The 115,343-nt window shown below is 48.9% G+C and carries 101 protein-coding genes (2 of these 101 running past the window's edge); 34 read left to right on the forward strand and 67 right to left on the reverse strand.

All coding sequences use genetic code 11. The features are described 5' to 3' along the window. From BC349_RS12625 to BC349_RS12650, 5 genes are all read left to right on the forward strand, one after another. Window positions 1-699, forward strand: partial view of a PD40 domain-containing protein gene (locus tag BC349_RS12625; RefSeq protein ID WP_187257128.1) — the final stretch only. It extends 1,587 nt beyond the left edge of the window; only the last 699 of its 2,286 coding nucleotides appear in the window; the start codon falls outside the window, past its left edge; its stop codon occupies window positions 697-699. Window positions 700-831: 132 nt separating this feature from the next. Next, window positions 832-1,902 (forward strand): serine hydrolase domain-containing protein, encoded by a 1,071-nt coding sequence (locus tag BC349_RS12630; protein WP_187257129.1) that lies wholly within the window; start codon window positions 832-834, stop codon window positions 1,900-1,902. A gap of 711 nt (window positions 1,903-2,613) precedes the next feature. Beyond that, window positions 2,614-3,831 (forward strand): cation:proton antiporter, encoded by a 1,218-nt coding sequence (locus BC349_RS12640; protein ID WP_187257131.1) that lies wholly within the window; start codon window positions 2,614-2,616, stop codon window positions 3,829-3,831. 131 nt (window positions 3,832-3,962) lie between these two features. Next, window positions 3,963-4,385, forward strand: coding sequence for a VOC family protein (locus BC349_RS12645; RefSeq protein WP_187257132.1), 423 nt, complete (start codon window positions 3,963-3,965; stop codon window positions 4,383-4,385). Between the two features lie 140 nt (window positions 4,386-4,525). Then, window positions 4,526-5,350 carry a polysaccharide deacetylase family protein gene (locus BC349_RS12650; protein ID WP_187257133.1) on the forward strand — a complete coding sequence of 275 codons (825 nt, stop codon included), beginning with the start codon at window positions 4,526-4,528 and terminating at the stop codon, window positions 5,348-5,350. A 172-nt stretch (window positions 5,351-5,522) separates the two neighbouring features. Here BC349_RS12650 and BC349_RS12655 read toward each other — a convergent pair whose 3' ends face one another. The 3 genes from BC349_RS12655 to BC349_RS12665 are packed head-to-tail and all read right to left on the reverse strand — an operon-like array spanning window position 5,523 to window position 7,109. Then, window positions 5,523-6,152, reverse strand: coding sequence for a flavodoxin family protein (locus BC349_RS12655; RefSeq protein WP_187257134.1), 630 nt, complete (start codon window positions 6,150-6,152; stop codon window positions 5,523-5,525). A gap of 11 nt (window positions 6,153-6,163) precedes the next feature. Then, window positions 6,164-6,601 (reverse strand): nuclear transport factor 2 family protein, encoded by a 438-nt coding sequence (locus BC349_RS12660; protein ID WP_187257135.1) that lies wholly within the window; start codon window positions 6,599-6,601, stop codon window positions 6,164-6,166. Window positions 6,602-6,635: 34 nt separating this feature from the next. After that, the gene (locus BC349_RS12665) at window positions 6,636-7,109 is read right to left on the reverse strand and encodes a nuclear transport factor 2 family protein (RefSeq protein ID WP_187257136.1); all 474 of its coding nucleotides are present in this window, start codon (window positions 7,107-7,109) and stop codon (window positions 6,636-6,638) included. Window positions 7,110-7,212: 103 nt separating this feature from the next. Between BC349_RS12665 and BC349_RS12670 the strand changes: the two genes are divergently transcribed. The 9 genes from BC349_RS12670 to BC349_RS12710 all read left to right on the forward strand — a co-directional run bounded on the left by BC349_RS12670 (window position 7,213) and on the right by BC349_RS12710 (window position 12,585). Continuing rightward, a complete protein-coding gene (locus BC349_RS12670) occupies window positions 7,213-7,665 on the forward strand; it encodes a GrpB family protein (RefSeq protein WP_187257137.1) in 453 nt (150 codons plus the stop codon). A 103-nt stretch (window positions 7,666-7,768) separates the two neighbouring features. Further along, window positions 7,769-8,350 carry a Crp/Fnr family transcriptional regulator gene (locus BC349_RS12675; RefSeq protein ID WP_187257138.1) on the forward strand — a complete coding sequence of 194 codons (582 nt, stop codon included), beginning with the start codon at window positions 7,769-7,771 and terminating at the stop codon, window positions 8,348-8,350. Window positions 8,351-8,478: 128 nt separating this feature from the next. Next, window positions 8,479-9,141, forward strand: a complete 663-nt coding sequence (locus BC349_RS12680; RefSeq protein ID WP_187257139.1) for an NADPH-dependent F420 reductase — start codon at window positions 8,479-8,481, stop codon at window positions 9,139-9,141. 26 nt (window positions 9,142-9,167) lie between these two features. After that, window positions 9,168-9,461 carry a hypothetical protein gene (locus BC349_RS19860; RefSeq protein WP_222840169.1) on the forward strand — a complete coding sequence of 98 codons (294 nt, stop codon included), beginning with the start codon at window positions 9,168-9,170 and terminating at the stop codon, window positions 9,459-9,461. Between the two features lie 256 nt (window positions 9,462-9,717). Next, a complete protein-coding gene (locus BC349_RS12690; protein ID WP_222840170.1) occupies window positions 9,718-10,305 on the forward strand; it encodes a hypothetical protein in 588 nt (195 codons plus the stop codon). Between the two features lie 213 nt (window positions 10,306-10,518). Further along, the gene (locus BC349_RS12695; protein ID WP_187257141.1) at window positions 10,519-10,905 is read left to right on the forward strand and encodes a hypothetical protein; all 387 of its coding nucleotides are present in this window, start codon (window positions 10,519-10,521) and stop codon (window positions 10,903-10,905) included. Window positions 10,906-11,097: 192 nt separating this feature from the next. Then, entirely contained in the window at window positions 11,098-11,373 is a 276-nt protein-coding gene (locus BC349_RS12700; protein WP_187257142.1) for a hypothetical protein, read from the forward strand. Window positions 11,374-11,424: 51 nt separating this feature from the next. Then, entirely contained in the window at window positions 11,425-11,973 is a 549-nt protein-coding gene (locus tag BC349_RS12705) for a hypothetical protein (RefSeq protein WP_187257143.1), read from the forward strand. A gap of 69 nt (window positions 11,974-12,042) precedes the next feature. After that, window positions 12,043-12,585: a DUF5060 domain-containing protein gene (locus tag BC349_RS12710; protein ID WP_187257144.1), complete on the forward strand. Its 543-nt coding sequence runs from the start codon at window positions 12,043-12,045 to the stop codon at window positions 12,583-12,585. 32 nt (window positions 12,586-12,617) lie between these two features. Here BC349_RS12710 and BC349_RS12715 read toward each other — a convergent pair whose 3' ends face one another. Beyond that, window positions 12,618-13,850, reverse strand: coding sequence for an alkaline phosphatase family protein (locus tag BC349_RS12715; RefSeq protein WP_187257145.1), 1,233 nt, complete (start codon window positions 13,848-13,850; stop codon window positions 12,618-12,620). Window positions 13,851-14,028: 178 nt separating this feature from the next. Between BC349_RS12715 and BC349_RS12720 the strand changes: the two genes are divergently transcribed. From BC349_RS12720 to BC349_RS12730, 3 genes are all read left to right on the forward strand, one after another. Next, a complete protein-coding gene (locus BC349_RS12720) occupies window positions 14,029-16,413 on the forward strand; it encodes a S9 family peptidase (RefSeq protein WP_187257146.1) in 2,385 nt (794 codons plus the stop codon). 122 nt (window positions 16,414-16,535) lie between these two features. Continuing rightward, entirely contained in the window at window positions 16,536-17,405 is an 870-nt protein-coding gene (locus BC349_RS12725; RefSeq protein ID WP_187257147.1) for a pirin family protein, read from the forward strand. Window positions 17,406-17,422: 17 nt separating this feature from the next. Continuing rightward, window positions 17,423-18,277 carry a pirin family protein gene (locus BC349_RS12730; protein ID WP_187257148.1) on the forward strand — a complete coding sequence of 285 codons (855 nt, stop codon included), beginning with the start codon at window positions 17,423-17,425 and terminating at the stop codon, window positions 18,275-18,277. On the opposite strand, the gene BC349_RS12735 is transcribed toward BC349_RS12730, so the two are convergent. The 10 genes from BC349_RS12735 to rhaT form a co-directional block, all read right to left on the reverse strand. Beyond that, window positions 18,266-18,895: a Crp/Fnr family transcriptional regulator gene (locus tag BC349_RS12735; RefSeq protein ID WP_187257149.1), complete on the reverse strand. Its 630-nt coding sequence runs from the start codon at window positions 18,893-18,895 to the stop codon at window positions 18,266-18,268. The two genes, BC349_RS12730 and BC349_RS12735, sit on opposite strands and share 12 nt — an antisense overlap. After that, window positions 18,892-19,605 carry a LytR/AlgR family response regulator transcription factor gene (locus BC349_RS12740; RefSeq protein ID WP_187257150.1) on the reverse strand — a complete coding sequence of 238 codons (714 nt, stop codon included), beginning with the start codon at window positions 19,603-19,605 and terminating at the stop codon, window positions 18,892-18,894. The genes BC349_RS12735 and BC349_RS12740 overlap by 4 nt, the downstream gene beginning before the upstream one ends. After that, window positions 19,605-20,639: a sensor histidine kinase gene (locus tag BC349_RS12745; RefSeq protein WP_187257151.1), complete on the reverse strand. Its 1,035-nt coding sequence runs from the start codon at window positions 20,637-20,639 to the stop codon at window positions 19,605-19,607. Before BC349_RS12745 ends, BC349_RS12740 begins: the two co-directional genes overlap by 1 nt. A 6-nt stretch (window positions 20,640-20,645) precedes the next feature. After that, on the reverse strand, window positions 20,646-21,176 hold the full coding sequence (locus BC349_RS12750) for a hypothetical protein (RefSeq protein WP_187257152.1): 531 nt from the start codon (window positions 21,174-21,176) through the stop codon (window positions 20,646-20,648). Between the two features lie 214 nt (window positions 21,177-21,390). Continuing rightward, on the reverse strand, window positions 21,391-21,564 hold the full coding sequence (locus BC349_RS12755; protein WP_187257153.1) for a hypothetical protein: 174 nt from the start codon (window positions 21,562-21,564) through the stop codon (window positions 21,391-21,393). Window positions 21,565-21,664: 100 nt separating this feature from the next. Continuing rightward, a complete protein-coding gene (locus BC349_RS12760; RefSeq protein ID WP_187257154.1) occupies window positions 21,665-22,993 on the reverse strand; it encodes an FGGY-family carbohydrate kinase in 1,329 nt (442 codons plus the stop codon). A gap of 9 nt (window positions 22,994-23,002) precedes the next feature. After that, window positions 23,003-24,277: a sugar isomerase gene (locus BC349_RS12765; protein WP_187257155.1), complete on the reverse strand. Its 1,275-nt coding sequence runs from the start codon at window positions 24,275-24,277 to the stop codon at window positions 23,003-23,005. Window positions 24,278-24,292: 15 nt separating this feature from the next. After that, window positions 24,293-24,607 carry an L-rhamnose mutarotase gene (rhaM, locus tag BC349_RS12770; RefSeq protein ID WP_187257156.1) on the reverse strand — a complete coding sequence of 105 codons (315 nt, stop codon included), beginning with the start codon at window positions 24,605-24,607 and terminating at the stop codon, window positions 24,293-24,295. A 17-nt stretch (window positions 24,608-24,624) separates the two neighbouring features. Next, on the reverse strand, window positions 24,625-26,805 hold the full coding sequence (locus tag BC349_RS12775; protein WP_187257157.1) for a bifunctional aldolase/short-chain dehydrogenase: 2,181 nt from the start codon (window positions 26,803-26,805) through the stop codon (window positions 24,625-24,627). 186 nt (window positions 26,806-26,991) lie between these two features. Further along, window positions 26,992-28,071 carry an L-rhamnose/proton symporter RhaT gene (gene rhaT, locus BC349_RS12780; protein WP_187257158.1) on the reverse strand — a complete coding sequence of 360 codons (1,080 nt, stop codon included), beginning with the start codon at window positions 28,069-28,071 and terminating at the stop codon, window positions 26,992-26,994. Window positions 28,072-28,195: 124 nt separating this feature from the next. On the opposite strand from rhaT, the gene BC349_RS12785 reads away from it, so the two are divergent. Further along, window positions 28,196-28,879 (forward strand): 3-keto-disaccharide hydrolase, encoded by a 684-nt coding sequence (locus BC349_RS12785; RefSeq protein WP_187257159.1) that lies wholly within the window; start codon window positions 28,196-28,198, stop codon window positions 28,877-28,879. Window positions 28,880-28,901: 22 nt separating this feature from the next. Here BC349_RS12785 and BC349_RS12790 read toward each other — a convergent pair whose 3' ends face one another. The 5 genes from BC349_RS12790 to BC349_RS12810 all read right to left on the reverse strand — a co-directional run bounded on the left by BC349_RS12790 (window position 28,902) and on the right by BC349_RS12810 (window position 40,095). Then, the gene (locus tag BC349_RS12790; protein WP_187257160.1) at window positions 28,902-29,783 is read right to left on the reverse strand and encodes a sugar phosphate isomerase/epimerase family protein; all 882 of its coding nucleotides are present in this window, start codon (window positions 29,781-29,783) and stop codon (window positions 28,902-28,904) included. A 24-nt stretch (window positions 29,784-29,807) separates the two neighbouring features. Next, a complete protein-coding gene (locus BC349_RS12795) occupies window positions 29,808-32,171 on the reverse strand; it encodes a TonB-dependent receptor (protein WP_187257161.1) in 2,364 nt (787 codons plus the stop codon). A gap of 23 nt (window positions 32,172-32,194) precedes the next feature. Further along, entirely contained in the window at window positions 32,195-35,641 is a 3,447-nt protein-coding gene (locus tag BC349_RS12800; RefSeq protein WP_187257162.1) for a ThuA domain-containing protein, read from the reverse strand. A 42-nt stretch (window positions 35,642-35,683) separates the two neighbouring features. Beyond that, a complete protein-coding gene (locus BC349_RS12805) occupies window positions 35,684-37,264 on the reverse strand; it encodes a GDSL-type esterase/lipase family protein (RefSeq protein ID WP_187257163.1) in 1,581 nt (526 codons plus the stop codon). A gap of 101 nt (window positions 37,265-37,365) precedes the next feature. Further along, entirely contained in the window at window positions 37,366-40,095 is a 2,730-nt protein-coding gene (locus BC349_RS12810; RefSeq protein WP_187257164.1) for an alpha-L-rhamnosidase, read from the reverse strand. A gap of 127 nt (window positions 40,096-40,222) precedes the next feature. Here BC349_RS12810 and BC349_RS12815 point away from each other — a divergent pair, with 127 nt between their 5' ends. Further along, a complete protein-coding gene (locus tag BC349_RS12815) occupies window positions 40,223-41,254 on the forward strand; it encodes a GntR family transcriptional regulator (protein ID WP_187257165.1) in 1,032 nt (343 codons plus the stop codon). Here the strand turns inward: BC349_RS12815 and BC349_RS12820 are convergent, their stop codons facing one another. The 6 genes from BC349_RS12820 to rlmD form a co-directional block, all read right to left on the reverse strand. After that, window positions 41,255-41,644, reverse strand: a complete 390-nt coding sequence (locus BC349_RS12820) for a Dabb family protein (RefSeq protein WP_187257166.1) — start codon at window positions 41,642-41,644, stop codon at window positions 41,255-41,257. A 25-nt stretch (window positions 41,645-41,669) separates the two neighbouring features. Continuing rightward, window positions 41,670-43,169 carry a cysteine--tRNA ligase gene (gene cysS / locus BC349_RS12825; RefSeq protein WP_187257167.1) on the reverse strand — a complete coding sequence of 500 codons (1,500 nt, stop codon included), beginning with the start codon at window positions 43,167-43,169 and terminating at the stop codon, window positions 41,670-41,672. 83 nt (window positions 43,170-43,252) lie between these two features. Continuing rightward, entirely contained in the window at window positions 43,253-44,395 is a 1,143-nt protein-coding gene (locus BC349_RS12830) for an endonuclease/exonuclease/phosphatase family protein (protein WP_187257168.1), read from the reverse strand. A gap of 8 nt (window positions 44,396-44,403) precedes the next feature. Further along, window positions 44,404-45,336: a rhomboid family intramembrane serine protease gene (locus BC349_RS12835; RefSeq protein ID WP_187257169.1), complete on the reverse strand. Its 933-nt coding sequence runs from the start codon at window positions 45,334-45,336 to the stop codon at window positions 44,404-44,406. 4 nt (window positions 45,337-45,340) lie between these two features. Further along, window positions 45,341-45,937 carry a rhomboid family intramembrane serine protease gene (locus BC349_RS12840; RefSeq protein WP_187257170.1) on the reverse strand — a complete coding sequence of 199 codons (597 nt, stop codon included), beginning with the start codon at window positions 45,935-45,937 and terminating at the stop codon, window positions 45,341-45,343. Continuing rightward, entirely contained in the window at window positions 45,937-47,340 is a 1,404-nt protein-coding gene (rlmD, locus tag BC349_RS12845) for a 23S rRNA (uracil(1939)-C(5))-methyltransferase RlmD (protein ID WP_187257171.1), read from the reverse strand. The genes BC349_RS12840 and rlmD overlap by 1 nt, the downstream gene beginning before the upstream one ends. A 63-nt stretch (window positions 47,341-47,403) precedes the next feature. Between rlmD and BC349_RS12850 the strand changes: the two genes are divergently transcribed. From BC349_RS12850 to BC349_RS12860, 3 genes are all read left to right on the forward strand, one after another. Next, window positions 47,404-48,882 (forward strand): TlpA family protein disulfide reductase, encoded by a 1,479-nt coding sequence (locus BC349_RS12850; RefSeq protein WP_187257172.1) that lies wholly within the window; start codon window positions 47,404-47,406, stop codon window positions 48,880-48,882. Window positions 48,883-48,886: 4 nt separating this feature from the next. Beyond that, window positions 48,887-50,725, forward strand: a complete 1,839-nt coding sequence (locus BC349_RS12855; RefSeq protein WP_187257173.1) for a peptidylprolyl isomerase — start codon at window positions 48,887-48,889, stop codon at window positions 50,723-50,725. A gap of 66 nt (window positions 50,726-50,791) precedes the next feature. Beyond that, window positions 50,792-51,484 carry a porin family protein gene (locus BC349_RS12860; RefSeq protein WP_187257174.1) on the forward strand — a complete coding sequence of 231 codons (693 nt, stop codon included), beginning with the start codon at window positions 50,792-50,794 and terminating at the stop codon, window positions 51,482-51,484. Window positions 51,485-51,541: 57 nt separating this feature from the next. On the opposite strand, the gene metF is transcribed toward BC349_RS12860, so the two are convergent. Beyond that, entirely contained in the window at window positions 51,542-52,498 is a 957-nt protein-coding gene (metF, locus tag BC349_RS12865) for a methylenetetrahydrofolate reductase [NAD(P)H] (RefSeq protein WP_187257175.1), read from the reverse strand. Window positions 52,499-52,593: 95 nt separating this feature from the next. On the opposite strand from metF, the gene lptB reads away from it, so the two are divergent. Both lptB and BC349_RS12875 read left to right on the forward strand, forming a co-directional pair. Then, window positions 52,594-53,370: an LPS export ABC transporter ATP-binding protein gene (gene lptB, locus BC349_RS12870; RefSeq protein WP_425489730.1), complete on the forward strand. Its 777-nt coding sequence runs from the start codon at window positions 52,594-52,596 to the stop codon at window positions 53,368-53,370. Between the two features lie 29 nt (window positions 53,371-53,399). Further along, entirely contained in the window at window positions 53,400-54,911 is a 1,512-nt protein-coding gene (locus BC349_RS12875) for a GH3 auxin-responsive promoter family protein (RefSeq protein WP_187257177.1), read from the forward strand. Between the two features lie 6 nt (window positions 54,912-54,917). On the opposite strand, the gene BC349_RS12880 is transcribed toward BC349_RS12875, so the two are convergent. Beyond that, window positions 54,918-55,658 (reverse strand): hypothetical protein, encoded by a 741-nt coding sequence (locus tag BC349_RS12880; protein WP_187257178.1) that lies wholly within the window; start codon window positions 55,656-55,658, stop codon window positions 54,918-54,920. Between the two features lie 81 nt (window positions 55,659-55,739). Here BC349_RS12880 and fabG point away from each other — a divergent pair, with 81 nt between their 5' ends. After that, window positions 55,740-56,495, forward strand: coding sequence for a 3-oxoacyl-[acyl-carrier-protein] reductase (fabG, locus tag BC349_RS12885; RefSeq protein WP_187257179.1), 756 nt, complete (start codon window positions 55,740-55,742; stop codon window positions 56,493-56,495). A gap of 63 nt (window positions 56,496-56,558) precedes the next feature. Here the strand turns inward: fabG and BC349_RS12890 are convergent, their stop codons facing one another. After that, the gene (locus BC349_RS12890) at window positions 56,559-58,541 is read right to left on the reverse strand and encodes a serine hydrolase (RefSeq protein ID WP_187257180.1); all 1,983 of its coding nucleotides are present in this window, start codon (window positions 58,539-58,541) and stop codon (window positions 56,559-56,561) included. Window positions 58,542-58,615: 74 nt separating this feature from the next. Between BC349_RS12890 and BC349_RS12895 the strand changes: the two genes are divergently transcribed. Both BC349_RS12895 and BC349_RS12900 read left to right on the forward strand, forming a co-directional pair. Then, window positions 58,616-59,620, forward strand: a complete 1,005-nt coding sequence (locus tag BC349_RS12895; RefSeq protein WP_187257181.1) for a fumarylacetoacetate hydrolase family protein — start codon at window positions 58,616-58,618, stop codon at window positions 59,618-59,620. A gap of 3 nt (window positions 59,621-59,623) precedes the next feature. Further along, window positions 59,624-60,508, forward strand: a complete 885-nt coding sequence (locus tag BC349_RS12900; RefSeq protein ID WP_187257182.1) for a flavin reductase family protein — start codon at window positions 59,624-59,626, stop codon at window positions 60,506-60,508. Between the two features lie 24 nt (window positions 60,509-60,532). On the opposite strand, the gene BC349_RS12905 is transcribed toward BC349_RS12900, so the two are convergent. Both BC349_RS12905 and BC349_RS12910 read right to left on the reverse strand, forming a co-directional pair. Further along, the gene (locus BC349_RS12905) at window positions 60,533-61,567 is read right to left on the reverse strand and encodes a glycosyltransferase family protein (RefSeq protein WP_187257183.1); all 1,035 of its coding nucleotides are present in this window, start codon (window positions 61,565-61,567) and stop codon (window positions 60,533-60,535) included. Window positions 61,568-61,603: 36 nt separating this feature from the next. Then, window positions 61,604-62,440 (reverse strand): UDP-2,3-diacylglucosamine diphosphatase, encoded by an 837-nt coding sequence (locus tag BC349_RS12910; protein ID WP_187257184.1) that lies wholly within the window; start codon window positions 62,438-62,440, stop codon window positions 61,604-61,606. A 131-nt stretch (window positions 62,441-62,571) separates the two neighbouring features. Between BC349_RS12910 and lysS the strand changes: the two genes are divergently transcribed. Next, window positions 62,572-64,089, forward strand: a complete 1,518-nt coding sequence (gene lysS, locus BC349_RS12915) for a lysine--tRNA ligase (protein WP_187257185.1) — start codon at window positions 62,572-62,574, stop codon at window positions 64,087-64,089. A gap of 2 nt (window positions 64,090-64,091) precedes the next feature. On the opposite strand, the gene BC349_RS12920 is transcribed toward lysS, so the two are convergent. From BC349_RS12920 to BC349_RS12950, 7 genes are all read right to left on the reverse strand, one after another. Next, entirely contained in the window at window positions 64,092-64,913 is an 822-nt protein-coding gene (locus BC349_RS12920; RefSeq protein ID WP_187257186.1) for an SDR family oxidoreductase, read from the reverse strand. A 603-nt stretch (window positions 64,914-65,516) separates the two neighbouring features. After that, window positions 65,517-66,875, reverse strand: a complete 1,359-nt coding sequence (locus BC349_RS12925; protein WP_187257187.1) for an NAD-dependent succinate-semialdehyde dehydrogenase — start codon at window positions 66,873-66,875, stop codon at window positions 65,517-65,519. Window positions 66,876-66,950: 75 nt separating this feature from the next. Next, window positions 66,951-67,937 (reverse strand): aldo/keto reductase, encoded by a 987-nt coding sequence (locus BC349_RS12930; protein ID WP_187257188.1) that lies wholly within the window; start codon window positions 67,935-67,937, stop codon window positions 66,951-66,953. Between the two features lie 107 nt (window positions 67,938-68,044). Next, complete coding sequence (gene lptC / locus BC349_RS12935) at window positions 68,045-68,695, reverse strand: LPS export ABC transporter periplasmic protein LptC (RefSeq protein WP_187257189.1); 651 nt, start codon at window positions 68,693-68,695, stop codon at window positions 68,045-68,047. After that, window positions 68,688-70,049 carry a BamG family beta-barrel-assembly machinery protein gene (bamG, locus tag BC349_RS12940; protein ID WP_187257190.1) on the reverse strand — a complete coding sequence of 454 codons (1,362 nt, stop codon included), beginning with the start codon at window positions 70,047-70,049 and terminating at the stop codon, window positions 68,688-68,690. Before bamG ends, lptC begins: the two co-directional genes overlap by 8 nt. After that, entirely contained in the window at window positions 70,027-70,752 is a 726-nt protein-coding gene (locus BC349_RS12945) for a type III pantothenate kinase (RefSeq protein WP_187257191.1), read from the reverse strand. The genes bamG and BC349_RS12945 overlap by 23 nt, the downstream gene beginning before the upstream one ends. 4 nt (window positions 70,753-70,756) lie before the next feature. Beyond that, window positions 70,757-71,401, reverse strand: coding sequence for an LON peptidase substrate-binding domain-containing protein (locus BC349_RS12950; protein WP_187257192.1), 645 nt, complete (start codon window positions 71,399-71,401; stop codon window positions 70,757-70,759). A 125-nt stretch (window positions 71,402-71,526) separates the two neighbouring features. On the opposite strand from BC349_RS12950, the gene meaB reads away from it, so the two are divergent. Then, the gene (gene meaB / locus BC349_RS12955; RefSeq protein WP_187257193.1) at window positions 71,527-72,426 is read left to right on the forward strand and encodes a methylmalonyl Co-A mutase-associated GTPase MeaB; all 900 of its coding nucleotides are present in this window, start codon (window positions 71,527-71,529) and stop codon (window positions 72,424-72,426) included. Between the two features lie 46 nt (window positions 72,427-72,472). Here the strand turns inward: meaB and BC349_RS12960 are convergent, their stop codons facing one another. From BC349_RS12960 to BC349_RS13070, 23 genes are all read right to left on the reverse strand, one after another. Beyond that, window positions 72,473-74,881 carry a zinc-dependent metalloprotease gene (locus tag BC349_RS12960; RefSeq protein ID WP_187257194.1) on the reverse strand — a complete coding sequence of 803 codons (2,409 nt, stop codon included), beginning with the start codon at window positions 74,879-74,881 and terminating at the stop codon, window positions 72,473-72,475. A gap of 125 nt (window positions 74,882-75,006) precedes the next feature. Next, a complete protein-coding gene (locus BC349_RS12965; protein ID WP_187257195.1) occupies window positions 75,007-75,228 on the reverse strand; it encodes a hypothetical protein in 222 nt (73 codons plus the stop codon). A 77-nt stretch (window positions 75,229-75,305) separates the two neighbouring features. After that, window positions 75,306-75,674, reverse strand: a complete 369-nt coding sequence (locus tag BC349_RS12970) for an ApeI family dehydratase (RefSeq protein WP_187257196.1) — start codon at window positions 75,672-75,674, stop codon at window positions 75,306-75,308. Beyond that, entirely contained in the window at window positions 75,674-76,327 is a 654-nt protein-coding gene (gene lolB2, locus BC349_RS12975; protein WP_187257197.1) for a flexirubin biosynthesis protein LolB2, read from the reverse strand. The genes BC349_RS12970 and lolB2 overlap by 1 nt, the downstream gene beginning before the upstream one ends. Beyond that, complete coding sequence (gene lolA2 / locus BC349_RS12980; protein ID WP_187257198.1) at window positions 76,290-76,922, reverse strand: flexirubin biosynthesis/transport protein LolA2; 633 nt, start codon at window positions 76,920-76,922, stop codon at window positions 76,290-76,292. The genes lolB2 and lolA2 overlap by 38 nt, the downstream gene beginning before the upstream one ends. Continuing rightward, complete coding sequence (locus tag BC349_RS12985) at window positions 76,915-77,730, reverse strand: polysaccharide deacetylase family protein (RefSeq protein ID WP_187257199.1); 816 nt, start codon at window positions 77,728-77,730, stop codon at window positions 76,915-76,917. Before BC349_RS12985 ends, lolA2 begins: the two co-directional genes overlap by 8 nt. Beyond that, window positions 77,724-78,728, reverse strand: coding sequence for a beta-ketoacyl synthase chain length factor (locus BC349_RS12990; protein WP_187257200.1), 1,005 nt, complete (start codon window positions 78,726-78,728; stop codon window positions 77,724-77,726). Before BC349_RS12990 ends, BC349_RS12985 begins: the two co-directional genes overlap by 7 nt. A gap of 1 nt (window position 78,729) precedes the next feature. After that, window positions 78,730-79,998: a beta-ketoacyl-[acyl-carrier-protein] synthase family protein gene (locus tag BC349_RS12995; RefSeq protein WP_187257201.1), complete on the reverse strand. Its 1,269-nt coding sequence runs from the start codon at window positions 79,996-79,998 to the stop codon at window positions 78,730-78,732. 1 nt (window position 79,999) lies between these two features. Further along, on the reverse strand, window positions 80,000-80,269 hold the full coding sequence (locus tag BC349_RS13000) for a phosphopantetheine-binding protein (protein ID WP_187257202.1): 270 nt from the start codon (window positions 80,267-80,269) through the stop codon (window positions 80,000-80,002). Next, entirely contained in the window at window positions 80,247-80,891 is a 645-nt protein-coding gene (locus BC349_RS13005; RefSeq protein ID WP_187257203.1) for a beta-ketoacyl-[acyl-carrier-protein] synthase family protein, read from the reverse strand. Before BC349_RS13005 ends, BC349_RS13000 begins: the two co-directional genes overlap by 23 nt. Next, window positions 80,888-82,141 carry a tryptophan 7-halogenase gene (locus BC349_RS13010; RefSeq protein WP_187257204.1) on the reverse strand — a complete coding sequence of 418 codons (1,254 nt, stop codon included), beginning with the start codon at window positions 82,139-82,141 and terminating at the stop codon, window positions 80,888-80,890. Before BC349_RS13010 ends, BC349_RS13005 begins: the two co-directional genes overlap by 4 nt. Window positions 82,142-82,151: 10 nt before the next feature. Beyond that, window positions 82,152-83,249, reverse strand: a complete 1,098-nt coding sequence (locus BC349_RS13015; protein WP_187257205.1) for a methyltransferase — start codon at window positions 83,247-83,249, stop codon at window positions 82,152-82,154. 17 nt (window positions 83,250-83,266) lie between these two features. Then, window positions 83,267-84,436 carry a beta-ketoacyl-[acyl-carrier-protein] synthase family protein gene (locus BC349_RS13020; RefSeq protein ID WP_187257206.1) on the reverse strand — a complete coding sequence of 390 codons (1,170 nt, stop codon included), beginning with the start codon at window positions 84,434-84,436 and terminating at the stop codon, window positions 83,267-83,269. Further along, window positions 84,436-84,864 (reverse strand): acyl-CoA thioesterase, encoded by a 429-nt coding sequence (locus tag BC349_RS13025; RefSeq protein ID WP_187257207.1) that lies wholly within the window; start codon window positions 84,862-84,864, stop codon window positions 84,436-84,438. Before BC349_RS13025 ends, BC349_RS13020 begins: the two co-directional genes overlap by 1 nt. A gap of 19 nt (window positions 84,865-84,883) precedes the next feature. Next, window positions 84,884-85,525 (reverse strand): hypothetical protein, encoded by a 642-nt coding sequence (locus BC349_RS13030; protein ID WP_187257208.1) that lies wholly within the window; start codon window positions 85,523-85,525, stop codon window positions 84,884-84,886. Between the two features lie 39 nt (window positions 85,526-85,564). Continuing rightward, window positions 85,565-86,008, reverse strand: a complete 444-nt coding sequence (locus BC349_RS13035; RefSeq protein WP_187257209.1) for a hotdog family protein — start codon at window positions 86,006-86,008, stop codon at window positions 85,565-85,567. Beyond that, window positions 86,005-86,886 carry a lysophospholipid acyltransferase family protein gene (locus BC349_RS13040; RefSeq protein ID WP_187257210.1) on the reverse strand — a complete coding sequence of 294 codons (882 nt, stop codon included), beginning with the start codon at window positions 86,884-86,886 and terminating at the stop codon, window positions 86,005-86,007. The genes BC349_RS13035 and BC349_RS13040 overlap by 4 nt, the downstream gene beginning before the upstream one ends. Then, on the reverse strand, window positions 86,886-87,143 hold the full coding sequence (locus tag BC349_RS13045) for an acyl carrier protein (RefSeq protein ID WP_187257211.1): 258 nt from the start codon (window positions 87,141-87,143) through the stop codon (window positions 86,886-86,888). The genes BC349_RS13040 and BC349_RS13045 overlap by 1 nt, the downstream gene beginning before the upstream one ends. Before the next feature lie 83 nt (window positions 87,144-87,226). Beyond that, window positions 87,227-88,462 carry a beta-ketoacyl-[acyl-carrier-protein] synthase family protein gene (locus BC349_RS13050; RefSeq protein ID WP_187257212.1) on the reverse strand — a complete coding sequence of 412 codons (1,236 nt, stop codon included), beginning with the start codon at window positions 88,460-88,462 and terminating at the stop codon, window positions 87,227-87,229. Window positions 88,463-88,467: 5 nt separating this feature from the next. Continuing rightward, window positions 88,468-89,196 carry a flexirubin biosynthesis SDR family reductase FlxB gene (flxB, locus tag BC349_RS13055; protein ID WP_187257213.1) on the reverse strand — a complete coding sequence of 243 codons (729 nt, stop codon included), beginning with the start codon at window positions 89,194-89,196 and terminating at the stop codon, window positions 88,468-88,470. A gap of 1 nt (window position 89,197) precedes the next feature. Continuing rightward, entirely contained in the window at window positions 89,198-90,769 is a 1,572-nt protein-coding gene (gene flxA / locus BC349_RS13060) for a flexirubin biosynthesis tyrosine ammonia-lyase FlxA (RefSeq protein ID WP_187257214.1), read from the reverse strand. A 63-nt stretch (window positions 90,770-90,832) separates the two neighbouring features. Then, window positions 90,833-92,122, reverse strand: coding sequence for a flexirubin biosynthesis putative acyl-CoA ligase FlxY (gene flxY / locus BC349_RS13065; protein ID WP_187257215.1), 1,290 nt, complete (start codon window positions 92,120-92,122; stop codon window positions 90,833-90,835). Window positions 92,123-92,135: 13 nt separating this feature from the next. After that, window positions 92,136-92,510, reverse strand: a complete 375-nt coding sequence (locus BC349_RS13070) for a holo-ACP synthase (RefSeq protein ID WP_187257216.1) — start codon at window positions 92,508-92,510, stop codon at window positions 92,136-92,138. Window positions 92,511-92,665: 155 nt separating this feature from the next. Here BC349_RS13070 and BC349_RS13075 point away from each other — a divergent pair, with 155 nt between their 5' ends. From BC349_RS13075 to BC349_RS13085, 3 genes are all read left to right on the forward strand, one after another. Continuing rightward, window positions 92,666-95,224 (forward strand): family 20 glycosylhydrolase, encoded by a 2,559-nt coding sequence (locus BC349_RS13075; RefSeq protein ID WP_187257217.1) that lies wholly within the window; start codon window positions 92,666-92,668, stop codon window positions 95,222-95,224. A gap of 48 nt (window positions 95,225-95,272) precedes the next feature. Continuing rightward, entirely contained in the window at window positions 95,273-96,442 is a 1,170-nt protein-coding gene (locus BC349_RS13080) for a serine hydrolase domain-containing protein (RefSeq protein ID WP_187257218.1), read from the forward strand. Window positions 96,443-96,615: 173 nt separating this feature from the next. Continuing rightward, window positions 96,616-99,729, forward strand: a complete 3,114-nt coding sequence (locus tag BC349_RS13085; RefSeq protein ID WP_187257219.1) for a tetratricopeptide repeat protein — start codon at window positions 96,616-96,618, stop codon at window positions 99,727-99,729. A 335-nt stretch (window positions 99,730-100,064) separates the two neighbouring features. Here BC349_RS13085 and BC349_RS13090 read toward each other — a convergent pair whose 3' ends face one another. The 5 genes from BC349_RS13090 to BC349_RS13110 form a co-directional block, all read right to left on the reverse strand. Further along, window positions 100,065-101,723 carry a C45 family autoproteolytic acyltransferase/hydrolase gene (locus BC349_RS13090; RefSeq protein ID WP_187257220.1) on the reverse strand — a complete coding sequence of 553 codons (1,659 nt, stop codon included), beginning with the start codon at window positions 101,721-101,723 and terminating at the stop codon, window positions 100,065-100,067. Continuing rightward, window positions 101,716-103,230, reverse strand: a complete 1,515-nt coding sequence (locus tag BC349_RS13095; protein WP_187257221.1) for a phytoene desaturase family protein — start codon at window positions 103,228-103,230, stop codon at window positions 101,716-101,718. Before BC349_RS13095 ends, BC349_RS13090 begins: the two co-directional genes overlap by 8 nt. Then, the gene (locus tag BC349_RS13100) at window positions 103,220-107,077 is read right to left on the reverse strand and encodes a trifunctional MMPL family transporter/lysophospholipid acyltransferase/class I SAM-dependent methyltransferase (RefSeq protein WP_187257222.1); all 3,858 of its coding nucleotides are present in this window, start codon (window positions 107,075-107,077) and stop codon (window positions 103,220-103,222) included. The genes BC349_RS13095 and BC349_RS13100 overlap by 11 nt, the downstream gene beginning before the upstream one ends. Window positions 107,078-107,089: 12 nt before the next feature. Then, a complete protein-coding gene (locus tag BC349_RS13105; protein ID WP_187257223.1) occupies window positions 107,090-108,283 on the reverse strand; it encodes a DUF2062 domain-containing protein in 1,194 nt (397 codons plus the stop codon). A 266-nt stretch (window positions 108,284-108,549) separates the two neighbouring features. Next, window positions 108,550-111,201 carry a glycoside hydrolase family 2 protein gene (locus tag BC349_RS13110; RefSeq protein WP_187257224.1) on the reverse strand — a complete coding sequence of 884 codons (2,652 nt, stop codon included), beginning with the start codon at window positions 111,199-111,201 and terminating at the stop codon, window positions 108,550-108,552. Window positions 111,202-111,577: 376 nt separating this feature from the next. On the opposite strand from BC349_RS13110, the gene BC349_RS13115 reads away from it, so the two are divergent. Then, a complete protein-coding gene (locus tag BC349_RS13115) occupies window positions 111,578-111,868 on the forward strand; it encodes a hypothetical protein (protein WP_187257225.1) in 291 nt (96 codons plus the stop codon). Next, window positions 111,840-112,217 (forward strand): cupin domain-containing protein, encoded by a 378-nt coding sequence (locus BC349_RS13120; RefSeq protein ID WP_187257226.1) that lies wholly within the window; start codon window positions 111,840-111,842, stop codon window positions 112,215-112,217. Before BC349_RS13115 ends, BC349_RS13120 begins: the two co-directional genes overlap by 29 nt. A gap of 100 nt (window positions 112,218-112,317) precedes the next feature. On the opposite strand, the gene typA is transcribed toward BC349_RS13120, so the two are convergent. Then, window positions 112,318-114,132 (reverse strand): translational GTPase TypA, encoded by a 1,815-nt coding sequence (gene typA / locus BC349_RS13125; protein ID WP_222840172.1) that lies wholly within the window; start codon window positions 114,130-114,132, stop codon window positions 112,318-112,320. Window positions 114,133-114,236: 104 nt separating this feature from the next. Next, window positions 114,237-115,343, reverse strand: the 3' portion of a protein-coding gene (locus BC349_RS13130) for an acyltransferase family protein (RefSeq protein ID WP_187257227.1). The gene runs 21 nt beyond the window's last position; the window shows 1,107 of its 1,128 coding nt (coding positions 22-1,128); its start codon lies off the right edge, out of view; it ends in the stop codon at window positions 114,237-114,239.

Genomic DNA, 115,343 nt, shown 5'->3' on the forward strand with positions numbered 1-115,343 from the left:
AGAAAGCCTCTATTTATTTTAGAAAAAGAACCCAATACAAACCCAGCCAACTTTTCGGTATTGGACAGTAAGGTTACTCATGATGGGAAAGCGTTGATTTTCACGACGGGCAGTTTCAGGGCAAATGCAACTACCCAGGGCGATATTTGGAAATATGACTTTGCTACTAAAATTGTGACCAAACTCTCTGATTCACCCTATAATGATGGTTTTGCTGACATCAGTAAAGACGGTAAAATAGTTTTTCGCAGTGGCAGAAGCGAAAGCTTTGATATTTATTTAAAAACCACTAAAGGAATTGAAAATCTAACCAACGACATCCATCGGGATAATTTTCCTGCCATTTCCATACAGGGAGATAAAATTGTATTTGCTTCCGACAGGCTAAGAAAGGATAATGAGTACAAAACTATGGACATCTTTTTGATGAAATTAAATCCGGATAATAGTTGGTCGGAACCCGAAAGAATTTCAGCAGGCAAAGGACAAAATGCACATGCTCATTTTTCCCCAGATGGCGAATGGGTGATATATACCACAGAAGGTTATGGCATAAATGATGAACAGGCTCTTATTCAGCCTATCATATTCTCACCTCAAATGTATGGTGAAATTGTAGCGTACAATTTAACTACGAAAGAACGATTCCGGCTTACGCATAATAAATGGGAAGAAGGAACACCACTATGGGTTGAATGATATTGAGGCAATAATTACCCTGCTTTACCGTTTGCCTCCTTGTATACGAACATTTTGTAAAGAATAACCTACGGAACCCGTTAAACCTTTTATAAAATAAGTAGTCGAACAAGAAAGCTGAATCCATTTAGTATGAAACAAATAGCCTACCTGGTCCTGCTGCTGGTATCCGTTTCGGGTTGCACCAAAGACGACCCTGTTGACCAGCCGCCTCCCCCAGACACCATGTATTTTCCTTCCACGCCCAATACCACCTGGGAAACTCAATCGCTTTCGAGCCTGGGCTGGAAGGAAAACGCCGTTCAACCGTTAAAGGATTTCCTCAATGCCAGCCACACCAAATCCTTTATGATCCTGGTAAATGGCCGGATCGTAATGGAAACGTATTTTAACGGGCACAATGCCGCCACTGAATGGGAGTGGAACAGTGCCGGAAAAACCCTGGTAGCCACCACTACCGGTATTGCCCAACAAGAAGGCCTGCTCAATATCAATAATAAAGCTTCCGATTATTTAGGCACCGGCTGGACCAGTATGCCACTGGAAAAGGAAAACCTGATTACAGTCAGGCACTTGTTAACCATGTCTTCCGGCATTAATGATGCCAGCCAATTGGTTATTAAATCCAACCTGACCCATGTGGCCGATGCCGGTACCCGCTGGGCATATGGGAATGTGTTCCAGAAGCTGACTGACGTAGTGGCGGAGGCAGCCAACCAGAACTTTGAAACTTATTTCAACACCAAGCTGAAGAGTAAAATCGGAATGGATGGCCGTTGGAATTTCGGAACCATTTTTACAATCTACCATAGTACTGCCAGAAGTATGGCCAGGTTTGGTTTACTGGCCCTGAATAAAGGAAAATGGAACAATGAACAGGTCGTGAATGAATCATTCTTTTCGGAAAGCATTACTACTTCCCAATCCATCAACCCCTCCTATGGTTACCTGTGGTGGTTAAATGGAAAATCGAAGTATATGGTACCCAGCGATCAAACTGTTTACCAGGGCAGCCTGATTCCCAATGCCCCGGCTGATATGTATGCCGCGATGGGTGCAAAAGACCAGCGTATATATGTAATCCCCGGTAAAAAAATGGTGATAGTCCGTATGGGTGACGCATCAGATCCCGCCAATCCGGATTTTGCGGTATCCGGCTTTGACAATGCGCTTTGGGAAAAAATCAATGCAGTGATAAATTAAATAGAAACTGTCTGATCAGAAAGTGAACATCATCACACCCGGTAAAACAAGGTGAGGGTTGAAGGATGCAAAACAGAAAGAGCATATACATAATTGTACTAATTTCCCTATTCGTAGGAGTACTACATTTCGCAGTTGGACCCGATTATCAGGGTATTTTCAAGAATTTTATCCGGGGCTATTTAATTGATATCCTGCTACCCTTGAATCTGTACCTGTTGCTGCAAATATCTCTGAGAAGGAACCTGTCAGTCAATTCATCCCGGATCACAGGTGCAATCATCACCTTTGCAATTGGAATAATAGTTGAATTATCGCAACTATACGGAATCGAATTATTCGGCAGGACTTATGACCCATGGGATATAGTAATGTATGCCATTGGAATTGGCTTAGGTATTGCAATTGATTTTACGATAATTGACAAATTCGAAAAACAACGGCTAAAATGAATCCTTACGCCACACCACATCAGCTTCCTGCAAGGCGGCATCATGAAAGCCTTGCACATAAATTAAACAGTACGTTTTGAAACCGGGTCGGATATTCGTTACAATTTTCGGAAGCCAACCGCTACTGATAGTGATAATGCCAACAACTGACTCAAATAAAATGACAACTTAAAACTGTAATAACAGTAAAAATAGTGGCTGCTATTACCCAAAAAAGCGGAACAGGCAACCAGGCATAAATATTTACTTTTGACAGAATATGAACGAACCATATCTTGAACTTCCTTTTTTCACCAACTTATTGATTCTATTGGTGACTGCAAGGATTTTTGGAGAAATCTTTGAGCGATTTAAACAACCTGCAATGATCGGGGAAATTATCGCAGGTATTATTCTGGGACCAAGTCTTCTTAATCTAATCCACCGAACAGAAGACATTAAAGTCATCTCCGAATTAGGGATTTTTCTTTTGGTAATTATTGCGGGACTTGAAATTAACATTGACGACATCCTCAAATCCCTGAAAGGCAGGAATATCATCATATCAGTTATGGCTTTTTTCATACCGATATTTGGTGGTATAGCAGTTGGATATTATTTCAACCAGGATATTATGACCACTGTATTTATTGGTTTGTGTGTTGCCATTACGGCACTTCCGGTGAGTATCAGGATTTTAATGGATCTGGGTAAAATAAATTCGGAAGTAGGTCAAAAGATCATTTCAATAGCCATCTTTGATGACGTATTGGCCTTATCTATTTTAGGCGTATTGCTCAACATTAAAGACACTGATATGTCTGTTATGTCGGTTGTTAAGGCCGGTTCGATATCCCTCATAAAATTAATTGTATTTATCTCGCTATTAAGTATCGCCTATTTATCTATCAAAAGTGTTTTACGTAAAGGGAATTATATTCAGGAGTCACTCGACAATCTCGTTTCTTTTTTAAAAGGGAAAGAGTCCCTTTTTGCATTGTTCTTCGCTTTTGTGCTTTTATTTTCTACATTCACTGAGAACTTAGGTCTTCATTTCATTGTTGGTGCGTTCTTTGCTTCCATGCTTATAAGTGAATCACTCATTGGCAAAGACAATTTGAAGTCAGTAGAAACAACAACGAGCAATATTGCAATGGGACTTTTAGCCCCAATTTTCTTTGCAGGAATCGGACTTGAATTTAATATTTCCGCAATAAGTAACATCGGGCTTTTGATAGCAGTAATAACCGTTTCCTATTTATCCAAAATTGCTGGCGGATATATTGGCGGTACGCTGGCCGGACTGAACAGGAGGGTATCATTGACACTTGGCGTAGGACTGAATGCAAGAGGAATTATGGAGCTTGTAATTGCCAACATTGCATACAGAAACGGATTAATCAGTACCGAGGTTTTCTCTATTTTAGTAATTATGGGCGTGCTGACCACCCTGACAACCCCTTTATTACTAAAGCAGGCTTTTGGTCGGAATGAATAGACATTCTTACGTCAACAACCCAATATCATCAGGTGTGCAGCGTCAATTGCAATTGATTTGACAATTATTAACAAATTCAGCAGATTACATTGCATTGTAAATAATACAGGAACACCATACAACCAAAATATATGCGACAGAAACTAAATTTAATAACACTGGGCGTAGATGATTTTGAAAAGTCCCTGGACTTTTACGAAAAAGGGCTTGGGTGGAAAAAATCCGACAAAAGTATGGATGGCCTGGCTATATTTCCATTAGGCGGAATTAGTTTGGCTTTGCATCCACGACATGAACTTGCTGAAGATACAACATTGAGTTATCAGCAAACTGAATTTTCAGGGCTGACAATTTCTTACAATGCGAAATCGCAATTGGAAGTTGATGAAGTGTTAAAGCAGGTTGCACAACTTGGGGCGACAATCATAAAACCCGCGCAAAAGGTGTACTGGGGCGGTTATAGTGGTTACTTTAAAGATTTAGACGGACATTTGTTTGAAGTTGCATATAACCCCTTTTGGGAGTTAGACGAAAACGATAACTTAAACCTGTAGTGAATCTGGCAATCGAACTCCCTAAATATTGGTGGCATTTATGTTCTGCGATAATAAAACAGGAGTGGACAAAATGAATATAAGTAAGCCCCGAATCATGGTGGGTCACTATATATACAGAAACTTATAACTCCCTCATCATGATTTACAAAATAAGCCTGACTGTAATATTAATACTTGAATTTTTTCTGTCTTCCTTTGGGCAGACAAAAAAGGACAGTTCAAAGAGGGCTATAATCTGCCTTACCTATGACGACGGTTTGGAAACTCAGCTTTCAACCGTAGTCCCTCAATTAGACTCGATTAATCTAAAAGGCACTTTCTTTTTAAACTCCATTCAAGGCTCATCCCAATCAGACGTGATTGGTCAATTCCCCGAATCGGTGTTGGGCTGGACCAATGCTGCCAGGAACGGGCATGAACTGGCAAACCATACTTTGTTTCATGCCTGCCCTGAAAAATTAGGCTGGCAAAAGTCTATTTCAATTGATAACTATACCATTGATAAAATCATCAAGGAAATCAGCACAGTAAACAGTATGCTTTCTTTGCTCGATCCGAAAAGGAAAACAAGGTCATTTGCATTTCCCTGTAACAATGTTTTCATTGCAGGCACTGACTATTCGGAAATCATTAAGAATAAAGGATTAGTGACTTATGGCAGAACAGGAGGTGATAGTAATAGCGTCATAACAGATTTTAAATATTTGAACAGAATGCAGGTTCCCTCCTGGCATGTATGGACAGGAACAACGCTACAGCAACTCATTTCATTTGCAGAAAAAGTAAAAAAGACAGGCGGAATGGGAGTTTATCAGTTTCATGGGGTAGGTGGACAAATATTCCAGATTTCAAAAGAAACACACCGGGCTTTTGTATACTATTTAAAGGAACATCAGGATGACTATTGGGTGACTACTTTCTCTGAAGCAATGAATTTTATTAGCGATCAGCAGAAGGAGTAATACTTATGTAACACAAAAAAATATTCCTGGACAATCCGGCTAAGTTTTTTAACCCCATTTCTTCTAATAATCGTTATCTTCCTAATGGGTGGTTGATATGGCTGGAACTATATGGAAAGACAACCTGTCGCTTCCTGTCATAGCATCGTTCCATTCTTAAGGAATTAACCAGTCAGGGTGTTTTCATTTTGATCTTTTGCAACCATTTCCTTACTCCATCCCGCGCCTGCCTTTCCTTTTCCCCTTCCATTACGAATAGAATACCATCCCGTTCAACTCCGCCTTTGATGGAAAAGCCTTCGAGTATTTTACTTCCCGGACATAGTTCTTTAACCGTGTCGAAAGAACTTCCTATCCCGTAGCCCGCATTCGTATTGAAAGGCACAACTGTTTTTCCGCCCAAATCATACTGTCTCAAAAAGCTTTTCATGGGAGGGGGCAGTTGCATGCCCCATGTAGGGAAGCCTATAAATACCACTTTATACCGGTCAAAATTTTCGATCTTTGTTTTTAACGGAGGCAGGAAACCAGTTTCATTCTCCTCAACCACTTGCTGAACAATTTTTTTGTAGTCGCCAGGGTAAGGATTTACCAGTTCAAGAGCAACCAGGGTTCCACCCACATTTTCATGAATGATTTCTGCAATTGCCTTCGTGTTGTTCGTTCGTGATAAATAAACGATCAATACTTTATCAGGATCTAACACAGATTTTGTTTTAGTAGCTGCCCTCTTCGATTGGCAGGAAGCGCAAGCCGAAGCAAGGATCAATACTCCTACAAAAATCAGCCTGAATGTAGTCATCGTAGGCAGCGTTATTGTCCGGGACTAAGGAGCCTGGTGAATGACAATGAACCAAGCTTCCAGCCGTTATGTTCTTTCAGATAAACCTCCGTTACCATAAAGGGGTTGGTAACTTCATTACCTCCCACAACTGCCAGGAGCGTAATTCTGTTTAACAGGATAGCAGTGTTGCCAATGATATTCACTGACACTTCGTGTATATCAGCTTTCTTATAATGGATACCGCCACCCCGGATGACATTGACCTCCTGGTCCTTTCCCCATGAACCACCCATATGTACGAAGACGGATTTTTCATGGAACAGATTCGCCAGCGTATCGGCCTTTTTATCCGCCATCCATTGCCACTTATCCCTGGAAAGTTTAATTACTTCCTGTTCAGGGGTCATATTTTGCGCAAAGATTTGTGTACTCACAAAAAGAAATAATCCGAAAATTACTTTTTTCATATAACCATTTTTAGCTTGTTAAAATCCGGTACTGCTAATGTTGAATCTTATGGGTATCCCTCACACTACTAAAAGTGAGGCCTAACAATTTCCAGCTTTTGCCTTGCTTTTTATACACTTCAGTAACAGTAAACTGAGTTGACACTTCACTGCCCCGAACAACTGCCAGCAAGGTAATACGGTTCCAAAGGATTGCTGTTTTGTCAATAACTTCTACCACAACATCGTGTACATCGGCTTTCTTATACCAGATACTACCGGTTTTAATGATATCGATCTCTTCGTCCTTGTTCCAGGTACCGCTCATATGTACGAATTTTGATTTGTCATGGAAAAGCGTAGCTAGCTTGTCCACGTTTTTGTCAGCCATCCACTGCCACTTTTCCCTGGAGAGATTGATTAAGGCCATCTCCGCCCTGGTAAGCCTGGAAGAATCTGTATTCGTTTGAGCATGGGAAGACAGAACGCTGATTACCATCAGAAAAAGTCCAAAAAACGTGGATTTCATAACTGTAAATTTATTTTAGTTAAATGCCATACAAAGATGATTAAATTACCAGCAGTTCCAGGTATACAAATTACTGGTTTACCTACCAATTCCACTGATTTAAATGGAGTCACCAGGTTTTTGTATAGTTTTCTCCATCCTGGACATTGATATTATTCTTTCCGACAAATTACTTTTGGATGAAATTTCTGGCCGACTGGAGAAAATCGGCTATTTAAACAAAGGGGAACAAGGTATTCCGGGTCGTTTCGCATTTAGACAGGCCACTGGGTTCACCCCCCCAACTATGTGTAAACGAAAATGGCAGTCGCACCACCTGTACGTATGTTATTCCGACAGCCTGGCTTTGAAAAATCACTTAATATTTCGAGATGCCCTGTTGCAGGACCAAAATCTTGTCACCAGATATGATGAACTAAAAAAGGCCATCATCAAAAAAGCAGGCATGACCAGGGAAGAATATACTAAACGCAAAACAGAATTTATCATCACAGTATTAAAGGATTTGGGTATGCAGGCAAACGAACTCAGTGAAATAATACAATCAAACCAATAAATTCCCCTGACAATATTCACAGCCAATATCACATCCTCAAAAAATAAGAAAGAAATCAGAATGCCATATATTTACCCTGCACTAATACACTACATGCCAGTCTATGTACGAGGTTTTCTTCCGCAAGTTCAATGAAAAAATTCAGCTTACTGAAGAGGAAGTGACATTCGTGAAACAATACCTTACTCCTAAAAAACTGCGAAAAAAACAATACCTCTTGCAAGAGGGCGATATATGCAGGAATATTTGCATAGTAGAGAAAGGGGCATTAAGAGCATATATTTTGGACGAACATGGTGAAGAACACATTACGGCCTTCGCTTTAGAAGGCTGGACCATGGGAGACCTGTCCAGCTTTATCAAAGAAGAACCCGCCATGCTCAATATTGATGCATTGGAAGATTGCGAATTGGTGCTTATCAGCAAATCTGCCTACATTGAACTGCTGAAAGTGATGCCGAAGTTCGAAACCTACATTCGCATTCTAATGACTGATGCCTATATGGCACTGCAGAAAAATATGACTAACATGATCAGTCTTTCATTGGAAGAACGCTACAAGGCATTTATACGAATGTACCCCAACATTGTACAACGTGTTCCCCAACATATGATCGCATCCCACATGGGATTGTCCCCGGAAACTTTGAGTCGCCTGAGAAGCCGCTTAAACAGCCGGAAATAATTCTCTTCCTTCAAAACATTGATATATGTCAATGTCCTGCCTTGATCAAAAGCAACGGTATTTCTTGCTTATACGCATTGGAACAAAGTATCCTGTTAGCATAGTTTTGTGCCAGCAAAATAAACGACATGAGCACAAAACAAACTATCGCCATTATAGGAGCAACCGGAAATATGGGTTCAGCTATCGCCAAATCCCTTTCAAAAAGTAATAACAGACTGCTACTTTTTGCCAATCACCAGGACAAAGTAAAGTCTGTGGTCGATGAAATTATAACAGGTAATCCCTCTGCTGAGGTAGAAGCCATTGCTTGTCCGGTTAACGCCTCCTGGGAAGCAGATATCATCATTTTTGCAGTACCTTTTGCAGCAGAAAAAGATCTGGCCAAAGCAATCAATGAAGTTGCGAACCAGAAGATTGTAATCAGCATTTCCAATCCATTGAACGAAACATACAATGGCCTGATAACTGCACCCGACACCAGTGCCGCTGAGGAATTGCAAAAGCTGCTTCCAAACGCAAAAGTGGTAAAAACCTTCAACACCATTTTTGCTGCCAACTTTGCCAGTCCGGTCATTGATGGAAAACAAGTAGATGCCTTTGTTGCCGGCAATGATGAAGCTGCTATGGAAACCGTATCGGAGCTGGTAAAGACAGCCGGACTTAACCCGATAGTTGCCGGTGATTTATCAGTGAGCAGAACCTTAGAGAATATGGCACTACTGTTGATCCGGTTAACCATGAAATATAACTACAATTGGCTGGCAGGCTGGAAAGTTTTACACAATTAATAAAAACCAAACTAAAATTTGCATACATGAAAATCAGAAAATTCATAACCACGCTTTCTTTACTGTTCGGTGTTACATTTATGACCCACGCACAAAGTTCTGTGGATGAAATCGTCAAAGAATACCTTGACACCATGCCCGAATCAGGATACGGTTTCAAGCCCGCACCGGAATTGCGTTCATTTGCAGAGCAGATGTTGCACTTTACGGATGCCACCTATGGATTTGCATCAGCCGCTACCGGAGTCAATAGCCCGATCGGCCAGGGTGAGTCCGAAAAACAGCGGACAAATCCAAGGCAAATGTCACAAAGCTCGTAATGGCCGGCTATGATTTTGTCATTGCCAATACCAGGAAATTGACCCCCGGGCAATTGAATGAAAGCATCAAATTGTTTGGGCAGTTCGACATGACAAAAGCAACTGCACTGGCAAAGGCTTTTGAACACCAGACACACCACAGAGGAGGTTCATCAACACAATTATAATGAAAAACATCACTCCAATAATCATTAGTTGTTTGTTGCTCGGAGCAACGCATTCGCATTCTCAAACAGTCCGATTAGGCCAATATGAATTGGAAGCAGTAAGCGTTTCCCTGGCCCAGGAAAGAGTGAAGGGCAAAAATACAGTGAAGGCAGTTAAGGATTCTGTGGTGAAAGCTGTTGATGAACCCACATTTATAAAAGTAATAGGCACCGATTTTAAAAATGGAATCATTGAAGTGAAGGTGCTAAGCAGATTACTGAAGAATGCGCCGGAATTTGCACGTGGTTTCATAGGAATTGCCTTCCGTATCAACGACAGCAATACAAAGTATGAGAGCATATATGTACGTCCAACCAATGCAAGGGCAGAGGACCAGGTTCGGCGAAATCATACCATTCAATATTATGCATATCCAGATTATAAATTTGATCGCCTGCGGAAAGAAGCACCGGAGCGGTATGAATCCTACACAGATATGACGCTGAACCAGTGGATTACCATGCGGATTGAGGTAAAGGATACACAGGCTAAATTATTCATCAACAAGCACCAGCAACCCTCCCTGGTGGTAAATGACCTGAAGCACGGAGCTGCGCATTCGGGTGCCATAGGATTATGGGTAGACATCGGAACGGAGGGATATTTCACCGACCTGAAGATCATTAAACAGGATTAAAACAGCAGGCGCCAATCCCCGGACCGGTCACTATACGGACGCAGGCGATGCGAAAATATAATATGAAGGAAATTCCTGCTTTTCCCCGGATTTTTATTTCCTTTATGACCCGGATTTTCCAGATTTATAGCAGTAAGTCCGGCTAAAACAATGCGCTACTCATTATATATATTTTTATTATTACTACTAAGTACTGATACGAAATCGCAAAAGATGACACCCGAAGAATATCTTGAAACAGGAAGGTATATCTGGAATACATATGTGCCCAAATCCGGACAGGCTCAGACAGTTCAGGGAGAATTACTGCGTTCCATTGAAAACCTTGCTGATGAAGCGCAACGCAATGGCAACATAAATTTCAACGCAGATTGTCATGGCATACACCTGTCTTATTTAAGGAAATACCTGATGGACGAAAAACTATTCGACAAAAACACCCTTCAGCAAATAAAGCAGGACCTTGACAGACTTTCCAATGAAAAGGATCCCTATCTTAAAGATGATCTATACGACAGATTAAGGGAAAGAATTATTGATTGGTATTTACAGAATAAGACTCCCATCCCGCACAATAAAAACACGAAGCAATACTGCTGAAAGTTGGCATGAAATTTTTCCTGACAACCATACTCACATTATATGCACTGACTTCATCCACATAGTCAGTAAAAGAACCTCACCCTAATTTAGGCACTCTTATTGCCAAAAGTATGGAGGGTGAAACGGCATTCATTCAACAGCGGAAAAACTGTGAAATGTTTTTCAAACTGGTGAAAGATCAGGATGCATATGATAAATTTGTCTGAGGCAGACAAAAGGATCTATGATACATGTGAAGAAGGTCCGGAAACCTATTGGGATATTCTGGGGCCTGGCTGCAGTTGGCAGGAACAACATTTCAAACTGGAACAACCTTTAGGATATGGGGATAGAAGCAATACAAAGCAACTATCTGCCAAACCAGGGTGGGCCCTGCAATTTGAAATTACAGCTGTTTATCCCGGTGCTAAATATGATGATACTGCCATTACAGAAATATACTTTGACGGCATTGATGTCCACTAAAACCTGAAACTCTTGAGACAACTCATTTTATTATACTTTTTATTTTTTTTAATGCCGGAAGCTGAGGCACAAACCACTACACCAGGATATTATATTAACAAACAGGATAACACCATAAAGACCAACATCAGGATTCGCAAAGGGGTATTTGGACAAACCACAAACGACTTCCTACAAGAAGTTGAAGTGATGGACAGTGTAAAAGGATCCAGCAAGTTTAGTCCCGATGATATTAAGAGTTATGGGTTTTCCTATGATGGTAAAAGGTATCTGTTCCTGTCAAAACCAGTAAAAAACGGTTCGAATAAATTCCAGTCCCCCTTATATATTGGTCCCAGGTCCAGCCTGTATTTATATGGCATCAGTAGTTCAGGAGGCGGAACCAATCTTCCCTCACAGCAGGCATTTTATACATTTGAAAAATCTGACGGCAGTTACCTCTTCCTAAGGGATATCTTAAACAATAAATTCAGGAGCCAGGTGAAAGAGTTCTACAAAGACAATAAGGAAGTGCAGGCCATCATTGATACGAAACTTAAGTATTGGTCAGACCTGAAAAAAGACCTCAGGGACATATTAGTGGCAGCCAACAGGGAATGAACATAACGCAAGGCACTGATGCCACTATAATTTGTTCCGGCGCAACGCCAACCATTCTGGCAGGTACAGATGGGCAACAAAACTTCCTTTCTCCCTGTTTTAATAGTTCTTATAACCCTGGGGGCCACTGTTTCGGGACAATCGAAAATGAAGTTGGAGGCCGGTGAGCATGAGTATGTTGCCCAACAGTACCACCCCATCGACATTGTATTCAGTGCCGGAAAACATACCGCAGGAAATCCGTTTGACCTCCGGTTCGGAGCCATCTTTACCGATGACCGCAATACCACCATTACGACACATGGATTCTACAACGGACAAAATGAGTACCTAATAAGGTTCAGTCCGAATCAGACCGGCAAGTATCTGTTCGTAACTTTTTCAACGCAGAAATATTTGTCAGGTTTGAGCGGAACTGTCAATGTTGGCAAAAATATCAATCCAGAAATTCATGGCGCAGTGCAGGTTTCGGCCGAAGCGAAACAGAAATTTAAATACCAGGATTGGCAATCCTATTTTGCCCTTTCCTTTGAACCGGACTGGCATTTGTTCAAAGGGTACCAGTCGCCCTGGAAAGGGCAATCAGCTGTGCTTATAATTAACGGTAAGTAGTACCATAAGAACCTCTGCCCGTGTGAATCCATCTACTCCAACCACCGGTTGATCATATTGTATTTCCCTTCCAGCACGATCTTATAGGTTATTCCGGGCTGTGCATCAAAAGGAATGACTAACTTATTGGCTGTCACTTTTGCTTCGCCGATCAGTTTGTAATCATCTTTCCCGCCGGTTTTGAACTGGTTGGTTTCCGCAATGTGCACTTTCACCATTCCGGTAGTGTCATAACTGTCCCACATCAGTTTGAGCTGTTTGTTCTTAATAGATGCACCTGCATTGGCAATGGAAATTTTCCCCATCAGCGACACACCGTCCCATTCCATTTTCTGGTGAATGGGAGCATCTATTCCCAAATGATTCATCAGCGAAGGCAGTATGTCCACAATACCCGGATTGGCCACCTTAAAATACCTGTTCAGGTTGTTTGCATTGGTAATAATCCAGATGCCCTTTTCACGTGCAGATTGGCCACCGTGATGCTTACCCGAATAAGCATCCCTGCCGTGGTCGGTAGTGATAAAAATCAGCCAGTCTTCGTTGAATTTTTTCTCGCGGTACGTAATGGCATCATACACTTTTCCAATCTGTTTGTCTGCCAGCAAAACTGCTTTGTCGAACTCAGGTGAATCCCCGAACCGATGACTGATATCATCGGTGTACTGCAGATAGACCCAGTTCAGGTCGGGTGCATCCTTTTTAATAACGCGCCGTGCTTCTTCGGCTACAGCTTCGTCTATTTTATGGATATAATCACTGCGTTTGTCGTGCGGGTATCTGATGGTATCCAGTTCCATTCCGTCAAAATGATAATCCAGTTTCAGGTTGCCGGTAGGAGCCAATCCATCGCCCAGCAATTTGGTCCGGTTATCCAGCCAGGTAGAAAATATCGCCAGTTTTTTATCAGGTGCTGCCTGTTTCAGAAAACGGAAAATGGTCCAGTAGTTATAATTGGGCGCTTCAATTCCGTTACCCCAGACATTGTGTTTGTTCACCCAGGTGCCTGTCAGCAGGCTGTTGTAGCCAACGGCTGAAATGGTGGGGGTTTCGGAATAAGCTCCCCTTTCCCCGCCGAGCAAGGCACGGGTGTACCCTCCATCTGCCGCGATTCGTTTCAAGTGCGGAGGATTAAGCCTTTCAATCAGATCAGCCGGAATACCATCTACAATGATAAAAACCGCTTTCTTAATTTTTTCCTGCTGGCCAAAGGAAGGAATGGCAAACAGTGTGGACAGGCAGATGCCGGTTAGGAGTTGTTTCATTCTTTCAATTTCATTAAAACCGGGAAAATCAAGCAAAAATATTTCTTTCGCCACAAAAGAAGGTCCGGACTGTTAAGCAATTATTAAGGAACCGTGACGAAATAATTATCATGATAGAAAAGAAGGTATTTATCTTAGTCCCTCATAAAATTCCCTGATCCCTTTTAATAAAGCCTACATGAAAAAAATCTGTATTGTCTTCAGTTTGCTCTTAGTGAATTTTATCGCCAGGTCGCAGGCCTCACTGGCACCCCTAACCGTAGAAAAAATCATGAAGGATCCCAGATGGATGGGCACCCAGCCATCCAACCTGCAGTGGGGAGCAGATGGAACAACACTTTATTTTGACTGGAACCCCGAAAATGCCCTCGCGGATTCCCTATATTATATAACCATGGATAACAGGGTGCCCAGGAAAGCCACTCCAATGCAAAAGAAAGACCTGCTGCCCGCCAGGAACCTGGTCTATAACCATGCCAGGACGCAGTACCTATATACCAAGGAGGGCGATCTGTATCTGACGGAGGTAAAGACCGCACAGACAAAAAGAATAACCCAAACCGCGAGTCCGGAGAGCAACCCGGTCTTCGCATACAACGATACCAAAGTGGTGTATCAGCAGAATATGGACCTTTTTGCCTGGGACATCAAAACAGGTGAACTACAGCAATTGATCAGTTTCCAGAAAGCGCCGGCTCCTTCAAGGGGTCAGGAAAAGAAAGGAAATACACAGGAAGAATGGCTGAAGAAAGACCAGTTGGAATGGCTGGAAGTGGTGAAAGATAGAAAGCAGAAACAGGATGCTGCAGAAGCCTACACGAAAAGCCTTCCAAAAACCAGGGGAGTTCGCAGTGTATATTATGGCGACAGGCTGGTCAGGAATGCGCAGGTCAGCGCAGATGGGCGTTTCATCTCCTATATCCTGTTTTCTATGGACCAGTCGTCCAAACGGACCATCATACCCAATTATGTAACGGAAAGCGGATTCACCGAAGATATCAATGGACGCACCAAGGTGGGCACCAGCTTCGGCAGCAGTGAACTCTATGTGTACGACAGCCAGAAAGATACCGTGTTCACTATAAAAACAGATTCACTGCCAGGTATAACCGATTTACCGGATTATACCAGGGACTATCCTGCCAAAATAGAAAAGGACGCGAAGAAAAAACCATCGCGCGGGGTGAATGTCAGCAGGATAAGCTGGTCACCCAAGGGGGCCCATTGTGTGGTGGAAATTGTTTCAGCCGATAATAAAGATCGCTGGCTGATGCAGCTGGATGGAGCCAGCGGCAGGCTGTCACTGCTCGACCGGCAGCGCGATGAAGCCTGGATCGGAGGCCCCGGTATCAGCAGTTTCGGCTCCAATTCCGGCTGGATCAATGAAAACGAATTCTGGTACCAGTCGGAAGCAAGTGGCTATTCACATTTGTACAGTTATCATTTTGGTAGCGGGAAAAAGACAACCCTTACCCATGGCAACTGGGAAGTGCAGGGAGTAACGCTGTCGGCTGACCGAAAATATTTTTATCTCACCACCAATGAAGTGCATGCCGGGGAAAAGCATTTTTATAGATTGCCCGTAACCGGTGGCAAAGCGGATCGGCTCACCACCATGGAAGGAGCCAACCAGTCGGTATTATCGCCCAATGAAAAACAGATCGCCTATCTCCACTCCTATTCCAACAAACCATGGGAGTTGTACCTGCAGGACAATAAGGCTGGGGCGAGGCCGCAACAAATTACGGATAAGGCGCAGAGTGAGTTATTCCGATCCTATTCCTGGCGTGATCCTGAGCTGGTGCAGATCCACGCGGCAGATGGCAAACTGGTTCCTGCCAGACTCTATCGGCCGGCGAATCCTGATCCTTCCAAACCGGCTGTGATCTTTGTTCACGGTGCCGGATACCTGCAGAACGCGCACAAGTGGTGGAGCAGTTATTTTCGCGAATACATGTTCCACAACCTGCTGGCCGACCAGGGTTATTTTGTGCTTGATATGGACTACCGGGGTAGCGCCGGATATGGCCGCGACTGGCGTACGGGCATTTACCGCCACATGGGCGGAAAGGATCTGTCGGATCATGTGGATGGCGCCAAATGGCTGGCGGAGAAATATGGAGTGGACCCAAAGCGTATAGGCATCTACGGTGGATCATACGGAGGCTTTATCACACTGATGGGATTGTTTACTTCACCCGGAACCTTTGCGGCAGGTGCGGCGCTCAGGCCCGTTACCGACTGGGCACATTACAATCATGGTTATACGTCGAATATATTAAACAGTCCGGCTGTGGACAGCATTGCCTATCGCAGAAGCTCACCTATCTATTTTGCGGAAGGCCTGAAGGATCATTTGCTGATCTGTCATGGTGTGGTGGATGTGAATGTACATTTCCAGGATGTGGTGCGACTGAACCAGCGCCTGATCGAACTCGGGAAGGACAACTGGCAGGTGGCCATGTATCCGGTGGAAGATCATGGATTTGTGGAACCATCAAGCTGGACGGATGAGTACAAGAGAATCTATCGGTTGTTTGAGGATGTGCTGAAGAAGAAATAATACCATGATTTTGGTGCCGGCTGTATAAAACTTAACCTGGATTAAGTCCTGTCCTTAACCTGTATTATTGGAAAACCTCTGCCTGCTGGTGTAGTTTTGCGGTAATAAAAAAAGGAGAGGTTATGAATAAGAAAATCGATCGCGTCTTTACCCGCCCTGCACAACCCGGAATGGTGGGCGATGGATTCAGGGTATATCATTATTTTCCTGGTGGCATGCTTACACAACGCAGGATCAGTCCCTTTTTGATGCTGGACTTCAACGCCGAATATGACTTTGGAAAGTCTGAGAAAATCAGGGGCGTGGATGTGCATCCGCATAAAGGATTTGAAACTGTTACCATTGCCTACCAGGGCGCCGTGGAGCACCACGACAGCGCGGGCAATCATGGCATCATCTATCCCGGTGATGTGCAATGGATGACAGCTGGTGCAGGTATCCTGCACAAGGAATATCATGAAAGGGAATTCGCGCGCAGGGGCGGACCATTTGAAATGGTTCAGCTCTGGGTCAACCTTCCTGCAAAAAATAAATCAGTGGCTCCGCATTACCAGGAATTGAAAGCGGAGAAGATGGGTAAGTTCAACCTGGAGAATGATGGTGGAACCGTAAATGTTATCGCGGGCAATTTCAATGGGGTAGCGGGTCCGGCCGAAACCTATTCACCCGTGCATCTCTTTGACATCAGGATGAATGCGGGTGGAAACCTATCTACATCTATAGATGCCAGTTATAATACAGCGATCCTGGTGGTGAAGGGTACAGTAAGCATCAACGGCACCCCTGCGCCGGAACACAGCCTGGTATTGCATGGACATGAAGGCACCGATATATCCATCACCGCAGAAAAAGACAGCATCTTGCTGCTGATGAGCGGCGAGCCGATTGAAGAACCCATTGCCAGCTATGGTCCCTTTGTGATGAATACACAGCAGGAGATCTATGAAGCAATAGAAGATTTCCAGGCAGGAAAATTCGGCCATCTTGATTAACCCGTAAAGATTGCGTTATGAAAAAAGGCATCCTGCATATATTATCCGGTCGCAGCAAACAGATCACGCCGGAGGAATCGGTGCTGCAACCCCTGCCCCATAAGGATTTCCGGTTTGCCAATCCGATAATTGTGATCCATCATATTGGTCCTTTGAAGATTAATGCCGGCGCTGCATCCCGTATCCATCCCCACCCCCACCGTGGGTTTGCACCGGTAACTTTTTTGTTGCAGGGTGAAGCATATCATCGCGACAGTATGGGAAACGAAGGGTTCATGAAAGCAGGTGATGTGCAATGGATGTTTGCGGGCAAGGGTATCCTGCACAGCGAAGGTCCAACGAAAGAGTTATTGGCGGGAGGTGGCGATTATGAGTTGATCCAGATATGGGTCAATGTACCGGCTCGGCACAAATGGGATGACCCCTATTATAAACAGGCAGGCAGGGAAGAGATGCCGCTGGTTTCTGAAGAGCCCGGTGTTGATCTGCGTCTCGCGAGCGGTGAGTATGAGGGACTGAAAGGGCCACTGGAGAGTTTCACTCCGGTTGTTTCAATAGTGGGGAGCGTGGCGAAAGGCAGCAGGTACCAGTTCACCGCCAAGGCGGGATACTGGACCTTGCTTTATGTGGCCTCGGGTAGCATAGCGGTGGACCAGGAACTCATCGGGCCGCAACAACTGGTGGTATTTGAAAAAGGCAATGAGGAAATTCAAATTAGCGCGTCGGAAGATGCACGGTTGCTGTACCTGTCTGCCAAGCCCATCGAAGAACCCATTGCTGCGAAGGATAATTTTGTAATGAACACAGAGGCAGAGGTTAACCAGGCGATGGAGGATTATCAGAAAGGCTTGTTTGGGGAGCTACTTTTTTAACGCCGGCTGGCTCATCATTTTGCTGAAAAATTCTGGTGTAACACCAATATAGGAAGCAATCTGTTTCTGTGGCAACTGGTCGATCAGTGAGGGATACAACTGGCAAAACGCAGCATAGCGATCACGTGCGGGCATACTTAGGTGATTCAGCAAGCGCGACTGATAAGCAGCCAGTGAATTCTCTGCCAGCACCCTGAAATAGGTTTCGAATATTGGGTGTTTGGTGTAGAGTTCCTGCATGGAAGACCAGCGCAGTTGGAACACCGTACTGTTCTCCAGTGCATCAATATAAAGTCTGCCAGCTTGTTGCTTTAGTATGCTGCCCATATCGCCGACCCACCATCCCGGCGGAGCAAACTGGATCACATGCTCCACCCCGGTTTTATCCACTGCAAAGAGTCGCAGCAAACCTGTATCAACAAAATTCGAGTAGTAGCTGATATCCCCTTCATAGATCAGCACATCCTTTTTTCTCAGTTTTTTCACCTGGACAAGGGAAAGCAGCTCAGCTTTTGCCTCTTCGGTTAATGTGACCAGTTTTTCAATATGCTGTATAAGGCTGTTCGGTTCCATCACGGCGACACTTGAGGCAGCAATTTCGGAAATAAATCCCATCATCCTATCCTTCGCACCAGTTTGTCAACCGCTTCCCGGTAAGTTTCACCAATGGGCAATTCGATATCGTTCAGGAAGAGGCTTGATTTCCGCACCGCAGTGATGCTTTCAATGGATACAATATAGGACTTGTGAATGCGGATAAAACGCGAAGACGGCAGCTCAGGTTCCAGTGTTTTCAGGCTGATCCTGAACAGCAACGTTTTCGTTTGTGCCTTCAGGTGAATTTTCACATAGTCGCGCAACCCCTCCATCCAGGTGATATCATTGAACAAGATTTTAACCTGGCTGTAATCAGCACTCAGGAAGATGAAATCTTTCGCCGGCTGTGGGAGGCCCGTTCCTTTGGAAGCTTTTAATTCATACATTTCTTTTGCCCGGTTACAGGCTTTTATAAAACGATCCAGCGATACGGGTTTCACCAGGTAATCCACCACCGCCAGGTTATAACTCTCCAGGGCATATTCCTTGTACGCTGTAATGAAGATCACCAGCGGTTTCTGCTCCAGGCTGCCGATCAATTGAAGGCCGGTTAACCCCGGCATCTGGATGTCTACGAAAACCAGGTCAACATGTTGTTCGCCCAGGATTTTCATTGCATCAAAAGCATTTCTGCAGGATGCCACCAGTTCGAGGTAGGGAACCTTGCTGATATTATCTTCCAGCAGCTTCAATGCCAGGGGTTCGTCGTCTATGGCTATACATTTTATCATCAGGAGACCTCCAGTTTCAATTGAATAGTAAACCAGCCATCCTGGTTGTTGATGTTCAGTTCGTGTTTGCCAGGATATAGCAGTTTCAATCTCCTTTTTACATTTGACAGACCGATGCCGGAGGTTTTATCCTTCACAGCAGGGGCTGATTCGAACCGGTTCCTGACGGTAAAGTACAACTTGTTGTTGTCAACGGACAGACGCAGGGATATATCCGGACCCGGCATCATTCCACCCCCATGCTTAAACGCATTTTCCACAAAAGGGATCAGCAACATGGGCTCAATGCTGTGCCAGTTTTCCCTGATATCGAATTGTGCATCGAAATGAAGTTCTTCGCCGAATCTTTGCTTTTGAAGATCGATATAGTCGTGCATGTATTCCACTTCCTGCACAATCGGCACTTTTTCCTCATCGGTTTCGTACAGCATGTAACGCATGAGGGAAGAGAGTTTCAGGATGGTAGGTTCCAGTTCATCACTTTTGATGCGCGCAAGGGCGGCTATATTATTCAGCACATTAAAAAGAAAATGCGGACTGATCTGCGACCGGAGAAAAGCAAGTTCTGTTTTCAGGTTTTCACTTTGCCTTTCCTTTTCCAGCTTTTCAGTCTCCATGCGATCGGAAATGGTTTTATAGGTAGCACTCAGCGCAATGGTGAACAGGAAGGGCAGGATATTATGATAGGCCGCAACCCAGAAATGAATGGTATTGGGCCGGTACATCAGGTAAAATAAAGCAACATGGATACCCATGAGGCCAATGAAAATAAGCAGGAGAAAAGCTACATACCTGAGGAATCTGCGGCTGTAAAAAAATGCAGGAATCAGTACGAACGCATTTAAATAGAATATTAAAACCCAGAACAGGTCCGTAAGGGTATCAAAGGTTTGAAATTCATCCCTTTTAATACCTCCTACGGGTCTCTTTCCATGAGAGTCCGCAAAAATATATGGCACTACAAAGATGATGGCCCAGGCCAGCAGGTGCAGCAGCCATTTGTATTTTACGTTGGTAAAGAAAAATTTTTTCATACCATTTTACATTAACATCAGCAGGATCGCCGCCACTGCACCGGTTACCGCCAGGTACACGCCACTGCTGAATAATTTTGTTCCCGGTTTGAACATCCAGAAAGAGGATATTGCCATGAAAAACATCAATATACCAAATACCAATGTAAAATAGTGTCGCAATGATTTACTGGGAGTTTTGTGAAGATCCACAAAGGGAGTAATCCAACTGTACAATTCTTTGGTGGTATAGCTGGCGAGTCCGCTGCCCTGGTCATAACTGCCTTCCTGGAAATACATTTTGCCACCTTCCGATTTGGTAACCCGAAAGTTCCTGAGCTTGAGTTCTGCACCCAGCGCAGCTTCCGACAGGGCCGGCGCCAGTTGTTTCTCGTGCTGAATTTCCTGCTTCAGCCAATCGGTATCGCGGTAGGTTTGAACCACTCCGCTGAGACTGTAAATAACAAGTAGTCCCACGATAAAGAACCCGATCTTGTTGTGAAGATAGCGCATGTACCAGCGCAGGTTTTTCCTGTTTGGTTTAGTTTCCTGTTTCATGATTGGTTATTTAATTGTGTTTGATTCTTTTTTGTTCTTCTGTTGGTTGTGCCCGCTGCCACCTGGCCGATGGGAAGCGACAGCGCCAGTCCTTCATCGCGATTGCGGGTGGAATAGAATCCTGACACCTAAGCCGGCCATCCCTTGCCAAAGCTGAACTGGTTGTTGACATTGAGTTCCAGGGTCCACTGGCAGACGCGGAGCGGAAAACAGTTCACTTCGCATCATAGCTGTTCCTGAAAAGATTGGCAAAAAAGATGCAGGTGTACCTGCGGGTAACTGGTATGGTGGCGCTTTCGGGGAGGCCGGCATTATAGCGTGTACCAATATTCCCGGTGCTGAATTTTTCATACTGAAAGTTTAATTCAGTACAAACATAAACTGGCAAACGACCCCTGTAATTTGACCTGATGCAAACCGGTGAAAGTTTGCTGCGAACCCCCCATTTTCAGGTTCGTTACCTGTAAAACTGCCGGAAATGTTGCTTTTTAAACAGGGAAATCCCCGCAGGCAATGGCAGCACCGAGCGCGCTGGCCTGCGAAATATTCATAGAAAGCACCCCGACTGCTTCCAGTTTATCCTGCAATAAGCGCATGAAAATCGGGTTTCGGCTGAACCCACCATCAACAAATAATTGCTGCACGGCTGCATTGCGTAACACCAGTTGGCTGGAGTAACACTGTAATTCTACCAGGTCGAGCATCAACTGGTGATAGGCTACAGTGGCATTCGCATAGTCGTGCAGGTTACGCGATATAAATCGCAGTGATTCTATCAGCGGAACATTTTGCTGTATCTGTAAGGGTGTAGTAACCGCGCTGCGAAGGGAGTGAATAATATCAGCATCGTATGCTGTCGACTGAAGCGCTATGGGATCAACACCGAAAAAATCTACCATCCTCGCTACCTGCTTTTCATGTTCATGTCCGGCAAATAAGCGGGAAGCTTTTACCGGCTGACCCTTAAAACCCAGGTAACATAGACAATCGGCCTGAAGTTCTGCTGCAGATAGAGGCTCTGCATTAAAAGGATTTAAAGTGATGCACCAGGTGCCGGTGGACAATAATGCAAATGGCTCGCTGAAACGTTTTATGTAGGGGACCAGCGCAGCAGAACTATCGTGCATGCCTATCCCACAGAGAAATTTGTGGCCCTTATAGGAAACTAGTTCCGTATGGGTAGAATCTTTGACGGGTGCCAGTTTTTGATCAATGCCCTCTGTCTTCACCCAATGGTGGTAATCCATTTTAGCATAGTTCCAGAGACCGGTATGGCAGCCGATGCTGGTTATATCGGAATAAGGTTTTCCGGTCAACAGGAAGGAAAAATATTGCGGCAGGTGAAGGGCAAACTGCACACGCCTGAAAAGTTCCGGCTTTTCCATTTTTATCCGGTACAACTGCAAGCCGGAATTCAGGTTACCCAAAACCGGCGAGGCCGTTTCGAGCGACCAGGTTTCTTCGCCGCCGTATTGCTGATAAAATTTATCGAACAGTTCCTGCGGATAGGGCTTAAGATAATTGTACAGGGGCGTTATGGGTTTGCCCTGTTCATTTACATTAACAAAGCTGGCGCCATAAGCGGAGAAATTGACGGCTTTCAATTCAAATGCCGGATCCGCCAACAGTTCATCCAGGCATAAAAAGATCCAGTGGGTGATTGACTGCAGGTCATCGCAGGGAAATCCATCTTCATCGGTGATCTCTTCAATACGGATTGCCATTTCTTTCACCACCTGGTAATGTGCATCAAAGAGCAGCAGTTTCTTATTGGTCTTACCGATATCAAAAACAGCAATAACAGGTATGGCAGTCATGGTAAAAGTTTACAATCCGGTGGCGATCGCTTTTTCTCCCCTGGCCTTAATCAATTGCTGGCGCAATTCCTGTTCGCGAAACAATTGCAGGGGCTGTAAGGCTCCACCAGCGCGCATCCTGGCTTCTGCCACAAGTGGGCGAAGGTCTGTGCGGTAGGCAGCCTGCAGAATTTCCTGGCAGCGCACCACATCATTGTTTTCCTGTGCTTTTTGCAATGCCGGTGTATCCACGATCAGCGCCTGCGCATAGGCAAGCTGGATAGCTTCCACCGATTGCAGCAGGTCTTCCAGCGGATCTTTGACGTTGTGCGAAGCATCGATCATCCAACCCAGGTCTTTGGCGTGGTTCATGCCGCGTGCATTCATCCCTTCCACCAGTTCATTGAAGATTAGAAAAAGCTGGTAGGGATTGATACTTCCAACAGTTAAATCATCATCACCGTATTTGGAATCGTTGAAATGGAAGCCCGCCAATTTACCTTCCATCAGCAGTAGTGATACAATCTGTTCTATATTGGCATTGGGCAGGTGATGTCCGAGATCCACCAGGGTAAATGCCTTGGGACCGAGTTTATTGGCGAAGAGCAGCGACTGTCCCCAGTCGCCCACCGTCATGCTGTAAAAATTTGGTTCAAAGGCCTTGTACTCCACAAACATTTTCCAGTTGTCGGGAAGCGCTCCATAGATTTCCTGCAGGCTTTCCAGTGTGCGCTGAAAGGCTTTACGAAAATTCAGTTGCCCGGGGAAACAGGACCCATCGGATAACCAAACGGTGAGGGATTCCGATCCGAGTTCAATTCCATGTTTTATCACTTCAATATTATGATCAATGGCCTGCTGTCTGACGGTCTTGTCTACGTGCTGTAATGATCCGAATTTATAACTATAGTTCTGGCCGGGCTGATCCTGGAAGGTATTGGAATTCACTGCGTCAAAACGCAGGTCATACTGGTTGGCCAGGGCCCTGATATGTTTCGGGTTCTCAGGGATATCCCAGGGGATATGCAGCGAGATGGCGCCGCTGCTGCGGTTGAGCTGGTGCAGCAGGGCCACGTCTTCCATTTTCTCTTCCAGGTTACGGGGTTCACCACCGCCGGAAAAGCGACCGAAACGGGTGCCGCCTGTACCCAGGGCCCAGCTCGGGATGGCTACCTGGAAGGCAGACAGCAGGGAGATGATTCCTTCTGTATGTGGCAATTCATTTTGCAGTCCTGCCAGTTTTAGCTGGTGCGTTTTGAGGGCTGATTCATTGTGCTGGTCAATCAGTGATCTATTCAATAGCATAACAATCGTTTTGGGTTAAGCGAGATAAAATACTTCCTGCAGGGGAATGCTGACGGGACTATTATCTTCATTTGTTTCCATGATATCCTTCATGTATGTCCACCATTTTTTCATCACCGGGTGATGGGGCAGTGCATCGAGCTGGTGCGAATCTTCTACGCTCATCACCCCGAAAAGTGACAGCGTTGCTTGATCCAGGAAAATGGAATAATGGTTTACACCACTGTCCTTGAGTAAAAGCTGCAGCTCCGGCCAGATAGCATCGTGGCGCTTTTTATACTCGGCTTCGCAGCCGGGAAAGAGTTTCATTCTGAAGGCAAGTCTGGTCATATCTGTTCGTTTATACGTTACCGGTAAAATCCCATCGCCACACCGCCATCCACATTCAGCGCATTGCCGGTGGATTTGTTCAGCAGTCCGCCAACGAAAGCGAAGCAGGCATTGGCGATGTCCTCCGGCAGGATGATCTCATTCAGTAAGGTACGCTTTGCATAGTAAGCAGGCAATTCCGCCACCATAATGCCATAGGCTTTGGCGCGGCCTTCTGCCCAGCCGCCGGCCCAGATATTGCTGTCGGCAATCACGGCATCGGGGTTCACCATGTTGACGCGAATGCGGTCTGGTCCGAGTTCTGCGGCCATCAGCCGGGTCATATGTGCCTGTGCAGCTTTGGCCGATCCGTAACCCGGATTATTCGGTCCGGCTACCACGGCATTCTTTGATACGATGTTGATGATATCACCCCCGAAGCCCTGCCGGCGCATGATTTCCACACCTGCTTTGGATACGATGAACTGGCCTTTAACCAGGATATCATAAAGGCGATCCCATTCTTCGAGTGTATGTTCCGTGATGGATTTGGAGATACTGATACCTGCGTTGTTTACGATAATATCTACTCCGCCGAAATCAAGGGCAGCCTGTTGAAATGCGGCATTGGCGGAAGTTTCATCTGTCACGTTCAGCAGCACGGAAGTAACGATATCGCGCCCGAAAGATTTTTTAAATTCCTCGACAGCACCCTGGAGCCTTTCTTCATTGATATCATTCAGCACCACACAGGCGCCTTCTTCGGCAAACCTCTTTGCGATGGCCTTTCCGATACCGCCAGCGCTGCCGGTAACCAGTGCCACCCTGCCGCTGAGTGATTTCGGCTTGGGCATGCGTTGGAGTTTGGCTTCTTCCAGCAACCAGTATTCAATATTGAATGCTTCCTGCCGGGGCAGGGAAGTGTATTCACTAATGGCCTCGGCCCCACGCATTACGTTGATGGCGTTGATATAGAATTCCGCCGCCACCCGGGCAGTCTGTTTATCCTTGGCAAAAGTGAACATGCCCACGCCGGGCAGCAGGATCACCACCGGGTTGGGGTCGCGTATAGCCGGACTGTCGGGGTGCTTGCAGGTATTGTAATAGTCCGTGTAAATAGCTCGATAGGAGCCGAAGGCCCCGTCGAGGTATGCCAGGTTAGGTGTCTGACATGTGGTGTCTGACATGTGGTGTCTGACATCTTTTTCCGCAGGAGTTTCAGATGTCTTAGAAGATGTCAGACACCACATGTCAGACACCTGTAAAACCAGCGGGCTGATCTTGGTTCGCAGGAAGTGGTCGGGGCAACTGGTGCCCATTGGTGCAAGGCGCTGCAAATCATGGGAGTTGATGAATTCCAGCACCCGGGGATCGTCGGTAAAATGCCCCACCATGCGGGTATGGCTGCTGCAATAACCGCGCAGGACGGGTGCCAGAGCGGCGGCCTGTATTCGGCGTTCGTCCGCCGGCAGGGAAGCCATCTTCTGCCCACCAAATACGGGACCTTTCTTACTTAGGTTTGCTTCGATGTAGGCCGCACAGGTTTCCACTACTTCCAGGGTATTGATATAGGATTCATAAGCGGTATCGCCCCAGGTGAACAACCCATGTGATCCCAGCATGATGCCGCGGATACCTGGATTTTCATCCAGGCATTGCCTCAGTTTCAATCCCAGGTCAAAGCCGGGACGTTGCCAATCCACCCAACCAATAGTACCGCCGAACATTTCCTGTGTAATGCGCTTCCCATCCTTTGCGGCTGCAATGGCGATGGCAGCATCCGGGTGCAGGTGGTCGATGTGTTTGAATGGCAGGAAGCCATGCAGGGGGGTGTCTATTGAGGGCGCTTTACTGGCCAGGTCAAAGATGCAGTGATTGAACAGTTCCACCATCTCATCTTCCTGTTCAATCCCGCGATAAATGTTTTTTAGGCTGCGCAGGCGAGCCACATACAGGGCCGCCAGGCCGCTCCGCTTCAGTGTTCCGATATCGCCACCAGAGCCCTTTACCCACATGACTTCGGTTTCCTGTCCGGTCAGCGGATCTTTTGCCATAGCCTTGCAGGAAGTATTACCGCCGCCATAGTTGGTGAGGCGAAGATCCGCGCCCAACAGGTTGGAACGGTAAATCAGCAGGCCTACTTCATCGTCGCCAAGTTTTTCGGCAACGGTATTGTCCCAGAGGTAGGAAACGTGTTTGAAACGATCAGGCAATGACATATATCAAGAAGTTTTAGGTTGTTAAACAGGTGTCTGACATGTGGTGTCTGACATGTAGTGTCTGACATGTAGTGTCTGACATGTAGTGTCTGACATGTAGTGTCTGACATGTGGTGTCTGACATCTTAAGGCACCGGATTCAGAAATCATAGATGTCAGACACCACATGTCAGACACCTATCGGAACTAACGAATTGAATTGCCATAACCGACTACCAGCACCGAAATGATAATGGTGATGATGCCGAGCACGACGGTCCTGCGGGTAGCGGCACTGACTCCTTTCCACTCTTTGAGTATCAGCCCCCAGGAGTTGGCGACCAGAATGATGAAGGCCATGTGCAGGATCCAGGAGGAGGGTCCGTTTCCGAGTTTGCTTTCCCCCATGCCGTAGAAAAAGAACTGCAGGAACCAGGTGGTTCCGGCTAATGCACAAAAAATAATATTCGCCAGCACCGGCACTTTCGGGTTCGTATAATCGCCGAAAGTTTTATTGCGTGCATTCAGCAGCAGGCACCAGATCAGGTTGGTGGTGAGTCCGCCCCAGAGTACCACCACGTAGGTTACGTTATTCTGGTACAAAAATTCACCTTCACCGGGATGCAGCGCCTTCCATGCTTCGTTGGCCACCAGCGCCATCGGCTTACCGGCCTCGAGTCCGAAATTGAAACAGGCACTGAGTACGCCGGAGATGATCGAAACCAGCAGCCCGATGCCAAAGCGATATTCCGTATTGCTCTGGTCAAACACTCCCGATGCAGCCATCTCCCGCTCCTTTTTTACACCGGCCCGCCCGCTGATGACGATTCCCAATATACAGACCAGCAATCCTGCCATGATCGTCATCCCCCATCGGGTTCCCATCAGCATGCCGATGGTATCCTTGCCTTCAGAAGGATAGAATTCATAATAGATGGATGGAATCAGCGCGCCAAAGACCATGCACAAGCCGAGTATGATGCTGCTTCCCAAAGACACGCCAAGGTAACGGACACCCAATCCATAAGTGAGTCCGCCAATGCCCCAGAGCACACCAAAAAAATAAGTCAGGGCCAGCGTCGAAGAAGATGCTCCACCGATGATATCACCAAATCCGGGGATGGTCATCCATGCAGCCAATGGAGGTACGATGAGCCAGGAAAACAATCCGCCCACCAGCCAGTAGGTTTCCCAGGACCATCCCTTTACTTTCTTGAAGGGGATGTAAAAACTTCCGGAGGCAAAGCCGCCGATGAAATGAAAAATAACTCCTAATATGGCTTGCATGTTGTTGCTTTCTGTGGCAGAATGATATCAAAAAGTAAATGTAAATTAGGAAGGCAGATCAACTGTCCTGAACTGTCGGGTTATGCCTTACGCATACCGGAATTTAAGCTTTAACCAACACATCATGAAACAGCTTTTTCAGTTCCTTTTTATTGTCAGCGTATTTACGAGCTGCCAGAGCAGTTCAAAATCCCGGCATCAATCCATCTCCTTGTTCAACGGGAAGGATCTTTCCGGCTGGCATATTGATGTGCCGGAGATGGATACCAACAAATTGGCACAGAGCCCCTTCCTGGTGCGTGATGGCCAGCTCATCAGCCTGGGCAAACCGGGCGGACACCTCATCACCGACAGGCGCTATAAAGATTATACCCTCGAAGTGGAATACCGGTTTGTCGGCAAGCCGGGCAATTGCGGGGTTCTGGTGCATGCATCCACCCCGCGTATCCTTTATAAAATGTTTCCGAAATCCGTTGAAGTGCAGATGATGCACGAGAATGCAGGTGATTTCTGGTGCATCGGGGAAGATATAACGGTAACAGATATGGAAAAGCGCCGCGGACCGAAAGAGAACTGGGGAGTAACGGAGGGAAAGGGAAGAAGGATCCTGAACCTGAACGATGGCGCAGAAAAACCTTTGGGAGAATGGAACCACATGAAGGTGGAATGCAAGGGAAATTCAGTCAGGGTCTGGGTGAATGGCCAGCTTACGAATGAAGGCTACCACTGCACTGCATCGGAGGGACAAATCGCGCTCCAGGCAGAAGGTGCAGAAGTAGCCTTCAGGAAAGTGGCATTGTACAGGTAAGCATTTAAGGCTAACCGTTAGTTTATTTCAGCTTTCCCACCTGTTCGTTATAATACTTGATGGTGCTCTGCACATGCGGCAGGTTGCTGGGTTGGCCTTCCATATCCATCTCGATATAGATATTGCCTTTGAAGCCCTGCTTTTTCAGCTCTTCAAATACACCGGGAAAGTTAACCACGCCGGTTCCAACAGGAACATCACGCAATTTGGGATCATTGAAGGCGGCGATGTCTTTCAGGTGGATCGCAATAATATGACCGGATAATTTCTTCACGCCGTCCACCGGATCAATGCCGCTCTTTGGCCAGTGACCCAGGTCGGCACAGGCGCCAAAGTTCGGATGACCCTGGATGGCAGCCAGCACCGAATCGGGGTGCCAGTAAGCACTCACGCCTTTCCAATGTTCATGGATGGCCACTTTGATTCCATACGCACCCGCCAGACTATCGACCTGGTCCCACAACTCAACCGGGGGTTCGGCCGTTACAAATTTCACTCCCATTGCCTTGGCCACATCGAACTCCTTTTTCCAGGATTCTACTGTTTTACCACCGCCGAGATACATTGATCCCATGGTAATACCCTTATCTGCAACCATTTTCTTCAACTGGTCAAGACCTTCCGGGGATAATTGTCCTACCAGGGTATCCTTCAAAGCGGGACCGGATTTATGGAAGGTACTCGCCTCAATCAGTGTAAGTCCGGAACTGTCTACCTTATCCAGCGCATCTGGGAAATTGAACGTGTGGAATGTCCAGAGTTCTACTCCCAGGTTCCAACTCTGGGTAACATTCTCCTCCGGCGCGGCATCTGTTTTTTCTTCTTTTGTCGGTTGCGAATTACAGGCTGCCAGGAACAATCCTGCGGCCAGTGTCAATTGTGACAGCAATGCTTTCGTTTTCATTTTACTTGCTTATTGTTTTGTTGGTTAAAATTTTGTGGTAATGGTGATGCCCATGGTCTGCGGGTCGCCGATGTGTACGGCACCAAAATCATAGGCATAGGCCATATATTTTCTTTTGGTGAGATTGCGGGCCCAGAAATGGATCTCCCCGAACCGGCTGCTGACTCCCAGGCGGGTATTGATCAGTTGATAGGGCGACTGGCGGATATTATTGGCCAGGTCAAAATATTGTTGTCCGAGGTAGATCCATTCTGCCCTTGCCACCAGCGCTACCTGTTGTTTGGGCAACAGGGCCACGCTGTACTGCAGGGCCAGCATGGATGTGACATCGGGTGTGAATATCTGGCGTTTGCCATCCAGGTTAACTTCATCACCATTGGAAGACACTTTGAGCTCACTGTATTTCGCATAGGTATAACCGAAACTGTAATCCAGTTCAAGCCCCTCTGCCAGCCGCGCTGCAGCCTCCAGTTCCAACCCCCTGCTATTGAGTTTGCCGGTATTGCGGGTAACCGTAATGGCATCGGGCAAAACAAGGGCAGGCACCTGCGCATCGGTAACGCCTGTATAGAAAGCGGTAACGGCCATCTGTAACCGATTTTCCAGGAAGCGGCCCTTCCATCCGATCTCTATATTGTTGCTGTATTCAGGTTTGTAAGGGTAGAGCGGTGGCTGCGAGGGATCGGAAGACAGTTGCGTAAGTCCGCCCGTGCGGAACCCGCGGCTGAAACTGGCAAAAATATTATTTTGGCTATCCAGCTGGTAGGCAGCGCCCACCTTGGGGGATATAGCGCTGAAAGTGTTGGTGGCGGCGGTATCGGGCTGGGTGGTAAATGCATCATCGCCGTCGGGCTGGAATTCTCCTTTTACCTTCAATTCACGGTTTTCGCGATCGTAGCGCAATCCCGCGATGAAAGAAAGTTTCGATGTGAACGCATAATTGGCCTGCCCGAAGAATGCCATTCCGCGGTTCTTTCCGGTGGAGGTATTGATCGTGGAAAAATTCGTCATGGGAGCACCCATCATTTCGGCATCCTCGCCAAAATGGGTGGCCTGCTTCACAGGGTTGTGCTGCCGGAAGAAGAAAGCACCCGCCAGCCAGTTAAGCCGGGAGGACTTCTGCGCAGGAGAACTGAATCGGAATTCCTGGGTAAATATCTTCACCCGGTTCCAGTCGCGACCAAAATCATTGATCACTTCCACGGCATCCAGGGGAGAGAAATCGCCATCCAGCGGCGACTGGTAATACCTGTAATTGGTCTGGTAGGCGGTCTGCGATATAAAGTTGAAATCCCTTGCCTGGTGCTGCACCGAGAGCGAAGTATTCATGGTATTGTCCACCATCCGGGCCACCGCATTCTGGTTCAGTTTATACGCATTGTTGATAGCATCCTCCACGCCAAAGACCATTGGAAATGCACCGTGGTTGCGGTTGTTCTGGTGTTTGAAATTATAGGTGACAGACCAGTTGGAAGCAGGCAGCCATTTCAGGAAATAATTTCCGGTCAGCGCATGCTGTTTATCGTAGGAACTGTTGTTGAATTCGTTGGTATAATACCCATCGCGCTGGTGGTAAACAGCTGAAGCACCGGCAAATAATTTTCCTTTTACCACGGGAGTCCGGATACCTGCCTGGTAACGCTGCAATCCATAATTGCCCATGTTGACTTCCGCGAAACCGCTGGTAGTATTGCCCGGCTGTTTGGTGATAATATTGATGACACCACCCATGGCATTACGTCCATAAAGGGTTCCCTGCGGGCCGCGCAACACTTCGATTCGTTCGACATCTGCGAGTTGTGGAATATAGCTGTCGAGACTGAACTGGTTCACTCCGTCTACATACACTGCCACAGCGGGATCATAGGAAGTGGTGGTAATACCGCGGATCGATGTCACATTTCTTTCATCGCCGGAATTATTGGAGTAGAAATTGGGCACGATGGCAGTGAGTTCTTTGGCATTCCAGAGCCGGTACTGCTGCACCTGCCTGGCTGATAATGACGTAACGCTTAACGGCGCTTTCTGTATCAGCCCTTCCCGCTTTTCTGCGGTTACCAGTACATCATCCAGTTGCCGGGACTGTATCTGTAATATATAGGTATTCGCATCCCCCTTGTCACCGGTCTGCGCAGTAACTACCGTGGATGCATAACCGATCATGGATAATTCCAGTTCATAGGAACCATGCTGCAGGGCGGCCAGTTGGAAATCCCCCTCCTGCCCCGTTATCGTTCCCAGCGAGGTATTGAGAACACGAACGGACACCCCGCCCAGCCCTTTTCCCGACTTGTCTGTTACCTTTCCTTTTATGACCGGTTGCTGCGCTGTTGCTGAAAAAACCAGTAATACTGCTGCTAATACGGATACGAACCTCTTACTCATCATCTTGTTCTGACTCTTATTTTGGGTTATTTAGAAATCAATTGTATGGCCTGTAAAGCAACCGTTCCTGCTTCCGCCGGATCAGCCACCCGGCTAATTATATACAGGTTGTGCAATTTACCATCTGTAACCGGTTCCAGCACCACATTCAGCATGGTACCACCAAAACCGCCGGCAGGACGTGCAGAGGACATTCCGCCTTTTAATACTGCCTCACCGATCTTTTTGCCATCCGGTGCATCCAGCCTGAACTCGAACACGTAGCCTATTTTGGGAGCTTCCTGCCAGCCCACCACCAATGCGGCACCATTCACACCGGTCAGATCCAGCTTCTCCATACTGAAATGACCTGTGGGTTTTGGTACAATCATCAGGGTCATACCCTGAACCCTCATCAGTGAAAAATCCCTTAGGTTGGTGGCTGCTCCAAAGTCCAGTTTGCTGCCCTTAAGTACCACACTATTGTTGCCGGTGAGTGGTTTTATATTGTTACCACCCTTGTCGGTATAACTGGCGGAGATTACCAATACGCCCTGGTCCGTCGGCTTTTTATCGAGGGTGGATTTTACCGACCCAACGGCCGGAAGAGATGGTTGCAGTTTCTGCGCTGCTGCCAGTGATTGTATCCAGGCCACGATCTGGCGGGCATCATTCTCCTTTAGATCGGGGTGAGCCGACATGGCTGTTTCGCCCCAAACGCCACCACCGCCTTTGATGATCTTGTTGACGAGATAACCGACCGCATCGGGGCGGTCCCTGTATTTTTTCGCCACTTCAAAATATGCGGGACCAATGGATTTTTCATTCTCCTTGTGACAGGATTTGCAATCGAGCGACTGTACCAGGCTTTTCCCAACGGTGGCTTCAGACATCAGCATATGGCCCAGATTGGCGCCAGCTTTATCCGGACTCTCCAGGTAATCGGCAGACACGACCAGCCCCGACACATCCGTTGCAGCGGTGGGATCATTTTTATCGCTCACTTTCACTTCATATTCCACCATCTTACCAGGGAAATAGAATGTCTGGTTGCCCCTGATCTTTATGCTTACTTCCGGCTCGTCATTACCCGCATATACATTGACAGGCTCGCTCTTCGCGGTTTCTTTTTTATCATCACTAACTGTTACGGATATACTATAATCACCGGTCTTGCTATATGTATATTCAAGTTGGGGTACGGTGGTCTCCTTTTGCTCGCCGTTGCCCAGGTTCCAGGTATAGGTAAGCGGGTCTTTTTCGGGATCCTTCGCATCTACAGTAGCCACCACTTTATAGGGCAGTGCGCCAGAACGCCTGTCCACGCTGATACCGGCCACTTTCGGTGCGCGGTTCCCACCGTTGAAATCTATTCTCGCCAGTCCTGCATCGGGATTCTTACTGAACCAGCCGCTGCCATATTCCAGCAGGTAGAGCTTACCATCTGGTCCCACCTCCATATCGATCATGTTGTTGAATTTGGTATTGGGCATGAAGGGCTCCATTTTGTCAAAATCGCCGTTTGGCATCATGGTCACCAGTTTTACCCAACCGCGAATCCAGTCGTAAATGATCAGCTTGCCATTCATATAGTCGGGCATGCGGGTCTCTTTCGGGAACATATCGGTATAATAAACCGGTCCGGCCATCGCGTTGCGTCCGCCGGTTCCGACACTGGGAAAGTCAACAGAAGCGCCATAGGGATACCAGATGAAAGCGGGTTGTGCAGGTGGTAATTCCTTAATGCCGGTATTGTTGCGTGAGGTATTGACAGGTTTGGCCGGATCAAAAAGTGGTCCGGTTTTTCCGGTTGCATAATCATACTCGTGATATGGTATATTGTTGGCTATGAAAAGTGGCCATCCGAAGAATCCGGCCTTACGTGCCTGGTTAACTTCATCATAACCACGGGGTCCCCGAACACCTAAACTGTCGCCGCCGGCATCGGGCCCCACTTCACCCCAGTAGAGATAACCATTTTTCTGGTCAACAGAGATCCGGTAGGGATTCCGGTTACCCTGAACATAGATCTCGGGACGGGTACCTTCCGTTCTTTTCGGGTATAGGTTGCCGTCAGGTATGTCATATGAGCCATCTTCCTTCACTTTAATGCGAAGGATCTTTCCGCGCAGGTCATTGGGGTTGCCGGAACTGCGGCGGGCATCGTATTGCTCATGACCCTGACGGTCATCCAGCGGTGCAAAGCCCCTGTTGGTATAAGTTTGCTTAGGCTCATCGAATGGCGTTGAGTTGTCACCGGTAGAAAGAAACAGATTACCGTCCTTATCAAAGGCGATGGATCCACCAGTATGGCAGCATATCTCCCGCTGGGAATAAACATCCAGGATGGTCTTCTCCTCCACCAGGCTGTCATTCGACAGCCTGAAACGCGAGAGGCGGTTCACAGAAGTATCAATCGGACTATAGAATACATATACAAATCTGTTCTTCTCAAAATCCGGATCGGCTTTGATGCCCAGTACACCTTCTTCTGCATTCACACCAGGTGTATTGGTCTTCCAGTACACGTTCAGCATTTTGGCCAGCTTCGGAATAGAATCGCCGTTCTTCACCAGCAGGATCTCGCCGCGGCGCTGTGCCACGAGGATGTCGAGGTTGGGCAGCACGGTCAGTTCCGTTGGCTCAAAAAACTGTCCGGTGACCAGCATGGTCTTGGTGAAACGGTCTTCATCCGGCACATTCAGTGTGCGGGCTTTATTGTAATCGAGCTTTTTATTCTTGCCGATGGCATACCGGATTCCTCCCAGCAAATGCTTTACGAATGGATCTTCCGTGAAAGTTTCTTTGGTGTGACCCATATTGGTATAAAAAGCACGGCCACCGTCATATTCGTGGTACCATGACATCGGGTGATGGTCACCGTTCTTGCCGCCTTTATAGGATTTTTCATCCACCGTCACCAGCACTTTCACATCCGGATTCATTTTTTTGAAACTGTAAAATTCATCGGTCTTGTTCCATTTTTCTTCGAGGTGTTTGGTGGATATATGGCTGCGGTCCACCACATTCAACACACCCGGCTGCACATTCGGGAAGGTATCGTTGATGCCGGGGTGATCGAGGAAATAGGCACCAGCCAGCCGGCCATACCATCCCCATTCATATTCGGTATCGCTGGCCGCATGTATCCCAACATAACCACCGCCGGACTGGATATAGCGTTCAAAGGCAGCTTCCTGGTAGTTGTTGAGTACATCACCGGTGGTACTAAGGAAAATGACCGCGGAGTATTTTTTCAGGCTGTCATCAGTAAACCAGGCGGCATTAACGGTGGTATCCACATCAAAACCATTCTCCTTCCCGAGTTTCTGAATAGCTGCAATTCCATCGGGGATGGAATTGTGATAAAATCCGGCCGTTTTGCTGAAAACCAGGACCCTGGCCTTACCGGAGCGTCCTCCGCAGGAGATGGCCATACTCAGGATTAAAGCCAGGCAGGACAGGCTAAGGAATGTGGCAAGTGATCTGATCATGTTGAATTGCTTGAAGCTGGTATTGCTGGTGAATGATGTTGATTATTTTTTGAGTGCCTCGGCTATTCCCTTTTCAACCAGGGGTTCCATAATTTTATAGCCTTCTTCCGTAGGGTGCACTTCATCGTGTGCCAGGTGTTTGGGCAGGCCTTTCCGCTCATCGGCCATGGCGGAGAAAAAGTCCACGTACACAAGCTTATGCCTGGTCGCATAGTCTCTCAGCATCTTGTTGAGTTCCACCACTTTTCCCGCGGGTTGCATTCCGGGACGCCAGGGAAAATCATAGGCCGGCAGTACGGAGCAGATCACCACCCTGATATTATTTGCCCTTGCGATCTCAGCCATTGAAGAAATATTATCAAAGCTTTGTTCCAGGGTCATGGGACCGGTATTTCCTGCAATATCATTGATACCTGCCAGGATCACTACGGCCGCAGGCTTCAGGTTCACCACATCATCGCGGAAGCGCAACAGCATCTGTGGAGTGGTTTGTCCGCTGATACCACGGTTGATATATGGCCTGCCCGCAAAAAACGAAGGGCGGTTATTCTTCCAGCCTTCGGTAATGGAATTGCCCATGAAGACAATTCTCTTTTCATTTGCCTTCAGGGGTTTCAGGGCATCGTTCTCTTTGGCATACTTTCTCAGGTTACCCCAATCATTGCGGTTCAGTTCGTCCTGCATGCGGGAATATTTTCTCCAGTCCTTGTAATTTGTATTGGCTCTCCAGCCCGTAGGTTTAACAGGCCACATCCAGCCGTATTCACCCATCCAGTCGGCCAGGCGGTCCACCCAGGTATCGGAAGGAAGGTTCAATTCACGCATACCGAAGCCATGCCCGCCGCGCTCATACATGTGCAATTCGGCGGGTTGTTTTGCGGCCACCCATTTATTATACACCGCCACGCTGTGCGGAGCCAGTCCGAGGTTATCATCAGTGGCAGCCACTATAAAGGCAGGGGTTTTAGCTGCGGGAACCGTTGAATCACCCGGGAGCCTGCCGGTATATGCATAGACGGGAACGATGAAGTTGGGACGGTTTGCATCGGTCGAGTTGTACACCACCGACATGGTTACGGTACCTCCTGCGGAAAATCCCATGAATCCGATCCGGTCCCTGCTGATATTATATTTTTCGGCGTTCTCACGGAGATACGCAACCGCTTTTAAGCCATCCTGCATGGCCATTGATACAACGGTTTTATAGTCATATTTTTCCGAACCATTCCCGGAAATGGACTGGCCAAATTCGATGGTGGGTTCTTCCGTCAGGCTGTGTACCAGCCGGTATTTCAGGACAAATGCAGTGATGCCCTTACTGTTCAGCCATTTGGCCACATCGGTGCCTTCGCTTTTTATGGACAGGGCATGGAAACCTCCTCCCGGAGCAATGATCACCGCCGTATTGGTATTGAATCCTGCCGGTGCGGGATAAACAGTAAGCGTTGGTTCGGCCACATTGTACACAACCGGAGTCTGCCAGCTTGTTGTTTCCAAATATTTTTCCTCCCAGTTCCAGGATTCCGAGCCGGGTGCTTTGCCGGGATACAATCGGATCACCTCGTTTTGGGCCCATGCGGTAAATGCCAGCAGGATTAATGGTAAAACCAACACTTTTTTCATACAGCAAGAAAATTTAGCTCCTAAATATAACCAAAGAAGGCAGCTAATTCCCAACAAATCCGCCTCCTGCCCGACGGATGGCAAAAAAAGAAAAAGATCGGTTAATTTTTCACAGCTGCAACCGGAACCTTTCTGTCAGCAGAAAAATGGTATTCACCGGCCCCCAGTTCAAGTTGAATATAATCTCCGTTCCTACCCGCCAGTTTAATATCTTTTACGCCAGAGATCAGCACCCCGTTTTCCCTGATTGAATCAGCCTGTTCAGCAGGAATATAAACGGTAGCCCTGGTATTAACTGGTATGGTAAGATTCATCAACAGTTTGTTACCCTCAAGTTTCCAGCCACTTTTCACCAGTCCATAATAGGTTTTGAGAGATGCCTCTGCATGGGTGAAATCACCTCCGATCACGGGTTTGATCCTGATATGCTTATACCCGACTCCGTCTTCATAAGTATCCAGTCCGGCCATCACCCGGTACATCCAGTCGCCGATGGCACCATAGGCATAGTGGTTGTAGGAGTTCATGGAGGGCGTCTGAAATGTGGAGTCCGGCTTGATGCCATCCCATCTTTCCCAGATGGTGGTAGCTCCCATCTTGACAGGGTAGAGCCAGGAGGGATAGGTTTCCTGCTGTAATAATTTATAGGCAATATCGGCATACCCAAAGCGGCTCAGCACATGGCAGAGATAAGGAGTTCCCAAAAAACCTGTGGTGAGATGCGTGCCATAAGATTCGACATTTTCTGCCAAACGTTTTGCAGCCTGTGCCCGCAGGTTTTCAGGTAACATGTCGAAATGCAGGGCAAGCACATAGGCAGTTTGGGTGCCGGAAACCAGGCGTCCGTTGGAGGTCATGTATTCGTTCAAAAAAGCCGCCTTTATCCTGTCTGACAGTGCCGTGTAGTTGCCGGCATCTTCCTGGCGTCCCAGAACTTTTGCGGCATTTGCGAGCAATTGCACGGAGTGCGCATAAAAGCATTGTGCGATCAGGTATTTGTCTGTAACTGCCGCACGACCGTCATTGTCATCATTTGGGCGATAAAAGAGCCAGTCACCAAAATGAAAACCGGTATTCCAGAGATCGTTCTTTGCCACCCTGCGGATACTTTCCACATAATCCTTCATGCTCTGGTACTGGGTTTCAAGCAGTCTTTTGTCACCATAGGCCAGGTACATATCCCAGGGTGCAATGGTTGCAACATCGGCCCAGCCCGCAGAGTTGACTGCATTTTTTCCCAGCACATTGGGGACCACAAATGGCACTTTACCACTGTCCTGGTCTGCTTCCACATCCCTTAACCATTTGGCAAAGAAATTATTGACATTCATGTTGAAGGAAGCGGTTCTTGCAAAAGCCTGTGCATCGCCTGTCCAGCCCAGGCGCTCATCACGCTGCGGACAGTCGGTTGGCACATCCAGGAAATTACCTCTTTGTCCCCATTCGATATTATGCTGCAACTGGTTGACCAGGGCATTGGAACTGGTAAATGTTCCTGTTGGCTCCATATCCGAATAAAGCGCAACCGCTTCAAAATTGTCCGCGGTGATCTCACCCGGGTAACCCTCAATTTTCGCATACCGGAAACCCTGCCAGGTGAAATGTGGTTCGAATATCTCTTCCTCACCACCTTTCAGCACATAGGTATTCTTCACTTTTGCAGACCGCATATTTGCCGTGTAGAAATTCCCTTTTTTATCAAGCACTTCGGCATGTGACAATATAATGCTGTCGCCCGTTTTCCCTTTCACTTTCACTACCACCCAGCCGACAAGGTTTTGCCCAAAATCAATCACCTTATCCCCTTCCGGGGTAGTGAATATTTTAATTGGTTTGAAGCGTTCCTGTTTTTTAACGGTTTCATTAACCGTGGAAATCAATACACTTTTAGAAAAGTCTTTCACCACAACCGGACTCCAACCCGCATCATTATACGAAGCTGTTGACCAACCCGCCTTATCCAGGCGGGCATCAATGGTTTCGCCATGGTAGATCTCGGAATACCTGATCTTTCCGGTGGAAGACTTCCATGATTCATCAGATACAATTACTGTTTCCGTGCCATCGGCATAGGTAATATGCATCTGAGCCAGCAGGGCAATATCCTTTCCGTAAAAATTAAACCCGCCAACCCAGCCAATAGCCCCGCGGTACCAGCCGCTTCCAAGGGTTACGCCAATTGCGTTGGATCCGCGCTGAAGCATGCCCGTTACATCATATACCTGGTATTGCAGGCGCTTCCTGTAGGCGGTCCAGCCGGGGGTCAGGTAATCATCTCCTACCCTTTGACCATTCAGCATTGCTTCATAAAGGCCATGTGAGGTTATATACAATCTTGCAGATGCTATCTTTTTTGAGAGGTCGAATTTCTTCAGGAAAAGCGGACTGGGACGCATGACAGAGTCTTCTGTGTAACCTGGTGTGATCCACTTAGCCTTCCACTCCGCAGCATCCAGGAGGGCCATTTCAAAAGAAGCCGGAGCACTCCAGCCCGATGCCTTGCCCTTTTCATCCCAGACCCTGAGTTTCCAGTTGTATTTTTTCCGGCTTTTCAGCGTCTCGCCCTGGTAGGGCACCATTACAGACTGGTCAGAATTTACTCTACCACTCTTCCAAACGGTATTCTTTCCCTCAGTAACTACGATCTCATAGGCTGATTGCCCGGCATTGCGACTGGCAGATTCAAGTTGCCAGCTGAAGCGGGGCTGGGTACTGGCAACGGCGATGGGATTATGTAACTGTTCGGTTAACAGCCTGCTGATCCGGAGTTGTGCAAAACTGCCTGCACTGAGCAGCATAAAGGCTAACAACCATAATGATCTTGTGTACATGGCGCGCAATGTTTGAATAGTGACGAATATATTCCCGTAATCCTGCATTACCATCCTGCACTATCCTGTAAGTTAATCAAGGTCGGCTAAGAATAATCTTTCTATATTTATCAGAAGCTCCGGATCCATGGCCGCTGATAATATCTATCGCTTTATTCATATAGACGACCAGTCGGTTACCCCCAAGTACCTGCAACTGACCAATTCGATCATCAAGGGAATGGAAGAAGGCAAGATCGGAAAGGACTATCTCCTGCCCTCCATCAACGAGCTCAGCTATGAACTGGATATTTCAAGGGATACCGCTGAAAAGGCATACCGTCACCTGAAAGGACTCGGGATCATCGGATCGGTTCCGGGCAAGGGTTATTTCATCTCCCAAACGGATTTTTTCCAGACCTATAAGATCTTCCTGCTGTTCAATAAACTCAGCCAGCATAAAAAGATCATCTACGATTCCATGGTGAAGGAGCTGGGAGAAAAAGCGGCGATTGATTTTTATATCTACAACAATGATTTCAGCCTGTTTAAAAAACTGATCACGGACCGCAAGAACGATTACACCCATTTTGTCATCATCCCTCATTTCCTGGAGGGTGGCGAAAATGCACACGAGCTGATCAACGACATTAAAGGTGCGAACCTGATCCTGCTGGATAAGCTGATCCCGGGAATTACCAGAAACTATGGCGCGGCCTATGAAGATTTTGAAAAAGATATTTTCAATGCCCTTGAGCAGGCACTGCCCCGGCTGGAAAAATACCAGACAATAAAGATCATCTTCCCTTCATACACCTATTTCCCGGAGGAAATCCTCAAGGGCTTTTATTCCTTCTGCCGTGAGTATGCGTTCAATTACAAAGTGGTTCATTCTATTGCCGAAGAACCCATCGGCAAGGGTGAAGTATACATCAACCTGATGGAAGATGACCTGGTGGTATTGCTGGAAAAAATAAAGCAGACTGCCCTGAAACCGGGCACAGATGTTGGCATCATCTCCTACAATGAAACACCGCTGAAACGGTTTATACTGGATGGGATCACTACCATTTCCACCAACTTTGCGGCAATGGGTGAAGCCACCGCAAAGATGATCCTCAGTAATCAACCGGAGCAAACGGAAATACCTTTCACCCTTACCCTGCGGCCATCACTCTGATCATTTCTCCGCCCAGTAGTCGATCACCAGAACTTTGTCGAGGTGCGGTTTCAGTACTTCCACAAAGGCGAGGTGTGCGGCATGGGGCAGGTACACAGCGCGGTCTGCTTCAGATTTGAAGGTCACAAAAAAACAATGGGTGAATTCCTGGTTCAGGTTTTCGGGACTATTGTTTTTTCCCCATTCGAAGGAATGAATTTCTTTTATTGCTTTTGGCAGCCTGCGAAATGCATCTTCTACTTTTTGCACGTCAGATTCGGTGCTGGCAGCAGTAAACTTAAAGAGCACCACATGGCGCAGCAGTTTCCCCGACTGTCCGGATGTACCCTGTGCAAATGCAGCTGAAGTCATAATAATGGACGCTAGTAAAAAGAGTAAGAGCTTTCTCATGAAAGGGTGATTTTTCACCCTTAAGTTACGCGAAACTTACGCTCACCCCGCCGTCTTTTTCATCTTTCAGTAAAATGCCCAGTTCCTGGAGCTGGTTGCGGATCTTGTCGCTGGTGGCAAAATCCTTCCTGCTCTTGGCATCCTTGCGGATATCGATGAGCAGTTGCAATACACCATCCAGTTTTCCGGTATCACCGCCTCCGGAATGTTGTTCATCCTGCAATCCAAAGATGTCTTCCAGGTAAGCCCTGAAAGCCTTGCGCATCTTGTCAATGGTGGCATTGCCCAATGCATCGGCAGGTATATGTTTGTCCCTGATGCCATTGATCACCGGTACCAGTTCAAACATGCTGGCCAGTACTTTCGCGGTGTTGATGTCATCGTTCATGAATTCGTCGAATTCATCCACGAGTTTAGCGCATTTGGCATCCAGTTCCGCATCTCCGGCGGTGGCCGCGCCGGCAGTAAACTCGTTCAGCACTTTGTAGGCATCCCACAAACGGCGCATACCTTTTTGCGCCGCCTGTAATGCTTCGTTACCGAAATCAAGCGTGCTGCGGTAATGTGTCTGCAGGATAAAAAAGCGCACCGTCATCGGGTGGTATGCCTGTTCCAGCAAGGGATGCGAGCCGCTGAACAATTCAGTCAGCTTGATCACATTGTTATAGCTCTTGCCCATCTTCTTGCCGTTGATGGTGATCATGTTATTGTGCATCCAGTAACGTGCAGGAACATGGTGGTTGCAGATCGTACTTTGTGCGATCTCACTTTCATGGTGGGGAAACTGGAGATCCATCCCTCCCCCATGGATATCAAATTGTTTACCCAGGTATTTGGTGGCCATGGCCGAACATTCGATGTGCCAGCCCGGGAAACCCTCACCCCAGGGGCTGTTCCAACGCATGATGTGTTCCGGCGGAGCCGCTTTCCACAACGCAAAATCCTGCTTGTTCTTCTTTTCATCCTGGCCCTCCAGTTCACGGGTGGTTTCGAGCAGGTCATCCATCACACGACCGCTTAGTTTGCCGTATGGATAGTTTTCAGCAAATTTTTTGACATCAAAATAAACAGAACCATTTTTCTCATACGCGTAGCCTTCGGCGATAATGGTTTTGATCATTTCGATCTGCTCCACGATATGACCGGTTGCTGTGGGTTCAATGGATGGGTCGAGATTATTGAACTGTTTCATGGCCCAATGGAAAAGATTGGTGTATTTCTGCACCAGTTCCATCGGTTCCAGTTTTTCAATCTGTGCCTTTGATGAAATTTTGTCTTCCGCTTCACGGCCTTCTTCCTCAAAATGTCCCGCATCGGTAATATTGCGGACATACCGCACCTTATATCCCAGATGTACCAGGTAGCGATACAATACATCAAAAGTGATAAAGGGGCGGGCATGGCCGAGATGGCTCTCCCCGCTTACAGTTGGTCCGCACACATACATACCCACATGACCCGGAACCAGGGGTTCAAATACTTCTTTCTGCCTCGTATAGGAATTAAATACTTTCAGTTCGGACATAATTGATCAATTGCTTGCAAAAATAAAGGGATAACGAGCTTTGCGCGATAAAGATTATATAAATGAAAAATTTAATTATGAAATCACCTGGAAGCCGGAAGCCTAAGGTCAGCAATAACGGGAAAATGATCTGATAAGCGCGGATGGGGGTTCCGGACCTGCACCACCCCGAAACGCTTGTCGACCATGATATAATCGATCCTGAGTGTGGGTGAGAGGAATGAATAGGTTCGGCCGACGCCGAATCCCTTGCGGGTGAATACGTCCTTCCTGCTGCCCTTCACACGGTGATAAACAAAAGAATTCGGCACATCATTGAAATCGCCGCAAATGATGGCAGGATGCGGGCTCTGGTCCAGCTCGGACCTGATCATTTCAGCCTGCTGCTGGCGGAAACCATAGGCCTGGCGGAACTTCTGGAAAATATCCAGGGACTTTGAAATTGTACTGTCATCCCCCTGTTTGATTTCCTCCAGTTTACGGAATTCGGCATTCGTGAACAACAGGGACTGCAGGTGGGTGGTAAAGACCCGTATCATCCTTCCGTTCACATCTATATCCGTATAAATAAAACTTTCATTTGCCTTGAGTGATTTTGGCCCGCCGAATTTCCTGCGATGTGTTTTCCTGATCGGATACCGCGAGAAGATTGCGATCCCGTGTTCGTACACTTTGTCGGGGCGACGGTGATCCATGGCATAATAAAAATAACGGTAACCCAGGCTGTCGCGGAAATAGGGAATATTTTCGTCGAAGAGTTTTTTATCATTGGACTCCAGGAACTCCTGCATGCAAATGATATCGGGGTTAAGCCTTTCGATATAATCCAGCATCAGTTTGCGTTTGGATTTGCCCGAACGGGGGCGTCCCGACATTTCGTCAAACCTGGCCACATTCCACTGCATGATCCGGAGGCTGCCTTCGGGTTTGGCGCTGCCTGAACCGGCAAATGGATGAAAGGCAAAAAACGCATTGATGGGCTGCCAGCCCAGGATCATGGCCGACAGCGGCAGCAGGAACCATTTGGAGCGGAAGACGATCCAGAAAATAAGCATCACCCCCATTGCAAACAGCAGGAAGGCAAAACCAACACCCAGCAAAGCTATATACCAGTATTTTCCGGGCTCAATATACCAGGACGCACAGGATAACAGGAATAATCCCGTTACCACCATGGTGAGGATGATAAAAAAACGCTTGGTAAGGCTGCGGAAAAAGGAAGGCATTTTCGAATTTACAACTCATCTTCATTTGCTGCCCTGCGAAGTATCTCTTTTTCTTCCTCCGTGAGCATGTGATAGCCCTCCTGGTTAATCTTATCCAGGATCTGGTCTATCCGCTGCTGGGTAATATGGGGATATTTTTTGAATGGCGCCTGCCCGCTGACCTTATAGAAAAAACTGTCTCTCAGCTTTTTCCTTTTGGCAGGTTTATCGGGGCTGAACAGGTTGTTAATCCAGTCAAAGAAATTATTGAGCCACAAACTCCAGTCGCGCCCCCTCCTCATCTGGTATATGAAGGTGAATCCCATGGCTGCCCCGGTGATATGAGCCAGGTACAGTCCGACTGAGCCTACCGGCAAACCGGCAAAATTGATGATAACATATACTGCCGTGAGTATCCAGAGTGGCAATCCCCCATTGATCATCGGGAAGATGCGATAATCCGGGGCCACTGTGGTGGTGGCAACAGCAACGGCCATGACAGAGGCATTGGCCCCCATCATGCTGGCGAAAGCGAGGTCTTTGTTCAGGTTGGGAACCAGGTTATGCGACAAAATGAAAACAAGCGCGCCTGCCAGTCCGCCCATCACATAGATCGGTACCAGCTTGCGGTTACCGGTCAGGTCCTGCAAAATATACCCGAACATCCAGAGCCAGAGCAGGTTGGCAATGACATGCATCACGTTGTCATGGGTAAACATGAAGGTGATGAGGGTCCAGGGCCTGTAGACCAGTTTCCCCAGGTCGGCAGGCAGTGAAAACCAGGCCAGCACATTGGTGTAATAATCATCTGCCCTGAGATCACTCAACAGGTAGATGACGTAGATAAATTTGAGTAAAACGAATAATACGGCATTCACCACCACCAGGTTAACCAGTGAATTACCATCAGCCCCCAGCAGGATTCTCCTGCTGCTCTTTTCTTCCTGCAGATTCATAGCCATATTATCAATAAAACGTATTACGATTGGTTTTGTTCCACAAAAATACCATTACGAAGCCTGCAGCGGCACCGCCAAGGTGTGCCCAGTGGGCGATATTATCCCCCTGTACGCGGGCTATCCCGCCAAAAAGGTCAAGGGCCATCAAAGCCGGGATGGCATATTTCGCCTTTACAGGGATCGGGATGAACATCAGGTACAATGGGGTATTGGGAAAAAGATAGGTAAAAGCCGCCAGAATGCCCATGATGGCACCCGAGGCACCCACGGCCATGTCAAAATGGGAATCCAGGAAAAGTTGGGCGAGCCCGGCCACGATGCCACTGATCATGTAAAAATTGAAGAACCGCTTTCCGCCCCAGAGATTTTCCAGCATGCCCCCGAACATGTACAGCGCGAACATGTTGAAGAGGATATGGAAGGGGCCCGCATGCATGAACATATGGGTAATAAGCTGCCAGATCTTGAAATACGGTGATCCCAGCGGGAACAATGCACCCCACTGTTCCAGGAAAATGCCCTGTTTGGCGAAGATGTATTGCGCAAAAAAGATCACCACATTAGCGATCAGGATATTTTTTACTACCGGTGGTAATTGTCTCATTATTTCCTCAGTTTTAGCTGTACTACATTTTCAATATGGTGTGTATGGGGAAACATATCCACCGGTCTGACCCTTGTTACGGCATATCTGGCATCCAGCAGGTGCAGGTCGCGGGCCTGGGTTGCCGGGTTGCAACTTACATAAACTACTGTAGGCGCTTCCATCTCCAGGATCTTCTGTACCAGTTTTTCGTGCATGCCTGCCCGTGGGGGGTCGGTGATGATCACATCAGGACGGCCATGGGTGGCAAAGAATTCATCGTTACAGATATCGATCACGTCGCCTGCAAAGAATTCAGCGTGCCCGATCCCATTCAGTGCCGCATTTTCTTTGGCGTCTTCGATGGCATCGGCCACCACTTCCACACCTATGATCTTCGCCGCCTGGCGGCTCAGGAAAATCCCGATGCTTCCCGTGCCGCAGTACAGGTCATAAACAGTTTCGGACCCGGAAAGTTCTGCGAACTCCCTTGTAACCTGGTAAAGGCGTTCACCCTGGCGGGTATTGGTCTGGAAAAAGGATTTGGGACTGATCTTGAACCGGAAATCTTCCAGTGTTTCCATCGCATATCCCTTACCGTGATAAACTTTCGGTTCCTGGTCGTGCAGGCTGTCGTTCCACTTGGTATTGATAGTGTAGAGCAGGGTGGTGATGGCAGGCACTTTTTGCAGCAGGTGGTCGAGCAGGCCTTTGCGGGCGGACTTATCCTCCTGGCCGAATGCTACGTTCACCATTACTTCACCGGTGGTAAGCACCCTTACAATGACGGTGCGCAGGAAACCATGGTGTTCGCGGATATCATAAAAGGATAAACCGTGCTCTCCGGCATAGTCGCGAATCGTATTGCGGATGATATTGGCCGGTTCGTGCATCAGGTGGCAGGTATGGATATCGATCACCTTGTCGAAAATGCGCGGCACGTGGAAGCCGATGGCATTTTCAGCCGGGATCTCGCCACCTGCTTCCACTTCCCGGGGCAGCAGGTAGCGGCGGTTGCTGGCGGTAAACTCCAGCTTGTTGCGGTAAAAACGGGTTTCGGCACAACCCAGGATGGGCTCAATGGCCGGCAGGGCCAATTTCCCGATGCGTTTCAGATGCTGTTCCACTTCCTGCTGCTTGTACTGTAGCTGTTTTTCGTAGGGCAGCATCTGCCACTTGCAGCCGCCGCAAACCCCGAAATGATCGCAGAAGGGGGTCACCCTGTCTTCCGAATAATGATGTATCCGTTGAACCTTGCCTTCAGCCCAGTCTTTTTTATTTTTCGTCAGCCTTACATCCACCACATCACCGGGTACGGCGCCTTCAATGAAGATCACTTTTCCTTCCACCCGGCTCAGCGCTTTCCCCTCGGCAGCATAATCCAGAACTGTTAATTTTTCCAGCGTAATATTCTTTTTGCGCATGCGGCAAAAGTAAACACAATATTATTGTAGCCAATTCGTGAAATTAGCAAGACAATCAGATCGATGAAGAACCTTAATATCCGGAAGCTCATATTAGTATTTTGTTTCATGGCAATGGGCGGAATGACCACCCTTTTGCAGGCGCAGTCGGGCGCAAACAAGGGCTACCAGTTGACTGTGCAGTTGAATGCCTACCAGGGACAAACCCTTTACCTTGCCTATCATTTCGGGAAAATCAAGGCCCTGGCCGATTCTACGCAGGTACAGGCCGATGGGAAGGCTGTTTTCAAAGGGGCTAATCCCCTGACTGGCGGCATTTATATTGTTGTTTCCCCAAAAAAGGAGTTCCTGTTTGAGATGCTGGTGGACAGGGAACAGTGGTTTACAGTTAGCGCTGATACAGCTCAGTTAAGCCGGTTAAAGTTTACCGGTTCAACCGATAACACTGATTTCCAGGCCTATACAGATTTTGTTCAATCCCGCGGAAAAGCCATCAACGGCCTTCAGCAACAGTTGTCCGGGGTAAAAACCGCCGCCGATTCGGCCTCTATCCAGCAAAAAATGACCAGTCTCAACGGGGAGATCCAGCAATACCGGACCGATTTCATTCGCAAAAATCCAGATGCTTTTCTGAGCACCCTCTTTGCCGCCCTGCAGGAACCGGTGGTTCCGCCGGCGGCACAGCACCCGAAGGGGGTTTACGACCAGACTTACGCATATCATTATTTCAAGGATCATTACTGGGACGGCATCAACCTCTACGATGAACGGTTGTTGCGAACACCTTTCTTTGAAAGCAGGGTGGAGAAATATTTCCGTAACCTGGTGTCTCCTGAACCCGATTCCATCAAAAAGGAGATTGACTGGTTCCTGCTGATGTCGAGGTCCAACCGCGAGATGTATAAATTCCTGCTGACACAGTTTGTACAGAAATACATCAACCCCGAATACATGGGGCAGGATGCCGTTTTTGTGCACCTTTTTGAAAAGTATATCAACGAAAAGCCCGACGTGGACTGGTTTACGGCGCAATACAGGAAATACATGACCGACCGCGCCTACTCACTGATGGCCAACCTGATCGGCAATCCGGCATGGGACCTGAACATGACCGACAGCACCGGAAAGCTGTCTCCCTTATACGAAGTGAAAGCCCCATATGTGGTGGTATGTTTCTGGGATCCCACCTGCGGGCATTGCAAGGAGATGGTGCCCAAACTGGATTCAATGTACCAGGCCAAATGGAAAAAACAGGGCATCAAAATTTATGGCGTGATGACAGAAGGCGGCAAAGACAACTGGCTGAAATTTATCCGGGAGAACAAACTGAAGGACTGGGTGCATGTTTACCAGACCGAACAGCAACGGACAGCCGAACAGCAGTCGGGGCAGCCGGGATACCGCCAGTTATACGATGTGTACCAGACGCCGGTATTGTATTTGCTCGATGACCAGAAAAGGATCATAGCCAAAAAACTGACCTACGAACAGATGGATCAGCTGATCACAGTAAAGCAACAGCAAAAGCCAGCCAACCAATAAATCCATGAAAAACCAGTTACTCTGTTTGCTCATAAGTGCCATTGTTTCTGTTACCACCGTGCAGGCACAAACGCTTTTTACCTACGGGAAGCATGTGGTGGAAAAGGATGAATTCCTGAAGGCCTTTAAAAAGAACAATAACGGCCAGAAGGCCGACCAGGCCGCATACCGCAATTACCTTGATCTGTATATCCGTTATAAACTGAAGGTACAGGCCGCTTATGACCTGCGGATTGACACCCTGCCATCACAGCGTTCAGAACTCGAAAGTTTCCGCAACCAGGTTTCGGGCAACTACATGTATGATGAAGCAACCCTCCATATGCTGGTGAAGGAGGCGGAGGCTAACAGCAGCAAGGATATCCGGTTGTCACATATCTATATTCCTTATACCGGAAATGATACAGCGGAAGCATTCCGACTGGTCACGATGGCTGCCAGCCAACTGAAAAACGGCCGGTCCTTTGAGGCCGTTGCCACTGAATTATCGCGCGATCCTTCAGTAAAGGTTAACAAAGGTGATATTGGCTGGATCAGTTCCTTTACCCTGCCCTACGCACTAGAAAAAATTGCCTACGGAACCCCGCTGAACCAGAACAGTCCGGTGTTTCGGGGACGGGGAGCATACCATATTTTCCGCCCCACAGCAGAGAGGCCCGCGGCCGGTACTGTACAGGTAGCGCAAATCTTGCTGGAAATCCCGGCCGACGCCGACAGGAAGCAAACTGACAGCGTTAGCAGGTTCGCTGATTCTTTGTACAGGGAGCTATTGAATGGTGCTGATTTTGGAAAGCTTGCCTACAGGCACAGTGCCGATAATTCCTCTTACCAGAACAATGGAATACTGCCGGCATTCAGGCCGGGCACTTATGCACCTGAATTCGAGGACCAGGCATTTGTGCTGAAGCAGGAGGATGCCATCAGCAAGCCATTCCAAACCTCGCAGGGCTTTCACATCATCAGGCGGTTAAAGGCCGCGGAAATGGTGGCAGGTTCCGGGCAGGAGATTAGTTTACCGGGAATTTTGGAGAAAGTGAAGGAAGATGAACGGGGCCAGCTTGCGCATGAAGCAGTAATCGAAAAGGTGAAAAAGCTGACGGGATTCCGCGTGTTGGCTTTTGACCCGAAAGCCATTGAAGCCAACACAAAACTGGCAATGATAAATGGCGAACCTGTTATGGGAATGGAATACCTCCAATATAAAACCGGCACAGGTGAAGGAACCGAACAGTTTTTTAAAATGAAGCTGCTGGAGGAATACCGGAACAGGCTGGAGAAATATGAGCCAGAATTTGCTGACCAGCTCAAGGAGTTCAGGGATGGCAATATGCTGTTTGAAGTGATGCAGAGAAATGTATGGGAGAAAGCTTCCGCTGATGAAGAAGGCCTGAAGAAATTTTATGCGCAGCATGCCGGTCGGTACAGGTGGAAGGAGAATGTAAAGACTGTCATATTTACCGGAACTGATTCCGCGACAACCTACCGGTTCCATCAGTTAATTACAAAAGATCCAGCCGCCTGGAGATCACTCACTGAAAGCATGAATGGCGCCATACAGGCCGATAGCGGCAGGTTTGAAACAGACCAGTTACCGGTAACCTATCACCAAAAGCCGGAAAAGGGAATGGTTACGGAACCAGTCAGGGTAGCCAATGATTTGGGTTTTGTATTCATGTACATCATTGAAACATTACCGGGAAAGGATATCCGAAGTTTTGAAGAAGCCCGTGGCTTTGTCCTGAATGATTACCAGGAAAAGCTGGAAGAAGAGTGGGTGGGCGCATTACGCAAACAATACCCTGTAACTGTTAACCAGTCGGTTTTGAAGAGCCTTAACAGGTAATGGCATGATTTCTGCGTGTAGCCTTTCTCGTTAAACTACATCCCTAAAAACTCAGATTAAACTAACATGAAGAAAATGATTTTGATGATGGCAATCGGGGCCATCGCTTACCAGTCCAATGCCCAGGATAACAAAGTGTACCTGAAAGGCGGATTCAACCTGGCGAACGTTTCCGTTTCAGACAACGGGGCAATTGAAGATGCCAACAGCCTGGCCAGTTTTCATGCCGGCTTAATGGCAGATCTCCCGATAGGACAAGGACTGCTCTCTTTCCAGCCCGGAATTTTATACACCGGCAAAGGAGCGAAATGGCAGAGCGGAAGCGAAACATCCAATAATTACATCAAGGCAACCACCAATCCCTATTACATTGAAATTCCAGCCAACCTGGTAGTGAATATTCCGCTGTCGGATAAGGAATCAAAATTTTTTATCGGTGCCGGACCTTATGCGGCAATAGGTATTGCAGGAAAGAATAAGACCGAAGGAAAATTCATCGGGGTTGCTTTCAAATCGGAAGAGAAGATTGAATTCACCAATGATGATCCAACCACGTCAGAGGAAGAAGGTGCCGGACTGGGACGCATGAAAAGATTCGATTATGGCCTGAACGGTACCGCCGGATTCGCATTCAGGAATGTGTTGGTTTCCGTGAATTACGGATACGGACTGGCTAAGCTCAATTCAGGAAGCGACAACAGTACGAATGATAAGAATAAACACAGGGTGCTGAGTGTATCCCTGGGCATCAGTCTTTAATATAACGGAAAGGGATGAACGCGTTGTTCACCCCTTTCTTCTTTATTATATCCCGGGTCAGACCAATTCCTTCACCACGTTCCAGATCACTTTGGGTTTTCCCAGCGTGTAATAATGCAATACAGGAGCGCCGCCCTTTTTCAGTTCGCGGCTCTGTTGCAGCAGCCATTCGGTTCCCACCAATTCCACCTCTGCATCGGTTTTACACTTCATGATCTCATTGGAGAGATCATCCGGCAGGTCCACATGGAAAGTCCTCGGCAGGATCATCATCTGCTTCTTATTGGTAATGGGTTTTAGTCCGGGTATGATCGGCACATTGATGCCTGCTGCCCTGCAGTGGTCCACGAACTCAAAATATTTCTGGTTGTCGAAGAACATCTGGGTGACAATGTATTCTGCGCCCGCATCCACTTTGGCTTTCAGGTAGGCGAGATCGGTAGCTTTATTGGGAGATTCAAAATGTTTTTCGGGGTAACCCGCCACACCGATACAGAATTGTGCCCTTCCGCCCGGATCCTTCACTTCCTCTTCGAGGTAGATGCCATTATTGAGGTCCATCACCTGTTTCAGCAGGTCGATGGCATAACGGTTGCCGCCGGGTTCAGGCTCAAAATAGGTTTCGTTCTTTGCCGCATCACCGCGCAGCACCAACACGTTGTCGATCCCAAGGAAAGCCAGGTCGATCAGGGCGTTCTCCGTCTCCTCCCTGGTAAATCCGCCGCAAATCAGGTGGGGTACGGGATCTACATTGTAATGCTGCATGATGGCCGCACAGATTCCAACAGTACCGGGACGTTTTCTCACTTCGATCTTGGCGAAAGAACCATCGGCCTGTTTCTTGAACATGGTCTCGCTTCTGTGGTAAGTAACGTTGATAAAGGATGGTTTGAATTCCATCAAAGGATCAAGGTGATTATAAATCGCATTGATGCCTTTGCCTTTGAGTGGTGGTAAAATTTCGAAAGAGATCAGTGTATCCTTCGCCCCGTTGATATGATCAATAACCTTCATTGTTTGCTTGTTGCTGCTTAAAACTATCTGCAAACTTAGCATGCTGTTATCAATTAACAAGGTATTTTTGCCAAAAGCAGTGAACCTTGAATTTAGTGATCCAAACCAATCAACTGGTTAAACGGTATGGCAGCCGGACCGTGGTAAACCATGTTTCCGTGAATGTTCAGCAGGGCGAAATTGTCGGCTTGCTTGGTCCCAACGGTGCCGGTAAAACGACTACTTTTTACATGGTGGTTGGCCTGATCAAACCCGATGAAGGCACTGTTTTCCTGAATGACCGCAACATCACTGAACTGCCCATGTACAAAAGGGCACAACTTGGAATTGGCTACCTGCCACAGGAAGCTTCCGTTTTCAGGAGCCTGACCGTGGAGGACAATATCCGCTCGGTACTGGAAATGACCAAACTCAGCCGGAACGAGCAGAAACAGAAATTGGAAGACCTGCTGGATGAATTCAGGCTGCACCACGTACGTAAAAACAATGGCGACAGCCTTAGCGGAGGCGAAAGAAGGCGGACAGAGATCGCCCGCGCCCTGGCAGTAGACCCGAAATTTATCTTGCTGGATGAACCCTTTGCGGGAGTGGATCCCATCGCGGTGGAAGACATCCAGACCGTGGTTGCCCGGCTCAAATACAAGAATATCGGTATCCTGATCACCGATCACAACGTAAACGAAACCCTTTCCATCTGCGACCGTGCCTACCTGCTGATCGATGGAAAGATATTCAAACACGGTACGGCGGAAGAGCTGGCGGAGGACGAACAGGTGCGCCGGCTCTATCTTGGCCGCAACTTCGAACTGAAGCGGAAAGACTACCTCCACGAGGAAGTGATGAAGGGCATGGGTGATTTCCCCAAGATTTAGCGCTATTTTCAGTATTTTGCCGCTGCTGTATGAAGATTTTCTCGCCCGCCATATCAAGACTGGCCAGGCTCCGGCTTTGGCAGATCGAAGAATGGACCAAAAACCCTGTAGCTGCACAACGTGAAGTATTACAGGAATTGGTCACATCTGCCCAATACACTGAATTCGGGCGCAAGTACGGGTTCAACAAACTCTTTAATGTCCGCAATTTCAAGAATACGGTTCCGGTTCATGAATACGATGACCTGAAACCCTATATACAGCGCATGATGGACGGCGAAGAAAATGTGTTGTGGAATACCCCCCTCAGCTGGTTTGCCAAGAGCAGCGGCACCACCAGCGAAAAAAGCAAGTTCATCCCCGTGAGCGACGAAAGCCTGGAAGAGAACCATTTCCAGGGCGCCAAGGATGTGCTCACCATGTATTATAATTTTAACCCGGATTCAGGACTGCTGGCAGGAAAAGGCCTCGTGATCGGTGGCAGCCACCAGGTAAGCCAGGTCTCTGAGGAGATCAGCTTTGGCGACCTGAGTGCCGTCCTGCTGCAAAATTCTCCTTTCTGGGGCCATTGGATCAGGACCCCGGATTTGTCCATTGCGCTGATGGACGAATGGGAGAGCAAGATTGAACAACTCGCTCTGACCACCATACCGGAAAATGTAACTTCCATTTCCGGCGTTCCGACCTGGACCCTGGTCCTGATGAAACGCATCCTGGAAATGACGGGAAAAGCATCCATTTCCGAAGTATGGCCCAACCTGGAACTCTATATGCACGGCGGTGTATCATTTGTGCCTTACCGTGAGCAATTCAGGAAAATCATCGGGAAAGACATCCACTATTTGGAAATGTACAATGCCAGCGAAGGATTCTTTGCGGCACAGGACAGTCCCAATTCAGATGGCATGCTGCTGTTCACCCACCATGGCATTTTCTATGAGTTTATGCCGATTGAGGAGTACGGAAAAAAATTCCCGAAAACGGTGGGACTCAACAAAGTGGAACCAGGAAAGAATTATGCTCCAGTCATCAGCACTACCGGTGGCCTGTGGCGCTATATCATTGGCGACACCATACAATTCACCACCCTGGAACCGTACCGGATCAGGGTGAGCGGCCGGTTGAAACATTATATAAATGCCTTCGGTGAAGAAATAATCGTTGACAATACCGACAAAGCCATATCCATTGCCTGCGAAAAGACCGGTGCAGCGGTTAATGATTACAGTGCGGCGCCCGTATATTTCAGCCAGAATGGAAACGGTGCCCATGAGTGGCTGATCGAATTTGAAAAAGAGCCCGCAGACCCTGCCCTATTCACATACGAACTGGATTCGGCACTGAAAAACATCAACAGCGATTACGAAGCAAAGAGGCAGAAAGATATTGCCCTGAGGATGCCAATCCTCCATATGGTGAGAAAAGGATTCTTCACAGACTGGCTGAGCGCGAAGGGTAAACTCGGCGGGCAGCATAAGGTTCCCCGGCTCAGCAATGACCGGACTGTTTTCGAATCAATGCTGCAGATGCTGAGCAGGTAACATCCCTTATCCTTTTTTAATAATCCCCAGCATTAACGATAATTTCCTGAGCAGGAAATAACTGATCGTATAATAATTTGAGGAGGTCTTCTTTACTGCGCCGAAATCCAGTTTGAAATTCAACAGGCTTTCGATCACCTTGTCGCTGTGCGTTTCCTGGTATCCGCCAAAATCATAGGCAGTAATGCCCTGGTCCTTAAAAGCCAGCATATCACGATAATGAAGGTATTTATTGGCCCTGCCGATCTTGTTCTTATCAAACTGTTCATCAAAGCGCTTGGATGCGGAGTGCATCTGCCGCACAATTTTCTGCTCCTGGTCATATACATAGGTATGGGCAGCCAGGATCTGGCCATCAAGTTCAGCATAACTGATTTTCAGGGAGTCGCCGTAGCCAAGAATCCTTTCAACGGTTTCTGGCGGAATGCCTTTACTGGGAGCAAATTCATTGAAAAAACCAACAAATTTCCTTACATCCTGGTCAAAATAACAATGAACACCATCCTTCTCCGAATTCCTCACCTGCGATTTTACCGTTCGTGAGAAATCCTCCAGGATCTGCTCTTTGGATTTGGTAAGATCAAGCTCAACGGTATAATTGGGGACTTTAATCAAAAACGGATTCTTCAATTCCTTCCTGATATGGTTATAGGCATTTAATCCAAAACTACCCCAGAATCCACCTTTATAATTAAACCAATATTCAAAAACGTTCAAAAACACAAACTTTCTCTTTATCCTGATCATCGTATTTCAATTATAGAGATATTAACGGCAAACTATTACAAATTCGTATTTCTACCTATTTTCACAGCTCAATTTTCACAAATGAGTCTATTATCAAATAAAGTAGCCATCGTTACCGGAGCTGCACGCGGCATTGGTGAAGGCATCGCCATCAAACTGGCAGAACAGGGAGCCCATATTGCGTTTACCTATGTCAGTGAAAGCAGTGAGCCCAAAGCGCTGGCACTGGAAGAAAAGCTGAAGGGCATGGGCGTTAACGCCAGGGCATACCGCAGCAACGCGGGTGTTTTTGAAGAATGCGAGCAATTCGTAAACGATGTGGTTAAAACATTTGGCACCATCGATGTCTGTGTGAACAATGCCGGCATTTCAAAAGACAACCTCCTGTTGAGAATGACACCCGATCAGTGGGATGATGTGATGATTACCAACCTCAAGAGCGTTTACAACATGACCAAACAGGTAATCCGCCCCATGATGAAGGCAAAATCGGGCAGCATCATCAATATGAGTTCCATCATTGGCATGAGGGGAAATGCCGGCCAGAGCAGTTATGCCGCCTCCAAGGCAGGCATCATCGGCTTCACCAAGTCGATCGCCCAGGAGCTGGGAAGCCGGAACATACGCTGCAATGCCATCGCCCCCGGATTTGTGGAAACCGATATGACGCACTACCTGAAAGAAGGTGCCGGTGCGGATGAATACCTGAAAAAAATACCGCTCGGCCGCTTCGGCAGCACGGAGGAGATCGCCAATGTGACCCTCTTCCTTGCCAGCGACATGAGTTCCTATGTTACCGGCCAGGTGATCAGCACCTGCGGTGGCCTGAACATGTAAGATTTTCTTCACCCGTCGGGTGCGACCCGACGGGTGACCTCCAGCCGCAGCGGATGGGATTGCTCACCTCAAGAGTTCATCTATCCTTACCAGCCGGTATCCCCTTTGTTTCAGCCAGTCAATGACCTGCGGCAATTCATTGAATAACGGATCCGGACGCCTGGGCGTGGCCCCGATATGCATCAGTAATATGAATCCGTTCAGTCCGTCAGCGGCTTCTTTTTTACGGATGGATTGCAGGATGGATGGGGTGTTCCGGTAGTTTTTATCCTCCGGCGATGTGTAATCTGCGTGGCTGATCGTTCCGGGGGTATAATTGACCAGTTGCCTGCCCAGTTCATGTGTCCATGCCACAATACTGTCATTATACCATTCATAGGGCGGCAGGAAATAAGTCGCTTTTGCCAGGTCGATTCCAAAACGCGCCATCTCCTTTTCATTGGCAAGCAGGTCCTCCGCAAACTGTTTTCTGGTAACCAGGAGGCTATCGCGCTTTACCCAGTCGGCATAAAGCAGGTGTTTGTCGCTATGTGCACCCAGGTAATGCCCGTCATGCTTTAATCCTCTGATCATTTCGCTGAAAGCCTCCTGCCGGTAAAAATCTCCCGTCAGGAAAAAAGAGGCATTAACGCCGGCATTGGCAAGTGCTTTCTGGATGGTATCGCCGCCGTTCGCAAAATCGTGTCCGGTAAATACAATAGCTATTTCCTTCCTGCCGGTATCCCCCCGGATGATCGCCTGCGGGGAATCCACCCGTCGGGTGGCACCCGACGGGTGGATGGCAGGCTGGATCAATTCCCGGAATTCAGCGAGGTCGGGTTGATGTTTCCGGGGGCGATTTAACTCGTGGCGGTAAATGATCTCGCCCATTTCACGGAAAAACGGGTAACCGATACTGTCGTAATCATATTTGTTATCATTCAGCACCCCGTCGCTGTTCACATAAATGGTGCCGCTCAGCATGAACTCTATATTGTGCACGAAGTCCACGATATAGGCCACTTCAGTCAGGTACCCAAAGGACCAGCCGGATTTACCGAAGCTGCGGATATGTGCGGGAGGTTTCAGTTTGCCATCCCTGAAAAGGAAAAACTTTGTGTAACTATCGAAAAATTCAGTCGTGTCGTAACGGGGGAAATCGGTTTCCGAAGGCAGGCGCGCCATGTTCTCCAGCACCAGCCTGCGATCTGCGGAATCAATGCGGAACCTTTTTACCAGCGGCATGGAGCCGGGGAATATGACCGCCTGCATCATCTGCTGCAGGTGTTGCAGTGGCATGACGTTGTGTGCGGTAAAATCCATTGGGGCATTGATCAGCGAATCAAATCGGTTGTAATGCGCTTCCCCAACCAGGATTTTGCGGCTAAAATCAAAAGGGCCGGTGTTATAAGCAGCAGGTTGCCGGTATAACAGACGCCCCTGCGCATTCATAAAACGGATTGGATTGCTATGGCGGTTCTCTTCTTCACTCATGGATACAAACCTGCGTGTGATGCGGCTTCCGGAATATCCCATCTCCTTAAGGCGGCTGTTCAGCCTGCCCTGCCCGACAAGTTCATACAAACGGTTATAGGCATCGTTATCACTCACTACAAAGATCTTCCGGGTATAATGTGCCACTGAAGGCAACCCGTTCGCCGAAGTGGAATCAGCCAGCACAACAGTTTGTCCTGAAAAAGCGGAATCGGTCAGCATGGTGGAATGAACATCCACTCCATACTCTTTCCATTCATGCAGTTGCTCGAGGGCCAGCAGGGCCGTGGGCAACTTAACCATGGATGCCGGATTGAAATAGGCATTGGAATCCACACGTAAATATTGATGATGAAACCGGGGCTGGTTGTTCTTGTCGCGATCGATGCGCGTATAGATGAACTGGTAGCGGAAGTTTCCGGGATCGTCCAATACTGAGGTTAGGCGGCGACTTGCTGACTGGCGGACCAGGTTTTCCAGGGCTTTTGTGTGTAACAGAATTTTATTTTGTTGTGCGAAGACTGTCATGCAGCAACAGAGCATGGTTAGTATTGAAAACCAGATTCTACTCATTACCGGAACTTGATGAATAAAGAATGGGTAAGATAAATATTCCCGTTATTTTTGGCCACGTTAAATTGCTTGTTATGAAGTTAGTTTCTTATCTCCGCGAAGGTCATGATCAACTGGGAATTTTTGTTGATGGATATATCTACAGTACGGATTCCCTCCATCCCGACCTGCCCGGAAACATGAATATGTTTTTACAATACTGGGAAGATGCCTTCCCCATGGCGCAACTGGCAGAGCGAATGGTAAGGGAAGGCAGGATCCAGAAAGACAAGGGATTCCCTATTGACCAGGCTTACCTGCTGGCGCCGGTTCCCTTTCCGACTTCCTGCCGCGATGGATACGCTTTCCGCCAGCATGTGGCTTCCGCTCGCCGCAACCGCAATGCACCCATGATCCCGGAGTTTGACCAATACCCCATTTTTTATTTCACCAACCATACCAGTATCCAGGGGCCTGGTGAAGTCATATGTATGCCCGATCATTTTGAAAAACTTGATTTCGAACTCGAAGCAGCTGTTGTTGTCTGCAAGGCTGGTCGAAATATCAGGGCGGAAGATGCAGATGAATACATCGGCGGCCTGATGATTATGAATGACCTGAGTGCAAGGCGCCTGCAGATGGAAGAAATGCTGCTGAACCTGGGACCCGCAAAGGGAAAGGATTTCAGCACGGTGATTGGCCCCTGGCTGGTTACGCTGGACGAACTGGCGGATTACGAAATTGAACCTAAACCCGGTCATACCGGAAAGAACTGGAACCTTCGCATGCAATGCCGCGTGAATGGTGTGCAGGTCAGCGATGGCAACCTGGGTGATATGGACTGGACCTTTGCAGAAATCATCGAACGTTGTTCCTACGGTGTAAGCCTTCACCCCGGGGATGTTATTGGCAGCGGAACAGTAGGCACCGGCTGCTTCCTGGAACTGAATGGTACCGGCAGACTCAATGATCCCAATTATCCCGAACAATGGCTGAAGGATGGCGATGTGGTGGAACTTGAAATTGACGGGCTTGGCATCCTGACCAATACCATTGTTGCTGAACCAACGGATTATTCTATCCTGGCGAGAAAAAAATAAACCATGCAGATCAACCTCTCTGAAATACCCGTAATGCAGGCCCAGCAATGGCTGCAGCATGCAGTATCACCTCGACCCATTTGCTTTGCATCTACTGTCGGCAAAGACGGGGAAGTGAACCTGAGTCCGTTTTCCTTTTTCAACATGTTCTCCTCCCGGCCACCGATCCTTATTTTTTCGCCGGCACGAAGAGTGAGGGATAATACCACAAAAGACACGCTGGAAAATGTACTGGAAGTGCCTGAAGTGGTGATCAATATTGTGGACTGGGATATGGTACAGCAGATCTCACTGGCCAGTTGCGAATATCCCAAAGGTGTAAACGAATTTATTAAGGCCGGATTTACTGAAGAGCCTGCTACACTGGTTAAGCCACCGATGGTGAAAGAGAGCAAGGTAAAGATGGAGTGTAAGGTCCTGGAGGTGAAATCGCTTGGTACGGAAGGAGGTGCAGGCAACCTGGTAATCTGTGAGGTACTTCGTATGCACGTAAACGATAGTATCCTGAATGAGGCCGGCACCATGATCGACCAGCATAAACTGCATCATGTTGCCAGACTGGGAGCGAACTGGTATTGCAGGGTTGACCCTTCCAACCTGTTTGAGGTGGAGAAACCGAATGTACAGCTTGGAATTGGTATTGATATGCTTCCTGCGAATATCCGTAACAGTAAGATCCTGACCGGCAATGACCTCGGGCAACTCGGCAACGTCCATGATATGCCGGTAGTGGACCCCACATTCCACGATGACCGGCTCAAAAATATTTTCCAGTATTATTCGGTTAGTCCCGATGAAATGGAAAAGGAATTACACCAATACGCGAAGGAACTGCTCGGGCAGAAAAAAGTACAGGAAGCCTGGCAGGTGCTGTTGGCATTGAACTGAGCATCCGGTTTGGGTGCGACTGCACTAACCAAGCATCAGGTCAGGATGCAGGAGATCAAGTGACACTCCTTTTGAAGGATAGTTATCCATCAGGTAACCCAGAATTTCAGGGATATTATTTTCATATCTGATGGACGGGATATTTTCCCCGCCGATCCAGTCAAGGAAAACATTGCTGAAATGCGCATCGATATGGTTCACCACTTTAATGCCCAGTTCGGCCAGCGCAGCGGCATTACAATACTGTTCATATTGTCCCTTTATCGGAATGACCATAAGTTTCTTTCCAAGGTGCATCACTTCCGCGGGTGTTTCAAAACCGGCACCGGTAATCACGCCATAAGACCTGATCATGCTTTCATTGAAGAGGCGCTGCTGAACTGGAATCAGCTTTACGTTTTCAACTGTTACCACCTGCTTCACTTCCCTGGAAAATATTTCAAAGCGGAATGCTTTCAGGTCATTAAACACTTTGGTAAGCACCTTGTCGTTGAAGGCAGAGAGATAAACCGTGATATGACCAGCATTAGCCGGTTCAGCCTGCAGGATTTCTTTTTTAATGATGGGTTCAAAAATAAAATCATCATAGGCCCTGAAATGCAATCCGAGATACTGACTGGCACGCGCATAGTGTTTCAATAAAAATTCCCCCATAACCTCCCTGTTTGCCGGTCGCGGCGCCAGGGGCGATTGAAACGCCGCCTGGTGACCGAAATTTACAGAGGGGATTTTTTTGTACGCACAGGCCAGCGAGGTGATGCATTCGAAATCGTTGATCACCACATCGTATTTTTCAACCGGTAATTCTTTTATCTCTTTCAACAACCTGGCGGGGTTGAGCTGCCGGGCAATTTTTTTGTACTGCAACCCTCCGTTCGTATTGTAAAACAAACTCATTCCCCTGCTTCTGTACCGTACCGGCAGGTCATTCTGCAACTGGCTGTTGGCGCCACTCAGGAAAATATCCACCTTACCAAACCTGCGCAGGTAGGGAAGTAATTGGGTAGCGCGGGAAATGTGCCCGTTACCGGTGGCCTGAACAGAATAAAGTATTTTCATGTGTTTGTAGTTTGTGGTTGTTTTCTTTACTGTGGCTCAAACAGCCAGTGAGCTTACATAAAAGTTTACCTCATCGGTAATAACATTGATTGCCGGGGTGCTCGTCTCGTGCCTGGTGCCGGCGAATTCTTTTTCATCGTACTGATAAATATGCCAGTCGTTCTGGTAGAATTCCAGGGAGGTCATATGCTCTACCCAATCGCCGGAATTGAGGTACATGACTTTCCCCCTTTCGGTTTCCACCACTCTTTTCTGGGGTTGGTGGATATGCCCGCAGATCACATAATCGTACTGTTTTTCGATGGCGATCTCCGCGGCAGTCATCTCGAAATCATTGATGCGTGTAACGGCTTTGTTCACGCTGGCCATAACAGATTTGGAAAGTGACACCCGGTCGCGGCCGATTATTTTCATCATCCGGTTGATGAGGCGGTTGAGCAGGATCAGGAAACCGTAGCCGCTGCTGCCAAGTTTGGCCCAGAACTTCGCCGCCCCGCGGGTGGTGTTGTCGAACACATCACCATGGAATATCCAGGTCATTTTATGGTTGATCTCGATCACCACTTTATCGGTAAGCTGGAAATTGCCCAGTTGGATATCACAATAGCGGCGCATGATCTCATCGTGGTTTCCTGTGATATAGATAACCCTGGTGCCTTTGCCCATCATGCAAAGGATCTCTTTTACCACCGCCATATGCGATGCGGGGAAATAATGCCTGCTGAACTGCCAGCCATCAATAATATCTCCATTCAGGATCAGCATCTGGGGAGCGATGCTTTTCAGGTAATTGAGTACCTCTTTGGCCTTGCAACCGTAAGTTCCAAGGTGGAGATCGGATAATATTGCTACATCGAGGGGGCGTTTTTCCATTAGAATGGTTTGTCAAAATTCCCTCACAGGTGTTACCTCCGTATAAAGCCAGGGTTAAGGAATAGTAACCCTTGTGCTAAGGAATTGTTATCCCCTCAAATGCGTTATTTTTGCGCTTCAAAATTTGGCGAATGCATTTATCAGAACAAGAACAGATCCGCAGGGAGAAGCTTCAACAACTAAAGGAACTGGGTATTGACCCTTATCCTGCCCCATTATTCCCGGTTAATACCACTGCCGCATATATCAGGGAGAACTATAAAGGAGAGGAAAACAAGGCCGATTTCGCGGAAGTCTGCCTGGCCGGACGAATCATGAGCATCCGCGACATGGGTAAGGCCAGCTTTGCGGTAATGCAGGATAGTACCAGCCGCATCCAGATCTATGTTCGACGCGATGATATTTGCCCGGGAGAGGATAAAACCCTCTACGACAAGGTTTGGAAGCACCTGTCTGATATCGGTGATATCTATGGGATTAAAGGGTTTGTGTTCACCACCAAAACCGGTGAAACCTCCATTCACGTGCAGGAACTGACCTTGCTGACCAAAGCATTGAAACCGCTTCCGGTGGTAAAGGAAGCCGAGGGGCAGACCTTCGACGCCGTTACCGATCCCGAATTCAAATACCGCCAGCGCTATGCCGACCTGGTAATCAATCCGCAGGTTCGCGAAACTTTCGTGAAGCGCACAAAAATGATCAACACGATCCGGGAATTCCTGAATGAGCGTGGTGCCCTGGAAGTGGATACCCCGGTACTGCAGGCCATTCCCGGTGGTGCTGCCGCAAGGCCTTTTATCACCCACCACAATGCGCTGGATGTACCTTTTTACCTGCGTATCGCAAACGAACTGTACCTCAAGCGCTGTATTGTTGGCGGGTTTGATTGGGTATATGAATTCAGCCGAAATTTCCGCAACGAAGGAATGGACCGGACACACAACCCGGAGTTCACCATCCTCGAATGGTATACAGCCTATAAAGATTATTACTGGATGATGGAAACCACTGAGCAATTGCTTGAGAAAGTAGCCATTGCCCTGCACGGCACTACCGAGCTGACCGTGGGTGAGAAAACCATCTCCTTTAAGGCGCCTTTCAAACGGATATCCATATTCGAATCTGTGAAGGAAAATACGGGTATTGATATCAGTGAGCTGGACGAAGCCGGCCTGCGTGAAGTGTGCAAAAAACTGAACATTCCGGTTGATCCCAATATCGGAAAGGGCAAACTGATCGATGAGATCTTCGGCGCCACCAGCGAACACACTTATACCCAGCCTACATTCATTACCGATTATCCGGTAGAGATGAGTCCGCTGACCAAGAAGCATCGCAGCAAAGCCGGACTGGTTGAGCGTTTCGAGCTGATGGTGAACGGCAAGGAAATTGCGAATGCCTATTCAGAACTCAATGATCCCATTGACCAGCGAGAGCGGTTTGAAGAGCAGGTGAAACTGATGGAACGCGGAGATGACGAAGCCATGTTCATCGACCAGGACTTCCTGCGCGCCCTCGAATATGGTATGCCCCCTACCTCGGGTATCGGTATCGGAATAGACCGTCTTTGCATGCTGATGACCAACCAGCCATCTATCCAGGATGTGTTGTTGTTCCCCCAGATGAGGCCGGAAAATTTTGAAGACTGAGCTTATACAAAGAGGTCATTCATCAGTTTCTGTGCCGGGTTGACTGCGTAACGGGTGAAATCCGTTATTCCTTCCGCGGTGAGCACTTCTTCGTCAATAAAGAAATTTCCCGTGCATTCATAGGAAGGTCGCTGCAGGATATGGAAAGCTGCGTCTGCCACAATTTCCGGCGTACGGCTGCGCTGAACCAGGAAATCACCTCCCAGTAAGTTTTCCACTGCGGCTGTTGCAATAGTGGTCTTTGGCCACAGCGCGTTGGCAGCAATCCGGTGTGGTTTCAGTTCTTCAGCAAGGCCATATACCACCATGCTCATACCATATTTGCTCATGGTATAGGCGAGATGGGGCGCAAACCAGCGGGGATCCATATTAAGGGGTGGTGACAGATTCAGGATATGCGGGTTATGTGATTTTTTCAGGTGTGGTATACAGGCTTTGGACATGAGGAAAGTGCCACGGACATTGATACCATGCATCAGGTCCCACCGCTTTGCTTCTGTTTGCTCTGTAGGGGTCAGGCTGATAGCGCTGGCATTATTTACCAGGATATCTATCCCACCAAATAGTTCCACCGTAGTTTTCACTATTTGCTCAATGCTTTCCTCGAAGCGGATATCTCCCTGCAGCGGAAGCACTTTCCCTGGTCCGGCTTTTGCAATCTCTTCGGCCGCAGTATAAATGGTTCCTTCAAGTTTTGGATGGGGTTCAGCGGTCTTGGCTGCAATAGCAACATTGGCTCCTTCTGCTGCAAGCCGCAGTGCTATTGCTTTTCCGATGCCCCGGCTACCACCTGTGATCAATACATTTTTGTGCTGGAATAACATGTTTTCTGAGGTTTTATATGGCTTTCCGGCCATTTGAACAAGGAAAGCTAACGGAAGTTAGCAGAGTTCTACCAAATAACACTTCGTAATTCTACGAAATCAGCAGTATTTCATGAAGCCTGCAGATTCAGCAATAATGCTCTTGTCTTGTTATAGGATGGTTAATACTTTTGTTATGTCAGTGATCGATATCAAATCAACCAAATCCTTAGAAAAATCAACCTGATGTAAATCAGTAAAATCCAAGAAAATCCTAAACAAGTAGAACCATTATCCTAAAGGCGAAAGCCGGAAAAACCAAGAGCATCACAATATCCAGAAAGACCAAGAGCATCCAAGAATCCAAAGAAAGACCAGGAAAATCCATCGATCCGAAGAAAAACCAAAGAAGATCTGACATCGCTGAACTGACAAAGTAGTAAGTAGTTTTAAAATCCAGTATCATTCATTGTCCAATTCCTAGTGAATGACCGTCCACAAAATTTGTACCTATCGATGACCGAGACCTTGTAAGTTCTGAATCGTACAAAAAAATTTATGTCCCGATGTTTTCCAGAACATCGGGACTTTTTTTTACTTCTGTATGGAATTGATTATACAGGCTTAATCCACCACAATAGTCTTCATGTTCACGAACTCTTTGATACCTGGTTTTCCCAGTTCGCGTCCATAACCTGATTTTTTTACACCGCCGAATGGCAAACGGGGATCTGATTTCACCAGGGAGTTAATGAAAACAGCTCCTGTATTCAGTTGTCTTGCCAGGGCCATTCCCTTATCCGTATTTTTTGTCCAGATACTACCTGCCAGGCCATACCTTGAGTTATTGGCCAGCTTTATAGCCGCGGCTTCTGTTCTTGCGGTGATTACTGCAACCAGGGGCCCGAAGGTTTCTTCATCAAATGCCGCCATACCCGGTTCCACCCCCAACAATAATGATGGTTGCAGGTTGCAGCCATCGACGGAACCGCCATATTCGAGCTGGGCTCCCCTGGCAATTGCATTCCGGATCTGTTGCTGAATCTGTTCCGCAAGGTCGGGACGGGCCATGGGGCCAACCCTGATACCCGGTTCAAATGGATTGCCTTGCCGGAAATCTTGGATTCCTTCCAACAGGTGTGGAAGGAAATCATTCATGGCATCTTTAATGACAATCAGCCTTTTGGAAGCGATACAACTTTGCCCGGCATTCAAGAGCCGTGATTGCAGTGCAACCCTGGCGGCCTTTTTCATATCTGCATCGGGTAAAACGATCAGCGCGTCAGATCCCCCCAGTTCCAGCAGGGATTTTTTGAGGTGTTTCCCGGCAAGGGAAGCAACCGCAACGCCCGCCCGTTCACTGCCGGTAAGTGTGACCCCCTGGACAATATCTGCCGCGATAATCTTTTCGGATCTCTCCGCTGCTATTACCAGGGATTGAAATACACCCGCCGGAGCGCCCGCCTGGCGGAAAATATCTTCAATCGCCAACGCACAGCCAAACACTGTGGGTGCATGTTTAAGGAGGGCTACATTACCTGCCATCAGGGTTGGGGCTGCAAATCGGAAAACCTGCCAGAAAGGGAAATTCCAGGGCATTATTGCAAATACAGCTCCTACCGGCTGGTGTACCATTATACTCCTGGTGAAGCCTGCTTCAATGACCTCATCTGCCAGAAAATTGCGGGCATGGCTGGCATAATATTCGCAAACCCAGGCCGACTTTTCGACTTCCGCCAATGCTTCCGGCAACACTTTGCCCATCTCCATGGTAATGAGGCGGGCAAATTTGTCCTTTTCCGAACGAAGGATGGAAGCCACGCTGAGAAGGACTTCCGACCGGAGGGCAAAAGAGAAATTACGCCAGTTGGAAAATGCTTCACCTGCAGTTATCAATTTCAAATCAATGGAAGCGTCATCCATTTCCGGGTATTCCGCAATGGTCTCCTGCGTATAGGGATATACTGATCTGAAAACTCCCATAAGCGTATTTTAGGTCGCTGTTCATCCGTTGAACACTGTTCACCCGTCGGGTGGCACCCGACGGGTGAACAGTGTTCAGGCCAGGTTCATATAAGGTTTGTTCTGGAGGATGGTCTCGATACGGGCCATCACATCGTCGGTAAGGACGGGCAGCACATCAAGGGCGCGCAGGTTTTCTTCAAGTTGTTCGCGGCGGGTAGCACCGAGGATGGCCGTGGTGGTATTCGGGTTGCGAATCGTCCACGCGATGGCCATTCCGGCCAGGGAAACGCCCAGTTCCCTGGACAGGTGATCCAGCTGGCGCAGTTTTTCGATCTTGTCTCCCTGCATCCAGCGGTCTTTCAGCCACTCGAATCCTTCGAGTCCAAGCCGGGCCCCTTCGGGAAAACCGGCCAGGTATTTACCGGTCAGGAAGCCGGCAGCCAGAGGGCTCCAGATAGTGGTTCCCAATCCTACATTCTGGAAAACAGGGGTGTAATCCATTTCCATTTTATTCCGCTCGAACATATTGTACTGCGGTTGTTCCATTACGGGTCCGATCAGGTTATACTGTTGTGCCACCCTGTGAGCCTCCATAATTTCGGCGCCGCTCCACATGCTGGTTCCCCAGTACAATACCTTACCCTGCAGGATCAGGTTATGCATGGTCCATACCACTTCCTCAATAGGAACAGCGGGATCAGGGCGATGGCAGAAATACAGGTCCAGATAGTCGGTCTGCAGGCGATCCAGGGCCTCGTGGCAGGCTTCCACAATATGTTTACGGCTTAGACCTGTCTGGTTGGGCTTGTTGTTTTCGCGCCAGCCAAAAAACACTTTGGACGACAGCACATAAGAAGTACGGTCCCAGTTTTTGGCCTTCAGCACGCGGCCCATCATCTTCTCACTTTCGCCCAGCGCATAGCCCTCGGCGTTATCAAAAAAGTTAACACCATTGTCATAGGCAACGCCCATCAACTCATCGGCGATACTGTCGCCGATCTGCTTGTGGAAGCTTACCCAGCTTCCGTAACTTAATACGCTTAATTGGAGGCCTGTACGGCCCATACGACGATACAACATATAAGGAGGTTTGTGGTTTATCTTTTACAGTTGGCGACAAATTGAATTGAGATCTGGGCTTTTCTGCCTGATCCTGTTGATACAGCCCCATTGACCATTCACCACATTTACTCATTCTCCTTCCGCCCCATCCCCACCGAATCGGCCGCAACGGTTCCCGCAGCAGTGCTGTCAGCAGGTGGCCCGTTGAATCCGCCTTTCGGCACCAGCACCTGGCCCGTGATCTGTTTAATCAGGTACCAGTTGAATGACTGGTCTGCCTCCAGTCCCGTTCCGTATATCACTTTATCAGGCTGATGAATCTCCACTTCCTTTTCCGTGTAGAAAATCTGCTTTGTCTGGTCCCACCACAATTCCTTGCAACGCAGTGTGTCTTTTCGGATATTGAACACCGTTACACTGTCGCGAAGGAAAACCTTCTGCTCCGTTTCCCGGTAGCGGCCATACAGTGCATTCAACTGACTCTCCACCTTAAGACTGTCGTTGAAAAAATCAACGTGCAGGCTTTTCGGGAACTCAATATATGGTGAATCGGTCTGGTAGCGAAGCATAACCGGGGCCGTCAGCTTTGCCTTCATCTTACCTCCCTGGCTCAGGTAACTCTCAATGAATTTTGCCTCTTCCACCGCAATCCGCTTCTGTGACAATGCATTCAGTTCTTCTTCTGTATTCTCACATGCAGTGAAAAAAAGGCAGCACACAAAGGGTGCTGCAATTAATAATTTCAACCGGGTAATATGTGAACCGCGATTAGTCATACTTGCGTTTAACAAACCAGAGGTCACTCAAGGTAACACCCAGGGATACACGAAACAGGTTTTCTTTCAGCAGGGTCTGGTTATTTCCCCTCCGGCCAAATTCCAGTCCCAGGTTCAGGTTGGTATATTGATTACTGAACCTGTTCGGGCGGATCGGAAAACCGAAACCGGCCGTCACAGCATATTGATCCAGTTCCTGCTTATTGTAGCGGATATAGTCCGGGCCGTAGTTAAAGCCCAGCCGGTAAGTCACCCTTCCCCAGTAATTTGAACCCATGGCATTGGGAATAAACTGTCCCCCAACCCTGATCTTCCAGTTGGTGGCTACACTGTCTTTCGCATCATAGAGGCGGAAATCATCCCAGCTGGTGGTGGTATAATCGGCCCCTAACAGCCATTTGTCCTGCTTTTCCAGGGTAAATCCACCAGAAATGGAACCAGGAAAGGTAACAGTGCCATCAATATCGTTTTCCCTGTACACACTGTCGCGGGTATAGGTTCCGCCTGCACCATCGTATTCGAATGTTTCGCGGATCAGGTCTTTTTTGGCACTGTAATTCCGTTTGAAAGCAGCAGTAGCCCCTAAAACGAGGCGCAGGTCCTTACTCAGTTTGGCGCGGTACTGCACACCTGTTTGCAGGAATATTCCCCCGAAATTGGCCTTGGTTTGGTAATTCCCTTTGTAATAGGCCACGGTATCGTTCAGGAAATTCTTCCGGGTGGCAAAATCCTTGGTGCCAAAATAGTAGCCGAAATTAACCCCAACACTGAAATTCCCGAATCCCTTACCCAGACCGGCATAAGCCTGGTAAGATCCGCCCGTACCCTCGTAAGTGGTCAGGGTAGAATCAATACTGTTGCCGGTAACGGGGTTCAGTTCCCTGGCATAAGACTCCACCTTGTAGTTGATCCTGCTGATAGGTCGCAGGCCGAATATCATGGCAAAATTGTGCTTGCGGCTGAGCGGAATACCAAGGTGTACGTAGGAGATATTGGCAAAACTGGCCTTGTATTTTTCGATATTATTCTGCTCGCGTAAAACCTGGTTCTCCACTTCAAAGCCCAGGTCGAAAGAGGTAATCCGCAGGCGGGAATAGGATGCCGGGTTGGTAAAGTTGATGGCCTGGGAACGGGGATAGATTTGTTTCAGGTCGTATCGTTCATCATAATCTACATAGCCTGTTCCGATTCCACCCATCCCGCGGGTTGCGATCGGTGTGCTGGGAACCAGGTTACCCCAGCCGTACCTTGAGTAGGGGGAGTTTTCCTGGGCCTGGGTTACCAACCCGCAAAAAGCCATTAATAAAAGCAGTAATTGGGGTTTTGGTCGTTTAATTACACTCACTGATCGCATACAGTCCTTTAAATATTAAATTCTGGTCGGCAAATATCTTGTTTTTTAGGTGCGGCACAAAATAGCTCGAATTACCCCCGGTTAACAGCACGTTAAAGTTCCCGTACCGTTCCTTGTAGGCGTCAATAAAACCATCGATCTCTTTGGCCATTCCCAGGATCACCCCGCTGGTGATATTGGTAACGGTATCATACCCTACCAGTGGAAAATTCCAGTCCTCCTGTACCAAAGGCAGTTTGGCCGTATAATCCCGCAGGCTCCGGAACCGCATTTCCATGCCGGGTGAAATACCGCCTCCCAGGAACTCGTGGTTCCGGTTCACGAAATTATAGGTAATGGCTGTCCCCAGGGCAATTGCCAGGTTGTTCCGCCGGGGGAAAAGGTTCACTGCTGCCGCCACCAGCGCCAGACGGTCTGCCCCGATGGTGGAGGGTTTACCCACCGGTGTGGTAAATGGCAGGTTGGTGAGATGGGATAACTTATGAAAGCCGCCACCAGCCTGTAAGATATCCTCTACGGCAGGGTCATGGTTCATGACCGAGGAAAGGATTGTCTTGCCGGGGCGGTATTCCGCCAGCACCTTTTCAATGGTAGCCGGGAAGATATCCTCCAGCAGGATCACCTCCTGCAATTCTGCCCCTTTAAAGACAGCATATTTCTGCCGGGTATTCCCGAAATCAAAACAGAGCGTGGTTCCAGCCATTTGGTTACAGGTCTAAATCGAGCGAAGATAGGTTTTTAAAATGGCCGTTAAGCTTCACTTTTTCCTTTAAGTGCTCCATTTCTGCAATAACCGGCAACACTTTGGCGAGATGGCGTTTCAGGTATTCCTGCCGCTGCAGTTCGTGCATCAGCCCCAGGAGCTCATATTCCTCCTCCAGCGACATGCCTGCATGATGCGCCACGTCATAACTGTTGAGGTGATCGTCCGGCTTCCTGAAATCCTTTTCCACCTGCAACAACCGGTGTAATTCCCGGATACCTGATACCACCCGCTGCATCAGCTCACGCTTGCCCATACCCTGTGAATTATGGGGATAGGTTACAATGGCCCCGCTGTATAACTTGTCCGGGATCTCCTTCACTGTTTCGAGTATCCGGAAAACCTGCTGGCCTTCCGTGCGGATATCCATCTCCCCGTTATCATAGGTTTTACTGATTTCCGTTACCCGAACAAGGGTGCCTAGCTCACCCATTTTCTGGTTGATTATGGTGGGTATGCCAAAGGTTTTTTTCTGGTCGATGCATTCGCGGATCAATTGACGGTAACGGGGTTCAAAAATGTGGAGATTCAATTGCTCACCGGGATATACAACAATACCAAGAGGAAATATCGGAATGAAATTTGTCATGACTTGTCCCTCCGGTACAAATATAATAAGTAAGGCTGCTGCATCCGGAAAAGAGTTAAGCAGAAAAAATGAACGGGAAAAAAACTATTAAACGATCTTCACAAAAGACAGATTAACCAGTTACCATGTGGAACAATTTACTCAGGGATATCATGCAGGGTGATGTAAAAAGCATCGCCCGGAGCATTTCATTAATTGAAAATGAAGTGCCCGGATATGAGGAGCTGATGGTTTCCCTGCCGCATTTCACCACACCGGTGATCGGCATCACAGGCCCGCCCGGCGCGGGTAAAAGCACCCTGGTGGATGCTCTTATCGGGGAGATGATTTCCCGCGAAAAAAAAGTGGCCGTGCTTTGCGTAGATCCTTCCTCGCCGTTTAATATGGGAGCCGTACTGGGCGATCGCATCCGCATGAGCAACTGGTACAATCATCCCCATGTGTTTATCCGCTCACTTGCCACCCGCGGCTCTCTGGGGGGATTACATCCGCATATCATCGAGATCACGGAATTGCTTAAAGTAGCCCCTTTCGATTATATCCTGGTGGAAACAGTGGGCGTCGGACAGAGTGAAATCGAGATCGTGGGGCTGGCAGATATTACCACGGTGGTGCTGGTGCCTGAAGCAGGTGATGAGATACAGACCATGAAAGCGGGGCTCATGGAAATCGCCGATGTGTTCGTAGTGAATAAATGTGACCGGCCCGATGCCGACCAGTTTGTGCGCAACCTGAGAAGCATGCTGGCGCCAACTTTCAGCAGGCATAGCGATGCTGTTCCGATCATCAAAACAATTGCTTCCTCACAGCAGGGCATAACCGAATTATTAAATTCCATCGACAGCCTGCTGCAGCATCACAGTACCAGGGATAAAAAATCATGGTTGCTGGCCGAACGCGCCTACCATCTCATTGAACGCAACCGGATGAAGGATATCAACAAAAATCGGCTCAGGGAAGCCATTGAGGAACTGCAATCCCAAAACGCCTTCAACCTGTACCGGTTTGTGATGCAATTCCATTAACGCGTCTGACGTGCGTCTGACGTACGTCAGACGCACGTCAGACGCGTTAGAAATCACAGCCGATCGGAGCGCCGGGGGGCATTTCCGCATGCAGGGTTGGTTTCGCCTTATCGGGAGCCTTCATCCGCTCCAGGGCCAGTGCATAATGGGCTTTCTGCACGGGATCGGCGGCAGCCTTCTGCTGCTGTTCAATCCATACTTTCAGATCGGCCAACACTTTTACACCCGCACCCCTGGCGGCCACATTCATTTGCTCATTCACCGACCAGGCCATCAGGTAGGTCAGTAAAACGTGCTCAGTCTGCTGCTGTACCAACAGTTCCATGCCGCTGCGGCGTTTTGCCTTAAAGGTCTTCTGGAGGACAAGGTCGGCCATCTCCTTTGTTCCGAGTCCGCCATTTGCCCCCAGTTGCTCCATCCTGCTGAGTCTTTCCGGGTGAAACAGAAAGGATAACGGCAGGTCTGCCGCTGTTTCTGCGGGCGACAGCACATCGAAATTCAGCCCGGTGCGTTTGCGGAACAATTCGCGGTTAAAGCCATATCCGGCAGGGCGCGGAGGGATCAGCGCCGTAATCTTTTCCGGTAGAACCAGTGCCGTCGGATCGATGGTCTGAAGCACCGCATCCAGGGCTTTCAGTTGTACCGCTTTGGGAACCATCTTCAGGATGGTTTGTCCATCACCCCTGGTGGCATAGGTATAATCAACCCCACCCACCAGTTTGGTAACGGCTTCTGCCTGGTAGCGGTGATAGAGGTAAACAGGTACCAGTACATCTTCAAGTAAGGCCATGGGGGTACCCGGACGAATATTTTTCTCTCCAAACTGCGACAGCGCCTTTGTCCTGATTTTCATCACTGCCTGTAATTCCCCGATGGCATCCGAACCATTGTCCCACAGGTGGGCCTGCGAGTGCGAACCACCAGGCGCGCGGGCATCCCGGTCAGAAATAAATTGCAATCCGCGCGAAGCCGCATCAGACATAATCCTGTTCAGAGCCTGGCCCTCATTGGTTCCCGGCGAAAAATCCTGATAACCCCAGGTAATTGCAACCTTATCCCACTCGCCTATTTTATCGTCATACGCTTTACTGAGGTCAATATTACCGGCCGCATCCAGTTGGGCTGCAGGGTGAGGATAGTCCATCACGCTGGCCAGGTTATTTACACTGGAGGCATAATTGTGCATGAGGCCGAGGGTATGGCCTATTTCATGCGCGGACAACTGGCGCAACCTGGCCAGCGCCATTTTCAGCATCTTATCATCTGCCGGGAGGCCGTTTTCAAAAGGTGCCAGCAAACCCTGGGCGATTAGGTAATCCTGACGAACCCTCAGAGATCCAAGGGTCACATTCCCCTTAATGATCTCGCCCGTACGGGGATCTGTAACCGAAGCACCATAACTCCAGCCCCTGGTACTACGGTGTACCCAGTTGATCATGTTATAACGGATATCCATAGGGTCTGCACTGTCGGGCAGGACCTCCACCCGAAAAGCATCCCTGTAACCTGCGGCAGTGAAGGCCTGGTTCCACCAGCGGCCTCCCTCCAGCAATGCAGATCGGATGGGTTCGGGCGTACCGTTATCGAGATAATAAATGATGGGTTTAACAGGTTCGCTGATCGCGGCAGAAGGATCTTTTTTCTGCAGGCGGTGACGGCGGGTATAATATTTTTCAATCGGCTCTGAAACGGGCGTGCTGTAATCATAATAGGAAATCGGTATAAAGCTTGAACGCGGATCAAAGAGCCTGGGTTTGTACTGGTTATCGGGCAACTGCACAAAGGAGTGATGCATGCGCAGTGTAATGGCATCATCGGCAGCTGATACGCTGCGAACATAATTTCCCACTTCCCCATCAGAATTGGTGAGGGTGATGGAGGCATCCAGTTCGGTATTCAGGGGGAAGTTTTTCGTAGCTGGGAAATGCAGTGCCGAGCGGGTTTTATCCAGGCTAAAATTGCCCTGTTTCATACCCTTAATCCGCTGGGCTGCTTTCATGGCGTCGCGAAGCAGAAAATCAGTGGCATCCACCAAAACCCTGTCGCCACTGGCAGCCTCGATGGCAAAGCCCCAGAGTACCGATTGCGCGAAGGACTGCTCTACGGCCCTTTGTTCCGCCCTGTCATTGCTGGTGGCGCGGTAGCTGTAATTGGGCTGAATCATCAGCAGCTTGCGGCCGTTGCGCTGAAATTTAACGATCTGGTGATCGCCGAGCAAACCCCGGTCGAGGCCAATATCATTGGATCCCAGTCCCGCCGGCAATGAAATGGAGTAAAGCAGTTCCTGGTCCAGCCTGCCAATTTCCAGCCACAACTTTCCATTGGCATCGTCCTTGTAAAAAGGAAGAAAACCGTCGGTGCGCGACAGGCCTTTCACTTTTTCATCAATGGTTGGCAGGGGCTGGCTGAATACTGCCAGGGGGAACAGTAATACCAGGAGAGAAAGAATGCGCATCGGTTGGAAGTTTAGCCTTCAATTTACTAAACCATCCGAATTTGCCGGTAAAATCATGGGAGACAGGGGGCCGGCGGGACTTACCCTGAAAAAATGCAAAGATCAATTCTGTCCTGATACAGGAATCAGGAGAGAATATCTTTATTTGCCCTGTACCAGCGGATGCCGATGATGGCAAACAGTGCCAACGGTGTGGCGGCCAGGTAAACGATGCCGGAATTCAGGGCTTTCGCGGGGCGTTCACCCATTTGCTGGGCGGTTTTGGTACAGATGGAACACTGCGCTTCTGCGCTGGAAGCGCCAGCCAGCAATAAGAGGGTGAAAATGACAACCAATACACGTTTCATATCCTGCATTTTGGCAAAATTAGGGAATTCACGGAATCTTCGCGTCTGACGCGCGTCTGACGTACGTCAGACGCGCGTCAGACGCGAAGGAAATTCCCGGTCATCTTGAAAAAGGAGATCTTGTCCTGCTGCAGGGCGGCAGAAACCGACAGGGCGCCAGCCGGATCTTCCTTGTAGCTGAGCGACAACCCCACAACTGTATGTTCAGTCGGGTCAATCACGTGAAGGAATTTCAGGCTGGCCGCTTCCTTCAACTGCAAGGATTTACCTAGTGCCTGCTCCAGCACCTCCTCCACCAACTGCACCATACATACACCCGGCACCACAGGCTGACCGGGAAAATGACCGGCAAATACCGGGTGCGCCGCATACCAGTTAATAGAGGCGCTCACAGTCCCTTCTTCCACTTTTAAATCCTTAACGGTAAATAAATCTCCTGCCAGCATTATCGGTCAAGTTTTTTGAGTGCAATGTTGAAATTAAAATTGTGGTGCCGGATGGAAACCGAATCAGGGGCCTGCCCGCCTCCTGAAAACAATTTCCCCTCACCCGCAAAAAGCCGGGCATCCACCAGCAGCTGACGCCGGGATCCCAGTTCAGCATGCTGCAGGGCAGCACAATCCGCATCCGTAACATACCAGGCAGTTTTCTTTCCCTTTTGAAAGCCATGGTAATATTTATATTCACGGCGCATCAGGCGGTCCGCCCCTTGCCCCAGGCCATTCATCAATACAAGGTCAAAATCATTCCGCAACGCATTCACGACCATTTTTTTATCCAGCTTTTTCATGACGTAGTGCGCCCTGAACCCACCCTCCACACCGAATTCAAAATCGAAAAATTTCACCCCGGTCTCGGTGGAGAACACCACCCTTGTACTGCCATCTTCCATGGTCTTGATCAGTAAAAGTCCGCTTAAGTTTTTCCCTGCCACTTCCACCTGAGCCTTATACAGATCAGATCCGAACACAGGCCGGAAAGCTTCCACGCAGTTGCGGTTGCCCCCTGCCGGCTGAAGGGTCTTATAAGCAGAACCGCATCCCGCCAGCACCACCAGCAAACTACTGATGAGCAAAGACCGCATCGGCAATACTGACATTGATTTCTTTTTGCTGGAAGCTGATGAGTGTATTATCGCCCCCTTGTTCAATCATATTGATATTGGCAACAGAATAATCCTTCCTGTCAACCGTTACCAGGATCTTCGAAAAAAATTCAGTCAATCCCTTTGCCACCGGAATCATCTCCACCAGGTACTGCTGCCCGTTCTCGAATGCCTTCACTTTAAAATCGGGATTGCTGAAAATGGTTCCCTGCACACAATCCACCGTCAGCCGATTGACCTTCTGGAATAGCTTGTTGGATTTCGTCGACACTTTATTTTCCTTTTGCCCATCCTTCACATACACATTATTGCCGTTGATGATCATCAGGTAACGGAAGGGATGCTGGTATTCCATCCGCACCAGGTTTTCCTTGCGGAACCAGAACTTACCTCGCGATACAATTTTCTCAGACAACAGGCTCAGGTTTTTCTCCTGCACAAAATCGCTTTTGATGGACTGGATCTTTTGCGAGGCAGCGGTAAATGCTGCCTTGAAACTGTTTATATCCGCCACCGGCTTATACCCTTTGTATTGCGCCTGTGCCATCAGGCCAACCATTACACACAGTATTAATAAAATATTACGCATACGGATTCTCATTTATCAATTCATCAAGCCGCACAAAATCATAACCCCTTTCCCTGGCTTCGTCAATAAAAGCCGGCAAAATATCCAGGGTCACCTTCGCTGTATCGTGAAAAAGCAGGATGGCGCCCGGCTGCAAAGATCGCAATAGCTTTTTAAACAGCCGCCCCTCATCTTTCGCCACGGTATCAAGCGAACGGATGTTCCAACCAATAGCCTTCATGCCACTGCGGCGGACCGCACTGGCCAGGTTGGGATTGGTCACTCCGTAAGGCGGACGGAACAACCTGGGCCGGTGTCCTATGATGCCATAAACCAGTTCATTGGTTGCATGCAATTCCTTTTCCATCCTGTTTGCACCATATAAATCAAACAACGGCGCATGACCGTAACTGTGATTACCGATGAGATGGCCTGCTTCATGTGCCTGCCTTAACAGGTCGGGCCTGGCCGCCACCCGGCTGCCGATGCAAAAGAATGCCGCAGGAACCGATTTGTCTTTTAATAATCGCAATAATTCCGGTGTATACTGCAAAACAGGACCGTCGTCAAAACTGATGGCGATCTGTTTTTTGCCTGCCGCACCACCCTTGCCTGCCGCCCCTCGGGAACCTCCCCCGCCAGAAAAATTATTCTGCCCGCTGCAAACCACCGGAAGATAAAACTGGGAATCCACACGCGCGCTGCCCCAGACGAGCACTGCCAGGTAGGCTAATAGGGAGATGGCGTAATAGGATGTTGGCATGCCACCGAACCATCCGGCAAGCATCAGTACCAGCGCGGCTATCGATGTATTCCTGAAATTCAGCATTTGGTAAGGAGTGTGAGGGAATGATAACCAGCGGTGTCGGCCAGGTAAACCAGAAAATGCCGCATAAGGGTTGGTGGTGCATCACACAAACCGGCAGGTATAGCCTGACTTTTTAATATGGTGGCGCCCAGCCAGGTTCCAAAAGATGTTGCCGTGGGATATTCACCACAAAGCAACTTAAAATATATTTTTGGCACAGAAGCGAGTAACTGGTTTTCGATGACCTCATATTGCCGGGCAGCGGCCGCTCCCGGCAGGTTACCACTGAGCACAAGATCGATCTCTCCCGCAAACAACCCGTTTTCCGCCAGCAATGCGGCAAGGGCATCCTCCAGTTTCCCGGGGGTCGGACGGAACAGGGTGCGAACCCCATTGACCCGGGCAAAAGCGCCGGCATCGGGTTCCGATCCAACCACAAAATAACAGGCACCCTCACCCGCTGGATGGCTCCTGAACAATCCGAACCTTTCGAGTATGGTATAGCTGTAATCGGTCAGTTCATCTGCTGCTCCCACCAATATTTTTGCGCCGGGGTTTTCTTTCAGGAACATATCCGCATCCAGCAGCGAAGACTCGAATGAGTGGGATCGCTGTACAAAAGTATTATTATAAGAATGGCATTTCAGCAATAAAGCTACCTGTGCACCAACGGTATTGTGGGTGGACTGGATAAAGGCTGTTGGGGTCAGCATTTCCTCCTGGTTCTCCACCATCCTTTTCAGGAAAATGCCCGTGTCTTCCAGGCAGCCATAAGCAGTGCCGGTGATGATGGCATCGGGATTTGTGCAGCCTGCCTGTTGAAGTGTATCCATTGCGGTAGCCACACCCATCCTGATGATCCTGCTCATCCGGCGGATCAGTTTAGGTTCGATGATATCCGCATAAGCGGGCTCCACACAGGCGGCCCGATGGCCCGTCAGAAGCCGCCAGTCCTGCAGGAATGAAGCTTGCCGGAAACTCAGCTGGGGCGATATGGCAGATGCTGCATTTATATACATGTCAGACAAGTGAGAATATCAGTGATGAACAATTACCCCCGAATCCGAAAGAATTCGAGATGATATGACGGATGTCGGCGTCTTCTTCAAAAACCTGCACCATCACACCCGGTTTGTCTATAACGGGCACCTCTATGCGTAATCCGGGGAACAGGCATTGCTGCCGCAGTGATACCACCGTGTAAACCGCTTCGATTCCGCCGCAGGCCGCAAGGGTATGACCGGTAAAGGATTTGGTGGAACTCATTCTCGGGTAGGCATCGCCGAAAATCCGTTGAATGGCCGTGCTTTCCGAAGCATCATTGTTCTGTGTTCCGGTTCCGTGCAGGTTGATATAACCTATTTCCGCAGGCTCCAGACCGGCCATTTTCATTGCCCCCTTCATCGCGGTGTAGGAGCCGATCCCTTCCGGGGAAGAGGCAGTCTGGTGGTGTGCATCATTGGCATTGCAATAACCCGACAACACCACGTCCATTGATTGACCAAGGGCCTTCGCTACCTGTTCACTGACCAGCACCACAAAACCTGCGCCCTCACCCAGGTTCAGTCCCCTCCTGCCTTTGTCAAAGGGCTGGCAGAGTTGCGAATCGAGGATCATCAGGGTATTAAAACCGTTCAGCGTAAAACGGGATAAGGCATCGGTTCCGCCTGCCACCACCACATCCAGCAAACCGCTCCGGATCATCCTGGCCCCCATCATGATGGCATTGGCCGAGGAGGAACAGGCAGTACTGATGGTGGTTACAAAATCACTTACACCCAGTTCAAGCGCCATTTTTTCTGTGATGGCGCCGCATTCGTGCTGGTAAACCTGACTTAGCTTCCCGGCTTTTGGATTGGCCATAAAAGCCGGAAAAAAGTCTTCGGTGAGGTCCATCCCGCCTACTGAGGTGGCGGAGATCAATCCGACCCTGCAGGCCAGTTCACCGGCCATCCAGCCCTCCGTCATCCCGCTGCCTGCGGATCTGCCGGCTTCGTCCCCGGCATGGCCGTGCAGTGAAAGTCCCGCATCCTCCAGCGCTTCCTTTGCTGCCAGGTAACCCAGCATCGCTGTACGGCTGTTGGTGCCTGTCCAGCCGCAACGGATTGCCAGCTCTTCATTGGTCGCTTTCACTTCGCCTACCGGAAACATTTCAGCATGACGGGTACGCAGGTAGCGAACCGGCCCCAATCCGGCCCTGCCTTCCTTCAGGGAGCTGATGTTTTCCTGCACATTGTCGCCAATGGCAGACACCGCACCCAGTCCTGCTATATATACCGGTGCCGCCATCTTACTTATTTGCCGCAGGCTGGTGAGCAATGATATAATCAGCCATGGTATCGATCGACTGGAATACTTTCGGGCCTTCTTCCGCATTGGCCAGTTTGATCCGGTATTTTTGCTGCATCAGGACGATCAGTTCCAGTGCGTCGATGGAGTCGAGGCCGAGCCCTTCGTTGAACAAAGGATCCCCGGCAACAATCTCTTCAGGTTTAACCTGAAGGTTCAACTGTTCAATAATCTGTTGCTTTAAATCTTCAACTAACTGCTCCCTGTTCATGGTAAAAATATTGATATAGATTTTGGGTATTAAATTCCATTGAATGTACTGAATCATCGCTGTCTGCCGATACCCTGTACAGGGTGGCATTGAACTGCTCACCAAGGATGTCGGCCCAGCCCATTAAACAAACCCGGGTTCTCCCGTCTGCAAAAATGGCCCGCACATATGAATATAAAAATTCCATATCGGGCCGGGAGGATACAAAAAAAGCCTGTTCCCCCTTAAAACAATGGCGGATACTGATCTCACCGCTTACGATATTAGGAAGGGTGTAAACAAACACGGCGGGACTCGGGATTTCCTCCATCTGGGAAACAAAACGGGCATCGGTATCGAGGCTGGAGTGGCTGTTGGCCAGGACGATAGCTTTTTCCCCCGGCTGGCAGTTGAGATTCACCCCCATCCCCAAAACAATTTCCGCAGCCAGCACGCCCAGTTTCGACAAACGATCCATCTTATACCATTTGGGGTATTGCAGGTTCAGCTTCCTGTACAAACCAACCATGAACTCATCCCCCGGAACACCAGCCTGTTCGAAGAACAGTTGCCCGTCTTTCCACGCCTGGTTATTACCAATACGGCAGGCGGCATTGATGTATAATTGTTGCGTGTGGCTCAATTCTCTGTTCCTCCTTCAATAATCTGCCTCAATTCCAGCGTACGCGCAAGTTTTTTCACATTTTTCTCATGATCGCTTACAAACGGATTATCCATATCCCATACATAACCTGCCAGTACGGAACAGATCTTTTTCTTGATCTCCGGGTCCTGGTTCCTGGCATAAAATATGGTATCCAGGGTGCCGTCGTACCAACTGTTCACATAAGTGCGGAAAGTGTTGACGCCCTGCATCATTTTCTCTGTGTACTCCTTCTCCCAGTTGATGGTTTCACCCTTCAGCTTCCTGATCACCAGGTTGGCCGCCAGCTGGCTGGAAACCGTTGCCAGTGTTACACCGGAAGAAAACACCGGATCGAGGAATTCGGTCACATTTCCTGTCAGTACAAAACCATCACCATAAAATTTATCCGTGGTGGCCGACCACGACTGCAGCAGGCGTGTATCGAAGATCTTCTCAGCATTACGGAAACGGTCGGCCAGGTAGGGTTCCGCTTCGATCAGCGCATCATACACCTCCGTATCTGTACCGGGATATTGCTCAAAAAAAGAAGGGTCGCCCACGTAACCAACAGAGGTGATGCCAGTGGCAAAAGGTATCACCCAGATCCAGACGCCGGGTTTGTGTGTAACGATCGTAATCCGGTTGGGTTCGTGTACTGATTGACGTTTGTCATCCCGCAGATGCGCGAACAATGCCTTTCGCGATGGCAGGGAAGAAGGACGGTCGAGGTTGAAGAGTTTTGGTATCACCCGGCCATAACCGCTGCCGTCAACGATGAATTTCGCCGCGATGGTATGCACATTGCCATCCCTGTCTTCTACGGTGGTGATGGAATCAGATCCATTAAAGCGTATATCCGTTACCGTTGTTTCATAAAACAGCGGGATATCCTTTTCCACGCAGCAATCGGCCAGAGTCTTGTCAAAATCGGCCCTGGTTACCTGCCAGGTCCAGGTCCATCCCTGTGTGAACTGGTCCGCGAAGGAATAATCGCAGATCATACCCTGCTTAACGAACTTGGCCCCGTACTTTTCCTGGAAGCCTTTTGCTTTCACGGCTTCAAGGAAGCCCGCTTCCTCCAATGCTTCCATGCACCGGGGCAGCAGGCTTTCGCCGATCACAAAACGCGGGAACTTCAGTTTTTCTACAATGGTTACAGAAAAGCCGGCCTTCTTAATGATGGAGGCGGCGACAGTTCCGGCAGGGCCGGCGCCAATGACCAATACGTCAGTTGTTGAGGGAATCACAAAACAAGGTTTATGGATGATTGAAATGTTGAGTTGCTTTTTGTTTGCGGCAGATGAGCAGGGTATGACCGCCTTCACCGATATGGTCAATTTGTTTTTCGATCATAAGTCCCGCATCCTCTATGCACTTCTTAAATACGGCGGAATCATACATCTGGCTGTTCCCGTTGGCCATGGCAGTGAAATAGAGAGACGTCATCTGCAGGCTGAAAGCCGCCGCGGCAAAGCGCTGGCAGTCCCAGAAGTTTTCCAGGATGAAAACATAACCATTTTCATCAAGGGCAGTATTACAGCGCTTAAGGATCGACGTTATTTCCGCATCGGAGAAACAATCCAGGAACTGGCTCATCCAGATACCGTCGTGTCCCCTCGGGAATTGCTGTGCTTCATCCAGGATATTTACCGGGTGAAAACTAATGCGATCCGACAGGCCCAGAGATTCGATCCTTTCCATGGCCATATTTACCTGTCCGGGTAAATCCATAATGGTTACATGGATATCCGGGGCATATTGTGCGCAGGAGATGGCCCATTTTCCTGTATTGCCACCGATGTCGATGATGTTTTTAACGCCGGTTTCAAATACCATTGGCAATGCCAGCGGAAAGGACCCATCGGAATAATAATGGTCAAAATTGAACCAGCTGGTCTGGATGTCTTTCGGGAGTTTGGAAAGGCCTTCATAGATCGTTGGCCATTCACCAAAAACTTTGAGGCCTTCCGGCTTGCCGTTTTCGATGCTCTTGTCAAGATCTGCCAGTCCTTCATAACAAACATCTCCTATAAAGTCCATGTTCACGGCGGTCAGCGGGTCACTGAGCAGGAAGAACCCGGTTTTGGTTAGACTGTACCTGTCATCATTCACGATGAGGGCACCCATACCCAGTCCGGCTTCCATCAACACACGGGCGCCATAATGGGAAAGGCCTGTTTTTTCTGCAGCCGCTTCGATGGTGATTCCGGTTTTTCCTGCTTCGCGGATTGCCTTCAGCAGCCCATTGCGTCGCATGGTTTGTGCTGCCTGGAATACTACCGGTCCGAATGCGATGCGTTGCGCTTCTTCTTTTGCCTCCAATGCCGTTTTGGTGTCTTTTGAAAAATGGTTCATAGAGAAAATAATATAGCTTAATTGTTTTTACTGAATATTAATGCCGCGTTACAGCCCCCGAAACCGGAACCTGTTTTCAGGAAGTGTTGCATACCCGGTTGTTGATAATGTTCCTTTGCAATGATAACAGGCATGCTTACCCCATGTTCTTCATAACCCCTGGATGCCAGTATCAGCCCCCGTTTCAATGCTTCGACCGAAATGGCCGACTCTAACAATCCGGCCGCTCCCAGTGTGTGCCCAAAATAAGCTTTCAGGCTGAAAGCGGGCACATTTTGCAATGCCGCTTGTGTAAAAGCCTTTGATTCCATTTCGTCGTTATAGGGGGTAGCCGTACCATGGGCGGCAATAAACCCTATATCCCGGGGCTCAAGGCCTGCATTCTCCATCGCAGCCATAATGGCCTGGGCCATTTCTTCTCCCGTGCGCGAAGGGCCGGAGATATGGTTGGCATCATTGCTGGTGGAACCCGCGGCCAGGTAAACCAATCCCGCAGTGCCTGCCGGACCTGGCCCGTCAACCTGCAGTTTTGCCAATACCATCGATGCAGCAGCTTCACCCAGGTTGATGCCTTTCCTGTTCAGGTCAAATGGCCTGCATGGTTCATCACTAAGCGCCTGGAAAGACCTGAACCCGGCTATGATGAAGGGTGAAATACAGTCGGCACCCGTTACCACCGCCTGGTCGTACAGGCCACTATCCATCAGTCTTTTTGCTACCAGTAATGCCGTCATACCAGAAATACAGGCATTTGATACCACAATCGGTTCGGCATGATATCCGAAGTGACGGCCGACCTTTGAGGCCGATGCCGACAGTGAACTGACAGCCTCCGGATCCGTTGTTGACGGCTCCAGCAAACCGATATTTCCCTTGGTGGATGCCACCAGCAATAGCGTGCGCGGATCAGCCAGGTCAACCGGTGCCTGTTTGAGTACTTCGGTTAAGGATCCCAGTAAGAGCAGTTCAAATGGGGACCAGTCTCCGGGAAAGCGCGTGTGCAGCTCTTTCCAGTCTTCAGCCGAAAACAGTGAAGCACAAACCCCCTGCCCATGGTATTCCTGGCGATGACTGAAACGGACGCCTGTTTCACCTAACAACATGGCATCCACATGGGCAGCCGTTCCGCTGGCCATGGGCGACAAAACATGATTGGCCACCACATAGGTCTTCTGCTCCGCCTTCATTACCTTTTCAAATATTTTTGCTTCCACTCTTCAAAGAAAGGCGGATTGGTTAACTGCAGTAAATTGTTTTCGCGATCCAGGAAAACCTGGACCGTACTTCCCTTTGCAACAATGTCCCTGGTTGCGGCATTGTACAGGGTATAATTGAATTCGAGCCTGGCCGCATCGCAGGCAGTGTACATGGTTTCAATGATCATCCGGTCGCCATAGCGGAGTGATTTCTTGTAATCACACTGGATCTTTACCACCGGAACGGTAAAACCCTGCTTATAAATATGCAGGTAGCTCAGGCCATACTCCTGGCCAAAAGCCTCGCGGCCATCTTCAAAATAACGAACATAATGCCCGTGCCAGACAATACCCAGCGGATCGGCTTCATTAAACCTGACCACCACCTCTGTTAAATGCGATAATGAAACCTGCTTCATCAGTTTATTTAAGGTTCTCTCAGGAGCCGAACTTCGAACGCCAGCCCTTGAGCTTATTTTTCTTAATGGTTTGCATAGCCTTATAGATAGTGCTTGCATAATAATTACGGAATCCAAATCCGCCGGCTTTTTCAACCATCCTCTCGGTATACAGTACTTTTTTGGAAGCCAGGTCGATAAATGTAATGTACATCGCAGCAGATTCACCCGATTTATTCAGGGCTTCCATGATCACCACCAAACCAACACCGGTTTTATCCTTCAGCTCATAGCCGTTCACTATGCCCTGGATATCGGATTCCTTCAGCCTGCTTTCATCGGCTGTGTTGGTGGAACTGATCTTGTTTTCATCAATCTTGTTATTGACAGCCTGTGTAACTGTGATGTCACTGCTGATATTGGACCGCTCCAGGTATTTCTGCCAATTGAATTTATCCGATTCGTTAACCACTACCTGGTTGATGCCCTGGAAATGACGGTTCTTTATATCATAGGCTGTTGCGGAAAAATCATTGATGACCCTGGCTTCCGAAAAATCAACACCCAGGTAAACCATCGGTACACTTGAGTTCAGGATATCAGCGGCTTTCTGTGCACTGACAATGATTACTGAGGACAACAGTAAAACAGAGAGGACAATTTGTTTGGTTAGTTGTTTCATGGTCAAAAGTTTAATTGGTATAAAAGGAACAGTTAATTGTTATGCATCGGGGCGGCCTGTCGGCGGCTGAAGGAAAATTTTCATTTCGCAACTGGCCATCAGTTTGTCACCACTAAACACTTTGCCTTCCACAATTGAAACATTGAATACCGAATTCACCAGCCTGGTTTCCGTTTGCAGCAGGTCACCTGCGGCGGGCAGGTCTGCAATCACCAGGTTTTTGATCGCCCCGATGAAACCAACCAGCACGGGGCCGTTTTCCTTCAGTGCTTTATATCCGGATCCCGCGGCAGCCGTCTGTGCAATATTTTCCACCATCGCGGAAGACCCCAGGCGGCCATTTTCCAGGAAGAGATTATCCTGCCTAACGGTGAAGGCCGTCCGGGTAAGGTTTTCATCACATTGAATCAGTTCGTCGATCATTACAAACGGCGGACGCTGCGGGATGACGCTGGTTATATTTTCTTTATTCAGTAAACTCATTGCTTCCAGAAATCATAATAATTGAACCACTGCACAGGATATTGGTGAATTCGTTTTTCCGTTTCGGCTACAAAATCAGCCAGGGCCCTTTCCTGTCTTTCCTTCCTGGCTCCCTGGTTATACAGTACCGGCTCACTGGCATACAGGTGGTAATGCACAGTTGATTCCTTGAACGCGTAGACATAGGATACGGGTACATTTAGTGCCGATGCCAGCAGGAAAGGCCCCGCGGGAAACCTGGCAGCGGAGCCAAGCAGTGTTGCCGACAGCGTTTTATTGCCTTCCAGGAAACGGTCGGCATGCATACAAACCAGTTCATTTTTTTCCAGGGCCTCATTGATGGCGTAAATATGGGATAGATCTTCCCTGATGAGGATCAGCTTCATATTGCGGCCACCGGTTACCTGTTCAAGATAAGCTTTTATCTGCTCATGTTCGCCGTCGTACATGACCACATTGATGGTTGTCTCCAGGCGTTTGAGCAGGTGTCCGGCTATTTCCCAGTTACCGATATGAGCGCTCAACAACATGCCTCCCCGCCCTTCAGCTACCATCTGCCTCAGGTAATGTTCTCCCTCAAAATCATAGGTGAAGGGAACTCGCAAACCCGCCATCACAGCTACTTTGTCAATGAGCGTCTGGCCAAATTCATAATAATTGCGATAGATCTTTCGGAAGGCTTTCCACTTTGGATACCCCAGCCGCCTATGGAAATAATCGTACAGCGAACTGTTGGACTCCATGGAAAAGAGGAAGTAGTATCCGGCCACTACCCTCAGCAGCGCATAAGCCGGCTTCAGTCCAAACATTTTCAAAATACCGACAAATATCCGGTAGCCCAGCGGGGTCGCTTTGGACCTGCCCTCCCAGGAAGCCATTATGCCAGGGCTTTTGTGTTCATGCGGTTGGCTACATAATCATAAAAATCCTGCAGGGTCTCGATACCGGAGAAATCTTCGGGCTTTACCTTAAAGCCGAAATGATGCTCCAACACCACCACCATATCAATATAGTCCAGGCTGTCGAGTTCCAGCGCCTCTTTGAGATTGGCTTCCGGAGTGATCTGGTCAGCATCCACTTCAAATTCATCTACCAGCAGGGTATTGATCTTCTCGATAAGTTGAACATTTGTCATAGCGGCGAATTTAGGATAGTTCAGGTTTAGTGTATATTATTTTAGGTGGAAACGGCATTTTTCAGGGTGAATGGGCGATACTGTCAATGAGTGACCGGGGCAATATACTTCTTCACGATCAGCGATGAATTCGTTCCGCCGAACCCGAATGAGTTCGACAGGAAACAATCAAACTCCTTTTCAATCGTCTTTGTCACCAGGTTGATCCGGGCCGAATCCTCATCGGGTTCCTCGAAATTGATATTGGGTGCAATGAAACCGTTCTGCATCATGATCATACTGTACACGATCTCGCTGGCTCCCGCCATCCAGCACTCATGGCCGGTCATGGATTTGGTGGAGCTGACATAAGGATAGCTGTCACCGAATACTTCGTGGATGGCCCTGGCCTCACTGCTGTCTCCCGCAGGGGTTGATGTGGCATGCGCGTTGATATAAAAAATATCCGAAGGCTGCAGGCCCGCGTCTTTTAAGGCCATATTCAATGCCCGCACCGGACCGTCAACTGTTGGGTTGGAAATATGTCCGCCGTTGGACGATACGCCATAACCGACGACTTCGCCCAGGATGGTAGCTCCCCGTGCCAGCGCCGATTCCAGGCTTTCCAGGATCACGGTGGCCGCACCGCCACTTGGGATCAGGCCGTCGCGATTCTTGTCGAATGGCCTGGAGGCTTTGGTGGGATCAGATTCCCTGATGGAAAAAGCAGAAAGGGCATCAAAACTGCCCATGGAATAGATGTTCAGTTCCTGTGCACCCCCACAGATAACCGCTTCCTGCATGCCCGATTTAATGAAATGATAACCGAGGCCGATGGCGTGACTACCGCTGGCACAAGCCGCACTGATGGTAAAATTCACTCCCCTGAGCCGGAATATGGTGGCCAGGTTCATGGTCACGGTGGAATTCATGACCTGGAATACGGAACCGGATCCTACCAGGGTGGTATCTTTTTTCTCGCGAATGAGGTCTGTTCCGGTTACGACCGGCTCTGCTGAACTGTCATTGCCATACAATACGCCGATCTCCATCTTGTCGAGCATCTCTTCAGTGATGCCCGCCTGCTCCAGCGCCTGCTTGGTTGCCATGAAAGCATACTCCCCCTGCTCCGGCAGCATGATACGCGCCCGCCTGTCCAGCACCCCTTTCAGGTTGGGCCGGTCCACATAACCCGTAAGCCCCGACCGGTAACCAAATTCCTTGCGCGCCTGGTCCAGCACGATACCGGACTTCCCCTCAAAAAGTGACTGCTTCACTTCTTCCAGGTTCTTCCCGATACAGGAATAAATCCCCATGCCTGTTATCACAACTCTGTTCATACCCATTACGTATATAGTCCTCCGTTTACCGATAATACAACACCTGTAATATAACCAGAATCCGGAGAAGCCAAAAATGCAACCGCATGCGCTACTTCATCAGGCCGGCCAAATCGCTGTACCGGGATCATGGCCTTTAATTCCTTTTCATTCAACCCTTCCGTCATGTCTGTATGAATGAATCCCGGCGCCACGGCATTCACCGTGATGCCCCTCTTTCCAATTTCCTGTGCCAGGGCCTTGGTGGCGCCGATCACGCCCGCCTTGGCAGCGGAATAGTTGACCTGCCCCGCCATACCCTTGAGTCCCGACAGGGATACGATGTTCACGATGCGGCCACTCTTGCGGATCAGCATGGCGCTGAGTACTTCGCGGGTTACATAAAAAAAGCCGTCCAGGCTGGTTGACCGCACGTTTTCCCACTGCTCATCCTTCATCCACATCATCAGGGTATCGTCCTTGATGCCGGCATTGTTCACCAGCACCTCAATATATTTTTCCTTGTTGGCTTCGATCCATCCGCCCAGCACGGCTTTCACCTGTTCCTTATCCTGCACATCAAAAGGCATCGGCTCACCATCTCCCCCGGCTTCGCGGATCATGGCCAGTGTTTCCTCCGCCGCCTGGCGGTTGCCCTTGTAGTTCACCAGTACAAAATATCCGAGGGACGCCATTTTCAGGCAAACCGCCCTCCCGATTCCACGGGAACCGCCTGTTACCAGAACACATTTCATACTATAATTTTTTACTGGTTATCTGCGCCGCATGGCTTACCACCGGGTCGGCGTTTTCAAAATAAGATTTGACCTTTTCTATGTCCCTGTACCTGGGCTGGTCTTCCACAAAGACCGGGAAGATATTCCGCACCTGCCGGTAGTTTTCCAGGGTGGCGGAAGCCATTCGGTCCTGGCATGCCAGGTAATCCACTGCCTGCGCTACCGCCATGGTCTGGATGGCCAGTACCTCAAAAGAGTTGTTGATCACCCGACGGGTTAGCAGGGCCGCATTGCTTCCCATGCTCACAATATCCTGGTTATCGTTGTTGTTCGGAATGCTGTGGATATACATCGGGGCACTGAAGGTCTGGTTCTCGGCAACGGTGGAAGTGGCCGTGAACTGCATGCCCTGGATGCCGAAATTCAATCCCAGCGTACCCATGTTCAGGAAGGGCGGAAACTTCTCATTCAGCTTGGAGTTCAACAGGTAGTTCAACTGGCGCTCGGCGAGCATCGACAACTTGGTGATGGCGATCTTCAGCTTGTCCATCTCCAGCGACACATAATCGCCATGGAAATTACCGCCATGGAATATATTGGCGTTCTCATGGTCAATGATGGGGTTATCGTTCACCGAGTTGAATTCTGCTACCAGCACTTTCTCCGCCTGTTCAATGGTATCGTGGATGGGGCCCAGCACCTGCGTTACGCAGCGGAGCGAATAGTATTCCTGCACTTTGTCTTCAAACACATCCTGATCCATTTTATCCCCTTCATAGAGGTGCTTCTTACGGCTGCGGATCATCTTGCTGTCTCCCAGCAGGGAACGCATCATGGCCGCCACGGCCTGCTGGCCGGGATGGTGTTTTACATGATTGAGCTCATGCGAGAAATGGTCATCATAGGCTTCCACCACCTCATTGGTCATGGCGGAAAGCAGCACCGACCATTCCAGCAGCTTTTTCGCCTGCAGCAGGTTCATCAGTCCGACGCCGGTCATGCAGGAGGTTCCGTTGATCAGGGCCAGTCCTTCCCTCACATGTATTTTCAGCGGCCTGATCCCCAGCTCGGCAAACACTTCCGCTGTCGGGCGCATTTCATTTTTATACCAGACATCCCCTTCGCCGATCAGGGTCAGGGCCTGGTGGGCCAGTTGCACGAGGTCGCCGCTGGCACCCACTCCGCCATGTTCATAAATGACAGGATACACTTTTTTATTCAGTAATTCCACCAGCAATTCCACCAGTTCGGGGTGAACACCGGAATAGCCCTGCAGAAAATTATTGAGTCGCGCCAGCAACAAGCCGCGAACCAGGATGGGATCAATAGGTTTGCCGCTGCCGGAACTGTGGCTGCGGATCAGGTTGTACTGAAGGGCGATCAGGTTCTCCTCGCTGACCCGGTACTGGGCCATGGGACCGAAACCGGTGTTGATGCCGTAAATGATCTTGTTGGAGGCAAAGCCTTTCAGGAATTCGTGGTTTTTGGCAACTTTTTCCAGGATGGTTTGATCTATGGTGACCGCCTTCTCGTTACAAACGATGTCGCGGAAATCCGATAGGGTTAAATGTTTCTCGGTAATCAATTTCAACAGGTATTGAGCAGTTATTTAAAAGGTTTCAAATTTACGGCAAAACCGCAAAAAATCAGCGTTTTAGCGGTTATCAATGAGTTTCTGCGCTTTCCTGCCGCCTTCAGGGAACTGGATCCGGTGCAGCTCGGGCGCCGATACGAAAACGATTTCAGGGATCACCCGCAGCCTTGAACGAAGTTGTTCTTTTATCTTATTCGCAGTTGATTCAGCGGGATTGTGTACGTGCAGGTGCAACAGCACTTCATCCGTGCCCCATTCATTGGATTGCAATTCTACCACATAATCCGCCACTTCCTCCATTTCGTTCAGCAGGTCATAGATAGCAGGCGGATACAGGGTGGTGCCCTTCAGCTTGATCATCTGTTTTTTACGGCCGATGACGGCAGACAGTCGCGGTGTGTTCCTGCCACAGGCGCAGGTTTCATCATACCGCCTGCAGATGTCGCCCGTTTTGTAGCGCAGCAGCGGCATGCCTTCCACGCCAAGGGTGGTTACGGTTACTTCGCCTTCCTCACCAGGCGCCACCGGCTGGTTGTGTTCATCCAGCAACTCCAGGATCATCAACCCGGGGTTCAGGTGGCCGCCCTTCCCTTCTGTACATTCGGTAAAAGCTGTTTGCATTTCCGTGGAGGCATAGGTTCCAAACAGTTTGATGTTCCAGTTTTCAGTGATTTTTTGCGCCAGTTTATTGGGACTGTTATCGGCATGGCGGATGCTTTCGCCAATGCAGATGGCCGTTTTCACGCCGGATTCGTTCAGGTTGATATGGTGCGCTTCCGCATACTCGATTAGTTTCACCAGGAAGGAAGGTACCGCCACGATGACGGTCGGCTTCACCCTTTTGATGGTTTCCCAATGCAGGAAGGGGGCACCCGGACCAACACGCACGAGCCCAGCCCCGAGTTGCCTGATGCCCAGATAATAGGCTATACCCGCCATGAACTGCCGGTCCAGCGTCAACATCAACTGGTAAGTGTCCTCCTTTGTACCACCGGCGCTGACAAAAGAACAGTATTCATTGAAAGCCAGCCGCTGCAGGTCATTTTCCGTCAGCGCAACCGTTACGGGTGAGCCCAGGGTTCCCGAACTGGCCATATATTCTGCGATGCGATGGCGCGGTACGCAGAGGAAGTCCCAGTTGCGCAACTGCAGGTCCTCTTTATTGGTGACAGGCAGGAGTTGCAGGTCTTCCAGCGTTTTGACGCTGTCGGGATGTATGCCATTGGTGCTGAACATTTCCCGGTAAAAAGGAGAATGCGCCGCGAGATACGCGATGGTTTCCTGCAGTTTTTGCTCCTGCTTTGAACGGATACTGGCTGTTGATTCAAATGAAATATCGGGAGAATACATAGTCTTTTGGTTCTTAATCTTCCAGGATTACAATTGCCGTGGCCATGGTCTTTTGATGGGATAAAGATACATGGATGCGGCGGATCTTACGACTGGCAAGCGTTTCAGCGGTACCGCCCTTTAGTTCGAGCTGCGGCTGTCCATTGCTGTCGTGGGTCACTTCAATTTCATTGAAAGCGGTACCGTTCAGCCAGCCGGTACCCAATGCTTTCAGAAATGCCTCCTTGGCAGCAAAGCGGCCGGCATAATGCTGGTGGCTGTGGACCTGCTTTTCACAGTAAGCAATTTCCTTTGGTGAGAATACCAGTTCGCGGAAGCCCTGGTTCTTACCGATCTTTTCGGCAATACGATCCACTTCAATAATATCAATTCCGGTTCCGAGAATCATGGTGCAAGAATAAGGGGTTCGGAGGATGAATTTTTCCGCAAAACTACTTAAAAAGCCGGGGTAGACGCGATGGTTTTACTTTGAATGTGGACAGGCGGCAAACTGGCCTGACAAACTGTTTGTTGTAACTTCCCTCACAAAATCTCTTTTAACGCATGAAACGAATTGCCGGATTACTGCTGCTGACCTGCCTGGTAACAATTACAAACGCTCCTCTCCTGGCCCAGAAATCACCCGCCTTCAGCGCCAGCGACCTGGCTGTCGAATGGAGCCTGGTGACCAATAATTACATGGGGAAATCGGTGGCGCTGAATGAACTAACGCTGACCAATAAGGGGAAAAAGGATTTTCCTGCCAGCGGCTGGACCATCTATTTTACGAGCAGCCGGGAAATTTTTTCCAACAAAGGCAAAGGCGATATTGAGTTTGCCCATGTCAATGGTGATGTATTCAAAATGAGTCCGGCTGCAGGTTTTAAGGGACTGAAAAAAGGCGGCCGCCAGACAGTTCAATACGAAACCAATGGAAGTTCCTTCAATTTAACCACCGCACCCGGTGGACTCTACCTGGTTTGGGATGCCCGGCCTGATAAAGGATATGCCCTCACAAATTTTTCAACCGGCTCCTTTCGCGATACCACTGCATCCTATAAAACACCCGCCGATCTTTTCCATCAACAGGCGGCTACAAAAGACCTGGACGCGGAACGCTATCCTAAAATCCTTCCAAGTCCTGTTTCCTACAAGGAGGGCAAGGGAGAGTTCCTGATCGGAAAGAATACAGTGATTATTGCCCCAGCGGCATTCAACAGGGAAGCGGCATACCTGGCGGCGGAAATCGGCAAACTAACGGGAACCGCTATCCCTGTAATGACTACGGGGCCTTTCAACCGGGTGCCGGCTATCTCCTTTCAGCAAAAAGAAATGAAGGAAGAGGCTTACCAGCTCGAGGTTAAACCCGATGATATCATCATCAGCGCAGGCAGTGGCGCCGGTGCATTTTACGGTATTCAATCCATGCTCTCACTAATGCCGCCTGCCACCTGGAAGGCCGCACAACCGACCATCGCCGTGCCGGCAGTCAGCGTGGAAGATGCGCCCCGTTTCGGTTTCCGCAGTTTCATGCTCGACATCGCCAGGAATTTCCAGACCAGGAAGGAACTGATGAAATTCATAGACCTGATGGCCCTGTACAAACTCAATACCCTGCATCTCCATTTCAGTGATGATGAAGGCTGGCGCATAGAAATGCCCTCTTTCCCCGAACTGACACAGGTAGGCGCCCAGCGAGGCCATCCGCTGGATGGTAAGAATAACCTGCCGCCCTCTTATGGTGCCGGCCCTACCACCGGCAAACACCCGGCCAGCGGATTCTATTCCCGCCAGGATTTTATCGAGATACTTCGTTATGCCACTGAAAGGCATATTCAAATTCTGCCTGAAGTGGAAACACCCGGACATGCACGTGCCGCCATCAAGGCCATGGATGCAAGATACCGTCGCTACATGCAGGAAGGTAACCGGGAAGCTGCATTACAATACCTGCTTCGCGACACACTCGACCAGTCCGTTTACAGCACCGCACAATACTGGACCGACAATGTTATGTGCGTGGCATTGCCTTCCGTTTACAATTTCATTGAGAAGGTGGTGGACGATATTGTTGGTATGTACAAAGAAGCGGGTGCTCCCCTAACGGGCATCCACATGGGCGGAGATGAAGTGCCCAATGGTGCATGGGAAAAATCGCCGCTCTGCCAGGAACTGATTGCTGCGGATCCGGAACTGGAAGTGACCGACGACCTGTGGTACTACTATTATAAAAAAGTGGCAGCCATCCTTAAAGCACGCAACCTGCAACTCTCCGGCTGGGAAGAAGTGGGAATGCGCAAGACCAGGGAACATGGTCAGTACAAACTGATCGCAAACCCCAGGCTTGCCAATGAAGGTTATCGCCTGCATGTATGGAACAATATGGTGGGATGGGGTGTCGAAGACCTGCCCTACCGCCTTGCCAATGCCGGCTACCAGGTAGTGCTGTCACCCGTAAGCAACAATTATTTTGACATGGCATACCACCGATCACCTGAGGAGCCCGGCTACTATTGGGGTGGTTTTACCGATGTGGACAAGCCCTTTTATTTTATTCCCTACGACTATTTCAAAAACACAAAGGAAGATGCGGCGGGTAACCCGATCAAACCCGGCGCTTTTGTGGGCAAGGACCTGTTGTCTGATTTCGGTAAAACCAATATCGTGGGATTGCAGGGACTGATCTGGGCTGAAAATATCCGCTCGGAAGAAAGGCTTGAATACATGGCCCTGCCCAAATTACTCGGGCTCGCAGAACGTGCATGGGCAGCCGATCCGGCCTGGGCAACAGAAAAAGACCCAACTATGGCCAAAACATATTACCAACATGCCTGGTCCGTATTCGCGAACCAGCTCGGAAAGCGCGAACTGCCGAGACTAGACAACTATGCAGGTGGATTCCAGTATCGGATACCCCCGCCCGGCGCTGTACTGGAAGGCGGCCAGGTAACACTGAACACACAGTTTCCGGGCCTGCAGATCCGCTATACGATCGACGGATCAGAACCAGGGGCCGGATCATCACTTTATAACGGTCCCGTACAGACGAAGGGAACCATCAGGGCAAAAACATTCAATACCACTGGCAGGGGTAGCCGAACCGTTGAAATAAAAAATCCGTAATGGTGTAACCCGCTAAGCCGGCAGATAGTCAAAGCGCGAAACCCCTGTATGAAAAAAGGAAGTTTCGCGCTTTTGCTTTCGATTTTATTTTTAGGAACCATTCCCGGGTTGCATGCCGCTCCGATAGTTCCGCACCGGGCCCCGCACCTTCCCGGGATGCATACGGAAGGGTTCAAACCATTCATCATTTGCACCGGCGACACGACCAGGATCCACCTGACACCTTCCGATGCCGACAGTATAACGCTAATGATTAATCGATCTGATTTTTCAGGCAGCTTTCTGCTGGTGCAGGACGGAAAAACAATATTGTCGGTGAGCCGTGGCATGGCTTCTGAATCTGAGCAACGCCCCAACAGCCCGCAGACCCGGTTCAATATAGGTTCCATAGGCAAAAGCCTCACCGCTATTCTTATCATGCAGTTGGTGGAACGCAACAAACTGGCGCTGGATCGCCCGGTGAACAGCTATCTTCCGGATCGATGGAAAATTGTTAATGGCGGAAATATTACCATCCGGCATTGCCTGAACCAGACATCGGGACTGGGAGACTTTTTTGACCATCCGAAATACAATGACAGCACGACCCACACCATTGATCAGCATATGGAATTGGTAAGGGATATGAAGCTGGTAAGCGATACCCCGGGGCTCAAACTGCATTATTCCAATTCGGGATTTATTGTATTGGGCAAGATCCTGGAACTTTTGCATAAAAAACCCTACCAGGAGATAGTCATGGAACAATTATTAAACCCTGCCGGAATCAGGTACAGGTCAGTTGTTCCTTACAGTACCGGTTATGCGATTAAAGAAGGTAAAAAAATAATCGGTGAAGGGAATAATCCATCACACTGGACATCTGCAGGTGGCATTTTTTTGACCACAGAGGAGCTCAACCTGCTGATCACAGCCCTGCTGCAGGAAAAATATATAACCAGGCAATCCATAGCTCAAACCTGGGCAAAAGAATCACACCCGGAACACGAACCGCCCTTTGTTCACTATGGCCTGGGCTGGATGGTGGAAGATCCGGGCGGACTCCCGCTTCGTGGGCACAATGGCGGCATGAGGGGCTTCCAGGCTTCTTTCCGCCATCTGCCTTCGGATAACCTCAGCTTTTACATTTTCTCCAATATGGACAATGGCGCAGAACAGGTTTTCATGCAGGTGCTTTTCTACCTGATGGGGAAAAAGTTCCCGGGCCGCACCTGGTAATGGCCGGTAATTTGATTACTTCTTCAAAAAATAATAAATTGATAGGGGCGATGCCATGACCGGGAATATCCATGTACTTTCCCCGATCAATAGTATTATGCTAACCTTGGAAAAGTAATCAGCTTGTACTATACTTCCTACAAAAGATAGTATGGCTTTAAAAACCAACTCAGATGGGAAAAACTGCCATCCTTGCCTGGCTTTTCTGCTGTTCCTTGCCATCCTATTCCCAAACCTGCAGGGAAGAGGAACTCCTGCAAATCCCGGGCAGGTTTAAAGCCGGACAGGCAGGCTCCGTTACCGGAATTGCCAGCGCTGACCTGTTGCGGCAGAAAGACTTTGTCAACCAGGTCAACCAGGTGGTGCTGAACGGGTATAAACCCAGGGGCCTCAATATTACCTATAGCGGGGTCTATTACAGGCCTTCCCTGCCGCCCAATGGCATCCCGACGGGTAACTCCTATGAGGCAAGTTTTTACCTGAAACCACTCTATTGTGATTCCAAAGGGATCCTGGCCGAAGCCAGGGAAACCTCCTCCACCTGTAATGTGCGTTTCAATCACTGGAATTATGATCGCTCATTTTTCGTGAAGCAACAGGTTGATGAAGAAGACCCTGAAACAGATGTCTGTGCCACCATCAGGTACCAACCTGTTTTAAAGGACGGGTACTGGTATTTTGTTGATACTACCCTTGGCGGTTTTGGAAAGGAGATCAGCCGGCACCATTATATTTTCACTAAAAGCAACGAACTTCCTTTTGTGTACATGAGCCGGAAGCAATACTTGCAAAAGTTGCTCATTTATTACGATAAGAAAATCCGGCAGACAGTCAACAACTGGAAAAATCCCGCTCCCGAAGAGGCCGAATACGCCCGCACGGAAATCAATAATATCAAGGAGTTTTACGGGAAATCCATCCGCAATATCCAGGCCTTGCTGGCTTCCTCATCCGCCGCTGAACTGGAAGCGCCTGCCACGGTGGTTGGCAGTGTTCCCCAGGAAGAATTTGATGCCTTCCCGGATAGGGATCACCGTTACCAGCAATACATCATACAACCCAATCCTGCCTATTACAAATCCCCTTTACCCAGGTCAACCCCCCGGTTCATGGTGCTGCTTTTCAGCATTCATGAGAAGGAGCAGGTATTCGTCAATGCCAAAAACGACCTGTTGAATGTGTTTAATTTTTCCAAGCTGCAGGCCATGGTGGACAATAAGCCTGCGTCGCAGCCGCTCGCCGGAAACCAGCCAGCATCGGCCACCAAACAGGCCACAGGGACAGCCAGTAAACCAGCCACCAAACCGGCATCCGGACAGGCTACCAAACCGGGCAGCAACAGCCATGCCAACGTCATTCAGCAAACCGGTAGTGCAGGTAGAAAAAACAGGGTAGACATTTACCAGCCGGAACCCACCAAAGGTTTTACCGCCACACCGGCATCCCTGATCAAAAACATCGTGAAAAGGCCAGTACCGGATCCGAAAATAAAGGCAGCAGCGTTGGCGGTAACCCTCAATGCTGCTAACCGTCATGCCTACCTGAAAAAACTATTATTTGATATAGAGCGTAACCTGGATGCACTACAGCAAAAGAATACCGCAGGCCTGCTCTCGGCGGCCAACAGCAAGGCCGTTGACCTGGCAGACATGGGGGTAATGCTATTGTACAAGGGCTATGAAGCCGAAGCGCTCTGGTGCCTGGCACAGGCTGCCGCTTTCCAGCCCAACAACGATTATATTCTCAATAACCTCGCCGGCGCCCTGAACATGAGCCAGGCTGCCAGCCGCGCGCTGCCCATCCTGCGCGACCTGGCCGCCCGTCACCCGAAAAATTCCACGGTGCAGAACAACCTTGGACAGGCCTGGTATGCCATGGGTGACATGCAGAAAAGTAAGACTGCCCTGGACGCATGCCTGCAAAACAGTCCCTACCACCCACAGGCAAACTATACCCGGGCAGCCATTGCCGAACTGGAGGGCAATAATTCGGCAGCCGCCACTTTCATAGCCAACAGCATGCGCCGGGCGTATAACCATGCCAGTGAAATATTTGCAGACCGCAAGGGAATCAGGCTGGACTATGGCAATATTTTGTACCGCAAACCGCCCATGGGAATGGATTATATCAATCCCAATAAATTCCTGCCTCCACCACAGTGTGAAAATGTAGGAACGGCAGAGGCGCTGAACGCAGAATGGCTGGCCTGGAGCAACGCGGTGAGCGGCGTTACCGGAAAGATCAATGCTGAACTCGCCGCGGCCCTTTCCAATATGCAGGGCGAAGTGAACGGCATGCTCAACCAGGGCAACAGGAAACTGGCGCTTTCCCCGTTGCACCGGAGGGCCGGGAAAATCTACCCGATCTTCCTGGAAAAACTGGGCAGCATGACTTCAGAAATGCAAAAGGCACGTGAAACCGGGTATGCCAATTCAAGAAAGGCAATCGAAGGCAAATATGAGGGCGCGACAGCAGATATCCATAAAAAATACCCTTCAGGGGAAGGGCATTCCGCTAACGACGAAGCGCGCTGCAGGGAACTTAATAACGCTTCGAACATCTACCTGCAGGAAATGGCCAACCTCCATAATGATTTCAACCAGCGATACGCGGAACCGATTCGCCAGTTGAATATCGAACTGATGCAGTGGTCCCAACTCATGGGATTCACCCAGGCACAGAAAATCATCACCTATTATGAAAGGGCGGTATTTGCCATCAGTCCGCCCGGTTTGATGCCATCCGAATTCCAATACCCCGCCTGCCAGCCGGTTGAAAAAAAACCGAAAAAGAAAGAGCTGGAACTGCCCGCACCTTATTGTCCCATCAGCTTTAAGTTCAAGGTGGCTGTAGCAAAGCTCACGGGCGACTGCAGCAAGTTTGAGCTTGAATTGGAGGCAGCGGGACTGGTATTTGGATATGAGCGTGATTTCATCGGAAAAAAATCCACCCTGGCCTTAGGGGTGGGAGTCAGCCTGGATATGAAAAACGAAAATGAACTGGGACAAAGCCAGAATGAGCTCATCGGCACGGACATCCCCGAATTTGTGGATGCCATGGGTGCAGGTGTCGGCGGGAAAGTGCAATACTTTGTGGAGGTGGGACCCGATGGGGTATCCGATGTGGGCATCCGCGCGGAAGCCTCCCTGGAAGGCCCCCTTACAGATAAAGGCGATATTAAGGTCAGTGGAAAACTGGGCATCAATTCAGGAGTGGATGTAACGGCCACACCGGCAGCGGAGTCCATCGGCAAAACCATCGGCGGCATGCTGCCGGGTAGCGACTAAATCCCAATCTTTCACCATGAAACAGATCACAAGAATCATACTGTTACTACTGGTTCCATCTTGTATTTGGGCCCAGAAGAATGTGGTAACAGTAACCCATACCCGATCATTAGCGCTGGCGCTGCCAAACGGCAGCAAGGAAGATAAACGGTTTTTATCCAGGTCCGCGGCACAGGTTCTTTTGGAAATGGAATGTGAGTGTCACCAACCCTTACCAATTAAAAACGGAACAATTTGACGCCCATTTCCAGGCAGTGCGAGAGGGAAGACTGCTCTACCTGAACGATCGCAAGGGAGGGGAATACCTGCTTGTAAAAACAAAATAAACGGCCCGGCTATTCCTGCAGCCGTTTTAATTTTTCTTCAATAGCCGTCCTCTCATTGAGGGTGGCTATTTCTTTGGTGAGTGCCTGCCGGTAGAATTTTATTGCGGCCGCTTTGTTGCCCGATTTGCCGGCCATATCTCCCGCCAGCGCATAGGCATGGTAGTAATTCGGGTTGCTGGCCACAATACTGTCTGGATCGGCCATACCGCCATCGAGTATGCGCTGTTTAAAACTGCGGAACAATTCAAACTGCCTGAAAGCCGGGGTGTAAAGCAGGCTGTCCGGTGCCACCACCAGGCTGCTGTCCATGATCTCACGGTCTGCGCGCATGCCTTTCAGGCTGAATACCTTGTTCAGATCATAACAAACATATTGACCCACCTGCCAGGGAGCCGTGGAAACCCATACCAGTCGCTTCTTCGGTTCAAATACAATGGAGTGATGCGCAATCAGTTGGTTGATGGCTTTCTCATTGCCCAGGCCAATATCAGCCCCCTTTAAACCCTTTGTATCGCGAAGGATACTGATGGTTTGCTGCACAGTGTTGACAGGTGCCTGGTCCAGCAATTCCATCACCCGCTGGTACCGGTACTCGGAGGCACTTTCCCTGACCTGTTGCTGGTTGGATGGCAGAGCGCCCAGTGCCTTGCTCTGGAAATGGTTGGCACATACAATATAATTCTGCCGCGGATCGTACACGTCAAGCGCCTCCGGGGTTTTCTCCACTACCACGGCCTTGTTGTCTGCGGCGGATCCTACCAGGAAGGACTCGGATACAAACATGGTACGACTGCGGGCAATGGTTATGGCCTGCTCTATATTGGCGGCATATTGCAATATTTCCCGGGCCACCAGCGAAACAGGTGTGGCCGAGCCGGGTGGCAAATCGGTTTTGGCTGCGTTGATGGTCACCGTTAGTCCTTTCTCATTCATGCCCGAAACGGCGCCGGTAAATCCACCCCAGGTTACGGTCATGAACCCATAACCGCTGTCGGGCTTTATGAAGGCAACGATCTTGTCTTCCGCAAACTTATCACCCACATAAAAATCAAAATTCCGCCCGATGATGAACGCGCTGTCCTTCGAATGTGCGTCCCAGGTTCCAAAAGAAGTACATCCTACAAGGGCCATACTTTGCAGCGCATGACCAATATCGTGAGCCGCATGGTAATTCAGGATTCTCTGGTAGGGTGTGCCAATGTATCCGTATTTGCCGGATGCCGCCATGGATACACCATAGATCTCTTTGCGGTATTCCTCTTTTACATTGGCAGGCAGGTCGCGGTTGAACCAGCCGATGAAATATTTCAGGAAATGGCGGTAGAACGTGGAAGGGATCATCTTTTCGATCTGTTCACTGAAATGATCTTCCTGGCGCTGTACCAGTTCCCTGGTGAGTTTGCCATTGATAACACCCCGCTCAAATGCGCCGCCTTCCACATACAACTCGTATAAACCTGACCGGCTTTTCCTGAACCAGTTGTTGCCGAGAAAATAAAAATCCTTTGACGGATTGCTGCGTTCGGTTTTTTCTATGCTGCGATCTGCAATGGCAGGCGGATCTACCCTGGAAACAAAGTACAAATAGATGAACAATCCAGCCAGCACTGCCAGGAAAAATCCCAGCAGGTACAATAACCACTTTCCTATTTTCCTGATTTTAGGCATTCCTTATTTTTTCGATTAAGGTATTTGAATCCACCAACTCTGTGCAGGTGGCCAGCGCACTGATGGTTACTCCCAGGATGCCGTGCAGCAGCAGGTTTTGCCCGGTAAGATAGAGATTGGGTACCCGCGTGCGGGAGGGCAGGTAGGTTCCCATCGGATCACGAAAATCCTTGGCAATGCCATACATGGAACCATCCGCCGTTCCTATATAATCGCGGTACGACAGGGGCGACGTGCAGGTAAAGGATTGGATCTGGCCACGTAATCCCGGGAACTTCCTTTCCACAAAAGCAATCAACTGTTCCGCCTTTTCCTTTTTGAACTGTTCATAATCAGCGCCCCGATCAGCTGGTTCCGAATCGGTATTGAATGTATCCTGCCAGCGGGCGACCTCTTCGTAAGGCATATACGCCAGGATACTCAGGGCCTCCGTATGAGCAGTGGAACGGGAAGAGGCTGAAAAGAACACACAGCAACTCTGCGGCCATTTTCCCTTATCACATTTGATGGCACCCCATACCCCATCCGTATCATGGATATAATAATTATGCCGGTAATAGGGAAAAGCCCCTGGTTTCATAACCGCGTTTACGCAAAACGAAGAAATGGTATTATTGAGCCGGTTGATCCGGTTCCTGTATGCGGCCCTCAGCATGGTCGTTTCAGTCATGGCAAGGGTTTGCTGCGGATGTATATTTGAGATAAAGTGTTTACCCCGCACCCTGGAGCCGTCTTTTAATTCCACATAACTGATTCTTTCATTTTCTTCCGCTATCCGTATTACTTCCGCGTGATTCCTGATCACCCCTCCATTATCGCGGATTCTTTTTGCCAGCCATTTGGTGATCTGCGAACCGCCATCCACACATTTCCAGGAACTTTCAATATAACTGTTCAGTACCAGGGCATGCACATAAAATGGAGTCTTATATGGTTCTCCGGCATATAAAAAATTGTTGCCTGCCAGTACTTCCTGCAGGCGCGGGTTACTGGTTATTGATTCAATATAGGTTCTGGTATCGATATCAAGTACTGCCGATTTCTCCACCAGTCCGCCGCCTGACTGCAAATGGTACATTGGAAACCTTGCGCAAATCTCCCGGATCTTGTCGCAGTAATTACGGATATTTTCTTCTTCACCAGGAAAATCTGCAGCCAGCTTTTCTATAAATCGATCATAGCCCTGCGCCATCGCATACTCTTTGCCGTCTTCCAGGAAAGCAATCCGGTCAAAACCGGCTTCATCCATTCTCTCCAGGTTCAACTTATCCATCAGGCCAAGGTATTTGAATACCTGGTAAAGGTTCTGACCTTTATCAAGTCCACCGATATAATGCACACCACTGTCAAATAAAACCTTATCCCTGGCAAATGTCTGGAGGCAGCCGCCCAATTGCCGGTTCTTTTCGAGTATGCATACCCGGTAGCCTTCCATTCCCAGTACCGCGCCGCAGACCAGTCCGCCCAGTCCGCTGCCTATTATGACTATGTCAAACTCAGTCTGCATGGCTTCCCTCCTTTTTTTCCAGCACAAAAATAATATTGGAGGTCCGGCCCGATTCGTCAATCTCATCGCAGTTAAACCCATTGGCGCCGGCAAGTCCGCGAATGGTGGAGCCTGACATAAACGACAGCCCCTCCTGCCTGGTTTTATTGAATCCGAAAACTTTTGTTGAGAAGAATTCAGTCAATTTTGTGCCCCTATGGCGGTTTTCCATTTCCGCGTTTCCTTCCCGGATAATCAGCCTGCCGCCCTGATTCAGGTGTTGCATACAGGTAAGGATTACCTGTTCCTGTAGCGTCGGTGGCAGGTAATGCAGCATATCACATACCAGTATGGTGTCATAGGGTTCAAAGTGGAAGGTCAGTACATCCCCCTGCACAAAACGTATCTTTTCATTCCGGCTGTAACAGTGATTGGCTGTGGCGATTTTATCTTCATCATAGTCCAGTCCGGTAATATCCCTATCCGGTCCGGCAAAATGCAGCATGTATGACATGAATCCATATCCGCATCCAATGTCCAGTATCCTGCCCTGGCGGGGAACGAGCTGGTCAAATCGTTCATAATCCTTTTCCAGCAAGGTTTTGATGCGCATATACCATTCCAGCACCGGTCCTTTATACAGGTAACACGATATCAGTTGTTCACGGAACCAGTGTGTGTGTTCGTATTGTTCGCGGCGCTCCATGTATGCCTGCTTAAAGGCCCTGCTGATACGTTTTGTCTTCTCCGCATAACCATTCCCGTAAGCGGTATCGGCAGCTTTTACCCTTGGGAGGTATTCAATGGTAATGGTTCCGTCTTTCAGCATGAAATCCCCCTTGCTCATGGTGTACCCGGTTCCATGCAGCAGGATCGGCAGGATGTCGGCCTGCAATTGCTCCGCCAGGTAGAAAGCTCCCTTGTGAAATCGTTTCATCGTGCCATCATAGGAACGGGTGCCTTCCGGAAATACTGCGATGGAGTAGCCATGTTTCATTCTGTCGGCGAGTTTCTCCACGCTGGTTTCAACACCTTTTGCAACCGGATAGTAATCGGCCATCCTTACCACAAACCCGAATACGGGTGAGTTCCAGACCCAGTCATTTGTCAGCAGGATGATCTTTGGGTTCAGCATGATAAGGGATAATATATCCAGGAAACTCTGGTGATTGCTCACAATCACGGCGGGTTCCTTAAACTGCTCATTGCCCGGGTTGATAATCTTCTTTTTCACATTACCCATGATGTACATCATGCTCCAGGCAAGCTTCGAAATCAACCAGTGAAAAATATACTTCGATTTTTCCTTTGCAAAAGGATTCAGTTTTACCAGCAGAAACCCTGTCACGGTCAGTAACAGTGATCCCAAAACGAAATAGAAAAAGGCAAATACCGATTTGAACAGGCTCCATAAGGTAAACGGAGGCTGGCCCTTACTGGTTCGGTTACTGATTAGCGCCCTGAACAGAACGGGGATGAGTACCTGCGATATCAGCACCACACAAAGGATACCGGTAATGGCTATCAACGCGATGCTTTTCAGTGATGGGTGTTTGGCAAAGATCAGGACGCCCAGTCCGGCCACTGTGGTTACCGCCGACAAAAATATAGAGGACCTGAAGGAACTGCTGTTTTTCTTACCCGTCTTATATTCCTGCAGCAACCCATCCAGCGTGAAAAGGCTGTAGTCATCACCCAGACCGAAGATCAGCGCGGAGATAATGATATTGACGATATTGAATTTGATACCGGCAAGGCCCATGATACCTAGTATCCAGATCCAGGTAATCATCATGGGAATGAAAGCGATCAACGCCAGTTCAATCCGCCCAAAAGAAATCAGCAATACCACGAAGACAATGGCCGCCACCATCCAGCTGATGCTGTTGAAATCATTTCGCACCATATCCACCAGGCGGCCGGTCACATATTGCATGTCCAGCACAGATACATTATCCGTTTGATCAAATGCTTTGAAAATGTCTTCCTTGTGCTCAGGTGATGTTTTGACCATTGTCAGGACTTTCACCACACCCGGCTGCCTGATCACATAGGATTCCACGAGGCTGGATGACATGGCCAGCGCCACGGAATCATCCATCATGGTAAATGGTTTCTCCAGCATCTGAGCTGCCGGTTCAATCGACTTCGGACTGAACCCGATGGCGGCCCCTTCCCTTTTAAGGTTCTCCAGCAATTGCTGTTTTCTCTCCGGCGTCCAGTAGGCATTCCACTTTAATATCCTCAGCCGCTGCAGCGAATCCGACACAAGCACAGAAGCGAGTCCGGAATATTTCCTGACTATCTTTTGGTCTGCCAGTTCATTCAGCCTGGCCACCACTTTTTCATTGTGTTGAAGGGCCTCTTCCAGGGTTGTTCCTTTAGATACCACATACACGGACTGCAGTGCAAATGCGTTGAGCTGGTTCACTTCCTGCTCTGATTGCTTTAACCGGGGCGACATGTAATTCATCCTGTTCATGTCCGGCTCAAATCCTACATCCTTTACAAAGAACGCAAAGAATATTGTCAGTCCCAGTATAAGCCATACCAGCTTTTTATTGGATTCGATCCTGTATGCAGCCAGCCTGTCCAACCAGCCTTCCCTGTGTTTACTACCGGTGTTGGGTACCCGAATCAGTTGTGGTAAAAACACCAGCGATGCCAGTGAGGCGCCGATCAGGCTGAAAGCCGCGAACAGCCCAAGATCGCGCAGCATTTCAGATTGCACAAACTGGAGGCATAGAAAACCACCGATGGTGGTGATGCTTCCGATGGTCATCGGGTGGGACAGGTCGTGTAATACTTCCTCCATATCCGGGCGATGCCGGTGATGATTGAAAACGTGCAATGAATAATTGACCGCGATTCCCAGGATGATAGAACCCGTACCCAGGGCAATGACCGAGATGGATCCCTTGATCAGGGTGATGGCGGCGAGCGATAAAAGGGCGCCGAATAAAGCAGGCACCAGGATCAGCACGGGAGCTGATTTCCTGCGGAAGTAGAGTGCAAAGAAAAGAATAAGGAAAATCACTGTAATGCCCTGTGTCAGCATAGTGTCCTGCCGAAGTTGAACGGCGTTACCCACTGCTACTGCCGTCCCCCCAAAATAAGAAACTGTAAACCCGGGATGATTCAACTGCAGGCTGTCAATGACTTTGTCAAGCCCATTTAGGAACTCCGCGTTTTTACCGGTATTGTTTTTTGGAAAGGCGGGTGTGATGAACAGGATCAGTTGCCTGCCATCACGTGTAATGATATGGTTGTCGTATAATTCAAACTGCTGATCGTATTGCAGCAACTGCAGTTTTTTCAGTGCGGGGCTGCTTATTCCGGAAGGATCTTTTGCGATGAATTGCTTGAGTGCCAGTCCGGCCGGCGAGGTTAACGTCCGGTAGTTTCTTTCCAGGGTAGCCCTCACTCCTTCCTGCGTAATCAGCGAGTCAATGCTGGCATAGTCCCGCGGTTCCAGGAAAACCGGCAGGTGCTCATGAATATTATCGAATAGTGAAAATGTAACGTCCTCCTCTACCTGGTGTGCCACTTCGCTGACATACTGGCTAAGGGAGGCGTTCACCTTTTCCGCCAGTTCATCTGCCAGCACAACCAGTGAATCGGTAGTGGTAGTGGCCGGATCTGTGGACTTTATGGTGAGGATCATTTTATCCAGCAGTTTGGATTGCTGGAAGATCTCGTTCAGCTCGCGGGTTTTTTCATCTTTTGGAATGATGCTGGTAATATCTTCTTCCAGGTGCAGGCGGGAAGCGATCAATGCAGGTATACCGAATGCCAGGACAAAACAGGACCAGAATACCAGCCTGTGTGTCTTAAAGTAACGGTAAATCAGCACAAAGATATTTTCCATAAGCAGGCCGGGTCAGAGCACATGACCGGTTTTCTTGTTAAACATTTTCATTACAAGGTATGAGAAAAGTCCAACTGCCAGTCCGGCTATTACTGCCAGGGTAACACTGCCGAGCAGGTATTGTTGCAGGTTAGCCTCGATCGATGCCAGGCTAAGGTCTGAGGTCATGGGAACAGCGGTTGCTTTCTCACCCATCCAGGGAGCGCCGGCGAGGAAACTTCCGTAGAGGATAAAGGGGATCATGGGTGGTATGCTGATATTGGCTGCTGTAATCACCAGTGCCTTATTCAGTTTCAGCAACAGCGCGATGGAGATGCCCACGATCAGTTGGAAGCCCCAGATCGGTACAATTCCCATGAAAATGCCGAACCCGATGGAGATGGCTTTTCTTTCATGCGACTGTCCCGGTTCCAGTAATTGCATCAGCAACTCTTCGCGTTTGTCCCGGTGAAAAAGTGAACGAAAAAAATCCCTTGGTTTGATATAAAAGAAGGCGATGAAAAAAAGTATCGTGTTCAGGATACTGATGCGGGTGAAGTCTTTAAACGGCCGGAAATGGGATACGCGCTCGGCTGCCGGCGGATAATAAACGGCAATCGGCACGAAGTGTACGTCAATGCCCTTCCAGGCGGAACGCACCAGCACTTCTACTTCAAATTCGTATTTGACAGTGAAAAATTTCATTTTTTCCATGGCCTTCACCGGGTAAAGCCGATAGCCGCTCTGGGTGTCCGGGGCTTTAATGCCGGTGTACAACCAGAACCAGAAATTGGAAAAACGGTTGCCGAAACTACTTTTTCCGGGAACGTTTTCCTGGTCAAGGTTACGGGCGCCGATGATGATGGCTTTGGGATGGGCGGTGATGGTATCCAGCAGGGTCGGCAGGTCTTTGGCGAAATGCTGGCCGTCGGCATCAATGGAAATGGCATAGTGATAGCCCTCCCGGCGGGCCCTTTCAAATCCCTGGCGCAGGGCCCAGCCCTTGCCCCTGTTCTTTGCGTAACTGACCAGTTTTACCTGGGGGAAACTGGCTGCAATGGCAAGCGTTTCATCCGTTGACCCATCGTTTACCACGATGATCTCATGCGTAAACCGGCATACATCTTCGATCACTGCTTTGAGTGATCCGGCATTGTTATAAGTGGGAATCAGCACACAGGCCTTGTGCGCCTGGAACTGTTGCTGGTATATCGGTGTATCGGACATGAAACGGACTCAGGTTGCTTTCTGCCCGCAATTAACGAAAAAACCGGCGAAATGCTTGTGGGAAAGGGATATTCGGAGGCTCCCGGCAGTTTTTTTTGAAATCTGGCTCTGCCATATTATTTTTCGGAACCATTAAACCAATACACACATGAGGATTTTATTTATGCGGCCGGTCCGGGTCTTTGCAGGTGGTGGCGATCCGTCTCCCAACCTGGTTACCATCCGGCTCAGCCAGCGTTTGCAGTTCGGAAGAAGGGAGTAGCCGTTTATTTCTGTATACCGATGACCTGCCTTTCCTGGTTCCAGCCATAGTATTCAAGTCGTATGTCCTTGCCCGTGAATGTTTCGGGATAGTCCGCCACAATGGTTGTCCTTTCCCCGGGCAGGATGGACAAATAATTGTCGGAATAGAATGCAGGCAGGATGCGCTCCCCTGATCCTGCATGTATTAAAGCAAGACGATTGAAAAAGGATACCGGTGCGGTTTCCGGGTTGCTGAGGGTTATGGTTACCCGGCCTCGGCCTGTATGTGTTGCACTAACCTGCAACCGGCCTGCAGGCATTTCCTGCAGGGCTTTATACTTTCCGTCCGCACCCGGCAGCCAGTAAAGGTTTTCGCTTATAAGGGTCTTGTCCGTTCCCTTTAGTTTCAGGGATACAAAAACACCTGATTGCTTATGGAGGGATTTCAGGAAACCATTCATGGGAAAATATTTCTTCGCCATGGATGGCCCGATTTCATTAAAGATCAGGGTATAGAGGCTATCCCTTCCCGTTAGTACATCGTATACCCGCGCTTCCATCATCAGGTCGCGACGGGTGGTGAATCCATTGTTGACGATCATCACCATACTGTCGGCCGGATTCATCATGATATGCAGGGGTTCACTGCCTTTCCGTAATCCGTAAAGGCAGGCGTTGGGATCCAGGTAGTAGTCGTACATCTGCCCTCTCAGCGCGGTCCAGGGATTCTGTGTTTTCCAGATCATCACCCCGGTATACCAGTGCCACATATGCGAAGAAAATCCTTCGGCCAGCGCTCGGTACTGGTCATAGTTCACCAGTTGGGCTTTCATGGCGAAATCTTCCGCATCGGTTGCCGGACCGTATTTGTCAATATGTTCGCCGTAGCCGATGTATTTGTGGTATTGCCACACGGAATCAATTTTGCCGCGGTGTTGCGGCGGCGTCATATTGCCGGCCGGAATGAATCTTTTGAGCGAGGCGTAGTCGCCCACGCCCACCGAACCGATCTCTGAATTGTAGGGAAAGGTTTTATGGGTCCAGAAAGAATTAATGTCCTGGATATTGTACGGCCCGTCGCCATTTCCCCCGATGGTATTAAGCGACATGCTGTCACTGTTGGAATAATCAAAGAAATAACGGGTACCATCAAGCGCAGGCAGCAAAGAATCTTTTATTGCATGGAGGATGTCTTCAGGCGGAGTGATCTCGTTTCCGCCGCACCAGAAAGCCAGGGAGGGATGGTTGCGGATCATTCTGACCTGGTCGGCAATGGCCCTGACCACCAGCGGATGGTCGTCGGGATATTTTCTTCTCGTCCACTGGTCTTCCTTTTTCATGGGATCCAGCCATCGGCCATTGCAATCGCCGCTGAACCAGAAGTCCTGGAAGACCAGCATCCCGTATTTGTCGCAGGCCTGGTAAAATTCGGGCCGCTCGGTTAAAGCCCCACCCCAGATGCGGATCAGGTTGAGGTTCATATCGCGGTGAAAGCGGACTTCTGCATCGTATCTTTCTTCACTGAACCGTAGCATGGCATCGGAGATGATCCAGTTGCCTCCTTTGATGAATATCGGTTGCCCGTTTACGAAAGCCTGCATGCTCCCTGTCTGCGGGTTCCATGAATTGTCGATCTGCCGGATGCCAAAACGGATGGTTTCTTCATCGTGGCTGGCTGTACCCTGGAGGAACTGCAGTTTTATGTCATAGAGTTCCTGCGCGCCGTAACCATTCGGCCACCAGAGGCGGGGATTATCCAGTTTAAGGTCAGGCAGACGAATCTCCTGCCGGCTGTTGGCTGGAATGGTTACCTGTTTGGATATTGTTTTCCCTTCCAGTTGGTATTGTAATATTCCGCTGACTTCCCCTGGGGTTGGATTTTCCAGTTCAGCGGAAACCCTGATGACGGCGGGTTCCTGGCTGGCGCCGGGATAGCGTTTGCCTTTTACTTCCGTAACTATATGCGGGTTCTGCACATTGATGCCGCCTGTCTTTTCAATGAACACCTTATCCCAGATGCCGGTATTCCGGTCGCGGATCGGCTGGATCCAGTCCCACCCCGCCACATACTGGTGCGTGAGTCCTTTTGCAATGGTGCCGTCACCGCCCTGTCCGCCATTTGGATTACCGGGGTGGTCCGGCGGATATACGATTACAGCAAGGCGATTGGTACCATTTTTAGCAAGAAAGGGAGTGATATTATACTGCTGGCGGAGGAACATACCTTCATGTGTGCGCGGGTTTATTTTTTTGCCGTTGAGGTAGATCTCCGATTTGTAATTCACCCCGCGCAATTGCAGCCAGGCCTGTTCCTGCGGCAGCACCGTTTCTTTGAAATCCTTTACAAACCAGTAGGTGTACTGGTCATTGCCGGTATGGTAGATATCGGGGATCTTTTCATTGTTCATGCCATAAAAAGGATCCGGGATCTGTTGGTTGTTCAGCAGGGTGGTGAGAACGGTACCCGGAACGGTGGCGGGCATCCAGCCTTTCAACGGATAGGATGGCTGAGAAATGGCATTGCCATTGGCCGTGGTATTTTTGACATTTATGCAGCGCCAGCCTGAATTCAGTTCATACCGTTGCTGGGTGTACGCAGTGATGTGGATCAGGGTAAGCAATGCGCCGATGAGTAGGCAGGCAAAGGGATGGTGGTGATAAATATGCTTGATCATTTTCTGTTTTTTTCTGCCTTACGCGTCTGACGTGCGTCTGACGTACGTCAGACGCACGTCAGACGCGTAAGGCAGAAATCAAAAATAGTTATCTGTTTATTGTTGCCAATATTGATATTATCAAACCAGTTATCCAGATGTGCGATTCCCGACCTGGTATGCTCAGTGTTTATCGCCTCCAGTAACAGTAAAAGCTTTCGCTGCAGCGTTTGCAGGAATTGAAATTCCTCAGAAAGGGAAGGCAGAAATAATTTTTTTCCCTGCATCGTATGAAAAAATAATTATATTTCTGGTAATCGGATGGCTTCTTTACAATCAACTCCATGCGGTTAGTAAAAAATATACTGGTGTATTGCGGCTGGATCAACTGGTTCCGGTGAAATTTTTGTTCGGTACCATTGAAGACCCGGTTTTTGCCAGAACGGTGAATGAATATTTCTTTTCTGCCGTTGATTGTTACAGAAATCTTCCTGACATGGCTTCCGGCCATCCCTCCAAAAAAGAAGGCAACTTATCCTGTCAGGATCGCTGGGTTTGTTTGGAATACTTAGCGCTCAGCTTGCAGGCGCTATACCTGATTCCCAGGATGGTGAACCAGTCATTGTACAATCGGAGGAAGGAATTCTCCGCTGACCATCATGATTTCGAAAGACCGCCAGGGAAATGAAAGCATGTGTTTTTGCAGGGAAGAGATTGCATCCGGTGAAGCCATCCCGGTACACAAACACCTGAATGAGGATGAACTCATTTTTGCCTATGCGGGTGAAGCAACGATGCGAATCGGACAGAAGGAGATCATTTTGAAACAGGGGGCTGTGGCCTTGATACCAAAAGGCGTGTGGCATGGGGTGAGGAATACGGGCAAAGAAAAATTCATCATGGTATTCAGTTATTCCCCAGCTGGTTTTGAAGAGTATTTCAGGGAAATGGGATCACCTGCCGGCACGCCCTGGCAGCCAAAGAGTCAGGCGGAATTCGACAGGCTGGAGAAAAAATGGGGCATCGTGTATGAATAATACCCCATAAAAAACCGCTGCTTTCGGGGGCAGCGGTTTCCTATGCGTCTGACGCACGTCTGACGTATGTCTGACGTACGTCAGACGCGCGTCAGACGGGTTATCCTACTTCTTCGGTTTTCATCATCTTGGTGAAGCGGTTACGGTCGTTCTCATCCAGGTAGATTTTACGCATCCGAATGAAATTCGGCGTTACCTCAATACACTCGTCGTGCTGGATGTACTCCATGCACTCTTCCAGGCTCAGCAGGGTCTTCGGCGCAATGCGGGTAGCATCATCGCTTCCGCTCGCACGGTGGTTGGTCAGCTTTTTGCCTTCCGTTACGTTCACCACCAGGTCACCGGGCTTGATGTTCTCGGCAACGATCTGTCCCGCGTACACATCTTCTCCCGGATCCACAAAGAAGGTTCCGCGATCTTGTAATTTATCGATAGAGTAACCGGTTGTTTTTTCTGTATTCTTGGAAATGAGCACCCCGTTGTTGCGTCCGGGGATGGGTCCCTTCCAGGGCTTGTACTCGCTGAAACGGTGGGCCATCACGGCTTCGCCGGTAGTAGCGGTCAGCATCTGGGTACGCAGACCAATCAGTCCGCGCGAAGGAATTTCAAATTCCAGGTGCTGCATATCACCCTTGGTTTCCATCACGTGCATCTCACCCTTTCGGCGGGTTACCAGGTCAATTACCTTGGAGGCGAATTCCTGCGGAACGTCCACCACCAGTACTTCATACGGCTCACATTTCTTGCCATCGATGGTCTTCACGATCACCTGCGGCTGTCCTACAGTAAGTTCGTATCCTTCGCGGCGCATGGTTTCGATCAATACGCCCAGGTGAAGGATACCACGGCCATATACCTGGAAACTATCACCACTATCGGTATCGAATACACGAAGTGCGAGGTTCTTTTCGGTTTCCTTCATCAGGCGGTCGCGCAGGTGACGTGAGGTCACAAACTTACCGTCCTTACCAAAGAAAGGAGAGTTGTTGATGCTGAACAACATGTTCATGGTGGGCTCATCCACGCTGATCACAGGTAATGCTTCCATTACTTCCTGGTCAGAAATGGTATCACCGATATTGAAGTCTTCCAATCCAACCACTGCACAGAGGTCACCGGCCAGCACTTCTGTTACCTTGCGCTTGCCCATGCCTTCAAATACATAAAGTTCACGGACACGCTGCTTTTTAACGGTGCCATCGGCCTGCATCAATGCGATCGGCTGGCCTTCCTTAATGCTTCCACGGGCAACTTTTCCAATGGCGATACGGCCAAGGAAGGAAGAATAATCGAGGGAAGTGATCTGCATCTGCAGGGGACCTTCTGCCACTTTAGGCTCAGGTACGTATTTCAGGATGCCATCCATCAACGGCATGATGTCCTCACAGGGGGTGAGGCTGTCGTTGAACCAGCCATTCTTTCCGGAACCGTAGAAGGTCGGGAAATCGAGCTGCTCTTCTGTAGCATCGAGGTTGAAGAATAATTCAAAAACCGCATCGTGTACTTCATCGGGACGGCAGTTGGGCTTGTCGACCTTATTGATCACCACGATGGGCTTCAGGTTGAGGTGCAGGGCTTTCTGCAGCACGAAACGGGTCTGCGGCATGGGGCCCTCGAAGGCATCCACGAGCAGGATAACCCCGTCGGCCATTTTTAACACGCGTTCCACCTCACCACCAAAGTCGGCGTGACCGGGTGTGTCGATAACGTTGATTTTCACATCTTTGTAAGTAACTGCAGCGTTCTTACTGAAGATGGTAATGCCTCGTTCGCGTTCCAGATCGTTGTTATCCATGATCAACTCACCGGTATCCTGGTTCTCGCGAAACACTTTTGTAGTGTGGAGGATGCGGTCAACCAGGGTAGTCTTACCGTGGTCTACGTGTGCAATGATTGCAATATTTCTGATGTCCATAATGTACTTACTCGGGCCCTAATTGGCGCGCAAAGGTACGCCTATTTACTGGGCTGGCAAGCAATCCGGAATAAAGATTATGTTATATATATGCCTGTTTCCGCTTACACCCTGATATAAATTTTCCTTCTGTCCAGCCACCAACCGGCAAGCCAGCAGATCATCATTATCGAAAGCGCGAAAAGGAAGGATCCTATATATCCACCGAAACGACTGAAAACCAGGTCATAAAGATGAGTGTACCAGGATGTTCCGTCCGGTGTCTTGAAAAACCACAGTAAAATAGCGATCAATTCTGACAGGAGATAAATAAAAAGTGGATTTTTCCCGAATACAGTAAAAAACGAGGTCCAGCCGGTTTTCTTCCTGATGTCAGCTATGTAGATGACAGCTCCCAGGATGTTGGCGCCCAACCCCACGGTCAGTACTACGAAAGAGCTGGTCCAGAGTTTCTTATTGACCGGGAACACCCCGTTCCAGCAATACGCTATAAACAGCGCCGCTACTCCTGCCAGCAACAACAGTCCCAGGGTCTCCCAACTGGTACCTTTCCGCCTCACCAGGTCGCCCGCCCAGAAACCGGCCACCACATTCGCCACTGCCGGCATTGTGCTGAGCAAACCCTCCGGATCAAATGCAACCCCTTCCCCATGGTACAGGTGGTTCTCACCGACCAGCCACCTATCCAGGTAAAAGCCTGCATTTCCCTGCATGCTTAAAGGATCGGCCGGATCCCCGAACCAGTACAATATGCCCCAGTATAGCAACAGAAAGACTACAGCAAGGATATAGGTTGCCCTGGGCTTCAGCCACCAGATCATGGTGGCTGCGATCCCATAACAGAGTGCGATCCGCTGCAAAACCCCGAACACACGGGTCTCGGAAAACGGGAAAGCACTGAAATCCTTACCATCATATTTCACAAACGGGAACCAGTACATCAGGTATCCGAGCAGGAAAATAATTAAAGTTCGCTTAAGGATCTTCGTTAGCACCGCACTGTTGCTCATCGTTTCCCATCTGGGCAATACAAATGCAATGGCATTCCCGACAGCAAACAGGAAGGACGGAAATACCAGGTCGGTTGGTGTGAAGCCATGCCACTGGGCATGCAGCAGCGGTGCGAAGGTGGTGGCGGAGTTTCCGGGCGTATTTACGATGATCATGAAACAGACGGTGAGTCCGCGAAAAACATCCAGCGCCAGGAAACG

The sequence above is a fragment of the Flavihumibacter stibioxidans genome, from assembly GCF_014332695.1.
GTDB lineage: Bacteria > Bacteroidota > Bacteroidia > Chitinophagales > Chitinophagaceae > Flavihumibacter > Flavihumibacter stibioxidans.

Excerpts from the sequence above, each read along its gene's own strand:
- BC349_RS12630 (WP_187257129.1), top strand. The coding sequence starts at position 832 with ATGAAACAAATAGCCTACCTGGTCCTGCTGCTGGTATCCGTTTCGGGT.
- BC349_RS12640 (WP_187257131.1), top strand. The coding sequence starts at position 2,614 with ATGAACGAACCATATCTTGAACTTCCTTTTTTCACCAACTTATTGATT.
- BC349_RS12645 (WP_187257132.1), top strand. The coding sequence starts at position 3,963 with ATGCGACAGAAACTAAATTTAATAACACTGGGCGTAGATGATTTTGAA.
- BC349_RS12650 (WP_187257133.1), top strand. The coding sequence starts at position 4,526 with ATGATTTACAAAATAAGCCTGACTGTAATATTAATACTTGAATTTTTT.
- BC349_RS12655 (WP_187257134.1), bottom strand. The coding sequence starts at position 6,152 with ATGACTACATTCAGGCTGATTTTTGTAGGAGTATTGATCCTTGCTTCG.
- BC349_RS12660 (WP_187257135.1), bottom strand. The coding sequence starts at position 6,601 with ATGAAAAAAGTAATTTTCGGATTATTTCTTTTTGTGAGTACACAAATC.
- BC349_RS12665 (WP_187257136.1), bottom strand. The coding sequence starts at position 7,109 with ATGAAATCCACGTTTTTTGGACTTTTTCTGATGGTAATCAGCGTTCTG.
- BC349_RS12670 (WP_187257137.1), top strand. The coding sequence starts at position 7,213 with ATGGAGTCACCAGGTTTTTGTATAGTTTTCTCCATCCTGGACATTGAT.
- BC349_RS12675 (WP_187257138.1), top strand. The coding sequence starts at position 7,769 with ATGTACGAGGTTTTCTTCCGCAAGTTCAATGAAAAAATTCAGCTTACT.
- BC349_RS12680 (WP_187257139.1), top strand. The coding sequence starts at position 8,479 with ATGAGCACAAAACAAACTATCGCCATTATAGGAGCAACCGGAAATATG.
- BC349_RS19860 (WP_222840169.1), top strand. The coding sequence starts at position 9,168 with ATGAAAATCAGAAAATTCATAACCACGCTTTCTTTACTGTTCGGTGTT.
- BC349_RS12695 (WP_187257141.1), top strand. The coding sequence starts at position 10,519 with ATGACACCCGAAGAATATCTTGAAACAGGAAGGTATATCTGGAATACA.
- BC349_RS12700 (WP_187257142.1), top strand. The coding sequence starts at position 11,098 with ATGATAAATTTGTCTGAGGCAGACAAAAGGATCTATGATACATGTGAA.
- BC349_RS12705 (WP_187257143.1), top strand. The coding sequence starts at position 11,425 with ATGCCGGAAGCTGAGGCACAAACCACTACACCAGGATATTATATTAAC.
- BC349_RS12710 (WP_187257144.1), top strand. The coding sequence starts at position 12,043 with ATGGGCAACAAAACTTCCTTTCTCCCTGTTTTAATAGTTCTTATAACC.
- BC349_RS12715 (WP_187257145.1), bottom strand. The coding sequence starts at position 13,850 with ATGAAACAACTCCTAACCGGCATCTGCCTGTCCACACTGTTTGCCATT.
- BC349_RS12720 (WP_187257146.1), top strand. The coding sequence starts at position 14,029 with ATGAAAAAAATCTGTATTGTCTTCAGTTTGCTCTTAGTGAATTTTATC.
- BC349_RS12725 (WP_187257147.1), top strand. The coding sequence starts at position 16,536 with ATGAATAAGAAAATCGATCGCGTCTTTACCCGCCCTGCACAACCCGGA.
- BC349_RS12730 (WP_187257148.1), top strand. The coding sequence starts at position 17,423 with ATGAAAAAAGGCATCCTGCATATATTATCCGGTCGCAGCAAACAGATC.
- BC349_RS12735 (WP_187257149.1), bottom strand. The coding sequence starts at position 18,895 with ATGATGGGATTTATTTCCGAAATTGCTGCCTCAAGTGTCGCCGTGATG.
- BC349_RS12740 (WP_187257150.1), bottom strand. The coding sequence starts at position 19,605 with ATGATAAAATGTATAGCCATAGACGACGAACCCCTGGCATTGAAGCTG.
- BC349_RS12745 (WP_187257151.1), bottom strand. The coding sequence starts at position 20,639 with ATGAAAAAATTTTTCTTTACCAACGTAAAATACAAATGGCTGCTGCAC.
- BC349_RS12750 (WP_187257152.1), bottom strand. The coding sequence starts at position 21,176 with ATGAAACAGGAAACTAAACCAAACAGGAAAAACCTGCGCTGGTACATG.
- BC349_RS12760 (WP_187257154.1), bottom strand. The coding sequence starts at position 22,993 with ATGACTGCCATACCTGTTATTGCTGTTTTTGATATCGGTAAGACCAAT.
- BC349_RS12765 (WP_187257155.1), bottom strand. The coding sequence starts at position 24,277 with ATGCTATTGAATAGATCACTGATTGACCAGCACAATGAATCAGCCCTC.
- rhaM (WP_187257156.1), bottom strand. The coding sequence starts at position 24,607 with ATGACCAGACTTGCCTTCAGAATGAAACTCTTTCCCGGCTGCGAAGCC.
- BC349_RS12775 (WP_187257157.1), bottom strand. The coding sequence starts at position 26,805 with ATGTCATTGCCTGATCGTTTCAAACACGTTTCCTACCTCTGGGACAAT.
- rhaT (WP_187257158.1), bottom strand. The coding sequence starts at position 28,071 with ATGCAAGCCATATTAGGAGTTATTTTTCATTTCATCGGCGGCTTTGCC.
- BC349_RS12785 (WP_187257159.1), top strand. The coding sequence starts at position 28,196 with ATGAAACAGCTTTTTCAGTTCCTTTTTATTGTCAGCGTATTTACGAGC.
- BC349_RS12790 (WP_187257160.1), bottom strand. The coding sequence starts at position 29,783 with ATGAAAACGAAAGCATTGCTGTCACAATTGACACTGGCCGCAGGATTG.
- BC349_RS12795 (WP_187257161.1), bottom strand. The coding sequence starts at position 32,171 with ATGATGAGTAAGAGGTTCGTATCCGTATTAGCAGCAGTATTACTGGTT.
- BC349_RS12800 (WP_187257162.1), bottom strand. The coding sequence starts at position 35,641 with ATGATCAGATCACTTGCCACATTCCTTAGCCTGTCCTGCCTGGCTTTA.
- BC349_RS12805 (WP_187257163.1), bottom strand. The coding sequence starts at position 37,264 with ATGAAAAAAGTGTTGGTTTTACCATTAATCCTGCTGGCATTTACCGCA.
- BC349_RS12810 (WP_187257164.1), bottom strand. The coding sequence starts at position 40,095 with ATGTACACAAGATCATTATGGTTGTTAGCCTTTATGCTGCTCAGTGCA.
- BC349_RS12815 (WP_187257165.1), top strand. The coding sequence starts at position 40,223 with ATGGCCGCTGATAATATCTATCGCTTTATTCATATAGACGACCAGTCG.
- BC349_RS12820 (WP_187257166.1), bottom strand. The coding sequence starts at position 41,644 with ATGAGAAAGCTCTTACTCTTTTTACTAGCGTCCATTATTATGACTTCA.
- cysS (WP_187257167.1), bottom strand. The coding sequence starts at position 43,169 with ATGTCCGAACTGAAAGTATTTAATTCCTATACGAGGCAGAAAGAAGTA.
- BC349_RS12830 (WP_187257168.1), bottom strand. The coding sequence starts at position 44,395 with ATGCCTTCCTTTTTCCGCAGCCTTACCAAGCGTTTTTTTATCATCCTC.
- BC349_RS12835 (WP_187257169.1), bottom strand. The coding sequence starts at position 45,336 with ATGGCTATGAATCTGCAGGAAGAAAAGAGCAGCAGGAGAATCCTGCTG.
- BC349_RS12840 (WP_187257170.1), bottom strand. The coding sequence starts at position 45,937 with ATGAGACAATTACCACCGGTAGTAAAAAATATCCTGATCGCTAATGTG.
- rlmD (WP_187257171.1), bottom strand. The coding sequence starts at position 47,340 with ATGCGCAAAAAGAATATTACGCTGGAAAAATTAACAGTTCTGGATTAT.
- BC349_RS12850 (WP_187257172.1), top strand. The coding sequence starts at position 47,404 with ATGAAGAACCTTAATATCCGGAAGCTCATATTAGTATTTTGTTTCATG.
- BC349_RS12855 (WP_187257173.1), top strand. The coding sequence starts at position 48,887 with ATGAAAAACCAGTTACTCTGTTTGCTCATAAGTGCCATTGTTTCTGTT.
- BC349_RS12860 (WP_187257174.1), top strand. The coding sequence starts at position 50,792 with ATGAAGAAAATGATTTTGATGATGGCAATCGGGGCCATCGCTTACCAG.
- metF (WP_187257175.1), bottom strand. The coding sequence starts at position 52,498 with ATGAAGGTTATTGATCATATCAACGGGGCGAAGGATACACTGATCTCT.
- BC349_RS12875 (WP_187257177.1), top strand. The coding sequence starts at position 53,400 with ATGAAGATTTTCTCGCCCGCCATATCAAGACTGGCCAGGCTCCGGCTT.
- BC349_RS12880 (WP_187257178.1), bottom strand. The coding sequence starts at position 55,658 with ATGATCAGGATAAAGAGAAAGTTTGTGTTTTTGAACGTTTTTGAATAT.
- fabG (WP_187257179.1), top strand. The coding sequence starts at position 55,740 with ATGAGTCTATTATCAAATAAAGTAGCCATCGTTACCGGAGCTGCACGC.
- BC349_RS12890 (WP_187257180.1), bottom strand. The coding sequence starts at position 58,541 with ATGAGTAGAATCTGGTTTTCAATACTAACCATGCTCTGTTGCTGCATG.
- BC349_RS12895 (WP_187257181.1), top strand. The coding sequence starts at position 58,616 with ATGAAGTTAGTTTCTTATCTCCGCGAAGGTCATGATCAACTGGGAATT.
- BC349_RS12900 (WP_187257182.1), top strand. The coding sequence starts at position 59,624 with ATGCAGATCAACCTCTCTGAAATACCCGTAATGCAGGCCCAGCAATGG.
- BC349_RS12905 (WP_187257183.1), bottom strand. The coding sequence starts at position 61,567 with ATGAAAATACTTTATTCTGTTCAGGCCACCGGTAACGGGCACATTTCC.
- BC349_RS12910 (WP_187257184.1), bottom strand. The coding sequence starts at position 62,440 with ATGGAAAAACGCCCCCTCGATGTAGCAATATTATCCGATCTCCACCTT.
- lysS (WP_187257185.1), top strand. The coding sequence starts at position 62,572 with ATGCATTTATCAGAACAAGAACAGATCCGCAGGGAGAAGCTTCAACAA.
- BC349_RS12920 (WP_187257186.1), bottom strand. The coding sequence starts at position 64,913 with ATGTTATTCCAGCACAAAAATGTATTGATCACAGGTGGTAGCCGGGGC.
- BC349_RS12925 (WP_187257187.1), bottom strand. The coding sequence starts at position 66,875 with ATGGGAGTTTTCAGATCAGTATATCCCTATACGCAGGAGACCATTGCG.
- BC349_RS12930 (WP_187257188.1), bottom strand. The coding sequence starts at position 67,937 with ATGTTGTATCGTCGTATGGGCCGTACAGGCCTCCAATTAAGCGTATTA.
- lptC (WP_187257189.1), bottom strand. The coding sequence starts at position 68,695 with ATGACTAATCGCGGTTCACATATTACCCGGTTGAAATTATTAATTGCA.
- bamG (WP_187257190.1), bottom strand. The coding sequence starts at position 70,049 with ATGCGATCAGTGAGTGTAATTAAACGACCAAAACCCCAATTACTGCTT.
- BC349_RS12945 (WP_187257191.1), bottom strand. The coding sequence starts at position 70,752 with ATGGCTGGAACCACGCTCTGTTTTGATTTCGGGAATACCCGGCAGAAA.
- BC349_RS12950 (WP_187257192.1), bottom strand. The coding sequence starts at position 71,401 with ATGACAAATTTCATTCCGATATTTCCTCTTGGTATTGTTGTATATCCC.
- meaB (WP_187257193.1), top strand. The coding sequence starts at position 71,527 with ATGTGGAACAATTTACTCAGGGATATCATGCAGGGTGATGTAAAAAGC.
- BC349_RS12960 (WP_187257194.1), bottom strand. The coding sequence starts at position 74,881 with ATGCGCATTCTTTCTCTCCTGGTATTACTGTTCCCCCTGGCAGTATTC.
- BC349_RS12965 (WP_187257195.1), bottom strand. The coding sequence starts at position 75,228 with ATGAAACGTGTATTGGTTGTCATTTTCACCCTCTTATTGCTGGCTGGC.
- BC349_RS12970 (WP_187257196.1), bottom strand. The coding sequence starts at position 75,674 with ATGCTGGCAGGAGATTTATTTACCGTTAAGGATTTAAAAGTGGAAGAA.
- lolB2 (WP_187257197.1), bottom strand. The coding sequence starts at position 76,327 with ATGTCAGTATTGCCGATGCGGTCTTTGCTCATCAGTAGTTTGCTGGTG.
- lolA2 (WP_187257198.1), bottom strand. The coding sequence starts at position 76,922 with ATGCGTAATATTTTATTAATACTGTGTGTAATGGTTGGCCTGATGGCA.
- BC349_RS12985 (WP_187257199.1), bottom strand. The coding sequence starts at position 77,730 with ATGCTGAATTTCAGGAATACATCGATAGCCGCGCTGGTACTGATGCTT.
- BC349_RS12990 (WP_187257200.1), bottom strand. The coding sequence starts at position 78,728 with ATGTATATAAATGCAGCATCTGCCATATCGCCCCAGCTGAGTTTCCGG.
- BC349_RS12995 (WP_187257201.1), bottom strand. The coding sequence starts at position 79,998 with ATGGCGGCACCGGTATATATAGCAGGACTGGGTGCGGTGTCTGCCATT.
- BC349_RS13000 (WP_187257202.1), bottom strand. The coding sequence starts at position 80,269 with ATGAACAGGGAGCAGTTAGTTGAAGATTTAAAGCAACAGATTATTGAA.
- BC349_RS13015 (WP_187257205.1), bottom strand. The coding sequence starts at position 83,249 with ATGAACCATTTTTCAAAAGACACCAAAACGGCATTGGAGGCAAAAGAA.
- BC349_RS13020 (WP_187257206.1), bottom strand. The coding sequence starts at position 84,436 with ATGAAGGCGGAGCAGAAGACCTATGTGGTGGCCAATCATGTTTTGTCG.
- BC349_RS13025 (WP_187257207.1), bottom strand. The coding sequence starts at position 84,864 with ATGAAGCAGGTTTCATTATCGCATTTAACAGAGGTGGTGGTCAGGTTT.
- BC349_RS13030 (WP_187257208.1), bottom strand. The coding sequence starts at position 85,525 with ATGAAACAACTAACCAAACAAATTGTCCTCTCTGTTTTACTGTTGTCC.
- BC349_RS13035 (WP_187257209.1), bottom strand. The coding sequence starts at position 86,008 with ATGAGTTTACTGAATAAAGAAAATATAACCAGCGTCATCCCGCAGCGT.
- BC349_RS13040 (WP_187257210.1), bottom strand. The coding sequence starts at position 86,886 with ATGGCTTCCTGGGAGGGCAGGTCCAAAGCGACCCCGCTGGGCTACCGG.
- BC349_RS13045 (WP_187257211.1), bottom strand. The coding sequence starts at position 87,143 with ATGACAAATGTTCAACTTATCGAGAAGATCAATACCCTGCTGGTAGAT.
- BC349_RS13050 (WP_187257212.1), bottom strand. The coding sequence starts at position 88,462 with ATGAACAGAGTTGTGATAACAGGCATGGGGATTTATTCCTGTATCGGG.
- flxB (WP_187257213.1), bottom strand. The coding sequence starts at position 89,196 with ATGAAATGTGTTCTGGTAACAGGCGGTTCCCGTGGAATCGGGAGGGCG.
- flxY (WP_187257215.1), bottom strand. The coding sequence starts at position 92,122 with ATGTATTCTCCCGATATTTCATTTGAATCAACAGCCAGTATCCGTTCA.
- BC349_RS13070 (WP_187257216.1), bottom strand. The coding sequence starts at position 92,510 with ATGATTCTCGGAACCGGAATTGATATTATTGAAGTGGATCGTATTGCC.
- BC349_RS13075 (WP_187257217.1), top strand. The coding sequence starts at position 92,666 with ATGAAACGAATTGCCGGATTACTGCTGCTGACCTGCCTGGTAACAATT.
- BC349_RS13080 (WP_187257218.1), top strand. The coding sequence starts at position 95,273 with ATGAAAAAAGGAAGTTTCGCGCTTTTGCTTTCGATTTTATTTTTAGGA.
- BC349_RS13085 (WP_187257219.1), top strand. The coding sequence starts at position 96,616 with ATGGGAAAAACTGCCATCCTTGCCTGGCTTTTCTGCTGTTCCTTGCCA.
- BC349_RS13090 (WP_187257220.1), bottom strand. The coding sequence starts at position 101,723 with ATGCCTAAAATCAGGAAAATAGGAAAGTGGTTATTGTACCTGCTGGGA.
- BC349_RS13095 (WP_187257221.1), bottom strand. The coding sequence starts at position 103,230 with ATGCAGACTGAGTTTGACATAGTCATAATAGGCAGCGGACTGGGCGGA.
- BC349_RS13100 (WP_187257222.1), bottom strand. The coding sequence starts at position 107,077 with ATGGAAAATATCTTTGTGCTGATTTACCGTTACTTTAAGACACACAGG.
- BC349_RS13105 (WP_187257223.1), bottom strand. The coding sequence starts at position 108,283 with ATGTCCGATACACCGATATACCAGCAACAGTTCCAGGCGCACAAGGCC.
- BC349_RS13110 (WP_187257224.1), bottom strand. The coding sequence starts at position 111,201 with ATGATCAAGCATATTTATCACCACCATCCCTTTGCCTGCCTACTCATC.
- BC349_RS13120 (WP_187257226.1), top strand. The coding sequence starts at position 111,840 with ATGATTTCGAAAGACCGCCAGGGAAATGAAAGCATGTGTTTTTGCAGG.
- typA (WP_222840172.1), bottom strand. The coding sequence starts at position 114,132 with ATGGACATCAGAAATATTGCAATCATTGCACACGTAGACCACGGTAAG.